Origin of the sequence: Psychrobacillus sp. FJAT-21963, from assembly GCF_001420585.1 — a bacterium.
In the GTDB taxonomy this organism is placed as follows: domain Bacteria; phylum Bacillota; class Bacilli; order Bacillales_A; family Planococcaceae; genus Psychrobacillus.
Genome location: NZ_LJIY01000005.1, coordinates 1 through 115,343 on the forward strand (window position 1 = coordinate 1; position 115,343 = coordinate 115,343).

Annotated in this window: 131 protein-coding genes, 1 pseudogene, 1 riboswitch and 2 other annotated features (1 of these 135 running past the window's edge); of the genes and pseudogenes, 19 read left to right on the forward strand and 113 right to left on the reverse strand. The window is 37.6% G+C overall.

The annotated features are described in order from the left end of the window. Nucleotides 1-176 precede the first annotated feature (176 nt). Nucleotides 177-842 (forward strand): hypothetical protein, encoded by a 666-nt coding sequence (locus AN959_RS12360; RefSeq protein WP_056831166.1) that lies wholly within the window; start codon nt 177-179, stop codon nt 840-842. Between the two features lie 50 nt (nt 843-892). Here the strand turns inward: AN959_RS12360 and AN959_RS12365 are convergent, their stop codons facing one another. After that, complete coding sequence (locus tag AN959_RS12365; RefSeq protein ID WP_053591353.1) at nt 893-1,564, reverse strand: KinB-signaling pathway activation protein; 672 nt, start codon at nt 1,562-1,564, stop codon at nt 893-895. A gap of 135 nt (nt 1,565-1,699) precedes the next feature. Here AN959_RS12365 and gerD point away from each other — a divergent pair, with 135 nt between their 5' ends. Continuing rightward, entirely contained in the window at nt 1,700-2,302 is a 603-nt protein-coding gene (gene gerD / locus AN959_RS12370; protein ID WP_056831167.1) for a spore germination lipoprotein GerD, read from the forward strand. Nucleotides 2,303-2,333: 31 nt separating this feature from the next. On the opposite strand, the gene AN959_RS12375 is transcribed toward gerD, so the two are convergent. The 4 genes from AN959_RS12375 to AN959_RS12390 form a co-directional block, all read right to left on the reverse strand. After that, a complete protein-coding gene (locus AN959_RS12375) occupies nt 2,334-3,386 on the reverse strand; it encodes an Mrp/NBP35 family ATP-binding protein (protein ID WP_056831168.1) in 1,053 nt (350 codons plus the stop codon). Between the two features lie 78 nt (nt 3,387-3,464). Beyond that, nucleotides 3,465-4,178: an N-acetylmuramoyl-L-alanine amidase gene (locus AN959_RS12380; protein ID WP_053592262.1), complete on the reverse strand. Its 714-nt coding sequence runs from the start codon at nt 4,176-4,178 to the stop codon at nt 3,465-3,467. 72 nt (nt 4,179-4,250) lie between these two features. Further along, nucleotides 4,251-4,961 (reverse strand): hypothetical protein, encoded by a 711-nt coding sequence (locus AN959_RS12385; RefSeq protein ID WP_056831169.1) that lies wholly within the window; start codon nt 4,959-4,961, stop codon nt 4,251-4,253. Next, nucleotides 4,939-6,144: an MFS transporter gene (locus tag AN959_RS12390; RefSeq protein ID WP_056831170.1), complete on the reverse strand. Its 1,206-nt coding sequence runs from the start codon at nt 6,142-6,144 to the stop codon at nt 4,939-4,941. The genes AN959_RS12385 and AN959_RS12390 overlap by 23 nt, the downstream gene beginning before the upstream one ends. Nucleotides 6,145-6,724: 580 nt before the next feature. Between AN959_RS12390 and AN959_RS12395 the strand changes: the two genes are divergently transcribed. Both AN959_RS12395 and AN959_RS12400 read left to right on the forward strand, forming a co-directional pair. Continuing rightward, the gene (locus AN959_RS12395) at nt 6,725-8,125 is read left to right on the forward strand and encodes an amino acid permease (protein WP_082461000.1); all 1,401 of its coding nucleotides are present in this window, start codon (nt 6,725-6,727) and stop codon (nt 8,123-8,125) included. A gap of 268 nt (nt 8,126-8,393) precedes the next feature. Beyond that, nucleotides 8,394-9,458 (forward strand): C45 family peptidase, encoded by a 1,065-nt coding sequence (locus tag AN959_RS12400; protein WP_056831173.1) that lies wholly within the window; start codon nt 8,394-8,396, stop codon nt 9,456-9,458. Nucleotides 9,459-9,569: 111 nt separating this feature from the next. On the opposite strand, the gene rpsI is transcribed toward AN959_RS12400, so the two are convergent. The 77 genes from rpsI to AN959_RS12780 all read right to left on the reverse strand — a co-directional run bounded on the left by rpsI (nt 9,570) and on the right by AN959_RS12780 (nt 72,728). Further along, nucleotides 9,570-9,962, reverse strand: coding sequence for a 30S ribosomal protein S9 (gene rpsI / locus AN959_RS12405; RefSeq protein WP_053591347.1), 393 nt, complete (start codon nt 9,960-9,962; stop codon nt 9,570-9,572). A gap of 22 nt (nt 9,963-9,984) precedes the next feature. Then, nucleotides 9,985-10,422, reverse strand: a complete 438-nt coding sequence (rplM, locus tag AN959_RS12410; RefSeq protein ID WP_053591346.1) for a 50S ribosomal protein L13 — start codon at nt 10,420-10,422, stop codon at nt 9,985-9,987. Nucleotides 10,423-10,590: 168 nt separating this feature from the next. Then, nucleotides 10,591-11,340, reverse strand: a complete 750-nt coding sequence (gene truA, locus AN959_RS12415; RefSeq protein ID WP_053592260.1) for a tRNA pseudouridine(38-40) synthase TruA — start codon at nt 11,338-11,340, stop codon at nt 10,591-10,593. Between the two features lie 13 nt (nt 11,341-11,353). Next, complete coding sequence (locus AN959_RS12420) at nt 11,354-12,151, reverse strand: energy-coupling factor transporter transmembrane protein EcfT (RefSeq protein WP_056831175.1); 798 nt, start codon at nt 12,149-12,151, stop codon at nt 11,354-11,356. Then, a complete protein-coding gene (locus tag AN959_RS12425) occupies nt 12,151-13,020 on the reverse strand; it encodes an energy-coupling factor ABC transporter ATP-binding protein (RefSeq protein ID WP_056831177.1) in 870 nt (289 codons plus the stop codon). The genes AN959_RS12420 and AN959_RS12425 overlap by 1 nt, the downstream gene beginning before the upstream one ends. Continuing rightward, nucleotides 12,996-13,841, reverse strand: a complete 846-nt coding sequence (locus AN959_RS12430; protein ID WP_056831180.1) for an energy-coupling factor ABC transporter ATP-binding protein — start codon at nt 13,839-13,841, stop codon at nt 12,996-12,998. The genes AN959_RS12425 and AN959_RS12430 overlap by 25 nt, the downstream gene beginning before the upstream one ends. A gap of 373 nt (nt 13,842-14,214) precedes the next feature. Then, the gene (gene rplQ / locus AN959_RS12435) at nt 14,215-14,595 is read right to left on the reverse strand and encodes a 50S ribosomal protein L17 (RefSeq protein WP_053591342.1); all 381 of its coding nucleotides are present in this window, start codon (nt 14,593-14,595) and stop codon (nt 14,215-14,217) included. A 53-nt stretch (nt 14,596-14,648) separates the two neighbouring features. After that, complete coding sequence (locus tag AN959_RS12440; protein ID WP_053591341.1) at nt 14,649-15,593, reverse strand: DNA-directed RNA polymerase subunit alpha; 945 nt, start codon at nt 15,591-15,593, stop codon at nt 14,649-14,651. A gap of 138 nt (nt 15,594-15,731) precedes the next feature. Continuing rightward, nucleotides 15,732-16,121 (reverse strand): 30S ribosomal protein S11, encoded by a 390-nt coding sequence (gene rpsK / locus AN959_RS12445; protein ID WP_053591340.1) that lies wholly within the window; start codon nt 16,119-16,121, stop codon nt 15,732-15,734. Nucleotides 16,122-16,146: 25 nt separating this feature from the next. Further along, complete coding sequence (gene rpsM / locus AN959_RS12450; RefSeq protein ID WP_053591339.1) at nt 16,147-16,512, reverse strand: 30S ribosomal protein S13; 366 nt, start codon at nt 16,510-16,512, stop codon at nt 16,147-16,149. Between the two features lie 23 nt (nt 16,513-16,535). Beyond that, on the reverse strand, nt 16,536-16,649 hold the full coding sequence (gene rpmJ, locus AN959_RS12455) for a 50S ribosomal protein L36 (protein ID WP_003247619.1): 114 nt from the start codon (nt 16,647-16,649) through the stop codon (nt 16,536-16,538). A gap of 37 nt (nt 16,650-16,686) precedes the next feature. Then, a complete protein-coding gene (gene infA, locus AN959_RS12460; RefSeq protein ID WP_016429904.1) occupies nt 16,687-16,905 on the reverse strand; it encodes a translation initiation factor IF-1 in 219 nt (72 codons plus the stop codon). Nucleotides 16,906-17,361: 456 nt separating this feature from the next. Further along, nucleotides 17,362-18,015, reverse strand: coding sequence for an adenylate kinase (locus tag AN959_RS12465; RefSeq protein ID WP_053591338.1), 654 nt, complete (start codon nt 18,013-18,015; stop codon nt 17,362-17,364). Nucleotides 18,016-18,082: 67 nt separating this feature from the next. Beyond that, the gene (gene secY, locus AN959_RS12470) at nt 18,083-19,375 is read right to left on the reverse strand and encodes a preprotein translocase subunit SecY (protein ID WP_056831183.1); all 1,293 of its coding nucleotides are present in this window, start codon (nt 19,373-19,375) and stop codon (nt 18,083-18,085) included. Beyond that, nucleotides 19,375-19,815, reverse strand: a complete 441-nt coding sequence (gene rplO / locus AN959_RS12475; protein WP_053591336.1) for a 50S ribosomal protein L15 — start codon at nt 19,813-19,815, stop codon at nt 19,375-19,377. The genes secY and rplO overlap by 1 nt, the downstream gene beginning before the upstream one ends. 32 nt (nt 19,816-19,847) lie before the next feature. Continuing rightward, nucleotides 19,848-20,030 carry a 50S ribosomal protein L30 gene (gene rpmD, locus AN959_RS12480; protein ID WP_053591335.1) on the reverse strand — a complete coding sequence of 61 codons (183 nt, stop codon included), beginning with the start codon at nt 20,028-20,030 and terminating at the stop codon, nt 19,848-19,850. Between the two features lie 15 nt (nt 20,031-20,045). Then, nucleotides 20,046-20,546, reverse strand: a complete 501-nt coding sequence (rpsE, locus tag AN959_RS12485) for a 30S ribosomal protein S5 (RefSeq protein ID WP_053591334.1) — start codon at nt 20,544-20,546, stop codon at nt 20,046-20,048. A 21-nt stretch (nt 20,547-20,567) separates the two neighbouring features. After that, a complete protein-coding gene (gene rplR, locus AN959_RS12490) occupies nt 20,568-20,927 on the reverse strand; it encodes a 50S ribosomal protein L18 (protein WP_053591333.1) in 360 nt (119 codons plus the stop codon). A 30-nt stretch (nt 20,928-20,957) separates the two neighbouring features. Continuing rightward, nucleotides 20,958-21,497, reverse strand: a complete 540-nt coding sequence (gene rplF / locus AN959_RS12495) for a 50S ribosomal protein L6 (RefSeq protein ID WP_053591332.1) — start codon at nt 21,495-21,497, stop codon at nt 20,958-20,960. 30 nt (nt 21,498-21,527) lie between these two features. Next, nucleotides 21,528-21,926, reverse strand: a complete 399-nt coding sequence (rpsH, locus tag AN959_RS12500; protein ID WP_053591331.1) for a 30S ribosomal protein S8 — start codon at nt 21,924-21,926, stop codon at nt 21,528-21,530. Nucleotides 21,927-21,955: 29 nt separating this feature from the next. Next, nucleotides 21,956-22,141 (reverse strand): 30S ribosomal protein S14, encoded by a 186-nt coding sequence (rpsN, locus tag AN959_RS12505; RefSeq protein ID WP_053591330.1) that lies wholly within the window; start codon nt 22,139-22,141, stop codon nt 21,956-21,958. An 18-nt stretch (nt 22,142-22,159) separates the two neighbouring features. Continuing rightward, nucleotides 22,160-22,699 (reverse strand): 50S ribosomal protein L5, encoded by a 540-nt coding sequence (gene rplE, locus AN959_RS12510; protein WP_053591329.1) that lies wholly within the window; start codon nt 22,697-22,699, stop codon nt 22,160-22,162. Nucleotides 22,700-22,722: 23 nt separating this feature from the next. After that, a complete protein-coding gene (gene rplX, locus AN959_RS12515; RefSeq protein ID WP_053591328.1) occupies nt 22,723-23,031 on the reverse strand; it encodes a 50S ribosomal protein L24 in 309 nt (102 codons plus the stop codon). A 36-nt stretch (nt 23,032-23,067) separates the two neighbouring features. Next, complete coding sequence (gene rplN / locus AN959_RS12520; protein ID WP_053591327.1) at nt 23,068-23,436, reverse strand: 50S ribosomal protein L14; 369 nt, start codon at nt 23,434-23,436, stop codon at nt 23,068-23,070. Nucleotides 23,437-23,480: 44 nt separating this feature from the next. Next, the gene (rpsQ, locus tag AN959_RS12525; RefSeq protein ID WP_053591326.1) at nt 23,481-23,744 is read right to left on the reverse strand and encodes a 30S ribosomal protein S17; all 264 of its coding nucleotides are present in this window, start codon (nt 23,742-23,744) and stop codon (nt 23,481-23,483) included. A gap of 18 nt (nt 23,745-23,762) precedes the next feature. Continuing rightward, complete coding sequence (gene rpmC, locus AN959_RS12530; RefSeq protein ID WP_053591325.1) at nt 23,763-23,963, reverse strand: 50S ribosomal protein L29; 201 nt, start codon at nt 23,961-23,963, stop codon at nt 23,763-23,765. Beyond that, complete coding sequence (rplP, locus tag AN959_RS12535; protein ID WP_053591324.1) at nt 23,953-24,387, reverse strand: 50S ribosomal protein L16; 435 nt, start codon at nt 24,385-24,387, stop codon at nt 23,953-23,955. The genes rpmC and rplP overlap by 11 nt, the downstream gene beginning before the upstream one ends. 1 nt (nt 24,388) lies before the next feature. Then, the gene (gene rpsC, locus AN959_RS12540; RefSeq protein ID WP_053591323.1) at nt 24,389-25,045 is read right to left on the reverse strand and encodes a 30S ribosomal protein S3; all 657 of its coding nucleotides are present in this window, start codon (nt 25,043-25,045) and stop codon (nt 24,389-24,391) included. A gap of 3 nt (nt 25,046-25,048) precedes the next feature. Then, the gene (gene rplV, locus AN959_RS12545) at nt 25,049-25,393 is read right to left on the reverse strand and encodes a 50S ribosomal protein L22 (protein ID WP_053591322.1); all 345 of its coding nucleotides are present in this window, start codon (nt 25,391-25,393) and stop codon (nt 25,049-25,051) included. 20 nt (nt 25,394-25,413) lie between these two features. Then, a complete protein-coding gene (gene rpsS / locus AN959_RS12550; RefSeq protein ID WP_053591321.1) occupies nt 25,414-25,692 on the reverse strand; it encodes a 30S ribosomal protein S19 in 279 nt (92 codons plus the stop codon). A 60-nt stretch (nt 25,693-25,752) separates the two neighbouring features. Further along, a complete protein-coding gene (rplB, locus tag AN959_RS12555) occupies nt 25,753-26,583 on the reverse strand; it encodes a 50S ribosomal protein L2 (protein ID WP_053591320.1) in 831 nt (276 codons plus the stop codon). Nucleotides 26,584-26,625: 42 nt separating this feature from the next. After that, a complete protein-coding gene (gene rplW / locus AN959_RS12560) occupies nt 26,626-26,910 on the reverse strand; it encodes a 50S ribosomal protein L23 (RefSeq protein ID WP_053591319.1) in 285 nt (94 codons plus the stop codon). Further along, nucleotides 26,910-27,533: a 50S ribosomal protein L4 gene (gene rplD, locus AN959_RS12565; protein ID WP_056831185.1), complete on the reverse strand. Its 624-nt coding sequence runs from the start codon at nt 27,531-27,533 to the stop codon at nt 26,910-26,912. The genes rplW and rplD overlap by 1 nt, the downstream gene beginning before the upstream one ends. 25 nt (nt 27,534-27,558) lie before the next feature. Next, nucleotides 27,559-28,188 (reverse strand): 50S ribosomal protein L3, encoded by a 630-nt coding sequence (gene rplC / locus AN959_RS12570; RefSeq protein WP_053591317.1) that lies wholly within the window; start codon nt 28,186-28,188, stop codon nt 27,559-27,561. 45 nt (nt 28,189-28,233) lie between these two features. Next, the gene (gene rpsJ / locus AN959_RS12575) at nt 28,234-28,542 is read right to left on the reverse strand and encodes a 30S ribosomal protein S10 (RefSeq protein ID WP_004233624.1); all 309 of its coding nucleotides are present in this window, start codon (nt 28,540-28,542) and stop codon (nt 28,234-28,236) included. A 348-nt stretch (nt 28,543-28,890) separates the two neighbouring features. Next, nucleotides 28,891-30,207, reverse strand: coding sequence for a Na+/H+ antiporter family protein (locus AN959_RS12580; protein WP_053591316.1), 1,317 nt, complete (start codon nt 30,205-30,207; stop codon nt 28,891-28,893). Between the two features lie 135 nt (nt 30,208-30,342). Next, nucleotides 30,343-32,331, reverse strand: a complete 1,989-nt coding sequence (locus AN959_RS12585; RefSeq protein WP_056831187.1) for an FtsX-like permease family protein — start codon at nt 32,329-32,331, stop codon at nt 30,343-30,345. After that, the gene (locus tag AN959_RS12590) at nt 32,321-33,082 is read right to left on the reverse strand and encodes an ABC transporter ATP-binding protein (RefSeq protein ID WP_056831189.1); all 762 of its coding nucleotides are present in this window, start codon (nt 33,080-33,082) and stop codon (nt 32,321-32,323) included. Before AN959_RS12590 ends, AN959_RS12585 begins: the two co-directional genes overlap by 11 nt. A gap of 99 nt (nt 33,083-33,181) precedes the next feature. Further along, nucleotides 33,182-34,033 (reverse strand): sensor histidine kinase, encoded by an 852-nt coding sequence (locus tag AN959_RS12595; protein WP_156350791.1) that lies wholly within the window; start codon nt 34,031-34,033, stop codon nt 33,182-33,184. Nucleotides 34,034-34,214: 181 nt separating this feature from the next. Further along, on the reverse strand, nt 34,215-34,901 hold the full coding sequence (locus AN959_RS12600; protein ID WP_156350795.1) for a response regulator transcription factor: 687 nt from the start codon (nt 34,899-34,901) through the stop codon (nt 34,215-34,217). Nucleotides 34,902-34,990: 89 nt separating this feature from the next. Beyond that, the gene (tuf, locus tag AN959_RS12605; RefSeq protein ID WP_053591312.1) at nt 34,991-36,178 is read right to left on the reverse strand and encodes an elongation factor Tu; all 1,188 of its coding nucleotides are present in this window, start codon (nt 36,176-36,178) and stop codon (nt 34,991-34,993) included. A gap of 117 nt (nt 36,179-36,295) precedes the next feature. Then, on the reverse strand, nt 36,296-38,374 hold the full coding sequence (gene fusA / locus AN959_RS12610; protein ID WP_053591311.1) for an elongation factor G: 2,079 nt from the start codon (nt 38,372-38,374) through the stop codon (nt 36,296-36,298). 51 nt (nt 38,375-38,425) lie between these two features. Then, the gene (gene rpsG / locus AN959_RS12615; protein WP_053591310.1) at nt 38,426-38,896 is read right to left on the reverse strand and encodes a 30S ribosomal protein S7; all 471 of its coding nucleotides are present in this window, start codon (nt 38,894-38,896) and stop codon (nt 38,426-38,428) included. Between the two features lie 46 nt (nt 38,897-38,942). Further along, a complete protein-coding gene (rpsL, locus tag AN959_RS12620; RefSeq protein ID WP_053591309.1) occupies nt 38,943-39,365 on the reverse strand; it encodes a 30S ribosomal protein S12 in 423 nt (140 codons plus the stop codon). Nucleotides 39,366-39,463: 98 nt separating this feature from the next. Next, nucleotides 39,464-39,712 carry a ribosomal L7Ae/L30e/S12e/Gadd45 family protein gene (locus tag AN959_RS12625; protein WP_053591308.1) on the reverse strand — a complete coding sequence of 83 codons (249 nt, stop codon included), beginning with the start codon at nt 39,710-39,712 and terminating at the stop codon, nt 39,464-39,466. 125 nt (nt 39,713-39,837) lie between these two features. Next, nucleotides 39,838-43,440 carry a DNA-directed RNA polymerase subunit beta' gene (gene rpoC, locus AN959_RS12630; protein WP_053591307.1) on the reverse strand — a complete coding sequence of 1,201 codons (3,603 nt, stop codon included), beginning with the start codon at nt 43,438-43,440 and terminating at the stop codon, nt 39,838-39,840. A gap of 116 nt (nt 43,441-43,556) precedes the next feature. After that, a complete protein-coding gene (gene rpoB / locus AN959_RS12635) occupies nt 43,557-47,111 on the reverse strand; it encodes a DNA-directed RNA polymerase subunit beta (RefSeq protein WP_053591306.1) in 3,555 nt (1,184 codons plus the stop codon). A 230-nt stretch (nt 47,112-47,341) separates the two neighbouring features. After that, nucleotides 47,342-47,944: a class I SAM-dependent methyltransferase gene (locus AN959_RS12640; RefSeq protein WP_056831193.1), complete on the reverse strand. Its 603-nt coding sequence runs from the start codon at nt 47,942-47,944 to the stop codon at nt 47,342-47,344. A gap of 78 nt (nt 47,945-48,022) precedes the next feature. Then, nucleotides 48,023-48,385, reverse strand: a complete 363-nt coding sequence (gene rplL / locus AN959_RS12645) for a 50S ribosomal protein L7/L12 (RefSeq protein ID WP_053591304.1) — start codon at nt 48,383-48,385, stop codon at nt 48,023-48,025. 66 nt (nt 48,386-48,451) lie between these two features. Further along, a complete protein-coding gene (rplJ, locus tag AN959_RS12650; protein WP_053591303.1) occupies nt 48,452-48,952 on the reverse strand; it encodes a 50S ribosomal protein L10 in 501 nt (166 codons plus the stop codon). 33 nt (nt 48,953-48,985) lie between these two features. Beyond that, nucleotides 48,986-49,129, reverse strand: a sequence feature (ribosomal protein L10 leader region). Between the two features lie 42 nt (nt 49,130-49,171). After that, nucleotides 49,172-49,864 carry a 50S ribosomal protein L1 gene (rplA, locus tag AN959_RS12655; RefSeq protein ID WP_053591302.1) on the reverse strand — a complete coding sequence of 231 codons (693 nt, stop codon included), beginning with the start codon at nt 49,862-49,864 and terminating at the stop codon, nt 49,172-49,174. 128 nt (nt 49,865-49,992) lie between these two features. After that, entirely contained in the window at nt 49,993-50,418 is a 426-nt protein-coding gene (gene rplK / locus AN959_RS12660) for a 50S ribosomal protein L11 (RefSeq protein WP_053591301.1), read from the reverse strand. A gap of 258 nt (nt 50,419-50,676) precedes the next feature. Beyond that, nucleotides 50,677-51,210, reverse strand: a complete 534-nt coding sequence (nusG, locus tag AN959_RS12665; protein ID WP_053591300.1) for a transcription termination/antitermination protein NusG — start codon at nt 51,208-51,210, stop codon at nt 50,677-50,679. Nucleotides 51,211-51,312: 102 nt separating this feature from the next. Next, on the reverse strand, nt 51,313-51,498 hold the full coding sequence (gene secE / locus AN959_RS12670) for a preprotein translocase subunit SecE (RefSeq protein WP_053591299.1): 186 nt from the start codon (nt 51,496-51,498) through the stop codon (nt 51,313-51,315). A 45-nt stretch (nt 51,499-51,543) separates the two neighbouring features. Further along, complete coding sequence (gene rpmG, locus AN959_RS20710; RefSeq protein ID WP_371256550.1) at nt 51,544-51,732, reverse strand: 50S ribosomal protein L33; 189 nt, start codon at nt 51,730-51,732, stop codon at nt 51,544-51,546. A 33-nt stretch (nt 51,733-51,765) separates the two neighbouring features. After that, nucleotides 51,766-52,410 (reverse strand): RNA polymerase sporulation sigma factor SigH, encoded by a 645-nt coding sequence (gene sigH, locus AN959_RS12675; RefSeq protein WP_053591298.1) that lies wholly within the window; start codon nt 52,408-52,410, stop codon nt 51,766-51,768. Between the two features lie 70 nt (nt 52,411-52,480). Continuing rightward, entirely contained in the window at nt 52,481-52,990 is a 510-nt protein-coding gene (locus AN959_RS12680) for an NYN domain-containing protein (protein WP_053591297.1), read from the reverse strand. 10 nt (nt 52,991-53,000) lie between these two features. Continuing rightward, nucleotides 53,001-53,756, reverse strand: a complete 756-nt coding sequence (rlmB, locus tag AN959_RS12685; protein ID WP_053591296.1) for a 23S rRNA (guanosine(2251)-2'-O)-methyltransferase RlmB — start codon at nt 53,754-53,756, stop codon at nt 53,001-53,003. Continuing rightward, complete coding sequence (locus AN959_RS12690) at nt 53,757-54,176, reverse strand: Mini-ribonuclease 3 (RefSeq protein WP_053591295.1); 420 nt, start codon at nt 54,174-54,176, stop codon at nt 53,757-53,759. It abuts the gene before it with no gap. 4 nt (nt 54,177-54,180) lie between these two features. Further along, on the reverse strand, nt 54,181-55,581 hold the full coding sequence (gene cysS / locus AN959_RS12695) for a cysteine--tRNA ligase (RefSeq protein WP_056831195.1): 1,401 nt from the start codon (nt 55,579-55,581) through the stop codon (nt 54,181-54,183). Then, nucleotides 55,562-56,248, reverse strand: coding sequence for a serine O-acetyltransferase (gene cysE / locus AN959_RS12700; protein WP_056831197.1), 687 nt, complete (start codon nt 56,246-56,248; stop codon nt 55,562-55,564). Before cysE ends, cysS begins: the two co-directional genes overlap by 20 nt. Nucleotides 56,249-56,337: 89 nt before the next feature. Continuing rightward, nucleotides 56,338-56,560: a binding site (T-box leader), on the reverse strand. 58 nt (nt 56,561-56,618) lie between these two features. Continuing rightward, the gene (gene gltX / locus AN959_RS12705; RefSeq protein ID WP_056831199.1) at nt 56,619-58,082 is read right to left on the reverse strand and encodes a glutamate--tRNA ligase; all 1,464 of its coding nucleotides are present in this window, start codon (nt 58,080-58,082) and stop codon (nt 56,619-56,621) included. A gap of 138 nt (nt 58,083-58,220) precedes the next feature. After that, complete coding sequence (ispF, locus tag AN959_RS12710; protein WP_056831201.1) at nt 58,221-58,700, reverse strand: 2-C-methyl-D-erythritol 2,4-cyclodiphosphate synthase; 480 nt, start codon at nt 58,698-58,700, stop codon at nt 58,221-58,223. A gap of 1 nt (nt 58,701) precedes the next feature. Then, nucleotides 58,702-59,391: a 2-C-methyl-D-erythritol 4-phosphate cytidylyltransferase gene (ispD, locus tag AN959_RS12715; RefSeq protein ID WP_056831203.1), complete on the reverse strand. Its 690-nt coding sequence runs from the start codon at nt 59,389-59,391 to the stop codon at nt 58,702-58,704. A gap of 77 nt (nt 59,392-59,468) precedes the next feature. Further along, entirely contained in the window at nt 59,469-60,557 is a 1,089-nt protein-coding gene (locus AN959_RS12720; RefSeq protein WP_056831205.1) for a PIN/TRAM domain-containing protein, read from the reverse strand. Nucleotides 60,558-60,671: 114 nt separating this feature from the next. Next, complete coding sequence (gene radA, locus AN959_RS12725) at nt 60,672-62,042, reverse strand: DNA repair protein RadA (RefSeq protein WP_053591288.1); 1,371 nt, start codon at nt 62,040-62,042, stop codon at nt 60,672-60,674. A gap of 143 nt (nt 62,043-62,185) precedes the next feature. Further along, a complete protein-coding gene (locus AN959_RS12730) occupies nt 62,186-64,636 on the reverse strand; it encodes an ATP-dependent Clp protease ATP-binding subunit (RefSeq protein ID WP_056831206.1) in 2,451 nt (816 codons plus the stop codon). Continuing rightward, nucleotides 64,633-65,727, reverse strand: coding sequence for a protein arginine kinase (locus AN959_RS12735; RefSeq protein ID WP_056831208.1), 1,095 nt, complete (start codon nt 65,725-65,727; stop codon nt 64,633-64,635). Before AN959_RS12735 ends, AN959_RS12730 begins: the two co-directional genes overlap by 4 nt. Further along, a complete protein-coding gene (locus AN959_RS12740; RefSeq protein WP_053591285.1) occupies nt 65,717-66,262 on the reverse strand; it encodes a UvrB/UvrC motif-containing protein in 546 nt (181 codons plus the stop codon). The genes AN959_RS12735 and AN959_RS12740 overlap by 11 nt, the downstream gene beginning before the upstream one ends. 20 nt (nt 66,263-66,282) lie before the next feature. Continuing rightward, a complete protein-coding gene (locus AN959_RS12745; protein WP_053591284.1) occupies nt 66,283-66,750 on the reverse strand; it encodes a CtsR family transcriptional regulator in 468 nt (155 codons plus the stop codon). Between the two features lie 423 nt (nt 66,751-67,173). Further along, nucleotides 67,174-67,623 carry an N-acetyltransferase gene (locus AN959_RS12750; protein ID WP_056831211.1) on the reverse strand — a complete coding sequence of 150 codons (450 nt, stop codon included), beginning with the start codon at nt 67,621-67,623 and terminating at the stop codon, nt 67,174-67,176. Between the two features lie 22 nt (nt 67,624-67,645). Next, the gene (gene rsgA, locus AN959_RS12755; RefSeq protein ID WP_082461002.1) at nt 67,646-68,653 is read right to left on the reverse strand and encodes a ribosome small subunit-dependent GTPase A; all 1,008 of its coding nucleotides are present in this window, start codon (nt 68,651-68,653) and stop codon (nt 67,646-67,648) included. Between the two features lie 372 nt (nt 68,654-69,025). Then, complete coding sequence (locus AN959_RS12760; protein WP_056831215.1) at nt 69,026-69,970, reverse strand: ABC transporter permease; 945 nt, start codon at nt 69,968-69,970, stop codon at nt 69,026-69,028. Next, on the reverse strand, nt 69,948-70,871 hold the full coding sequence (locus AN959_RS12765; RefSeq protein ID WP_056831216.1) for an ABC transporter ATP-binding protein: 924 nt from the start codon (nt 70,869-70,871) through the stop codon (nt 69,948-69,950). The genes AN959_RS12760 and AN959_RS12765 overlap by 23 nt, the downstream gene beginning before the upstream one ends. Beyond that, complete coding sequence (locus tag AN959_RS12770) at nt 70,849-71,571, reverse strand: ATP-binding cassette domain-containing protein (protein WP_056831219.1); 723 nt, start codon at nt 71,569-71,571, stop codon at nt 70,849-70,851. The genes AN959_RS12765 and AN959_RS12770 overlap by 23 nt, the downstream gene beginning before the upstream one ends. Beyond that, nucleotides 71,568-71,933 (reverse strand): GntR family transcriptional regulator, encoded by a 366-nt coding sequence (locus AN959_RS12775; protein WP_371256551.1) that lies wholly within the window; start codon nt 71,931-71,933, stop codon nt 71,568-71,570. Before AN959_RS12775 ends, AN959_RS12770 begins: the two co-directional genes overlap by 4 nt. Nucleotides 71,934-71,939: 6 nt before the next feature. Continuing rightward, on the reverse strand, nt 71,940-72,728 hold the full coding sequence (locus tag AN959_RS12780) for a hypothetical protein (protein WP_056831223.1): 789 nt from the start codon (nt 72,726-72,728) through the stop codon (nt 71,940-71,942). Between the two features lie 118 nt (nt 72,729-72,846). Here AN959_RS12780 and AN959_RS12785 point away from each other — a divergent pair, with 118 nt between their 5' ends. Beyond that, nucleotides 72,847-73,527, forward strand: a complete 681-nt coding sequence (locus tag AN959_RS12785; RefSeq protein ID WP_056831225.1) for a class I SAM-dependent methyltransferase — start codon at nt 72,847-72,849, stop codon at nt 73,525-73,527. A 404-nt stretch (nt 73,528-73,931) separates the two neighbouring features. Here AN959_RS12785 and AN959_RS12790 read toward each other — a convergent pair whose 3' ends face one another. The 10 genes from AN959_RS12790 to AN959_RS21545 all read right to left on the reverse strand — a co-directional run bounded on the left by AN959_RS12790 (nt 73,932) and on the right by AN959_RS21545 (nt 84,167). After that, nucleotides 73,932-74,894, reverse strand: coding sequence for an ABC transporter ATP-binding protein (locus AN959_RS12790; RefSeq protein WP_056831227.1), 963 nt, complete (start codon nt 74,892-74,894; stop codon nt 73,932-73,934). Between the two features lie 11 nt (nt 74,895-74,905). Next, entirely contained in the window at nt 74,906-75,829 is a 924-nt protein-coding gene (locus tag AN959_RS12795; RefSeq protein ID WP_053591274.1) for a C40 family peptidase, read from the reverse strand. 11 nt (nt 75,830-75,840) lie between these two features. Then, a complete protein-coding gene (locus tag AN959_RS12800; RefSeq protein ID WP_056831233.1) occupies nt 75,841-76,923 on the reverse strand; it encodes a mandelate racemase/muconate lactonizing enzyme family protein in 1,083 nt (360 codons plus the stop codon). A 13-nt stretch (nt 76,924-76,936) separates the two neighbouring features. Further along, complete coding sequence (locus AN959_RS12805; RefSeq protein WP_056831234.1) at nt 76,937-77,860, reverse strand: LD-carboxypeptidase; 924 nt, start codon at nt 77,858-77,860, stop codon at nt 76,937-76,939. An 83-nt stretch (nt 77,861-77,943) separates the two neighbouring features. Then, entirely contained in the window at nt 77,944-79,590 is a 1,647-nt protein-coding gene (locus AN959_RS12810; RefSeq protein ID WP_056831237.1) for a peptide ABC transporter substrate-binding protein, read from the reverse strand. Between the two features lie 54 nt (nt 79,591-79,644). Then, a complete protein-coding gene (locus tag AN959_RS12815) occupies nt 79,645-80,652 on the reverse strand; it encodes an ABC transporter ATP-binding protein (protein ID WP_371256552.1) in 1,008 nt (335 codons plus the stop codon). Between the two features lie 6 nt (nt 80,653-80,658). Beyond that, nucleotides 80,659-81,606, reverse strand: coding sequence for an ABC transporter permease (locus AN959_RS12820; protein WP_053591270.1), 948 nt, complete (start codon nt 81,604-81,606; stop codon nt 80,659-80,661). Beyond that, complete coding sequence (locus AN959_RS12825; protein WP_053591269.1) at nt 81,606-82,541, reverse strand: ABC transporter permease; 936 nt, start codon at nt 82,539-82,541, stop codon at nt 81,606-81,608. Before AN959_RS12825 ends, AN959_RS12820 begins: the two co-directional genes overlap by 1 nt. Nucleotides 82,542-82,556: 15 nt before the next feature. Beyond that, a complete protein-coding gene (locus AN959_RS12830) occupies nt 82,557-83,381 on the reverse strand; it encodes a M55 family metallopeptidase (RefSeq protein WP_056831239.1) in 825 nt (274 codons plus the stop codon). Between the two features lie 474 nt (nt 83,382-83,855). Beyond that, nucleotides 83,856-84,167, reverse strand: coding sequence for a hypothetical protein (locus tag AN959_RS21545; RefSeq protein ID WP_216598640.1), 312 nt, complete (start codon nt 84,165-84,167; stop codon nt 83,856-83,858). A 377-nt stretch (nt 84,168-84,544) separates the two neighbouring features. Continuing rightward, nucleotides 84,545-84,646, reverse strand: a riboswitch (SAM riboswitch). Nucleotides 84,647-84,837: 191 nt separating this feature from the next. Between AN959_RS21545 and corA the strand changes: the two genes are divergently transcribed. Continuing rightward, nucleotides 84,838-85,800 carry a magnesium/cobalt transporter CorA gene (gene corA / locus AN959_RS12840; RefSeq protein ID WP_056831241.1) on the forward strand — a complete coding sequence of 321 codons (963 nt, stop codon included), beginning with the start codon at nt 84,838-84,840 and terminating at the stop codon, nt 85,798-85,800. 33 nt (nt 85,801-85,833) lie between these two features. On the opposite strand, the gene AN959_RS12845 is transcribed toward corA, so the two are convergent. The 4 genes from AN959_RS12845 to AN959_RS12860 all read right to left on the reverse strand — a co-directional run bounded on the left by AN959_RS12845 (nt 85,834) and on the right by AN959_RS12860 (nt 88,704). Then, nucleotides 85,834-86,643 carry a hypothetical protein gene (locus AN959_RS12845; protein WP_056831247.1) on the reverse strand — a complete coding sequence of 270 codons (810 nt, stop codon included), beginning with the start codon at nt 86,641-86,643 and terminating at the stop codon, nt 85,834-85,836. Nucleotides 86,644-86,787: 144 nt separating this feature from the next. Further along, a complete protein-coding gene (locus AN959_RS12850; protein WP_053591265.1) occupies nt 86,788-87,165 on the reverse strand; it encodes a hypothetical protein in 378 nt (125 codons plus the stop codon). Between the two features lie 19 nt (nt 87,166-87,184). Next, a complete protein-coding gene (locus AN959_RS12855) occupies nt 87,185-87,661 on the reverse strand; it encodes an acyl-CoA thioesterase (RefSeq protein WP_056831249.1) in 477 nt (158 codons plus the stop codon). A 77-nt stretch (nt 87,662-87,738) separates the two neighbouring features. Continuing rightward, a complete protein-coding gene (locus AN959_RS12860) occupies nt 87,739-88,704 on the reverse strand; it encodes a DUF4003 family protein (RefSeq protein ID WP_056831251.1) in 966 nt (321 codons plus the stop codon). Nucleotides 88,705-88,798: 94 nt separating this feature from the next. On the opposite strand from AN959_RS12860, the gene rluF reads away from it, so the two are divergent. From rluF to AN959_RS12880, 4 genes are all read left to right on the forward strand, one after another. Continuing rightward, nucleotides 88,799-89,503: a 23S rRNA pseudouridine(2604) synthase RluF gene (gene rluF / locus AN959_RS12865; RefSeq protein ID WP_053591262.1), complete on the forward strand. Its 705-nt coding sequence runs from the start codon at nt 88,799-88,801 to the stop codon at nt 89,501-89,503. A gap of 23 nt (nt 89,504-89,526) precedes the next feature. Beyond that, complete coding sequence (locus AN959_RS12870; protein WP_056831253.1) at nt 89,527-90,246, forward strand: hypothetical protein; 720 nt, start codon at nt 89,527-89,529, stop codon at nt 90,244-90,246. An 84-nt stretch (nt 90,247-90,330) separates the two neighbouring features. Beyond that, nucleotides 90,331-90,753, forward strand: coding sequence for an SRPBCC domain-containing protein (locus AN959_RS12875; RefSeq protein WP_056831255.1), 423 nt, complete (start codon nt 90,331-90,333; stop codon nt 90,751-90,753). After that, nucleotides 90,754-91,098 (forward strand): helix-turn-helix transcriptional regulator, encoded by a 345-nt coding sequence (locus AN959_RS12880; RefSeq protein ID WP_056831257.1) that lies wholly within the window; start codon nt 90,754-90,756, stop codon nt 91,096-91,098. A 425-nt stretch (nt 91,099-91,523) separates the two neighbouring features. Here AN959_RS12880 and AN959_RS12885 read toward each other — a convergent pair whose 3' ends face one another. The 4 genes from AN959_RS12885 to AN959_RS12900 form a co-directional block, all read right to left on the reverse strand. Continuing rightward, entirely contained in the window at nt 91,524-93,065 is a 1,542-nt protein-coding gene (locus tag AN959_RS12885) for a Mur ligase family protein (RefSeq protein ID WP_056831258.1), read from the reverse strand. Between the two features lie 277 nt (nt 93,066-93,342). Further along, nucleotides 93,343-93,636, reverse strand: a complete 294-nt coding sequence (locus AN959_RS12890) for a DUF6509 family protein (RefSeq protein WP_056831260.1) — start codon at nt 93,634-93,636, stop codon at nt 93,343-93,345. Nucleotides 93,637-93,964: 328 nt separating this feature from the next. Further along, a complete protein-coding gene (locus AN959_RS12895; protein WP_056831262.1) occupies nt 93,965-94,981 on the reverse strand; it encodes a serine hydrolase in 1,017 nt (338 codons plus the stop codon). Between the two features lie 3 nt (nt 94,982-94,984). Continuing rightward, nucleotides 94,985-95,521, reverse strand: coding sequence for a DUF4825 domain-containing protein (locus AN959_RS12900; RefSeq protein WP_056831264.1), 537 nt, complete (start codon nt 95,519-95,521; stop codon nt 94,985-94,987). Between the two features lie 102 nt (nt 95,522-95,623). On the opposite strand from AN959_RS12900, the gene AN959_RS12905 reads away from it, so the two are divergent. After that, nucleotides 95,624-96,451 (forward strand): STAS domain-containing protein, encoded by an 828-nt coding sequence (locus AN959_RS12905; protein WP_056831266.1) that lies wholly within the window; start codon nt 95,624-95,626, stop codon nt 96,449-96,451. Nucleotides 96,452-96,503: 52 nt separating this feature from the next. Here AN959_RS12905 and AN959_RS12910 read toward each other — a convergent pair whose 3' ends face one another. Together AN959_RS12910 and AN959_RS12915 are read right to left on the reverse strand one after the other, a co-directional pair. After that, entirely contained in the window at nt 96,504-97,160 is a 657-nt protein-coding gene (locus AN959_RS12910; RefSeq protein ID WP_056831268.1) for a hypothetical protein, read from the reverse strand. A 12-nt stretch (nt 97,161-97,172) separates the two neighbouring features. Then, nucleotides 97,173-97,616, reverse strand: a complete 444-nt coding sequence (locus AN959_RS12915; protein ID WP_056831270.1) for an ASCH domain-containing protein — start codon at nt 97,614-97,616, stop codon at nt 97,173-97,175. 268 nt (nt 97,617-97,884) lie between these two features. Here AN959_RS12915 and AN959_RS12920 point away from each other — a divergent pair, with 268 nt between their 5' ends. Then, nucleotides 97,885-99,063: a DHHA1 domain-containing protein gene (locus AN959_RS12920; protein WP_056831272.1), complete on the forward strand. Its 1,179-nt coding sequence runs from the start codon at nt 97,885-97,887 to the stop codon at nt 99,061-99,063. Nucleotides 99,064-99,127: 64 nt separating this feature from the next. Then, complete coding sequence (locus AN959_RS12925; RefSeq protein WP_053591250.1) at nt 99,128-99,532, forward strand: hypothetical protein; 405 nt, start codon at nt 99,128-99,130, stop codon at nt 99,530-99,532. Nucleotides 99,533-99,776: 244 nt separating this feature from the next. On the opposite strand, the pseudogene AN959_RS21740 reads toward AN959_RS12925, so the two are convergent. Beyond that, nucleotides 99,777-100,065, reverse strand: a pseudogene (locus tag AN959_RS21740) (hypothetical protein). Nucleotides 100,066-100,168: 103 nt separating this feature from the next. Here AN959_RS21740 and AN959_RS12930 point away from each other — a divergent pair. The 4 genes from AN959_RS12930 to AN959_RS12945 all read left to right on the forward strand — a co-directional run bounded on the left by AN959_RS12930 (nt 100,169) and on the right by AN959_RS12945 (nt 103,494). Continuing rightward, nucleotides 100,169-100,564 carry a MarR family winged helix-turn-helix transcriptional regulator gene (locus AN959_RS12930; RefSeq protein ID WP_056831274.1) on the forward strand — a complete coding sequence of 132 codons (396 nt, stop codon included), beginning with the start codon at nt 100,169-100,171 and terminating at the stop codon, nt 100,562-100,564. A 19-nt stretch (nt 100,565-100,583) separates the two neighbouring features. Then, entirely contained in the window at nt 100,584-101,747 is a 1,164-nt protein-coding gene (locus AN959_RS12935) for an MFS transporter (protein WP_056831277.1), read from the forward strand. Between the two features lie 106 nt (nt 101,748-101,853). Then, entirely contained in the window at nt 101,854-102,390 is a 537-nt protein-coding gene (locus tag AN959_RS12940) for a superoxide dismutase family protein (protein WP_253278916.1), read from the forward strand. A 21-nt stretch (nt 102,391-102,411) separates the two neighbouring features. Next, a complete protein-coding gene (locus AN959_RS12945) occupies nt 102,412-103,494 on the forward strand; it encodes a CAP-associated domain-containing protein (protein WP_056831279.1) in 1,083 nt (360 codons plus the stop codon). Between the two features lie 635 nt (nt 103,495-104,129). Here the strand turns inward: AN959_RS12945 and AN959_RS12950 are convergent. The 7 genes from AN959_RS12950 to AN959_RS12980 form a co-directional block, all read right to left on the reverse strand. Further along, nucleotides 104,130-104,804: a DNA alkylation repair protein gene (locus AN959_RS12950; protein WP_056831281.1), complete on the reverse strand. Its 675-nt coding sequence runs from the start codon at nt 104,802-104,804 to the stop codon at nt 104,130-104,132. Continuing rightward, complete coding sequence (locus tag AN959_RS12955) at nt 104,801-105,532, reverse strand: NADPH-dependent oxidoreductase (RefSeq protein WP_053591246.1); 732 nt, start codon at nt 105,530-105,532, stop codon at nt 104,801-104,803. Before AN959_RS12955 ends, AN959_RS12950 begins: the two co-directional genes overlap by 4 nt. A gap of 104 nt (nt 105,533-105,636) precedes the next feature. Continuing rightward, nucleotides 105,637-105,993, reverse strand: coding sequence for a DUF779 domain-containing protein (locus tag AN959_RS12960; protein ID WP_056831283.1), 357 nt, complete (start codon nt 105,991-105,993; stop codon nt 105,637-105,639). A gap of 19 nt (nt 105,994-106,012) precedes the next feature. Next, nucleotides 106,013-107,533 (reverse strand): aldehyde dehydrogenase, encoded by a 1,521-nt coding sequence (adh, locus tag AN959_RS12965; protein ID WP_056831285.1) that lies wholly within the window; start codon nt 107,531-107,533, stop codon nt 106,013-106,015. 199 nt (nt 107,534-107,732) lie between these two features. Next, on the reverse strand, nt 107,733-108,770 hold the full coding sequence (locus tag AN959_RS12970) for an LLM class flavin-dependent oxidoreductase (protein ID WP_056831287.1): 1,038 nt from the start codon (nt 108,768-108,770) through the stop codon (nt 107,733-107,735). Nucleotides 108,771-108,774: 4 nt separating this feature from the next. Continuing rightward, a complete protein-coding gene (locus tag AN959_RS12975; RefSeq protein ID WP_056831289.1) occupies nt 108,775-109,416 on the reverse strand; it encodes an NAD(P)-dependent oxidoreductase in 642 nt (213 codons plus the stop codon). A 72-nt stretch (nt 109,417-109,488) separates the two neighbouring features. Next, entirely contained in the window at nt 109,489-109,917 is a 429-nt protein-coding gene (locus AN959_RS12980; RefSeq protein ID WP_053591241.1) for an Rrf2 family transcriptional regulator, read from the reverse strand. 164 nt (nt 109,918-110,081) lie between these two features. Between AN959_RS12980 and AN959_RS12985 the strand changes: the two genes are divergently transcribed. Then, nucleotides 110,082-110,990 (forward strand): YitT family protein, encoded by a 909-nt coding sequence (locus AN959_RS12985; RefSeq protein WP_371256553.1) that lies wholly within the window; start codon nt 110,082-110,084, stop codon nt 110,988-110,990. A 170-nt stretch (nt 110,991-111,160) separates the two neighbouring features. On the opposite strand, the gene AN959_RS12990 is transcribed toward AN959_RS12985, so the two are convergent. The 3 genes from AN959_RS12990 to AN959_RS13000 all read right to left on the reverse strand — a co-directional run bounded on the left by AN959_RS12990 (nt 111,161) and on the right by AN959_RS13000 (nt 114,525). After that, complete coding sequence (locus tag AN959_RS12990; RefSeq protein WP_172794370.1) at nt 111,161-112,675, reverse strand: acetyl-CoA hydrolase/transferase family protein; 1,515 nt, start codon at nt 112,673-112,675, stop codon at nt 111,161-111,163. Between the two features lie 227 nt (nt 112,676-112,902). Further along, a complete protein-coding gene (locus AN959_RS12995) occupies nt 112,903-113,547 on the reverse strand; it encodes a LytTR family DNA-binding domain-containing protein (RefSeq protein WP_056831293.1) in 645 nt (214 codons plus the stop codon). A 24-nt stretch (nt 113,548-113,571) separates the two neighbouring features. Further along, nucleotides 113,572-114,525, reverse strand: coding sequence for a TRM11 family methyltransferase (locus tag AN959_RS13000; RefSeq protein WP_056831295.1), 954 nt, complete (start codon nt 114,523-114,525; stop codon nt 113,572-113,574). A 132-nt stretch (nt 114,526-114,657) separates the two neighbouring features. On the opposite strand from AN959_RS13000, the gene AN959_RS13005 reads away from it, so the two are divergent. Then, nucleotides 114,658-115,343 carry the start of an FAD-binding dehydrogenase gene (locus AN959_RS13005; protein ID WP_056831297.1) on the forward strand. 976 nt of this gene lie beyond the right edge of the window, so the window shows 686 of its 1,662 coding nt (coding positions 1-686); its start codon is at nt 114,658-114,660; the stop codon falls past the right edge of the window.

Sequence of the window (115,343 nt, forward strand, 5' to 3'; positions counted from 1 at the left end):
CGACTAACCGAAGCTAGTCTATCAAGCTATATGTCTTAACGTTTTGCATGTTCAGTTTTCAATGTTCATGTTGTCGTTTTGTTTTGGCGACCTTTGTATCTTAACATCGTTTTAACATGAATGTCAACACTAAATCATAAAATTTATTAGAAAGAATGGAAAGGTGCGATATTACAATGAAAACAAAGCTTTTACTAATCGGAACTGTGCTGGTATTTTTAAGTCTCTTTTTTATTATCCCAAATAAGTATTCATCAATGCTTCCTGTTTTTCAGTTAACTGAAGAACCTACTGTTGTCTCTAAAGGATCACATGGCAAAACGATTACAATCGATTTAACTTTTGGTAAAGAGGATATGGAAACTTTCATAAAAAGTTTGCAAGCGCCTTATCCACATTTTTTCATAAGTATTGATTGGATTAAACGTTCACCTTCTCTTATTAAAATAATGAAAGAGAAAAGTATTCCTATTAGTCTATTAGGGCAAGATGGGCTTAAATATATAGAAGATCCTAATTTATTTAAAAAGGAAATTGATGAATTTGAACAATCTGTTGGTGAACTTCCGCTTTGGTTTCGGACAAAAGACTATGAGTTTCCTATGGAATTACAAAAAACAGCGTGGGAAAATGAAGTTAATTTACTAAGCTCTAGTAAGTACTGGATGAAAGGAGATCCATTTCCTAAGCTCGAAAAAGGAGATATTCTAAGTGTTCCGCTCCATCAGGAGGAACGAATAGATATAAAGCAATTAAATCAACTACTTAAATCTGACTCTCTACTTTCTGTTGAACAAAATATTTTTGGTTTAACAACTAAAAGTAAAACTATTCCTGATTAACAACATACGAGTAAAAAAATGCTCTGACCATTTAGATGTCAGAGCATTTTTTATTTAGAAACGGCTTCTTTTCTTGCTTTTCTACGTTCTTCTAGTTTTTTTCTATCTTCATCTGATTTTGCATTGTATTTTGGCAAAGCTAATAATTGGTAGGCATTAACTGCGAGAATTGGGAATAATAATAATGTCACCCAGCTATCTACGTTGTCTGCTCGTACCATCAATACAGGCAACCACTCTAATGTAGAAACAACAATCATAAAGAATAATGCAGATATAAGTGTATGTTTTTTAGTTATTTTGGCTTTAGTTATCGCTACTACTACTGCAGTTACAATTAGTATGAGTAATAAAATAACATATAACCAAATTTGCCCTGTTGTTTCTGCATTCGGTTTAAAACGGAAGAAAACCAAATCAAAAATAACGATAAGTATTATTAGTAGTTGTACCCAGTTCCATAATGTTAATGTTCTAAAAATATTTACACCCATTTGATGAATTGTTAAATAAGCAAAAAAGCCCATTTGAGTGATTACGCTTATCGTAAATCCCATAATAACCATAAAAGCGAATGCTGCGAAGAACTCACTCCATTGACCTGCTTCAAAATATTTAGCAAAAGCATCGTCCCAACGTATAAATAAACCTAACACACCTGTGATTAGTCCACCTATCCACATAGCATTTAGAAAAAATTTAAACCAATTTCGAATTGTCACGGCAAAAAATCCTCCATATCCTTCTACTTCCCATATAGATTGTAACAACCATTAACAAAAAAATCTATTTGTTACTTACTTCAGTACATATTTAAATAAAAAATGTGAACAATAATTGAAAGGATGGTGATTGATTTGAAGTATTTTGCCTTCATTTTATTAACTATTGGCTTACTGGCTGGATGTAATGGTAATCCTACCTCTTCCACGCCTTCTTATGATGAGATGAAAAAAATGGTGATTGATGCACTACAAACAGAAGAAGGAAAAAAATCTGTTCGAAAACTTTTAGATGACCCTGAATTTCAAGGAATGTTAGTTATTGACAGCGAGCAAGTAAAGAAGTCGGTTGAACAAACCATGTTATCAAAGGATGCAGAAGAATTTTGGAAAGAAGTTTATCAAGACCCTAAATTTTCAGAAACAATGGCAAAAAGTATGATGAAGCAACAGGAAGAATTAATGAAGACTCTCATGAAAGATCCGGAATACTTGAAAAGCCTCGAAAGCTTTTTTGGTTCTGCTGAAATGAATAAGGAGCTAGGAAAAGTATTACAATCTCCTGATATGCGGAAAGAAATGCAAAAAGTCGTGGAAGAAACAATCCAAAGTCCTTTATTGCAAACTAAGTGGCAAAAACTTGTTGAAGAGGCTGGAGGAGGAGGACAAAAAAGCGAAGGTGGTGGCGGTGGCTCCGAAGAGAAGGGATCAGAACAAGGAAAAGAAGCTGAAAAATAAGGCCGCTCCTCTTAAGGAAACGGCCTTTTTCTTATGCTTTTTCAATAACTTTTCGAGCAATGTCTAAATATATTTTACCTGTATCATGTGTTTCTCCATATACAGAGGGAGCAAAGTCAATATCGTTCCAATCTGGTTGTCCTAGTGGTATTTGACCAAGTAATTCTGTACGAAGTTCATCCGCAAGTTTTGGTCCCCCACCTTTACCGAATACAAATTCACGCTCTCCAGTAGATTTAGATTCAAACCAAGACATGTTTTCAATTACACCTAATATTTCATGATCTGTTTGAAGAGCCATTGCCCCAGCACGTGCTGCTACGAATGCTGCAGTAGGATGCGGTGTTGTTACTACTATTTCTTTAGAGGTAGGTAACATTTGGTGAATGTCTAAGGCAACGTCACCTGTACCTGGAGGTAAGTCTAATAATAAATAATCTAACTCGCCCCACTCCACATCTTTAAAGAATTGATCTAACACTTTTCCAAGCATTGGCCCACGCCAAACTACCGGAGTATTGTCTTCTACGAAGAATCCCATCGAAATTACTTTTACACCTTTACGATCTACAGGGATAATACGGTCTTCTTTAATTTGTGGCATATCTTTGACACCCATCATATCTGGAACACTAAACCCGTATATGTCTGCGTCTACTAAGCCGACTTTTTTCCCTAGACGTGCAAGTGCTACTGCTAAGTTTACGGATACAGTTGATTTACCAACTCCACCTTTACCAGAAGCAATTGAAATAATTTTCACTTTGCTGCCAGGAGAAAGGATGCTTTCATTATCGCTTTCTTTTGCTTGACCGCGAAATTGCTCTAATACTTCTTTTGGAAGTTCTTCAAAACGAATACCAACAGTTGCTGCTCCTTCGTCCTTTAATACTTCCACTACTTTTCCTTGCAATTGCATTTGCTCTGCAGAATTAATTTTTGCAATTGCTAACTTTACACTGACATGATTTTTTTCTTCTTTTATAGATACCTCTGAAATTCCGTTTGTTTCTTCTAATGTTCTATGTAAAAATGGATCATTTAATTCTCCTAATAATGCTCTTACTTGTTGCTCATTAATCATTTGTAGACACTCCCCTTTAAGTTAACTATTCGCAATATAGTATACCATATACGAGTGTCTACAATCCCTCACATTGACTCAGTAAATATTATCTTCTACGAAACGACGTACACCCTTTGTAATTGCGTCTACCATTTGGTTTTGATACTTATCGGATTTTAGCAATTCTCTTTCTTCATTATTGCTCAAAAATCCAGTTTCTAGTAATACCGTAGGTGCTTTTGATTTCTTCAAAATATAAACTTGTTTGATGGCAAGTGCTTCTCTTTCTGTATTTCCAATATCTTCACGGATTGCCCCTTGAATGGATTTCGCTAGTAACTCCCCACCTTCATGTCCCTCCGCATGATAGAATACTTGCGCCCCTCTCCATCTTTCCTCAGGGACCGCATTTACATGTAAACTGATCACTATGTCCGCTTCCGCATTATTAATAATCTCTTCTCGCAGAAGTAAATCTGCACGCTTTCTTGAACGGATTGTTGGGAAATCTTCATCGGGAGCATGCTCGGCAATTGCATCCCCTTCTTTACGACGTGTCAAAACAACGGTAGCACCATTTTCCTTTAAAGTCTTTTCCAGTTTTAGAGACATAGCAAGCGTAATATCTCTCTCTACTGTTTCACCATGACTGGCGCCTCCGTCCAAACCTCCATGCCCAGGGTCTATTACTACTTTAACCCCACTTAATGGTTCCGGCATGAAAAAACTTAAATCGCTTGCTTTTGTACTATAAAACACTGCAACCAAAGAAATTAAAAACAATACTCCAATAACCAGCCACTTTTTCAGTTCCATCGCTCCTTTTTCACTCATTATACGTATGAGGGACAAAGAGTATGTTTGCTTTTTGGAACAAGTTATCTAATCTTTATCAATTCTATAAATTCCTTTTTTATTTCTAATAACACAGCCATTTTTCTTGAAGATATTGATCATATGTTTATTACTTTCATCTGTACTACCTACGTAATTTTTGGCGTTCATCTGCTTCATTAGATATAACGTGATTTTGTGAATCTCTGCTCCCAAACCGAAACCTCTCTTGTTAGGCACAATGCCGAAGTAGAACATTCTCCCTTCATCTGTTGTTCCCATCTCCATATGGGGAATACTAATTCCAACCAATTCATTGTCTTTTAAAAAGTAATAGCAATGACTTCTCCAACTTTCTCCCAGCTCTTGAGATAGGGCGGCCATTATTTTCTCGATTAATTGTGGGATGTTTTTATTGGCAGAACCTGAACGACATAATTCATATGCATCGGCAAACTCTTTGTCTGTCATTAACCCTTCCGATAGAGCGTGGAATTTTAACTCACTTTCAATTAGCTGTTCTTCTTCTAACGATTTTGTATATTCATGGATGACCGAAATTTTTCTAAATCCTTTCGAAAGTAACCAGTTTTCAAAGTGTTCTTCCATTAGTAATGATAAATATTCAATTTTTTGTTCTTCATATTCTTTTAATAACTTGGTAAATTCCACTTTATAATCTTCTTCTGACTTGCCCTCTATATTAATTTGATCTACTAACCAGTACGCTTTGTTTTTAATGGTGTTGTATAGGCGCATTTAAATTTCTCCTCACTTTGTTACTTAAATAAAAGGATGGTACAGCCAACACAGTAATAAGTCCAATGATAGTAAATACCATTCCCCCACCATTCAAGCTGTCTAATAGGAAACCACCTAAACTTGGGCCAGCTATTCTACCAATCGATTTCACCCCTGATAATGCAAAATAGGTTCCTTTTTCATGGTCTTCGCACATGTCATCAATATGAATGTCCACCATTGTGAACACTAAAACTTCTCCAGCTGTAAAAATGACCATCGCAATGATTAACATGAAAATGTGCTCACTTTGTCCAAAGAAAAACAAACCAATCGATAACAAAGAGCTTCCAATCATCAAGGAAGTCGTTGTACTAATTATTTCCCCTAACTTATAAACAAAGTATTGAATCACGATAACAGTAATGGCATTGGTTGTGATGAGCCATGAAAAATACTTAATCGCTAGCTCATAATCAAACGTAATACCTAAATACTGGCTAAAGGTCGAATCGAATTGGCTATAACCGAAACTGATGAAAATTAAAGCTAATATAAATATGCTAAATGCATGATCCTTTTTAAACACATAGAACGATTGAAATATAGATATTTTCTTAGAATCTGCCGCCACTTGTTTCATCGGATACTTTTTAAAGATAACGGCAAATGTCACTATATTAATTAAGAATATAAAACCAACAGCGAAAAACAACTTCTCCATGCCAAATTGCTGAAAATAGACAGACGTTAGCGGAGCGATCGCTGCAGAAATATTAATTAAAAAATACCGAATATTAAAGATCAACCGTCTATTTTCAGGCTCCGTGTACAGACTTAACAGCACACGATACGTAGGCTCTACAATTGCTTGACTTATCCCTAATACCGTAGCAAACAAAATGAACCCAGCGTAATGATCAATAAACGGGAAATAGAAATAACACCCTAAATATCCGATCAGCCCCGTAATGATGACTTTATCTTTTCGAAACTTATCAATATATGGCCCAATAAAGAAACTCATAAACAAATTAGATAACGCTAAGGTTGAAATAATGGCTCCAATCTGAAAGCTTGAATAATGAAATTCATCTAATAAAAATAGTGTAAGATACGGTAGCACTAAAAAAGTGCCAAACCTCGCAATGAAAATACTAAGCAGAATAGTAGACGTAACAACATTAAATTTACTTCTCATAATTTACCTCTTCATATGTAATAATTGCCTTTTTAATATACCCCTCCCAATTCAACGAAACAATATATTTTCATAAAATCTCTCAAGAATACTACAGGAGTGTTACTGGTGCCAGGCACCAGTAACACTCCTGTAACACAATATAAAAACACGTTAAAGAAAGTTATAAGTAATAGGTGCAAAAAATCCTTTCCATTATTAAACACAATAGGATACAAAACGCAAAATATTTTTTCTTTTCCAATTATTATTCTAAAAAAACAATTGACTTTTTCATTCAAATCACTAAAATTTACATTACGACATTTTTTTATCATCCTATTTTGCCTGAATAGTCATATCTATTACGTTTTTTTATCACAATAGCACTGGATGTGGAGCCATGTTCAAATAAAAATATAGTAAATANAAATATAGTAAATATCTAAGAATAAATATTATTCTAAAAAAAGAAAGCGCTTTATTTTTCAAACAGAAGGGATAGATAGTGGTGCCAAAAGATGAAAAAAACCTTTTACAGTCCGCCATTCAACCAGAAGAGCAAAAATTAAAACGGGGATTGAAAGCTCGTCATTTAACGATGATTTCAATTGGAGGTTCTATTGGTACAGGACTATTTTTAAGTAGTGGCGCAGCGATCAATACAGCTGGCCCAGGTGGTGCTTTACTTGCATATGCTTTAGTTGGTGCAATGGTCTATTTTGTTATGACAAGCCTTGGAGAAATGGCAGCTTTTATGCCAACTAGTGGTTCCTTTAGTACGTATGGTACAAAGTTCGTAGATCCTGCATTTGGATTCGCAATCGGTTGGACATATTGGTTTAACTGGGCAATGACCATAGCGGCAGAGCTATCTGCCTCCACGATGATTATGAAGTTTTGGTTTCCAGATAGTCCATCATTGGTATGGAGTGCATCATTTTTAACGCTTATTTTTCTTTTGAACTATTTATCTGTTAAAGGGTACGGGGAAGGTGAATATTGGCTTTCCTTAATTAAAGTAAGTGCGATTGTTATCTTTATCGTAGTAGGTGTACTGATGATTTTCGGAATCATGGGTGGAGAAGTAGTAGGATTTAAAAACTTTACCGTTGGCGATGCTCCTTTTTCAGGAGGTCTCATTGGTGTATTTATTGTTTTTATTGCAGCTGGGTTCTCTTTTCAAGGAACCGAGATTGTTGGAGTGGCTGCTGGTGAAAGTGAAAATCCAGCGAAAAATGTACCTATCGCTATAAAAAGTGTTTTCTGGAGAATTCTTTTATTTTATATTTTAGCGATTCTCGTAATTGCTTTAATCATTCCTTACACACATCCAAGTTTACAAAGTGAAAATGTCATGGTTAGTCCTTTTACGCTAATTTTTGAAAAAGCCGGAATTGCATTTGCAGCATCTCTTATGAACGCAGTTATTTTAACAGCTGTTTTATCAGCAGGTAACTCTAGTCTATATGCATCCACTCGTATGCTATATTCCATGGCTAAAGAGGGACAAGCTCCTAAGATTTTTGGCAAGCTTAATAAACGTGGTGTTCCAGTGGCTGGTATGATTTTAACGTGTGCTATCGGTACGCTTGCCTTTTTGGCTTCTTTCTTTGGTGATGGTGTCGTTTATATTTGGTTGATGAATGCTATCGGTATTACTGGGTTTATCTTTTGGCTCGGTATTTCGATCAGTCACTATCGTTTCCGTAAAGCCTTTGTTGCTCAAGGTCATTCACTGGACCTATTACCTTATAAAGCAAAATGGTTTCCGATCGGTACAATTTTTGCGATTGCATGCGGATTAATCGTTATTTTAGCTCAAAACTTCCAAGCTTTCCTTGCAGATAAAGTAGATTGGGGTAGCGTTGTTGCTGCATACTTAGGCATACCTCTCTTCCTTTGCTTATGGATTGGCTATAAATTAAAAAATAAAACGAAATTCGTTAAACCTGAGGACGTAGAATTTGAATTTGATTATGACAAAAAATTAAATAAATAATCTTTCCACGGACAACATGTATCATGTTGTCCCCAGGCTGTAGAAAAACTCGAATAAAACGAGTGATCTACAGCCTTTTTTAGTGTATATTAACTTCTTCGAACCTTAGTACTCTCCAGCAGGTATTATTAAATGACCAGTTAAAAATACGATGCGTTTTTAGTATCCTGAAATTTATCTAGCTCCCTTTTATAAGTCGTTTCTTTTTTAAAGTACTTCATTATTACTTAAAATAGAAATATTAAGTAAAACCGAGAGGATTTTTGGCATGGGGAATGTTTACAGTGAGATTGTTCAATTTCAAGGAGATCATTATAATTTCGGTTATATGCAAGGGGACCTTTTAATAGAATCACCAATATTAATAAATAGAAAGAAACAGTGGGCTTCAAAAAGTCGCCACTTCCTTATTAATGAAATAGAATTCAAAAATGTAATTTTAACATTTGCCCCTCAAATTTGGGATGAGATTCAGGGACTTGCTGATTCTTTAAAATGGAAGATGGAAGATGCGATTCGAGAATTTGGTGGATATTATCTTGAATATGGGAGAAGCGGTTGTTCCATTTTTACAGGAAATAAATATATGGTTCGCAACTATGACAACCATCCATTTTCATATGAAGGGCGCTTTACTATATATCGGCCGACCGATGGAGGTTATGCCGTAATTGGGCCTTCTATGCAAATTACAGGTCGTACAGATGGGATGAACGAAAAAGGGCTTGCAATGGGCTATAACTTCATTAATAGAAAGAATTCAGAGGATGGCTTTGTCTGTAATATGATCGGTCGCATTATTTTAGAAACATGTGCAAACGTAGATGAAGCAATTGATCTCTTGAAGGAAATTCCGCATCGTCATTCATTCAGCTATGTTTTATTGGATACTAAAGGAGAGACATTTGTAGTAGAAGCTTCACCAAGAGCGGTAGAAGTTCGTCAATCAAATGTATGTACGAATCATTTTGAAGAATTAACAGAAGAAAATAGATATCGTATGGATGACTCCTTCCGAAGACAACAAGCGATTCTCCAACAACAAAAAAATGTTACAGATCCGTACACAGCATACCGAATGATGAATGACACGGATAAAGGTATTTTTTCAAAAAAATATGGAGCATGGGCAGGTACTTTGCATACTTCCTTCTATTTTCCACAAGAAATGAGAATTGGATTTACACTTGGCGGTGATCGATTACCACTTATCTTTGATTTCAACGAGTGGATGCAAGGAGAAAGAATGAAGGCGAAACGAATAAAAGGCGTACTCGATTCAAATATGCCTTTTATCAATATGGAAGAAATCAATAATATAAAACATCTGTAACTTCTTTCGTTACAGATGTTTTTTCTATCGGTGTATATAGTTTTAAGTCTTTCTCATATTAATAAAAAAGACCCCCAACCAAAATGGTTGAGAGTCTTTGAAAACGCAATATTAACGTTTTGAGAACTGAGGTGCACGACGCGCGCCTTTAAGACCGTATTTTTTACGCTCTTTCATACGTGGGTCACGTGTTAAGAATCCTGCAGATTTCAATGCTGGACGGAAATCAGGATCTACTGTAAGTAGAGCACGTGCAATACCATGACGGATTGCTCCTGCTTGACCTGTGAATCCACCACCATTAACGTTTACATGAATATCATAGCTACCAAGAGTTTGAGTAGTTACTAATGGTTGTTTAATGATTTCACGTAAAGTTTCGAATGGTACGTAATCTTCAACGTCACGTTTGTTAATAATAATTTTTCCTTCGCCTGGTACTAAACGTACGCGTGCTACTGAACTTTTACGGCGACCAGTGCCGATATATTGAACTTGTGCCAAGTGTATGTCCTCCTCTTATTAATTATCCGCGAAGCTCGTATGCTTCTGGTTTTTGTGCTGCATGTGGGTGTTCTGCTCCAGCGTAAACGTTAAGTTTTGAGAACATTTGACGTCCTATTGTGTTTTTAGGAAGCATCCCTTTAATTGCTAATTCGATCATTTTAGTTGGGTACTTAGTACGCATTTCTAATGCAGTACGTTGTTTAAGTCCACCTGCAAATTGAGTGTGACGGTAGTAAATTTTGTCATTTAACTTGTTCCCAGTTAAATGAATTTTGTCCGCGTTGATAATGATCACGTGATCACCTGTATCAACGTTTGGTGTGAATGTTGGTTTGTGTTTTCCACGTAAAATAGCAGCTACTTCTGAAGCTAAACGACCAAGAGTTTGGCCTTCAGCGTCAACTACTAACCATTTACGTTCTACTTCGTGACCTTTAGCCATGAATGTTGTACGCATGTATTTTGTCCTCCTAATTCAATCATAATCGATCTATAATTTTCTATATCCTCATACCAATAAGTTTCGGGGCTTATATTGTGGGGTTAATGAAAATACCATACATCATCATATAACGAAAACTCGATTAAGTCAAGCGTTTTTCGAAAAACACCTGGAAAAGTTGTTTCATGAGAAATACTCCACATTTTCTAGGTATAAACCGTGTGCTGGCGCGGTTTTTCCTGCTCTCTTTCGATCACAAGAATTAACTATGTCCCGCATCTCCTCCACACTTTTTTTACCGATTGCAATTTCCCATAAAGTTCCTGCAATAATGCGAACCATATTATATAAAAATCCATTTCCGTTAATCACCATATGCAATTGATTAGACTCTTTTTCTACTTCTAAATGGATGAAATGAATAGTTCTTACAAAATCTTTTACACTAGTATTAGAAGCGCAAAAACTTGAAAAATCGTGCGTTCCCAACAAATATACTGCAGCCTCTTTCATTAGCTCCACATTGGGTTTATATCGCTCAACATGGACTGAATAATTGCGTTCAAAGGGGCTTTGCACATCATTTAATGACCAAATATAGCGATAGGTTTTCCCTGTAGCATTATATCTTGCGTGGAAATCATCTTGAACTTGTTCTACCGATAAAATGCGAATATCTCCTGGAAGTTGTACATTCAATGCTGTTCGCCATCTTTCCATTGGTAACGTTAGCGAACTATCGAAATGAATAACTTGTCCAGTAGCATGAACCCCAGCATCTGTACGCCCACTTGCAACTACTTTTACGGATTCTCCCTTATGCATGATTCCAAGAACACGTTCTAGCTCCAGTTGTACTGTGCGCTTCCCCGGTTGAACCTGATACCCGGAAAATCCACTTCCATCATAACTGACAATTGCTTTTAACCTCACACCTACACCTCGTCTAACTTCTAAAATAAACAAGAATTCCAGCTAAGAGAACAAGTGACAGTATACTAATCGTATCTCGCGTTTCCCATTCTAACTTGCGATATCTTGTCCTACCCTCTCCACCTTTATATCCTCGTACTTCCATTGCTGTAGCTAAATCCTCTGCACGTTTAAAGGCACTCACAAATAACGGAATGAGAAGTGGAACAACGGCATTCATTCTTTCCTTCATACTTCCAGTCGTCATATCAGATCCTCTCGCCATTTGCGCTTTCATGATTTTATCTGTTTCATCCATTAACGTTGGGATGAATCTTAGCGAGATTGACATCATTAGCGCTAATTCATGCACTGGGAGCTTCCATTTCTTTAAAGGGTTCAATAATGTCTCTAATGCATCTGTAATCGATATAGGGGTAGTAGTGAGCGTTAGAATCGATGTCAATATTACTAGTACGAAAAAACGTATAGAAATAAATATCCCTTGTCGTAAACCTTCCTCATAAATAGATATAAACTTCCATTGAAAAATAATGTCACCTTCACGTGTAAATATTAAATGTAATAAAAACGTGAAAATGATTAGTATAACAACTGGCTTCAAACCATTTATTAAAAAGTATAGGCGAATCTTGGACATACGGATAATTAAAAATGTAAACACAAGCAAAATACCATAAGTAATCCAGTTATTCGCAATAAAAACGATAGCAATAAATAAAAAGACAAAGATCAATTTAGCCCGAGCATCTAACCGGTGTATAAAAGAATCTCCTGGTATATAGCGACCGAATATCATTTTCTCTAGCATTAAACCTCACGCTCCTTTTTAATCATTTGCGCAAGCTCTTCTGCCAAGGATTCTTCGGTTAAGCATATTGAAGGCAGTTTTTTTCCTGTCATCTTCTCTATCTTTTTTTGAAATTTAACACTTTGAGGTAATTCCAAGCGATAATCTGTTAAGCGCTCTTCGTTATCAAAAATTTCTATTGGTAAACCTTCTAAGACACACTTGCCATTATGCATAATAGCAATACGATCAGCATATCTCGCTGCATCCTCCATGCTATGTGTTACCAAAACAGTCGTCAAACCTTTTTCTTTATGAAGCTGATAAAATAATTCCATTATTTCTTTTCGTCCTCTTGGGTCCAATCCAGCTGTTGGCTCATCTAGTACTAATACTTCTGGATTCATCGCAAGTACCCCAGCGATTGCCACCCTGCGCATTTGTCCTCCTGAGAGATCAAAAGGTGATTTCTCTAATACCTCATCAGGGAGTCCTAGCAGCTTTACTAATTCTATTGCACGTCTTTTTGCTTCCTCTTCTGATACACCAAAATTCATGGGACCAAACATAATATCTTTTAACACCGTTTCATCAAATAATTGATGCTCTGGAAATTGAAAAACAATACCTACTTTTTGTCTAACCTGTCTTAGTTGTTTGTTTTTCTTTTCCGGTTTTACTTCGACATCTCCAATTTTAATAGAACCTTCCGTAGGTGTTAGTAATGCATTTAAATGTTGCAAAATAGTTGATTTACCGGATCCCGTGTGCCCAATGATTGCTTGGTAACTGCCTGAAGGTATATGTAGATCTACATTAAACAACGCTCGTTTTTCAAAAGGTGTATTTTTTGCATAAGCATAGCTTACTTGTTGAAGTATGATGTCCATAAATCATTCACCAACTCTTCTTCTGTCATATGGTCTTCCATTAGTGTAATTCCTTTGGAACGTAATAACCGAGATATATTCATCGCAAAAGGCAAATCAAGTCCTAGATCTACTAGTTCCTGTCCTTTTTGGAATATCTCTTCAGGCGTTCCTTCTGCGTATTTTTTACCGTTATTCATCATAATGACTCTATCCGCGTGTAATGCTTCTTCTAGATCATGTGTAATAGATATAACTGTTAAATCGGTTTCATCTTTTAACTGACGTACGGTTGAAAGAACCTCTTCTCTACCTTGAGGATCAAGCATAGAAGTTGCTTCATCTAACAATAAAATCTTTGGTTTTAATGCGATTGCTCCAGCTATTGCGACACGTTGCTTTTGTCCTCCCGATAAATGATGAGGCTCGCTGTTCATAAAATCTTTCATTTTTACTTTAACTAATGACTCTTCTACTCGTTCTACCATTTCCTCAAACGGGATACCGTTATTTTCTAATGCAAATGCTACGTCATCCTGGACTGTGGCTCCCACGAATTGATTGTCTGGATTTTGGAACACCATTCCCATTTGCGAACGAGTTTCCCATAGATTGTGTTCATTCAACTCTTCCCCAAAAATACGTACTTTTCCCAACTGAGGAAATAGAAGACCATTCATTAATCGTGCAAGCGTCGATTTACCGGAACCATTATGACCTACTACTGCAACCCACTCACCTGCTCGGATTGTGTAAGAAACGTTATTTACTGCTGGACGAATATTCTCTTCTTCTGTATATGTAAAAGTTACTTCTTGTAAAGAAATAATTTCGCTTTTCATCCTTTACCTCCTCTAGCTCCACTCTGCTGTCTAAGTTCATGTAACCATTCTACGATAAAATAAAAAAGCGCGCACCTCATTTTGAGAAATGCGCTCTTCTATAACGGTTTCATAATTGGCTGCTCAAGACCAATTAGAAAAATGAGGTGCGTAGAGCTAGACAAGACGCTACTTCTTAAACACGATTCAGATAAATCACGTAAAAAGTCCGCTCATCATAACACTCAGCTTTTATATTGTCGTATAAATCTAATAAATATGTTTGAAAAAAGAAGAGGGTGGTAGGAACACCAATTACCCTCTTCAACTTTATCTTAATCAAATTCGCCTTGGGGCTTTCATTTAATTATGCAGTGCATGTATACACTTTAAATTAAACTAACTCAATTACTACAACAGGTGCTCCGTCTCCGCGACGAGGTCCAGCTTTCATAATACGAGTATAACCGCCTTGACGGTCTGCATAGCGTGGTGCTACATCATCAAACAATTTTTGTAATGCAAAAATTGTTGATTCATTACCTTCTTCATCAGTAGAAGTTACTACTTCACGACGAATGTAAGCAGCTGCTTGACGACGTGCGTGTAAATCTCCGCGTTTACCTAAAGTGATCATTTTTTCAACAACAGAACGTAATTCTTTTGCACGTGCTTCAGTAGTTTGAAGACGCTCATGAATAATTAGGTCAGTTGTTAAGTCACGTAACATCGCTTTACGTTGAGAACTTGTACGTCCAAGTTTTCTGTAACCCATGGATGTTTCCCTCCTTTGGTGAATAGTTCATATCTAGCTATATCAAAATTCGCTTAGTCTTCTTTACGTAATCCTAAGCCAAGCTCATCTAACTTCGCTCTTACTTCTTCTAAAGATTTACGGCCAAGGTTTCTTACTTTCATCATATCGTCTTCTGACTTGTTCGCAAGCTCAAGTACTGTGTTAATACCAGCTCGTTTTAAGCAGTTATAAGAACGAACAGAAAGATCAAGTTCTTCGATAGTCATCTCTAATACTTTTTCTTTTTGATCTTCTTCTTTTTCAACCATGATTTCAGCAGTTTGTGCCTCGTCGGTCATCCCTACAAAAATATTTAAGTGCTCTGTTAAGATTTTTGCTCCAAGCGAAATCGCCTCTTTTGGACCGGTGCTGCCATCTGTCCACACATCAAGAGTTAATTTATCGTAGTTTGCCAATTGACCAACACGAGTATTTTCCACTTGAAAATTAACGCGTGAAACTGGAGTATAAATAGAGTCGATCGGGATTACGCCGATAGGAAGATCCTCACGTTTGTTTTGATCAGCAGGAGTGTAGCCACGGCCTCGACCTGCATACATACGCATGCGGAAATGACCATTTTTGCCGATAGTTGCAATATAGAGATCCGGGTTTAATATCTCAACATCACTGTCATGTGTAATGTCAGCAGCTGTAACCGTTCCTTCTCCTTTTACATCAATCTCAATGACTTTTTCCTCGTCAGAGTAGATTTTCAAAGCTAGTTTCTTAACATTCATAATAATAGATGCAACATCTTCCACTACGCCTTCAATAGTTGAAAACTCATGTAAAACGCCATCAATTTGAATAGAAGTAACTGCAGCTCCTGGTAAAGAAGACAGAAGGATACGACGTAAAGAATTTCCCAAAGTATTTCCATAGCCACGTTCTAGCGGTTCTACAACAAATTTACCAAACTTGGCATTTTCGCTGATTTCTACACTTTCAATCTTTGGTTTTTCAATTTCGATCATTCCAATTTACCCTCCCTCAAAACATCGAATGTATAGGTTCTTTCCATCATATGAATTCGATCGTTTAACTGATTGCTGTTTGCACAACTTCAGTCTGTACAATAAATGATGTTCTCAAACAATGAGTTTCACCTATTATTACACGCGACGACGTTTTGGTGGACGGCAACCGTTATGTGGTACTGGTGTTACGTCTTTAATAGCTGTAACTTCTAGACCTGCAGCTTGAAGTGCACGGATAGCCGCTTCACGACCAGCACCTGGGCCTTTAACAGTTACTTCTAAAGTTTTTAAACCATGTTCCATGGATGTTTTTGCAGCAGTTTCAGCAGCCATTTGTGCAGCGAATGGAGTAGATTTACGAGAACCTCTGAATCCAAGAGCTCCAGCACTTGACCAAGAAAGTGCATTACCTTGCATGTCTGTGATAGTCACAATTGTATTATTAAATGTAGAGCGGATGTGAGCAATACCGGATTCGATATTCTTTTTCACACGACGCTTACGTGTTTGTTGTTTACGTGCCATGTTAGGAAGAAACCTCCTTTACCGATTATTTTTTCTTGTTCGCAACTGTTTTACGTGGACCTTTACGAGTACGAGCATTGTTCTTCGTATTTTGTCCGCGTACAGGTAAGCCGCGACGGTGACGGATACCACGGAAAGATCCGATTTCCATCAAACGTTTAATGTTTAGTGATACTTCACGACGAAGGTCACCTTCTACTTTGTATACACCGATTTGTTCACGGATTTTGTTTAACTCATCTTCTGTTAAATCGCGTACGCGAGTTTCTTCAGAAATACCAGCTTCAGCTAATACTTTTTGTGAAGTTGTTTTACCAATACCGTAAATGTATGTTAATGAAATAACAACGCGTTTGTCGCGTGGAATGTCAACACCAGCAATACGTGCCATATGTGTCGTGCACCTCCTTCTTATTAGCCTTGTCTTTGTTTGTGTTTAGGATTTTCACAGATTACCATTACTTTACCGCGTCGGCGAATTACCTTACATTTTTCGCAGATCGGTTTTACAGATGGTCTCACTTTCATCTAACCTAACCTCCTTAGTAGTCCGGAGTGCAAAAGATTATTTAAAACGGTACGTAATACGACCGCGAGTTAAATCGTAAGGAGATAGTTCAATTGTGACTTTATCTCCAGGTAAAATGCGGATAAAGTGCATACGAATTTTACCAGATACATGCGCAAGTATTGTATGACCGTTTTCTAATTCTACCTTAAACATCGCGTTTGGCAAAGTCTCAACAACTGTTCCTTCGACTTCAATTACATCATCTTTCGCCATCAACCCTGTCTCCCTTCTATATACAAATCAGGTTCTCATCAAAATTCAAACGTAATTTGCTGTTAGTATAGCCTCTAATGGAACGAAACTATTCGTTTTAAGCATATGTTTGGAAATCATGAGAGATGTTCGAAAGACACTCGTAAGGTTTCGCTTGTAGCAATCCACGGCGTAGACTGACTGGTAGAAACCTGTCTCCCTCATGTCAACATATTCGTACGAAAGTGTTGGATGAGTTCCATAGTACCCGTTCGTTACATAGATGCTTCCACGAAACCCATTATACCCCTTAAGTAGTGGAAATGCACGTGGACTAGGGGGCCCTCGTTTTTTGATACATTTCTTTCCCTAAGTTCGTATACCGGGCGCAATATGCTTTTGCAGCTCTCGAAAAAAACATTTCGTTCTTTGCATAATGCCCGGTTATTCAGTCAATCTGAGACAGGCACCGGGCTATTAAATGCGGTTGCCCTGTAACAGAGCATCAAGATCAGCAAAAACTTTTGAAATTTCTTGCTGTCCATCTATATTTGTTAAAACACCTTTGTTGTCATAAAAATCAAGCAAAGGTTGAGTTTGCTTCATATTTACTTCCAGACGGTTAGTAACCGTTTCGGGATTGTCATCCGCTCTTTGATAAAGCTCTCCACCATCTTTATCACAAACACCTTCTTTAGCAGGAGGGTTAAAGATTAAATGGTAAGCAGTGCCACACTCTTTACAAATGCGACGGCCAGTTAGACGTTTAATCAATTCTTCTTTTTCAACTTGAATGTTAAGCACATGCTCAAGTGATTTTCCAAGATCCGCAAGTAAAGCATCAAGTGCTTCCGCTTGAGGTACTGTTCTTGGGAAACCATCAAGTAAGAATCCTTTTTCACAATCTGGTTTACTCAATCTTTCACGGACAATACCAATCGTTACTTCATCGGGTACTAGTGCACCTTGATCCATAAACGATTTTGCTTTTAAGCCAAGTTCCGTGCCATCTTTAATTGCTGCTCGAAACATATCGCCTGTAGAAATATGAGGGATTGCGTACTTCTCAACAATTTTATCTGCTTGAGTACCTTTACCAGCACCCGGCAGACCCATTAAAACGATATTCATACGGAAATGCCCCCCTCAGGACTATTTTGTAGATTTTTAGGAACTATGTCGTTCCTAAAAACCAACATTATTTCATAAAGCCTTTATAATGACGCTTAACTAATTGTGATTCTAGCTGTTTCATCGTTTCAAGTGCAACACCTACAACGATTAGTAAGCTTGTTCCGCCAATTTGTGCAGATTGCGGTAATCCCGCAAACTTAACAAACAATAAAGGCATAACGGAGATCACAGCAAGGAAAATAGAACCAACAAAAGTTAATCGATATAATACGCTAGTCAAATAATTTTGTGTGTTAATTCCTGGACGAATACCTGGAATATACGCACCTTGCTTTTTCAAATTGTCCGCTACATTCTCTGGATTCACTTGAATGAATGCATAGAAGTAAGAGAACGCAATGATTAAAGCAATATAAATTATCATTCCAACTGGTTGCGTGTAATCTAATGCATTTGATATAAAATCAGTTACCTTATTCTGACCAAAAAATAAAACAATAGATTGTGGTGCCATAAGGAAAGCTGATGCAAAGATTACTGGAATAACTCCCGCAGCATTTACTTTTAAAGGTAAGTGTGTTTGTTGACCGCCTGTTTGAGCAGTACCAGCAACACGTTTCGCATATTGAATTGGAATTTTACGTAACGCTTGTGTTACATAAATTACCCCAACTGTAACTGCGATGACTGCCAATAGAAGTAAAACCATTACGATTATATTAATAAATAGTGCATCACCAGCATCTACAATTTGTTGTGCATATAGTTGGTTTACTGCATTCGGAATTGCAGCAGCGATACCAGCGAAGATAATGATAGAAATACCATTACCAACACCTTTTGCTGTAATCTGCTCACCTAACCACATTAAGAATGCAGTTCCTGCAGTTAACACAATAGCAATAACAAGGTATGTCATGATGCCTTCGTCATTTATTAAAGAACCACTATACATACGGTTGAATCCGTAAGACATCGCGATTGCTTGAATAAAAGCTAAGATAATTGTGAAGTAACGAGTGAACTGAGCAAGCTTCCGTCTTCCGACTTCCCCTTGTTTTGACCACTCTGTGAACTTCGGTACAACATCCATTTGTAACAATTGAACAATGATGGAAGCTGTGATGTATGGCATGATTCCCATTGCTAAAATAGAGAAGTTAGCAAGGGCTCCACCACCAAATGTATTTAAAAATCCGATCAAACCTAATTGATCTGTTTGTTTTAAAACATTTGCATCGACATTCGGCACTGGAACAAATGTACCAAGACGGAAGACGATTAACATCAATAAAGTAAAAATGATTTTATTTCGAATATCTCTCACACGCATAAAGTTGGAGATTGTCTGAAACATTAAACCACCTCAGTTTGTCCGCCAGCGTTCTCAATTGCTTCTTTAGCTGACGCAGAGAATTTGTGAGCTTTTACAGTTAACTTTTTGTCAAGTGATCCATTACCAAGAATCTTAATACCAGACTTCTCACTGCTCACAACACCTGTTTCGATTAATAGAGCAGGTGTTACTTCTGTGCCTTCTTCGAAACGATTTAATGTGTCAAGGTTCACAATTGCAAACTCTTTACGATTAATGTTCGTAAATCCACGTTTTGGTAAACGACGGAATAATGGGTTTTGACCGCCCTCAAATCCTGGACGAACCCCACCGCCTGAACGAGCGTTTTGACCTTTATGACCTTTACCTGCAGTTTTACCATTACCAGAACCGATACCACGGCCTACACGATTACGTGTAGAACGAGATCCTTCTGAAGGTTTTAACTCATGTAGTTTCATATGGTGGCACCTCCTTATTCTTAAATTAAACCTTAAATTTCTTTCAAAGTTACTAAGTGAGCTACTTTGTCAACCATTCCGCGGATAGCGGCGTTGTCTTGATGCTCAACTGTTTGATGCATTTTACGTAGTCCAAGAGCTTCAGCTACTTTGCGTTGATTTGGTTTAGTACCAATCAGGCTTTTAGTAAGGGTAATTTCTAATTTAGTTGCCATTGTAATTTCCCCCCCTTATCCTAACAGTTCTTCTACTGATTTACCACGCAATTTAGCAACGTCCTCAGCGCGTTTTAGTTGAGTCAATCCTTCTAATGTAGCACGAACCATGTTGATTGGTGTGTTAGATCCAAGTGATTTAGATAGAATATCAGTGATACCAGCTAATTCTAGTACCGCACGAACCGGTCCACCAGCGATAACTCCTGTACCAGGTGCAGCAGGTTTAACTAGAATAGAACCAGCTCCAAAGCGTCCAATTACTTGGTGAGGAGTTGTTCCGCCAACTCTTGGCACTTCCACTAAATTTTTCTTCGCATCTTCAACAGCTTTACGGATTGCATCTGGAACCTCTTGAGCTTTACCAGTACCAAATCCTACATGTCCATTCTTGTCACCGACAACTACTAATGCAGTAAAACGGAAACGACGTCCACCTTTTACAACTTTAGCAACACGGTTAATCGTAACTACGCGTTCTTCAAGTTCAAGTTTGTTTGGGTCAATACCACGCATGAAATATGTCCCTCCTTCTTCTTAAAATTCTAAGCCGTTTTCACGTGCAGCTTCAGCTAACGCTTTAACACGTCCATGATATAAGTAACCGCCACGGTCGAATACAACAGATTTGATGTTTTTTTCAACAGCGCGTTTTGCAATGATTTCACCGATTGATTTAGCAGCTTCAACATTTCCAGCTGTTCCATCAAAGTCTTTATCCATAGTAGACGCACTCACAATTGTCAAACCTTTTGAATCATCGATCAGTTGCGCGTAAATATGTTTGTTAGAACGGAATACATTTAAACGCGGACGTTCAGTAGTACCCGTGATTTTTGTACGAACACGTGCATGACGTTTTTTACGAACTTGATTTTTGTCTTGTTTCGTAATCACAGTGGTCACTCCTTTCTAATGCGCGATGCATTATTTACCTGTTTTACCTTCTTTGCGGCGTACAACTTCGCCTTCGTAACGAATACCTTTACCTTTGTAAGGCTCTGGTGGACGAACAGCACGAATGTTAGATGCTAATGCACCAACGCGTTCTTTGTTAATACCGCGAACGATAACTTTTGTATTTGAAGGAACTTCAACTTCAAGTCCATCTTCAGGAGTGAACTCAACTGGATGTGAGTACCCTACATTAAGTACAAGTTTCTTACCTTGTAGTTGTGCACGGTAACCTACCCCAACTAATTCAAGTCCACGTTCAAATCCTGCAGAAACACCAGTGATCATGTTTGCTAATAAAGCACGAGTTGTTCCATGAATTGTACGGTGTTCTTTAGATTCTGAAGGACGTACTAAAGTAATTACAGTACCTTCTTGCTCAATTTTAATATCTTGGTTAAAAGATGTTGTTAATTCACCTTTAGGTCCTTTTACTACTACTGTATTATCTTCGTTGATAGTTACAGTAACACCTGCAGGAACCTCTATTGGTTTTTTACCTACTCGAGACATTTTGTTGCACCTCCATTCGTTTGTTGATTATTACCAAACGTAAGCTACGATTTCTCCGCCAACTTGTTTAGCGCGAGCTTCTTTATCTGTTAATAAACCATTTGAAGTAGAAACTAAAGCGATTCCTAAACCGTTAAGAACTTTAGGCACTTCGTTTGTTTTAGCATAAACACGTAGACCAGGTTTTGAAATACGTTTCAAACCAGTAATAACGCGTTCGTCGTTTTGACCATATTTTAAGAAGATGCGGATAATTCCTTGTTTGCTATCTTCTACATATTCAACATCACGAACGAAACCTTCGCGTTTTAAAATTTCAGCGATTTCCTTTTTCATGTTTGAAGCAGGAACTTCTAATTTCTCGTGACGAACCATGTTAGCATTACGAATGCGTGTAAGCATATCTGCAATTGGATCTGACATTGTCATTACATTTACCTCCTTCCCAGTATAGGGGTTTACCAGCTTGCTTTTTTAACGCCAGGAATTTGTCCCTTGTATGCAAGTTCACGGAAACAAATACGGCAAAGCTTAAATTTACGATATACAGAGTGCGGACGTCCACAACGCTCACAGCGTGTGTATTCTTGCACTTTGAACTTTGGCGTACGTTGTTGTTTAACGATCATTGATTTTTTAGCCACGTTTTCGCCTCCCTTATTTTACTTTTGGAATGGCATGCCGAATTGTGTTAATAACTCACGAGCTTCTTCGTCAGAGTTCGCAGTTGTTACAATTACGATGTCCATACCGCGTACTTTCGAAACTTTATCATAATCGATTTCAGGGAAGATTAATTGCTCTTTAACTCCAAGAGTGTAGTTACCGCGACCGTCAAATGCTTTTTTAGAAACACCACGGAAGTCACGTACACGTGGAAGAGAGATAGCGATTAATTTATCCAAAAAGTCATACATACGTTCACCACGTAGAGTAACTTTTGCACCGATTGGCATTCCTTCACGAAGACGGAATCCAGCGATCGATTTTTTAGCTTTCGTAATTACAGGTTTTTGACCTGCGATGATTTGTAATTCTTCTACAGCAGCATCAAGTGCTTTTGTGTTAGAAACTGCATCGCCCACACCCATATTGATAACAATTTTATCAACTTTAGGTACTTGCATTACTGAGTTATATTCAAACTTGCTCATTAGAGCAGGAGAAACTTCCTTAAGATATTTTTCTTTTAGGCGGTTCATGTGTGTACCTCCCTTCTTTTTACTTATTTAATAATTTCACCAGATTTTTTCGCAACACGAACTTTTTTGCCATCTTCTACTTTATAACCTACGCGAGTCGGCTCGCCAGTTTTAGGGTCGATTAACATAACATTCGATACGTGAATTGCAGCCTCTTGACTAACAATTCCGCCTTGCGGATTAGCTTGGTTTGGCTTCATATGTTTTTTGACGATGTTTACACCTTCAACTAACACACGGTCTTTCTTAGGATAAGCAGTTAGGATAACACCTGTTTTCCCTTTGTCTTTACCTGAGATTACCTTTACTTTGTCGCCTTTTTTAACATGCATTCTGTCGCACCTCCTTGATTGGCACTTTCATGTAAATTAAAGAACTTCTGGAGCTAAAGATACGATCTTCATGAAGTTGCTATCGCGTAGTTCACGAGCAACAGGTCCAAAAATACGAGTTCCACGTGGTCCTTTATCATCTTTAATGATAACGCAAGCATTTTCATCAAATTTGATATAAGTACCATCTTTGCGGCGTACGCCGCTTTTTGTGCGAACGATAACAGCTTTAACGACGTCACCTTTCTTGACAACGCCACCTGGTGTTGCTTTCTTAACTGTACATACGACGATATCGCCGATATTAGCAGTTTTACGCCCAGTACCACCAAGTACTTTAATAGTTAAAACTTCACGTGCACCTGAGTTGTCAGCAACTTTCATACGAGTTTCTTGTTGGATCACTTAGGTAACCTCCCTTCGGAATTAATTAGTTCCGAAATTCATTATTAGATAATAACCGCTTTTTCTACAACTTCTACTAGACGGAAACGTTTTGTAGCAGATAGCGGACGAGTTTCCATGATGCGAACGATATCGCCGATTTGGGCTACGTTTTGCTCATCATGAGCCTTAAATTTCTTAGAATACTTAACACGTTTACCGTATAATTTATGTTTTTTATGAGTTTCAACTAAAACAGTGATTGTTTTATCCATTTTATCAGAAACTACACGGCCAGTGTATACTTTGCGTTGATTACGCTCAGTCATGCCTGAAAACCTCCTTTATCAGTTGTTTGCACTGATTTCTCTTTCGCGAATCACAGTTTTCATACGCGCAATCGCTTTACGTACTTCACGAATGCGAGCTGTGTTTTCTAATTGACCAGTCGCCAATTGGAAGCGAAGGTTGAAAAGCTCTTCTTTCAGTGATTTCACTTTTTGTTCGATTTCTGCAGTGGTAAGTTCACGGATGTCATTAGCTTTCATTAGATTCACCACCAATTTCTTGACGTTTAACTACTTTACATTTAACAGGAAGCTTATGTGATGCTAAGCGAAGCGCTTCACGAGCGATCTCTTCAGATACACCAGCAATTTCAAACATAACTTTTCCTGGTTTTACTACTGCTACCCAACCTTCAGGAGCCCCTTTACCGGAACCCATACGAACCTCTAGAGGCTTTTTAGTGTAAGGTTTATGTGGGAAAATTTTAATCCATACTTTACCGCCACGTTTCATGTAACGTGTCATTGCAATACGAGCTGATTCAATTTGACGGCTTGTGATCCAGCTAGCTTCTGTAGCTTGTAGACCGAATTCACCGAATGAAACTTCTTTACCGCCTTTTGCTTCACCACGCATTTTTCCACGGTGTTCACGACGGTATTTAACGCGTTTAGGCATTAACATATTATTTGCCTCCTTCCTCAGAGTTCTTCTTCACTGGAAGGACTTCACCACGATAGATCCATACTTTAACGCCTAGCTTACCATAAGTTGTGTCAGCTTCAGCATGTGCATAATCAATGTCAGCACGTAATGTATGAAGTGGTACAGTACCTTCACTATAGTGTTCAGCACGCGCGATATCAGCGCCGCCAAGACGTCCAGATACTTGAGTTTTAATACCTTTAGCGCCTGCACGCATTGTGCGTTGAATTGCTTGTTTTTGAGCGCGACGGAAAGATACGCGGCTTTCTAATTGACGTGCGATACTTTCTGCTACTAATTTAGCATCTAAGTCTGCTCTTTTAATTTCTACGATGTTGATGTGTACACGCTTGCCAGTAGTATCGTTTAAGTGTTTACGAAGTGCTTCAACTTCAGTACCACCTTTACCGATTACCATTCCTGGTTTCGCAGTGTGAATTGTAATGTTTACACGTTTTGCAGCACGTTCAATTTCTACTGTAGAAACTGATGCATCTTTCAAACGAGTTTCAATGTACTTACGAATTTTTAAATCTTCGTGTAGTAGAGTTGCATAGTCTTTACCAGCGTACCATTTTGACTCCCAGTCACGAATAATACCTACTCGTAATCCTATTGGATGTACTTTTTGACCCACGAATTATCCCTCCTTCTTCTCAGATACCACTACTGTGATGTGGCTTGTACGTTTGTTAATAGCACTTGCACGACCCATAGCACGTGGACGGAAACGTTTTAGTGTTGGACCTTCGTCAACGAAGACTTCAGAAACAACTAAGTTGTTAACATCTAAATCATAATTGTGCTCAGCGTTAGCGATAGCAGATTTTAATACTTTCTCAACAACAGGTGATGCTGCTTTAGGAGTAAGTTGTAAAATTGCAACTGCTTCACCGACTTGCTTACCTCTGATTAAATCTACGACTAATCTTACTTTACGAGGAGCAATGCGCACTGTTTTAGCAATAGCTTTTGCTTGTGACATTTGAATGACCTCCTCTCAAATTAGCGTCTTGTTTTCTTATCATCTGCACCATGACTTTTATAAGCGCGTGTTGGTGCAAACTCGCCTAGTTTATGACCTACCATATCTTCAGTAATGTATACAGGAACATGTTTACGTCCGTCATATACTGCGATCGTTAAACCGATGAAAGTAGGGAAAATAGTAGAACGGCGAGACCAAGTCTTAATCACTTGTTTTTTCTCAGAGTCCTTTTGTGCATCGACCTTTTTTAATAAATGATCATCTGCAAAAGGTCCTTTTTTCAAGCTACGACCCATGCTGGAACCTCCCTCCGTGATTGCACCACGGTTCTTTCTTTGAACCGTAGTAAAACCACTTTATTTTTTACGACGACGAATGATAAGTTTGTCGGATTTGTTTTTCTTGCTACGAGTTTTGTATCCAAGAGTTGGTTTACCCCATGGAGACATAGGTGACTTACGACCGATTGGCGTACGTCCTTCACCACCACCGTGTGGGTGATCGTTAGGGTTCATTACAGATCCACGTACAGTTGGGCGGTTACCTAACCAACGATTACGACCAGCTTTACCAATGTTCACAAGTTCATGTTGTTCGTTTCCTACTTCACCAACAGTTGCGCGGCAAACACCTAGGATTAAACGAACCTCACCAGATTGTAAACGTACGATTACGTATTTACCTTCTTTACCAAGTAATTGAGCAGATGTACCAGCAGAACGAACTAACTGACCACCTTTACCAGGTTTCATTTCAATGTTATGGATAGTAGTACCCATTGGAATGTTTTGTAATGGAAGAGCGTTTCCTACTTTAATATCAGCTTCAGGACCTGACACGATTGTCATGCCAACTTCTAAGCCTTTAGGAGCTAGGATGTAACGTTTTTCCCCATCAGCATAATTGATCAATGCGATATTCGCAGAGCGGTTTGGATCATATTCAATAGTGGCAACGCGTCCTGGAATGCCATCTTTGTTTCGTTTGAAATCGATGACACGGTATTGGCGTTTGTGTCCACCACCATGATGACGAACAGTAATTTTACCTTGATTGTTACGGCCGCCTTTACGCTTCACAGGAGCAAGAAGTGATTTCTCAGGTTTGTCAGTTGTGATTTCAGCGTAATCTAACGATGTCATGTTACGACGTCCGTTTGACGTTGGTTTATACTTTTTAATCGCCATTTTTTTCCCTCCTTCTTGAGTATTAAATTCCTTATATAAGGATTAGATTTCGAATAACTCGATTTCTTTACTATCAGCAGTTAATGTAACAATCGCTTTACGACGTTTGTTTGTATAACCACCGAATTTACCTACACGTTTGAATTTACCTTTGTAGTTCATGATGTTAACTTTTTCAACATCTACTCCAAAGATTTCTTCAACAGCATATTTAACTTGTGTTTTGTTAGCGCGAGTGTCCACTTCGAAAGTGTACTTTTTATCTGCCATTACTTCAGAAGAACGCTCGGTAATGACCGGACGTTTAATAATATCACGTGCTTCCATTAACCAAGCACCTCCTCTACTTTTTCTACTGCAGCTTTAGTCATCACTAATTTTTCGTGACCAACTAAATCTAAAACGTTAATGCCTGTAGCAGACACAACTGTGATTCCAGGGATGTTACGTGCTGCTAACGCTACGTTTTCATCTAAATCAGCAGTTACGAATAACGCTTTTTTATCGATGGAAAGGTTAGATAACACTTTCACCAATTCTTTTGTTTTTGGTGCATCGAACGCTAAACCTTCAAGTACTACGATGCTTTCTTCGTTCACTTTAGATGAAAGAGCTGAAAGAAGAGCTAGACGACGTACTTTCTTAGGTAATTTATAGCTGTAACTACGTGGAGTCGGACCAAATACAATACCACCACCACGCCATTGTGGAGAGCGAATTGAACCTTGACGAGCACGACCAGTTCCTTTTTGTTTCCAAGGTTTACGGCCACCACCAGCTACTTCAGAACGGTTTTTCACTTTGTGATTACCTTGACGAAGTGATGCGCGTTGAGCAATGATAGCTTCAAATAAAACAGATTCGTTTGGCTCAATACCGAAAACTTTATCGTTTAACTCGATTTCGCCAACAGAAGATCCTGCTTGATTGAATAAAGATACTTTTGCCATTCCTGTTTCCTCCTTTCTTCAGAGATTATTTCGATTTAATAGCAGCTTTTACAACTACTAATGATTTACGAGAACCAGGAACATTACCTTTAACAAGTAGTAAGTTACGTTCAGCATCCACTCTTACGATTTGTAAGTTTTGGATTGTAACTACATGCCCACCCATTTGACCAGGTAATTTCTTTTGTTTAAATACGCGGTTCGGAGCAACTGGCCCCATTGAACCCGGACGACGGTGGTAACGAGATCCGTGGGCCATTGGTCCACGTGATTGTCCATGACGTTTAATAACACCTTGGAAACCTTTACCTTTAGTAACACCTGTTACATCAATTACATCGCCTTCTGCGAAACTTTCAACGTTGACTTCTTGACCAACTTCGTAATTAGCTGTATCCAAGCCGCGGAATTCGCGGATGAAGCGCTTAGGAGCAGTGCTCGCTTTAGCTACGTGCCCTTTCGCTGGTTTGTTAGAAAGCTTTTCTCGCTTATCTTCAAAACCTAACTGAATTGCTTCGTAACCGTCTGTTTCTACTGTTTTCTTTTGAAGTACTACGTTTGGAGTAGCTTCAATAACAGTTACAGGGATTAAGTCACCGTTCTCAGCAAATACTTGCGTCATACCGATTTTTCTACCTAAGATTCCTTTGGTCATCCGTCACACCTCCTATAATAATTAGTTGTTTTTTATTTTTTACCATTAAAGTTTGATTTCAATATCAACGCCAGATGGTAAATCAAGCTTCATTAACGCATCAACAGTTTGTGGTGTTGGGTTAACGATATCGATCAGACGTTTATGCGTACGCATTTCGAATTGTTCACGAGAATCTTTGTACTTGTGAACAGCACGAAGAATTGTGTACACAGACTTCTCAGTCGGAAGTGGAATCGGACCTGATACACTTGCACCTGAACGTTTAGCAGTTTCCACAATTTTCTCAGCAGATTGATCAAGGATTCTGTGATCATACGCTTTCAAACGGATACGAATTTTTTGTTTTGCCATTATTTTCCCTCCTTTTCGCCTATTTTCTAGACATTCTCCACGAAAATTTTCCGTACACTCGCCATGGCAAAGCGGCCGGGTGTGTCGGTAACCTCTCGCTTCATCGCAGTCAAAGACCAACATTCAACATTATATACAAAATAAAATAATTCCGCAAGTGTTTTTACGAAATTCTTTTTAAATGTTGATATATTATTTCTCTTAACTAATAAACTAGCTTCTTTAAGCCGTTTATCAGTATACAAAACTATCGCTATTATTTCAAATGAAACGATAAATTAAGTTGTTAATGCCTTTCTTATATATATAAAGGACGCTCCATTAAATGAGCGTCCTTTACTTCCCTAACTATAGAACATACATAACCGCGATCCATCCAAAGAGAACTAGCGGTATGTTGTAACAAATAAATGTAGGTACACATGTATCCCAAATGTGATTATGCTGTCCGTCTACACTTAACCCAGCAGTCGGACCAAGAGTTGAATCAGAAGCTGGTGACCCTGCATCACCTAATGCTCCTGCTGTCCCAATCAAAGCAATGGTCGCTAGTGGACTCAATCCTAACTCCACTGATAGTGGTACAAAGATAGCTGCTATTATTGGAATAGTAGCAAATGAAGAACCAATTCCCATCGTCACTATTAATCCTATTATTAACATGATTAATACGGCCAAACTAACATTACCCTCTAATAACTCTGCAGACGCCTTCACTAATGATTCAACATGACCAGTGGCATTGATTACTGCCGCAAAACCATTTGCAGTAATCATTACAAACCCAACAAACGCCATCATACGCATGCCTTCAGTTAACAATTGATCTGCTTCTTTCCATTTAAGAGCACCACTTACATACAGAACAGTAATACCTGCAAGCGCCCCAGCAATCATCGAATCAGTTACTATTTGTACGTATAACGCTGCAATCAATGCGATAACTGTAAAGATTATACTACTTTTCTTCACATTTACCTCAAGTTCTTCTACGACAACATCCTCTTGCTTATAAACTCTTGGTTTACGATATAATACAAACGCTAGTACTAATCCAAAAACCATCCCTAATGCTGGAACAGCCATAGCTTTTGGAATATCACTAAGTGCAATCTCTAGACCAGACAATCCCATTTGTGTTGCTACAATTTGTTGATAAATCGCGCCAAATCCGTATGGAAGGAACATATAAGGTGTTATTAAACCAAACGCTAAAATACACGCAATTAATCGACGATCCACATGTAACATATTTAAGACTTTCAAAATCGGAGGAACTAACAAAGGAATAAAAGCGATATGGATCGGGATTAAGTTTTGTGAGAAGATCGCCATCATAAGTAACAATAAAAACACCAATACTTTAGCTAATCCTGCTTTCTGTGAATCTCCTTCTCTTTTCACAAGCTTCAATATGACCCCTACTAACAATTCCGGTATACCTGTTCTCGAAATCGCAACAGCAAAGCCCCCTAATAATGCGTAGCTTAACGCTATTGTCGCTCCAGCACCTAATCCACCCGTAAATGCCTCAATTGTTTCCGTGACTGATAGGCCGGCTGTAAGACCCCCTATAAGAGCACCTATAATTAACGAGAATACAACATTGATTCGAAGTAAACTCAATATCAACATAACTCCTACTGCAACTAATACAGCATTCATATATAACCCTCACTTTCACACACTAGATTACTAATATACTAAAGTTTAATTGTTATTCACACATATGTCAATACGAAAACCCCTTTGCTATAGGCGCAAAGGGGCTTTTGTTCATATAAAGTTCTTATATTTTCCTTAAAGTGACTCATTTACTACTTTTCTATAGTAACCTACGGAAAGAAATGCAAATACAGAATATAAGACTACATATATACTCATGGTGATTAACAACGGTGCTACTAGCTCTGTACCAAAAAGCATCCAACCGGATTTCACCGCAAAGTAACTATGTGCTAGACCAATAACTAATGGTATCCCGAAGTTAAACAATTGCTTTTTATAGATTCCTTTCATTATTTCGTTCGTTGTAAAGCCAATTTTTCTTAATATAGTAAAGGATGCCTTTTCTTCTTCCGCTTCGCTCATTTGTTTAAAATATAAGATACTACCCGTCGTCATTAAGAATGCTAAGCCTAGAAATCCTGTAATAAATATTACTAGCCCCATCATATCTAAAGTTGAAAGTCGATATTCTTCCTGCGAATCCATATTTATAACTTCATTCTCAGCATTATTTGCAGTTACTTCAAAATGACCATCATTCGTTGTTTCTTCATATATGGATTGAGTTTCTTCTTTTTTCGAACGATCCACTAAATCGATACCTACTTGTTTCGTCCAATTTGTTTGTTGCTGGATTAAGCTATCTTCTGTTAACTTTTCAAATTGAGCGTCCGAAACAACAATCATCATACCACCCCCGGTGAGATAGTATGCAAGTAATGACTCCTCTCTTATTTCTTTTATAGTAATAGACACGTCGCCATTAGTAGTAGTGAGCTGTACAGGTCTATTTCCTTCGATCTTCACAATTTCTGACATCATGTTGCTATAGCCTGTAACAAAGCCTTCTCCTTCTTCTAAACTAAGTCCAGGTATCACTTTTTGAGCATCACTCAATTTAGCCACCGGCATCTCTGTCTTTGTCATTATACTTAAGCCATTTGGAATATCACTCACATATAACTTCGAAGTATCTATCTCTACATCCAAGAGCTCTATCGTTGTTTCTTTGTAACTAATCTTCTTTTTCTCCAATTCATCCACAAAACTTTGTCCTTGATCGTTCAACAGCACGTAGTCGAACGGAATATTTTGCTTTGCCATGGAACTAGCGGAATAATAAGAAATATAGGATAGACAAAGAATTCCCAAAGCAGTTGCAGATAAAACGGTAATTGTTGTGAGAGACATAGCATTCGATTTCATTCGATGCATAATCGGGGAAAGTGATAATACATCTTCAATAGACAAATGACCTCTTTTTTGCTTTCGAATTAAATTCATTAGGAATGCTACTGAAAAACGAAAAACAAAAAATGTCCCGATAATTGTTGACCCTAAAATGCTAAGCATTTTAAACAGTAGTTCGTTAACATTATCACTTTCTATTTCAAATAGATTCGTTGACAAATAATATCCGTACCCAATCATTACAAGACCGATAAAACCAAGAAACATTTGAAACCCACTAAATCTTTTAACTCTTGTATCAGCTGTTGCCGTTGCTGTAAATAATGCCAGTAAAGAAACACGTCTGATACTAAGCATCGTTTGAGCTAAAACTAAAATTAGAAGTACCAGAAATACTAATATCGTCATTTGTAATGCTTCGATCGAGAAGATTAACTCTACTAGAACATCTTTTTCTAAAATTCGCAGTAGTATCATCGCAAAAATTCTAGAAGTCAAAAAACCCAATGAAACTCCTATTCCAATTGCCCCGATCCATAAAATTGTATTTTCTAGCGCCAACAATCTTGTTACAAGCCCTTTTGACATTCCAATTAGTTGATACAATCCAATTTCTTTGCTTCTTCTCTTCATAAATAGACGGTTTGCATATAAAACAAAAAACACCACAATAAATAACAATAAATAGGATGCAGCTTTTAGACCAGCTATTGCTTTTACGCCATGTGAAATTTCTACAACACTTGGATTGTATTGAAGTGTTACAAAAGAAAAATAAAGCATCACACTAAAGATTAATGCAAAGAAATACAAGTAATAATGCTTAATATTTTTCTTCATGCTACGGAAAACCAGTTGACTAAGCGTCATATCCATCACCACCAAGCACACCTTGAATGTTCATTATTTCTTGGAAAAACTGTCCACGATCCTTTTCCCCTTTATATAATTCTGTATATAATTGTCCATCTTTTAGGAATAGAACGCGAGAACAAAAGCTTGCTGCTACAGGATCATGGGTAACCATCATAATTGTTACTTTTTTATCTTTATTTATCTTCTCTAAGTTACTTAATAGTGCCGTAGCAGCTTTAGAATCGAGAGCTCCTGTGGGCTCATCTGCAAATACTATAGATGGATTGCTGATTAATGCACGTGCTGCTGAGGTTCTTTGTTTTTGTCCACCGGAAATTTCATTTGGATATTTATTTGCCAGTTCTTCTATCCCTAATATTTTCGTTAGCTCTTTAAATCGTTCTTCAGACTCTTTTTTAGATATTTTACTAATGGAAAGTGGTAATAATATATTTTCTTTTACTGTTAATGTGTCGAGTAAGTTATAATCTTGAAAAATAAATCCTAATTGTTCTCTGCGAAAGTTGGATAATTCACGTTCCCTCATCGTACGTAAATTATGTCCACTAATTTCAATTACTCCTTCTGTCGCTTGATCAATAGAAGCTAGCACATTAAGTAGTGTCGTTTTCCCAGACCCTGATGGACCCATTATTCCAACGAATTCTCCTTCTTGTACGTCCATATTAATTCCTTTTAACACTTCTTGAGCCGATAACTTTTTACCATATACTTTTTTTATTTTACGACCGCTTAAAATAGTCATGCATTTACCTCCTACATTTTACTAACTTTATTGTACGGTTTTCTTTTCTATTAATCGTTCGATTTACATGACAAAAAAAGAAAGTAGATGACAATTTTGTCACCTACCAGAAATTCTAGTCATTTCATTTTTTAATGGGAATTTAAGTGAAAAAATCGAGCCGTTATCTACTCTGGAATCAACGGTTATATCTATACCCAATTTGTCTGCGGCGTTCTTTGCTAGATAAAGTCCCATACCTGTAGATGCTATTGTTTCTCTTCCAGTCGTTCCTGTAAAAGACTTCTCAAATATACGAGGTAAGTCAGCAGAGCTTATTCCAATACCGAAGTCTTGAATATTTAAAATTGTATGTTTAGAACTATCCATTTGAGAAAAGACTTGAATTTCTCCATTCTCTTTACTATATTTCACTGCGTTTGATAGTATCTGACGAACTATAAAGGATAACCACTTTTGATCTGTTAATACTTCCTCTTTCGATAGATCGATTTCAAAGCCTATCCCCTTTTGCATACACCAAGCTTGCAGTTCTTTTATTTCTGCAGGTATAATTTTGTCAAAATTAATTGGCTCTATCAAGTAATCTTTTTCTAAAGATGGTAATCTTGTATGATGGAGCTGTTGGTCTAATAGTAAATGGACTCTTAGCCACTCAACCTCCAGTTTTTTCTTCACTTTAGAATTTTCTACAGTATCTATCATTAGTTTCATACTTGTTAGAGGGGTCTTTACTTCGTGAATCCACGTTAACGTGCGGTCGTTCTCTTCTAAATGTTCCACTCGCATATTGTTCAATTCTTCCTTAGCCACTATAAACAGTTCATCTAATGCAGCTGATAACCTTTTCTCAAAAGTAGATTTTCCTTCTGGAAGAGCAGCAAGTAACATATCTAGTGTAAATTCCTTGTCTATATTCTCCTCTAACGATTTCAGAAAAACTGATTCCACTCTGTATCTCCAAATAAAAAATAGTATAAATGCCAATGAATTTATAACGTTAATATAAAGCAACGATATATTAAAAAAAGCAACGTCTAATGTCAGTATAATATTTAACCAGATCTGTAGGCTTAGAAAAAAGAGAAGCCACGCCTTTCTTTCTTTTATGTACGCTATGAACACAATGAGTCTACTCCTTTGTAATAGCCATATAACCTAGACCTTTCTTCGTAACAATAACATCCTTTAAACCTATTTCCTCTAGTTTTAAGCGAAGTCTATTAACATTTACAGATAAAGTGTTGTCGTTCACAAAACGCTCGTCATCCCATAATTTACGCATTAACTCATCTCTTGACACTATTTTATTTACTGATTGTATAAGAATACGAAGAATAAAAAGTTCGTTTTTTGTTAAATCAATTACTTGGTTATTGTATGTAATCTCACTTTTAGCAAAGTCAATAACTGCTTCATTCCAGCTATTTGTATCCATATTCTCTTCCTGATAATCATATGTTCTTCTTAATACGGCTTGGACCTTAGCTATCAATACGTCTAGATGAAATGGCTTTTGAACGAAGTCATCTGCACCCATTTGCATGGCCATGATGATATCCATCGGATGGTCTCGAGAAGACAAGAATATAATCGGTACTTTCGAAATATGACGAATTTCTCTACACCAATGGAAACCATCAAATGCAGGCAGTTGGATATCTATAATAACTAACTGGGGTTTTTCTTCAATGAATGTATGTATTACTTTTTGAAAGTCGTCAGGTCTAATTACATCAAAAGACCATTGAATAAAACGATCTCTTAGCATATCAAAAATGGACTGATCATCTTCTATTAACAATATTTTTGTACTTATTGGAAGCACCCCCCTACAAATAGTTTACACTATTTTGTACAAAAAAAATCCATCTCGTCGTCACGAGATGGATTTTATCAATTTATAAATTATTTAGTAATAGTAGCAACTACGCCAGCGCCTACAGTACGTCCACCCTCACGGATAGAGAATTTAGTACCTTCTTCAAGAGCGATTGGAGAGATCAAAGAAACTGTCATTTCGATGTTGTCTCCAGGCATAACCATTTCTACGCCTTCTGGTAAGTTACAAACGCCTGTTACGTCAGTTGTACGGAAGTAGAACTGTGGGCGGTAGTTTGAGAAGAATGGAGTATGACGTCCACCCTCTTCTTTTGAAAGAACATAAACTTCAGCTTTGAAGTCTGTGTGTGGTGTAATTGAGCCTGGTTTAGCTAATACTTGACCACGTTGGATTTCTTCACGAGCAACCCCACGAAGAAGTGCACCGATGTTGTCACCAGCTTCTGCATAGTCAAGAAGTTTACGGAACATTTCAACACCTGTTACAGTAGTTGATTTTGGATCTTCAACGATACCGATGATGTCTACAACGTCTCCAACTTTAACTTGGCCACGTTCAACACGTCCAGTTGCAACTGTACCACGACCAGTGATTGAGAATACATCCTCAACTGGCATCATGAATGGTTTGTCAGTTTGACGTTCTGGAGTTGGGATATAGCTATCTACAGCGTCCATTAATTCAATAATTTTTTCTTCCCACTCAGGCTCACCTTCAAGAGCTTTAAGAGCAGAACCTTTAATTACTGGAAGATCGTCGCCTGGGAAATCGTATTCAGATAGAAGGTCACGAATTTCCATTTCAACTAATTCAAGAAGTTCTTCATCGTCAACCATATCACATTTGTTCATGAATACAACTAGGTATGGAACACCTACTTGACGAGAAAGAAGGATATGTTCACGAGTTTGTGGCATTGGGCCATCAGCAGCAGATACTACTAAGATACCGCCGTCCATTTGAGCTGCACCTGTGATCATGTTTTTAACATAGTCAGCATGTCCTGGGCAGTCTACGTGAGCGTAGTGACGAGTTTCAGTTTCATATTCAACGTGAGATGTATTGATTGTGATACCGCGTTCTTTTTCTTCAGGTGCGTTATCGATATCAGCATATGATTTCGCTACTCCACCCATTTTTTTAGAAAGAACTGTTGCGATAGCAGCAGTTAGAGTTGTTTTACCATGGTCAACGTGTCCGATTGTACCGATGTTAGCATGCGTTTTGGAACGGTCAAATTTTTCTTTAGCCATTAGAGAGTGCCTCCTCAGTGATTGTTTGATTTTTTATGATAAAAGGTAGAGGGCGTACGTCCCCCTATCTTTTATACACTATAATTTAGTTATACTTGAATATTGGTGAAAATTCAATTATTCACCTTTATGTTTTTTAATAATTTCTTCCGAAATTGATTTTGGAACATCTTCATAGTGATCGAACACCATTGAGAATACTCCGCGTCCTTGCGTATTAGAACGTAAAGACGTTGCATATCCGAACATTTCAGCAAGTGGAACCATTGCACGAACTACTTGTGCATTACCACGAGCATCCATACCTTCTACACGACCACGACGAGACGTGATATCACCCATAATGTCTCCTAAATATTCTTCAGGAATAACAACTTCTACTTTCATGATAGGCTCAAGTAGAACTGGGTTTACCTTAGATACAGCATTTTTCAATGCCATAGATGCCGCAATTTTAAATGCCATCTCATTCGAGTCAACATCATGATATGATCCGTCGAATAATTTAGCTTTAATATCGATTAATGGGAAGCCTGCAAGAACCCCATTGTCAAGCGAGTCACGAAGACCTGCTTCAACAGCTGGAATATATTCACGTGGTACTACCCCACCAACGATTGCGTTTTCAAATTCAAAGCCTTTTCCTTCTTCGTTTGGAGAGAACTCAATCCAAACGTGTCCGAATTGTCCGCGACCACCAGATTGACGTACAAATTTACCTTCAACTTGTGCAGAATTACGGAAAGTCTCACGATAAGATACTTGAGGAGCACCTACGTTAGCTTCAACTTTAAATTCACGACGCATACGGTCAACTAAGATATCAAGGTGAAGTTCACCCATACCTGCGATGATAACCTGGCCAGTTTCTTGGTCAGTGTGCACGCGGAATGTTGGATCTTCTTCAGCAAGTTTTTGTAATGCTTGACCCATTTTATCTTGGTCAGCTTTTGTTTTAGGTTCAACTGATAAAGAAATAACTGGTTCTGGGAATTCCATAGATTCTAGAATAACTAGAGCCTTTTCATCACACAGTGTATCACCAGTAGTTGTATCTTTTAATCCTACAGCAGCCGCGATATCTCCAGCATATACTTGTGAAATCTCTTCACGAGAGTTAGCATGCATTTGTAGAATACGTCCTACACGCTCACGCTTACCTTTAGTAGAGTTTTGCACATAAGAACCTGATTGAAGTGTACCAGAATATACACGGAAGAATGTTAGTTTACCAACATAAGGGTCAGTCATTACTTTAAATGCTAATGCAGAGAATGGCTCTGAATCATCTGAATGACGTTCTACTTCCTCTTCAGAATCAGGATCAATACCTTTCATAGCAGGAATATCTAGTGGTGATGGAAGGTATGCAACAACAGCGTCAAGAACTTTTTGAACACCTTTGTTTTTAAATGCAGTACCACATACTACTGGATAGAATTCTACATTAAGAGTACCTTTACGGATACCGTTAACTAATTCTTCGTTCGTAACTTCTTCTCCACCAAGATATTTTTCCATTAGATCTTCATCAAGTTCAGCAACCGCTTCAACTAATTTTTCACGGTACTCTTCAGCTTGAGCTCTATATTCTTCTGGAATCTCTACTTCTTGGATATCAGTTCCTAAGTCATTACCATAGACAGTAGCTTTCATCGTTACTAAATCGATAATTCCACTGAATTGGTCCTCTGAACCAATTGGTAATTGGATTGGATGAGCGTTAGCTTGTAAACGGTCACGAAGAGTTCCTACAGAATATAGGAAATCTGCTCCCGTTTTATCCATTTTGTTAACAAATACAATACGTGGTACGCCGTAAGTTGTAGCTTGGCGCCATACTGTTTCAGTTTGTGGTTCAACACCAGATTGAGCATCTAGTACTGTTACCGCACCATCAAGTACACGAAGAGAACGTTCAACTTCAACAGTGAAGTCTACGTGTCCTGGTGTATCGATAATGTTTACACGGTGGTTGTCCCAAGCAGCTGTCGTTGCAGCAGAAGTGATTGTAATACCACGTTCTTGTTCTTGCTCCATCCAGTCCATTTGTGATGCACCTTCATGCGTTTCACCAATTTTGTGGATTTTACCAGTGTAATAAAGAATACGCTCCGTAGTAGTCGTTTTACCAGCATCGATGTGAGCCATGATACCGATATTACGTGTTTTTTCTAAGGAGAACTCTCTAGCCATATTGTATTTCTCCTTCCAATTTCGGATTAGAGTATGATTTTTAAATAAATCTTACCAACGATAGTGTGCAAATGCTTTGTTAGCTTCAGCCATTTTGTGCATATCTTCACGTTTCTTAACAGAAGCACCAGTGTTGTTAGATGCATCAAGAATTTCGTTAGCTAAACGTTCTTCCATCGTTTTTTCTCCACGAAGACGTGAATAGTTTACTAAGTAGCGAAGACCTAGTGTTGAACGACGGTCAGGACGTACTTCAACCGGTACTTGGTAGTTTGCACCACCAACACGACGAGCACGTACTTCAAGAACTGGCATAACATTGTTTAGTGCAGCTTCAAATACTTCTAAAGCATCTTTACCAGAACGTTCTTTTACAAGATCAAACGCTCCGTATAGAATTTTTTGAGAAGTACCTCTTTTACCATCAATCATCATTTTGTTGATTAAACGAGTTACTAGTTTTGAGTTATAAATTGGATCTGGTAACACGTCACGTTTGGAAACAGGACCTTTACGAGGCATGTGTTTTCCTCCTTTCGACGAATGTCTATTTATTAATTATTTTAAATTAGTTTTTCTTTTCTTTCGGGCGTTTTGCACCGTATAAAGAACGGCTTTGCATACGACCATTAACTCCAGCTGTATCAAGAGCACCACGTACGATATGATAACGTACCCCTGGTAAGTCTTTTACACGTCCTCCACGGATAAGTACAACACTATGTTCTTGTAGGTTGTGTCCTTCTCCTGGAATATAAGCAGTAACCTCTAACGTATTTGTTAAACGTACACGTGCATATTTACGAAGTGCTGAGTTTGGTTTCTTCGGCGTCATAGTACCAACACGAGTACAAACCCCACGCTTTTGTGGCGAGTTAAGATTTGTAGCTGATTTTTTAAAGCTGTTATAGCCTTTTCCTAATGCTGGAGACTTTGATTTCGTGATATTGGATTTACGAGGCTTACGTACCAATTGGTTAATTGTAGGCATCGATTGTTCCTCCCTTCATTTGTTCTTGTTAATACCACACATCCAGGTGGTTCATTTTTTGGGTAAAAACAAAGTCTTTGTGTTTTACACAAAAACTGTTACACAGCAATAGCTACTACGGATGCGCCTATGCGCAATCCACATGCTTTGCCAAGATCTACTTTAGACTCGACGTAGTAGATAGGAACATTGGTTTCTTGTGCGATCGCTACTGCAAGTTCAATGATTCTTTCCTCTACATCTAGTGCAATATAAACTTCTTTGACAAGCCCTTGTTTCATTGCTTTTACTGTTTGCTTTGTACCTATGATTGTTTTTTTTGCTTGTTTCACTTTTTCATAAGACATTTTCATATCCTCCAAAGCTACAAGTCAGATAACTATCAACCTTAAATATATTATCATTCATATAATAAGGTGTCAACAATAAACATTAAAATATTAGGGAGAACTCTCTCCCTAATATTTATTTTTTATTCAGCGCTTACTGCTTCTTTACCTTTGTCTGCTTGATTAGTAGTGATTTCGATTTGGCGATAACGTTGCATACCTGTACCAGCTGGAACTAGTTTCCCGATAATTACGTTTTCTTTTAATCCTAATAACTCATCACGTTTTCCTTTGATTGCTGCATCTGTTAAGACACGAGTCGTTTCTTGGAATGACGCTGCAGATAAGAATGATTCTGTTTCAAGAGAAGCTTTAGTAATACCAAGAATAACTGGGCGGCAAGTTGCAGGAATTTTCCCGTTCAACACTGCTTCTTTATTTGCATCTGCAAATTGATGGATATCGAGTAATGATCCTGGTAATAGATCTGTCTCTCCAGCCTCGATTACGCGAACTTTACGAAGCATTTGGCGAACCATTACTTCGATGTGTTTGTCTCCGATTTCTACCCCTTGCATACGGTAAACTTTTTGTACTTCTTTTAGTAAGTACTCTTGAACAGTAGAAACATCTTTTACTTTCAACAATTCTTTTGGATCTACAGAACCTTCTGTTAATACCTGTCCTCGTTGAATTGCATCGTTTACTTGAACTTTCAAACGAGCATTGTACGGAGCTAAATATTTACGAGTTTCTACATTACCTTGAATTGTAATTTCTTTTTGACCTTCTCTAATTTCATCAATTTCAGTAACAATACCTGTAATTTCAGAAATAACAGCTTGACCTTTAGGATTACGAGCTTCAAAAATCTCTTGGATACGTGGAAGACCTTGTGTAATATCGTCTCCAGCAACCCCACCTGTATGGAATGTACGCATCGTTAACTGAGTACCTGGTTCTCCGATTGATTGAGCTGCAATAATACCTACCGCTTCCCCAACTTCTACCGTATCTCCAGTTGCTAAGTTTAAGCCGTAACATTTTTTACATACACCATGTTTTGTATTACATGTAAATGCTGAACGGATTGTTAACTCTTCGATACCAGCTTCTTCAATTAGACGAGCGATATCTTGAGTAATAAGTCCGTCTCTTGCTAAAATAACTTCATTTGTAGTTGGATGGTAAATAGTTTTCTTCGTATGACGACCAACAATACGTTCGCCAAACTCCTCAATAACTTCTGTACCTTCCATCAATGAACCTATTAGTAAACCACGATCTGTTCCACAGTCATCTTCTCGAACAATTACATCTTGTGCAACGTCTACTAGACGACGAGTCAGGTAACCAGAATCGGCAGTTTTAAGCGCTGTATCGGCAAGACCTTTACGAGCACCGTGTGTTGAGATGAAGTATTCAAGTACTGTTAATCCTTCACGGAAAGATGATTTAATCGGAAGTTCGATAATACGTCCAGCCGGGTTGGCCATCAGTCCACGCATACCCGCAAGTTGGGTGAAGTTAGATGCGTTACCACGGGCACCTGAGTCACTCATCATGAAGATAGGGTTCATATTATCAAGTGATTTCATCAGTTTATCTTGAATAACTTCTTTTGCTTTACTCCAATGTCCGATAACGCTAGCATAGCGTTCTTCTTCCGTGATAAGACCACGGCGGAATTGTTTCATTACTTTATCCACTTTACCTTGTGCTTCTTCAAGAATTTCACCTTTGTCTGGAAGTACGACAATATCAGAAATACCAATTGTAATTCCAGCTTTAGTAGAATATTTAAATCCTAGCGCCTTCATACGGTCAAGCATTTTAGAAGTTTCCGTGATATGGAAACGTTTAAATACTTCAGCAATGATATTTCCAAGGATTTTTTTCTTAAATGGTTGAACAAGTTCCATAGATTCAATATGTTTCTTCACATCAGTAGTTGTAGAAACAAAGTATTTTTCAGGAGTTTCAATTTGTAAATTGAAATCCGTAGGTTCGTTAATATACGGGAACGTTTCTGGTAGTATTTCATTGAAAATTACTTTACCAACAGTCGTTAACAATAACATTTTGTTTTGTTCTTCCGTAAACGTTTGGTTATTTAATGATGATGCAGCGATTGCAATACGTGTATGCAAATGTACATGACCAGTATTGTATGCAATTAGCACCTCTTGTGGACCATAGAAAGTTGAACCTTCTCCAGTAGCACCTTTACGCTCAAGTGTTAAGTAATAGTTTCCTAAAACCATATCTTGAGATGGTGTAACAACTGGTTTTCCATCTTTCGGGTTCAAAATGTTTTGCGCTGCAAGCATTAGTAAACGAGCTTCCGCTTGAGCTTCTGCTGATAAAGGAACGTGAACAGCCATTTGGTCACCATCAAAGTCAGCATTATATGCTGTACATACTAGAGGGTGAAGACGAATAGCACGGCCTTCTACTAATGTTGGTTCAAATGCTTGAATACCTAGACGGTGAAGAGTAGGTGCGCGGTTTAATAAAACCGGATGCTCCTTAATTACATCTTCTAGTACATCCCAAACTTCTGTGTGCATTCTTTCAATTTTACGCTTTGCACTCTTAATGTTGTGAGCTAACCCACGTTCAACTAATTCTTTCATAACAAATGGTTTGAATAGTTCAATAGCCATTTCTTTTGGAAGACCACATTGATACATTTTTAAGTTTGGACCTACTACGATAACCGAACGACCAGAATAGTCTACACGTTTACCAAGTAAGTTTTGACGGAAACGACCTTGTTTCCCTTTTAGCATATGAGAAAGTGATTTCAATGGACGGTTACCAGGACCTGTAACAGGACGGCCACGACGACCATTATCAATCAATGCATCTACAGCTTCTTGTAACATACGTTTTTCGTTCTGCACGATGATGCTTGGAGCACCAAGATCCAACAAACGTTTTAAACGGTTATTACGGTTGATCACTCGACGGTACAAATCGTTTAAGTCAGATGTAGCAAAACGTCCACCATCTAATTGAACCATTGGACGTAATTCTGGTGGAATTACCGGAAGTACATCTAGAATCATCCAATCTGGTTTGTTGCCAGAATTACGGAAAGATTCCACGACTTCTAAACGTTTAATTGCACGAGTACGACGTTGACCTTGAGCAGTTTTCAACTCTTCTTTTAAGTTTTCCGTTTCACTTTCTAAATCAATCTCTTGAAGTAGACGTTTAATCGCTTCTGCACCCATTGCGGCTTGGAATTTCGTCCCAAACTTATCACGGTATGCACGATATTCTTTTTCAGAAAGTAATTGTTTCTTTTCAAGTGGTGTATCCGCAGGTTCGATTACTACATAAGAAGCAAAATAAATTACCTCTTCAAGTGATCTTGGAGACATATCCAAAATTAGACCCATACGGCTCGGAATACCTTTGAAATACCAAATATGTGAAACTGGTGCAGCTAATTCGATATGTCCCATGCGTTCACGACGTACTTTTGCACGTGTTACTTCCACTCCACATCGATCACATACTACACCTTTGTAACGAACTCGTTTGTATTTACCACAGTGGCATTCCCAGTCTTTTGTAGGACCAAAAATACGTTCACAAAATAGCCCGTCTTTTTCCGGCTTTAGTGTTCGATAGTTGATTGTTTCAGGTTTTTTTACTTCCCCGTAAGACCATGAACGAATTTTATCAGGTGAAGCTAAACCAATCTTCATATACTCAAAATTATTAACATCTATCAAGGAGCCTACCTCCCTTTAGTCTTGTGTCTTTGAAAGACATTCCAAGTAGCTCTGCATTATGCAATTTTATACGGAAATACGGACAGGCATCACCTGTCCGATTTCTATTTTATTTCTTATTCCGCTGTACCGACTGGTTCCTCTTCATTCGCATGTGGCAAAATTCCAAGCGCATCAGCAGCAGGAATATCGTCATCTTCATCTAAATCACGAAGTTCAATTTCTTCTTCGTCAATCGTTAACATTTTAACGTCCATACCTAAACTTTGTAATTCTTTAATCAATACTTTGAATGATTCTGGAACTCCAGGTTCTGGTACACTTTCACCTTTAACAATTGCTTCATACGTTTTTACACGCCCAACAACGTCATCGGATTTAACAGTTAAAATTTCTTGCAATGTATAAGCAGCACCATAAGCTTCAAGTGCCCATACTTCCATCTCTCCGAAACGCTGACCACCAAATTGCGCTTTCCCTCCAAGAGGTTGTTGCGTAACTAGTGAGTAAGGTCCAGTAGAACGAGCATGAAGTTTATCATCAACCATGTGGGCAAGTTTGATCATATACATAACCCCTACAGAAACGCGGTTATCAAATGGTTCGCCTGAACGACCATCGTATAAAATAGTTTTACCATCACGGTTAAGTCCTGCTTCTTCCATCGTATTCCAAACGTCTTCTTCGTTGGCACCATCAAATACTGGTGAAGCCATATGAACACCTAAAAGTCTAGAAGCCATACCTAAGTGAAGCTCTAATACTTGACCAATGTTCATACGTGAAGGTACACCAAGTGGATTTAACATGATATCAACTGGTGTTCCATCTGGAAGGAATGGCATATCTTCTTCTGGAAGGATACGCGAGATAACACCTTTGTTACCATGACGCCCAGCCATTTTATCCCCAACGGAAATTTTACGTTTTTGAACAATATAAGCGCGAACTAATTGGTTAACTCCTGGAGATAGCTCATCACCATCTTCACGATTAAACACTTTTACATCTAAGATAATCCCGCCAGCACCATGTGGTACACGTAGAGATGTATCGCGAACTTCTCGAGCTTTTTCACCAAAGATAGCATGAAGTAAACGTTCTTCTGCAGTAAGTTCTGTAACCCCTTTTGGTGTTACTTTACCAACTAAGATGTCACCATCACGAACTTCAGCACCGATACGGATAATTCCACGATCATCTAAATTGCGTAATGCATCTTCTCCGACGTTTGGAATGTCTCTCGTAATTTCTTCTGGCCCAAGCTTCGTATCACGTGATTCTGATTCATATTCTTCAATATGCACTGAAGTATATACATCGTCTTTCACGAGACGTTCACTCATAATAACAGCATCCTCATAGTTGTAACCATCCCATGTCATAAAGGCAACTAGCACGTTACGACCTAATGCTAATTCTCCTTTTTCCATAGATGGACCATCTGCAAGAATATCAAGTGGTTTAACACGATCTCCAACTTTCACAATTGGACGCTGGTTAATCGATGTACCATGATTCGAACGTTCAAATTTGTGCACTTTGTAAGAAGTTAAATCACCTTTTACTTCTTTTCCATCCACTTCTTCGATGCGACGAACTCTAATTTCTTTAGCTTCAACATGCTCAACAATTCCATGATACTTTGCAATTACAGCAGCACCAGAATCACGCGCATTCACATGTTCCATTCCTGTTCCAACAAATGGTGCTTCAGGATTTAACAATGGAACAGCTTGACGTTGCATGTTCGCTCCCATTAGGGCACGGTTCGAGTCATCATTTTCTAAGAAAGGAATACATGCAGTTGCAGCAGAAACTACTTGTTTCGGCGAAACGTCCATGTAATCGATTTGTTCTCTTCTAAATACTGTGTTATCGCCACGGAAACGTCCTACTACTTCTTCTTTCGCAAATGCACCTTCATCTGTTAATAGAGAATTTGCTTGCGCTACCACATAGTTATCCTCTTCATCAGCAGTTAGATAATCAATACGAGAAGTTACTAGACCTGTTTCAGGGTCAACACGACGGTATGGAGTTTCAATAAAACCAAATTTATTCACTTTTGCAAAGCTAGAAAGTGAGTTAATAAGACCAATGTTTGGTCCCTCAGGTGTTTCAATCGGACACATACGACCATAGTGAGAATAATGAACGTCACGTACTTCAAAGCCAGCACGTTCACGTGTTAAACCACCTGGTCCAAGAGCTGATAGACGACGTTTGTGTGTAAGTTCAGCAAGTGGATTTGTTTGGTCCATGAACTGAGATAATTGCGAGCTACCAAAGAATTCTTTAATAGATGCAATAACTGGACGAATATTGATCAACTGTTGTGGAACAATTGATTGTGTATCGTTGATAGACATACGCTCACGTACTACACGTTCCATACGAGAAAGGCCAATACGGAATTGGTTTTGTAGTAATTCTCCAACTGAACGTAAACGACGGTTACCAAGATGATCAATATCATCTGTGTTTCCAACATTAAATAATAGGTTAAAGAAATAACCAATAGAAGAAACGATATCAGCAGGCGTTATGTTTTTAACTTCATTTTCCACATACGCATTGCTAATTACATTGATTTCTTTTTGTTCTTCATCATTTGGCGCATATATTTTAATCGATTGAATTGTAATATCATCTTCTAAAACACCACCTACTTGAGATAATGTTCTAAATCCGATTCCATTTTCCAAATGAGGAATTAGTCGATCTAATACTCTTCGATCAATAAGAGTACCAGCTTCTACTAAAATTTCTCCTGTTTCTGGATCCACTAGCGTTTCCGCTATTGTTTGGTTAAACAAACGATTTTTAATATGCAATTTTTTGTTCATTTTGTAACGACCAACGTTTGCTAGATCATAGCGTTTTGGGTCAAAGAAGCGTGAATATAACAAGCTCTTTGCACTTTCAACAGTTGGTGGCTCACCAGGACGTAGACGCTCATAGATTTCAAGTAACGCTTTTTCAGTCGTTTCCGTGTTGTCTTTTTCAAGCGTGTTACGTAAATATTCATTATCACCAATTAAATCGATGATTTCTTGATCTGATCCAAAGCCTAATGCGCGAAGTAAAACAGTAACCGGCAATTTTCTTGTGCGGTCGATACGAACATATACAACGTCTTTTGCGTCGATTTCGTATTCTAACCATGCACCACGGTTCGGAATAACTGTTGCTCCAAAACCTTTTTTACCGTTTTTGTCTGTCTTGTCGTGGAAGTAAACACTTGGTGAACGGACTAACTGAGATACGATTACGCGCTCAGCACCATTTATTACGAAAGTACCAGTTTCAGTCATTAGTGGGAAATCACCCATAAAGACATCTTGTTCTTTCACTTCGTCCGTTTCTTTGTTGTGGAGACGTACTTTTACGCGCAATGGAGCAGCGTATGTTGCGTCACGTTCTTTTGATTCGTCGACTGAATATTTCGGATCATTTAAACTATAGTCGACAAATTCAAGTGATAGATTGCCTGTAAAGTCCTCGATTGGAGAAATGTCTCTGAACATTTCACGTAAACCTTCTTCAAGGAACCATTCGTAAGATGCTGTTTGAATTTCGATTAAATTCGGAAGTTCAAGCACCTCACTAATACGCGCAAAACTTCTGCGGTGGCGGTGTTGTCCGTACTGAACTAGTTGACCTGTCAACTCATTCACCCCTCAATAAAGCTATAATTGGGTCTTTTCGATATGAACAAATTAGTGTATGATATCGAAAGACAAAAAGAAAACGAGTTCTAAATTAAGAGCTCATTTTTTATTAATCAAACTTTTTCTCGGCCAGTATACCCATATTTACTCCATTTAATTCAAAAGGGCATACTACCTCAAAATAATATTTTTGCATTTTATTATAATATCATAGCGATTTTGTCAAGTCAATCTTTTGTAGCCTTTAAAATCCAATATCCTTTGACTTTAACTACTACTTTCACTTGACCAAAAATCTCTTCCAAATGACTAAAAGTAGATGGTGCCCCTTGTTTCTTTTGAATCACAACCCACAATTCTCCCCCTGAAACCAACTTTTCATAGGATTCATTGTAAAAACGAAAAATAGTTTCTTTTCCAGCGCGAATCGGTGGATTAGTTATTATAGCCGCAAAGTTTGCAGTGTTTACTGCTGACAACCCATCACTTTCATAGATTCGTACATTTTGTATCCCGTTCGCAGCAGCATTTTTTTCTGCAAGTTGGATTGCACGTGTGTTAACATCTACTAAATGAACTGTTCTTCCTTCATTTGCTTTCGCAATGGAAAGACCGATCGGGCCGTATCCACACCCTACATCGAGAAAGTCTCCTTCTCGTTCCGGCGCTTCAAAAGCATCGATTAATACACGGGAGCCAAAATCTACTTCGCTTTTACTAAATACACCAGCATCTGTTTCAAACCGAAAATTATGTCCAAGTAACGTAAAATTCCAGTGACGTGGTTTACTTTCAGTTTGAGGTTTTCTAGAGTAATAGTGATCAGACACCGAATAACCCTCCATAATATACATACGAAGAAAAGCCCGTCGGTAAATGACGAGCTTTTTTCTTCATACTGTACAAAATTACTTAACTTCTACGTTAGCGCCAACTTCTTCAAGTTGAGCTTTGAAAGCTTCCGCTTCATCTTTAGAAATGCCTTCTTTAAGTGGTTTTGGAGCGTTATCTACTAATTCTTTAGCTTCTTTCAAGCCAAGACCAGTGATTTCACGTACTACTTTGATTACTTTGATTTTTTGATCTCCAGCAGAAGCAAGGATTACATCAAATTCAGTTTGCTCTTCAGCTGCAGCAGCACCGCCACCTGCAACCATTGCTACTGGAGCAGCAGCTGTTACACCAAATTCTTCTTCGATTGCTTTTACTAAGTCGTTTAATTCTAGAACTGTCATTTCTTTGATAGCGTCTAAGATTTGTTCTTTACTCATTTTGTTTTCCTCCTATAATGGATAATTTAGGCTATTTGCCTTATTTTAATTGTTAAGCCGCAATAATTATGCGCCTTGCTCTTCTTTTTGTTCTGCAACAGCTTTTGTTGCAAGCGCAATGTTGCGCATTGGTGCTTGAAGTACAGATAGAAGCATAGAAAGAAGACCTTCGCGTGATGGAAGTTCTGCTAATGCTTTAACGTCCTCAGCAGATGCTACAGTACCTTCGATGATACCAGCTTTAATTTCAAGCTGTTCGTTCTTTTTAGCAAAATCGTTAATGATTTTTGCAGGTGCAACTACGTCTTCGTTAGAAAATGCTACAGCATTAGGACCAACAAGATGTTCATTAATCCCGTCAACACCAGCAAATTCAGTCGCGCGGCGTGTAAGTGAGTTTTTGTAAACTTTAAATTCCACACCAGCTTCACGAAGTTGTTTACGTAATTCAGTTACTTGCGCAACATTTAAACCACGGTAGTCAACAACTACTACAGAAGCAGCAGCTTTAAACTTTTCTGCAATTTCTTCAACTTGCACTTTTTTAGTTTCAATTGCTTTGTTCATTTTGGCACCTCCTATAAGAATTGGCCATTTATACCGACAAAAGAAAAGCCTCTGGATCTACGGATAGACACAGAGGCAGAAAGTCATCATCTAATAAGAATCTGAATTTGCATGTCCTCGGTAGGATATTAAGTGACAAGTCACTCCTACTGTCTTCGGTACAAATGTATATTTCACAACAAAAGTCATCTTATCAGATAGACTTATGATTGTCAATTATTATTTTACTGATTGAGTATCAATTTTTACAGCTGGACCCATAGTAGTTGTAACATTTACAGACTTCATGTAAACACCTTTTGAAGCAGCTGGTTTAGCTTTTTGTACTACTTCAAATACTGCTAAGAAGTTTTCTACTAATTTGTCGTCTTCGAAAGAAACTTTTCCGATAGGAGCATGAATGATACCAGCTTTGTCAGCGCGGTATTCTACTTTACCAGCTTTAATTTCTTCGATAGCTTTTGTTACGTCAAATGTAACAGTACCTGTTTTTGGGTTTGGCATTAAGCCTTTTGGTCCAAGTACACGACCGATTTTACCAACTTCACCCATCATGTCTGGTGTCGCAACGATAACATCGAAATCGAACCATCCTTGTTGGATTTTGTTGATGTATTCTACATCACCTGCGTAGTCTGCACCAGCAGCTTCTGCTTCTTTTAGTTTTTCGCCTTTAGCAAATACTAATACGCGTTGTGTTTTACCAGTTCCGTTTGGAAGCACAACTGCTCCACGGATTTGTTGGTCATTTTTACGAGTATCGATTCCTAGACGGAAAGCAACCTCTACAGTTGCATCAAAATTAACTGTGCTCGTTTTTTTAGCAAGTTCGATTGCTTCTTTAACTGAGTACAATGCATTACGGTCAACTAGTTTTGTAGCTTCTTGTAATTTTTTACCTTTGTTAGCCATTTAAAATGTCCTCCTTGATAGTGGTTTTAGCGGAATAAACCTCCCACGTGTAAAGGTTGCAGTTATTCTTAGGAACAACTACAACCTTCCAAAAAACAATTGCGTCATATCAAAATGCACATTAAGTATTAGTCTTCGATCGTAATACCCATGCTACGTGCAGTACCTTCAACCATCAACATAGCTGCTTCAACAGATGCTGCATTTAAATCTGGCATTTTTTGTTCTGCGATTTCGCGAACTTTATCACGTTTCACTGTCGCCACTTTTACGCGGTTTGGTTGACCTGATCCAGATTGAATACCTGCTGCTACTTTAAGTAACACTGCTGCCGGCGGAGTTTTTGTAATGAAAGTAAATGAACGATCTTCAAATACAGAAATTTCAACCGGAATGATTAGACCTGCTTGATCTGCAGTACGTGCGTTGAACTCCTTACAGAATCCCATGATATTAACACCCGCTTGTCCTAATGCAGGACCAACCGGTGGCGCTGGGTTTGCTTTACCAGCAGGAATTTGTAATTTAACAACTTTAATCACTTTTTTAGCCACGAGACACACCTCCTTAAGTCCGTGATGTGGTAATTGGGTTGCCCCTCCCACTCAAATATCTGTCTCTCAGCGAATTGCCGATAACATTATAAAAATTCATGCAGACTAATTTTCAGTCTGACCTTTGAAATGATACCACTATTTTCAACCTTTAGCAAGTAACAATGGAAAATAATATTTTTTGGCGTGAACTAGCTCAAAATTTAAACGTATCATTTCTGATTGTATAAAAAGCTTCTGTACCTAGTCCGACAAGAATTATATCTTTGTTAATTGATCGAAGTCTAACTCCATATTAGTTTCACGGCCAAACATATCAACTGAAACAGTTACTTTACCTTTAGCAGTATCGATTGTTTCTACTTTACCTTGGAAATGAGCAAATGGTCCTTCTAGCACTTCTACTAATTCACCGATTTCAATATCAATTTCCACTTTACCTTCGGTATTACCCATTTGTTTTAACATAGATTGAACTTCTTCAGGAGCTATAGGAGTTGGTTTTGTCCCTCCGCCTGATGAACCTAAGAATCCTGTTACACCAGGTGTATTTCGAACTACATACCAAGCATCATCCGTCATAATAAGTTCAACGAATACATACCCAGGAAAAGTTTTTCTCGTTACAACACGTTTTTTTCCATCTTTAATATCTGTTTCTTCCTGTTCAGGGATGTATACTCGGAAAATTTTATCTTGCATCCCCATAGTTTCTACACGTTTTTCTAAGTTTGCTTTTACTTTATTTTCATACCCAGAGTAAGTATGAACGACATACCAATTTTTTTCCATAGTTGACGGACTAATCGTCCTTCCCTCCTTTTCTCAGACAAATGAAAAAACCCGTTCGTTTAAATAAGACGGGCTATTTCAAAAATATTAACATACTACATTTTATAAATCCAAATACCAACGGAAAAGTTCTGAAATCCCTAAATCTACTACAGCAAAGAATACAGCCATAATTACAACAGTTGCAAGTACAATCATTGTATATTTCGTAAGCTCTTTCTTTTTAGGCCAGCTCACTTTTCTCATTTCGGACATTACATTTTTAAAGAATCCTCCAACATTAGCCATTCTAGCTAAACCTCCACACGGAAAATCTATCTTTTTTTTACATACTCATAATGTTTGTTTATGAAGTGTATGCTCGTTACAGTGCGAACAATATTTTTTTAGTTCTACACGTGTTGCACTTTCTTTCGATGTAGGAAACGAATAATTTCGGTTTCCACATTTCTCACAACTCAAGACAATTTTCTTTGTCATTTTCTCACCTTTTTGGCGTGTAATCTTTTTCAAGATTATCATTTTACTAATTCAGTGTCAACAAAATCCCAGTGTTTAGGCATAATTACTACCAATCTCCATATATCTCTCTAGCTTACGTTTCACTCGCTGGAGTGCATTGTCAATTGATTTTACGTGCCGATTTAGTTCTTCTGATATTTCTTGATAAGACTGCCCATCCAAGTATAGCGCAAGAACTTGTTGTTCCAGTTCACTTAAAATTTCTGCCATTTTCTCTTCCATATAATCATAGTCTTCTCGATTGATTATCAATTCTTCCGGATCATCTATTACCGAACCGGCAATCATATCCATCAATGTCCGATCCGATTCTTCATCATAGATTGGCTTGTCCAGCGAAACATAAGAATTAAGTGGAATATGTTTTTGACGCGTAGCAGTTTTTATCGCTGTAATGATTTGTCGAGTAATACATAACTCTGCGAAAGCTCGAAAGGATGCTAGCTTTTCTTCTTTAAAATCACGAATCGCTTTATATAATCCTATCATACCTTCTTGAAGAATATCTTCCTTGTCTGCTCCAATTAAAAAATAGGATCTGCCTTTCATTCGAACGAAAGAACGATATTTCGTAATTAAATAATCAAGCGCTTCAGTGTTACCTTGATGAACCATCTCTACAAGCTCCTCATCTTGTAAACTATCTAATTGTTGTAGATTATGTTCGATCTTTTCCAATGAAGTCACCTCTGCAAGTTTACGATAGTTATCACAAGTATACAGGATGAAAATTTATCCAGTCAATGCATCATTTCATTCCTCTTCGCCATTTTTCGAAAATTTCTGCAATTTCGTCCGTTAGAGGGATCTTGGAAGACGGCTTATTATCTTGAATATACCTCACTTTTTTCGTTATATTCGACGATATAGCCGTCATTTCAATTTCAAATTCTCGAGCAGATTTTCTTAATGCGCCTTGTCCAAAAATAACTCTTTGCTCCGTCATATCAGAAGTAGCTACATAAATTTCTATTTTTCTACCACTTAATTCTCTTGTAAGCTTCTCAATTCGCTCATCTGCTGTTTCGTTTGTTCGAGTAAAAATAACTTCTACATCACGTTGCTTCTGCTTATTTTCAATTCCCGGAACTAAATGTGCGTCAAATACGACAATTACACGAATACCCGTAAACGCTTTATATTCAGCCATCAGTTCCAGAAGTCGGTCTCTTGCGTCTAGTAGTTTTTCTTGCTTTAAAACTCTTAACTCTTTCCATGCGCCGATGATATTATAACCATCGACAAGAAGAATTTGCATCAGGTTATCCTTAAAGAGGACGTCTTACACGCAATACTTCGTATAAAAGTATAGACGCAGCAACAGACGCATTTAAACTTGTTACATGACCGACCATTGGTAAATGGTATAAGAAATCACACTTATCTTTTAATAAACGACTCATCCCTTTACCTTCACTACCAATAATAAGCGCTAATGGAAGTGTTGCATCCATATGACGATAGTCAGTGGACTTTGTAGCATCTGTCCCCGCAATCCAAACTCCACGTTCTTTTAACTCATCCACCGTTTGCGCTAGATTTCCAGCTCGATACACCGGAATATGCTCAATTGCTCCAGTAGATGCCTTAGCAACAACTGCAGTTAGTCCCACAGCACGTCTTTTTGGAATTATAATACCGTGTGCCCCCACCGCATCTGCTGTTCTCATAATAGACCCAAGATTATGTGGATCTTCGATTTCATCCAAAATTATAAAAAGAGGATCTTCTTGTTTACTTGCAGCTAATTCAAACAAATCATCCAGTTCCGCATATCGATAAGCTGCAACCGAAGCAACGATCCCTTGGTGATTGGCATCGGTCAAGTTATCTAATTTCTTTTTTGGAACGAATTGAACGATGATTCCCGCTTCCTTAGCTAATTGAATTATTTCCGAGACTCCGCTTTTTTGTATGCCTTCAGCAATCCACACTTTATTCATATCTCTTCCTGAACGTAGCGCTTCTACAACGGGGTTTTTCCCAGCGATAATTTCTCCCGTTTGTTCTGTATTCTCTGCCATTTACTTCTTCTCCCCTTTCTGTCCGTCAATAAATTCAATTGAAAATAGAAGTAATTCTTCCAACCGTTCTTTTTGCTCACTTAGATATAAGCTTCCTACTAACGCTTCAAACGCAGTACTATAATGATATGTTTGGACATCTGTATTTTTCGGTACAGTACCAGACTTTGCATTTCTACCCCTTTTTAATACCGCAAGTTCCTCTTCTGTTAGGATTTTTTTATCTAAAAGCTCGTGAACAATTGTCGCCTGTGCTTTTGCAGATACATACTTAGTTCCTTCTCTGTGCAATATGTTTGGCTTAACTCGACCAGAACGAATGAGATGCTCTCGAACGACTTGTTCGAAGACAGCATCTCCCATATAAGCTAAAGCTAACGAGTTTAATTGTTTAACATCGGATAACTTAAAGTTAGTCATAAGTTTATCCTCTTTTCCATCGGATACCTTGCGCTGTATCTTCTAAAATAATATTCATTTCTTTTAATTGATCTCTTATTTCATCTGCACGAGCAAAATTGCGATCCTTTCTCGCTTGATTTCGTTCTTCGATTAATGCATCAATTTCTTCATCCAATACTTCTTTTTCTTGTTGGAGAGAAATTCCCAATACTGTAGTCAGTTCATCAAAAATTGTTAAGAATTGCTTTAACACATTTTCAGAAGTCTGTTTTTCTAATAGATACGTATTTGCTAGCTTAGATAATTCAAAAACTGCAGCAATTCCGTTCGCTGTGTTAAAATCGTCATCCATTGCAGTGATAAATTGCTCTTTTACTTCACCTATTTTGTGCATCCAAATATCATGATGGTCACCTAAGTCCGCTGTCGCGTCTAAGCGATGTAACACATTTGCATACGATGTACGGATACGTTCTAGGCCAGCTTCCGCTTGTTCTACTAAATCACCGGAATAGTTAATTGGGTGACGATAATGTACACTCAGCATGAATAAACGCAATACTTGTGGATCAATATTTTGACGAATATCATTAACTAAAACGAAGTTACCTAGTGATTTTGACATTTTTTCATTGTCAATATTAATGTAGCCATTATGCATCCAATATCTCGCAAATGTTTTACCTGTTCTTGCTTCCGATTGTGCAATTTCATTTTCATGATGAGGGAAAGTTAAATCTTGCCCACCAGCATGGATATCAATTGTATCACCTAGTACTTCTCTAGCCATTACCGAACATTCAATATGCCACCCTGGACGTCCTTGACCCCATGGGCTCTCCCAGAAAATCTCTCCTGGCTTTGCAGCTTTCCATAATGCAAAGTCTAAAGCATCTTCTTTCTTTTCCCCTGCCTCGATGCGTGCACCTACCTTTAAATCATCGACCGATTGGTGAGAAAGCTTTCCATAACCTTCAAACTTTCTTGTGCGGTAGTATACATCACCTTGAGATTCATACGCATAGCCTTTTTCTTCTAACACTTTAATAAAATCTATTATTTCGGTCATGTGATCGGTCACACGAGGGTGCGAATCAGCTCGGTTGCATCCTAATGCCTCTACGTCTGCAAAATAAGCTTCAATAAAACGTTCCGTTAACTCAGAAACCTCTTCACCTAACTCATTTGCAGCTTTAATAATTTTGTCATCCACATCTGTGAAATTGGATACGTACGTTACTTCATATCCTCGATATTGCAAATATTTTCGTACCGTATCGTATACGATCACTGGACGAGCATTCCCGATATGAATGTAGTTATATACTGTTGGTCCACAAACATACATTTTTACCTTTCCCTCTTCCATTGGTACAAAGGGTTCTTTTTCACGTTTTAATGTATTAAAAATTTGTATTGCCATGTATACTTATCTCCTTTTCCTTTTTAAGTCTTTCTACTTCTTCTTGTAAATTTTTTATTTCATACTCCATCTCTCTACATCGATCAGCGAACGGATCCGGTAAGTCTTGGTGATTCAAATCTTGATGATGTGCATTGTGCTTTACTTTCACTCCATCTTGAATTACAACTACTCCAGGTATACCAACTACTGTTGAGTTCATTGGAACATCTTTTAAAACAACAGACCCTGCTCCCACCTTACTATTTTCTCCAATTGTAATCGAACCTAACACTTTGGCACCAGTTGCTATTAATACATTATTGGCAAGCGTAGGATGTCTTTTTCCTTTTTCTTTTCCTGTACCACCCAATGTGACACCTTGATATATCGTACAATCTTCCCCTATTTCACAGGTTTCCCCGATGACAACACCCATTCCGTGGTCGATAAAAAAACGTCTTCCAATCTTCGCACCCGGGTGAATTTCAATACCAGTGAAAAATCGGCTAATTTGCGAAATAACACGTGCGAGGAAAAATAATTTCTTATTATAAAAAGCGTGTGCAATCCGATGACTCCAAATAGCATGTAAACCCGAGTATGTTAATACTACTTCCAGGATACTTGTTGCTGCAGGATCTTGTTCAAATACAACTGCTATGTCTTCTTTGATTCGCTCAAACATCCTTTTTTCTCCTTTCTTAGAAACATGTAAACGTTGTAGGAAAAGCTAAACTTTTCTTCCACAATAAAAAGCGTCCCTGTCTATAAATAGACAGAGACGCTTTGGGCGCGGTTCCACTCTGATTGAAAAGGCAAATAAAACACCCTTCCCACTTCGCATCCTTAACGCAGATGATACGTCCAGCCTACTGACATGTTCGGCATGGCACTCAGAGGTGCATTTCAGTAACTCATTGGTTCAGACCACTTTCAGCCGGTGATGGTCCTCTCTAAAGAACTTGTGTTACTTACTTCTCCTCATCCTTGCTTTTTCTAGCTTCCGTTCGGAATTTGTATCCTCATTTTCACACCTTACTAGAGGAAAGTCAATATTATTGTTTTGCGTATTTAGCTACTCGAGCAATTACATTTTCTTTTCCGATAAGACTGATAGCATCTGCCAACTCAGGACCATGTGTTTGACCAGTTGTTACTACACGGATTGGCATAAATAAATTTTTCCCTTTATGGCCAGTTTCTTTTTGAACTGCTTTGATCGCAGCTTTAATTTCAGCTGCTTCAAATATTTCTAAAGTTTCTAACTGTGCTTTGAATGCAGCCATTACCTCTGAAACTTGTTCACCTGCTAACACTTCTTCCGCTTCTTCAGTATATGCAATCTCATGTTCAAAGAACTGTGATGACAATTCAACTATTTCAGCACCAAAGCTCATTTGATCGTGGTATAGAGCAATAAGCTTCGTTGCCCAAGCATGTTGTTCCTCCGATAGTTCTGCTGGAAGTAGCTCCGCCTTTTGTAAGTGTGGCAATGCTAGTTCCACAACTTTTTCAAGTGGTAATTGCTTAATATATTGATTATTCATCCACGTTAATTTTTGTTTATCAAACATGGAAGGTGATTTAGATAAACGATTCACGTCAAATATTTTTATAATTTCCTCTTTAGAGAATATCTCTTCTTCCCCTTCAGGAGACCATCCTAAAAGTGCAAAGAAGTTGAACATTGCTTCAGGTAAGTAACCTAGATCTTTGTATTGCGTAACAAATTGAATAATAGACTCGTCACGTTTTGAAAGCTTTTTACGATTTTCATTAATGATTAACGTCATGTGACCGTATGCAGGATATTCCCACCCAAACGCATCAAATATCATTAATTGTTTTGGAGTGTTAGATAAATGCTCTTCCCCACGGAATACATGGGAAATTTTCATAAAGTGATCATCTAAAACTACCGCATAGTTATATGTTGGAATGCCATTTGCTTTTACAAGTACCCAGTCACCAATATCTTTGGATTCAAAAGTAACGGATCCACGAACTAAATCCTCAAATGTGTAGGTTACATTTTCAGGAACACGCATACGGATTGTATAAGGCATACCTGCATCTTCTTTTTCTTGTACTTCTGTTGCAGATAAATGACGACATTTACCGTTGTACATAGGCGCAGCTATTCCGTTTGCTTTTTGCACTTCACGTTCTGCTTCTAATTCCTCTGAAGTACAGAAACATTTATACGCCTGCCCTTTTTCTAACATTTCTTCTGCATGCTTTGTATAAATATCTAGTCGTTCCATTTGACGATAAGGCGCGTATGGTCCACCAATATCAACTGACTCGTCATATTCGATACCTAACCATTTAAGATTTTCAAGCTGAGATAACTCGCCACCTTCTACATTTCGTTCAATATCTGTATCCTCGATACGAACGATAAACTTCCCGTTATTGTGACGTGCAAATAAATAGTTAAATAATGCTGTTCGAGCCCCTCCGATATGTAAATACCCTGTTGGGCTTGGCGCGTATCGTACGCGAACTTCTTGTGTCATTGTAAATCCTCCTAGTTTTCGTTCATATAAAGTGAAACTTCAGCTTGTGATAGTTTCCTTTACAGATGACCATATCTTACTATCCTTAAAGCGGGATAAACTTTATTTATTCTACCACTGCTAACGTCTTTTTAAAAGTTAGTCTTTCTTTATAAGCAATATTGTCGCCATTGAAGCAATTCCTTCTTCACGTCCCGTAAATCCAAGCTTTTCTGTTGTTGTTGCCTTCACGTTTACTTGGGATACATCCGCTTGAAGCAACTCCGCCACACGCACACGAATTGCCTCAATATAAGGTGCCATTTTAGGCTTTTGTGCAATAATTGTACAATCGATATTACCTAATTTGTATCCGTGAGCATCTACTAATTTCCAAATATGCTCCAGTAGCTTGGCTGAATCTGCATCTTTAAAATCTGGATCTGTATCCGGGAAATGTTTGCCGATATCCCCTTCACCGATTGCTCCAAGTGCTGCATCTGTAATCGTATGAAGCAATACATCTGCATCTGAATGTCCAATTAGTCCTCTTTCATAAGGAATTGTAACTCCTCCAATTATTAAAGGGCGATTTTCCGCAAATTCATGTACGTCAAATCCTTGTCCAACTCGTATCATCTTATTGTTCCTCCTGCTTCATTTTATTTAAAATCACATCACCAAAAAGGAGATCTTCTTTTGTAGTCATTTTTAAATTATCGTATGTACTCTCCACGATATGTACGCTTTCTCCTAAACGTTCGACTAGCATCGCTTCATCTGTCCCTAAAAAGCCTTCTTCATTTGCCAAGCGCTCTGCTTTTTCTAATAGCTCAAACTGAAAAGCTTGTGGCGTTTGAATAATCCATAAACTTTCTCGATCTACTGTTTCTTGAATTATACCATTTTCCACTTTTTTCATCGTATCTTTGGCACGAACTGCCGCTACCGCTGCTCTCGATTGAGTAGCAGTTTCAACAAGCTGGTGAATAACCCCTCGTTTAATAAACGGCCTTGCTGCGTCATGTACAAGTACAATCCCTTGGCTTGGAGAAGCTTTTAAACAAGCATATACACTATGCTGACGTTCTGCTCCTCCTTCCGTAATAGCTGCTACTTTTGTAATCTCGTGTTTCAATAATAATTGTTCAATGTATGTCTGTTCCTCTTTTTTAACCGCTAACACAATGTGTTGACACATGGGGTCATTCTCAAAAACGCGCAAAGTATGTATTAAAATTGGAACATCTCTCAACTTCAAAAAAAGCTTATTCTGCCCTGCTCCCATGCGCTTCCCACTGCCTGCAGCGGGTAATAATACCGTATACATCCCCTAATTCTCTCCTCTATGTAACAATAGAAAAAGGGTGTTATCCTATTGAAAATCTAGGAAACAACCCTCCCCTATTATTTCGAGTCTTGTGGTTTAGCAAAAATCATTCGACCTGCTGAAGTTTGAAGTACACTTGTCACTTCCACATTCAACGCTTGTCCAATATATGATTTCCCACCTTCTACAACAATCATCGTACCATCGTCTAGGTAAGCAACACCTTGGTTATGCTCCTTGCCATCCTTAATTACGACTACATGCATTATTTCCCCGGGAATAACGACTGGTTTAACCGCATTTGCCAGATCATTAATGTTAAGTACCCGCACCTGATGAAGATCGCAAACTTTGTTTAAGTTGAAGTCATTCGTTACAACAATGCCATTCATCTTCTTCGCTAAACGCATAAGCTTCATGTCTACTTCTTGAATGTCTTCGAAATCATCCTCTACAATCTTTACTGCAGAAGCACGTTCTGTTTGTAATGTTTTCAATACATCTAGCCCTCGACGTCCTCTAGTTCTTTTTAATGTATCTGAAGAGTCTGCTATGTGCTGTAACTCAGTTAGTACAAATTGCGGAACTACCAATATCCCTTCCATAAATCCAGTTTGTGAAATATCCGCAATACGTCCATCAATTATAACGCTAGTATCAAGAAGTTTATATGTTCCAGTGATTAAACCTTGCTCTTCTTCCTCTTGAGTTTTCTTCTTAGTTCCTGATTGCTTGGAAGGAGTAAAAACTTGCAAAAGCTCATCCCGCTTTTTAAACCCTACTTGAAAACCTAAATAACCAAGTACAATAGATAAAAGCACCGGCACAACCGAGCCTATACCTGGTATAGCAATATTATTAATAGCTGTTCCTAGTAAAAATGCAACAATCAAACCAATGACGAGCCCCAATGTACCAAACAGTAAGTCACCTATAGGGGCTTTCAAAAGACGCTCTTCCATCCATCGTATGAAATTAATTAAATAGTCTGTTAAAAATAATGCTGCAACGTAAAGTATGATTGCACCGATAATAACAGATACATATGGATTATGAATCCAAGGGTTATTGGATAAATTTATAAGTTCATATAAGTGCGGTAAAAATATTAACCCTAATGTACCTCCTATTAAAATGAATGCAATTTGAATAATCCATTTTAACAAACATTCCACCTCCAGTTATCATTTATTATAACGTCAAATTTTGTTATACGTCTATTATGACTAACAGGAGCAACTAGTCACCCCTGTTAATTCATTCATAGAAACAAATATATTTTATTGAAAAGCTTCTTTCATGGCATCATTTACAGATTCAACGCCTACTACTTGAATGCCTTTCGGATAATCCCAGCCTCCTATATTAGAAGCAGGGATAATTGCTCTTTTAAACCCTAATTTTGCAGCTTCCTGCACACGTTGTTCGATTCTGGATACCCTTCTAACTTCACCTGTAAGTCCAACTTCTCCAATAAAACAGTCTGTTGGGGTAACCCCTGTATCTCTAAAACTCGATACTATACTTACTAGGACGGCTAAATCGATAGCAGGTTCATCTAATTTTACACCTCCGGCAACTTTTATATAAGCATCTTGCGTTTGTAACAGTAATCCCATACGTTTTTCGAGTACTGCCATTAGCAAAGAAACCCGATTTTGATCAATACCGGTAGCCATTCGTTTCGGATAGTTAAAGCTCGATTGTGTGACAAGTGCTTGAATTTCCACTAAAATCGGTCTCGTCCCTTCCATCGATGCAACAATGGCGGAACCAGCTGCTCCATGGGAGCGTTCCTGTAAAAATAGTTCGGAAGGATTCAATACTTCTTTTAATCCTTGTTGTACCATCTCAAAAATAGCAATTTCGTTGGTCGATCCAAAACGGTTCTTTTGAGAACGTAAAATACGATACGTGTGATGGCGTTCTCCTTCAAAATATAAAACCGTATCTACCATATGTTCTAATAAACGAGGACCAGCAATTTGTCCTTCTTTTGTTACGTGCCCCACCAAAAAGATCGCTATATTCTTTGTCTTAGCAATCCGCATTAGTTCTGCCGTACATTCTCGAACTTGGGACACACTCCCAGGAGCACTCGTTACTTCCGGATGATGTACGGTTTGTATAGAGTCGACAATGACAAATCGTGGCTCTACACTTTCAATTGTTTCATTGATTAACTCTAAATTTGTCTCAGAATATATATATAGTTCCGCAGACGTGACACCAAGTCGTTCCGCTCGGAGTTTTGTTTGTCTAATAGATTCCTCACCAGATATATACAATACTCGCTCTCCTTTATTGGCAAGCAACGCAGAGACTTGTAATAGTAAAGTAGATTTACCGATACCTGGATCACCACCGATTAATACGAGCGACCCCGGCACAATCCCACCTCCGAGTACGCGGTTCAGTTCCATAAGCTCTGTTTCTACTCGTGGTTCTTCTACTGTTTCTACCGAGATAATAGGTGTGGCTTTTTGAGCTACCCCTGTGGAATGCTGAAAAGAACGTTTAGGTCCTTTGGAAACGATTTCTAACTCTTCTACCATCGTGTTCCATTCCCCACAACCAGGGCATCTTCCCATCCACTTAGCTGACTCATATCCACATGAATTACACATAAATTTCGTTTTTCTTTTAGCCATTACTTCCTCCTATGTAAAAAAAACATTAGCACCTGTCACTACACCAGAAGCATTTGCTTATTAGCTTAAGGGGTACTGCGCTGCCGCTATATTGAAAAAAAGGCATCCCTTACGTAAAGTATGGAATGCCCATAAAATTTTTATTAACCTTCAGTAACTGCTTTTGCTTTTGTGCGAACGACAAATTCATCGTTCTCTACGTCAAACACAACATGTTGACCATTGAGCACTTCGCCTTTTAGTAATTCTTCAGAAAGTCGATCTTCTACATGTTTTTGTAACGCTCTACGCAATGGGCGAGCTCCATAAGTTGGATCATATCCTTCTGTTGTAATCTTGTCTTGAGCTGCTTCCGTTAATTCAAGCTCAATACCTTGTTCTTTCAAGCGTTTCGCAAGCTGTTCTGTCATCAATGTCACGATTTGTTTTAAATGTTCTCTTTCTAGAGAGTGGAATACAATCATTTCATCTAGACGATTTAAGAATTCAGGACGGAATGCTTTTTTCAATTCTTCTAGCATTTTACCTTTCATATCTTTATAGTCTGTTTTTCCACCTTCATTTAAGTTAAACCCAACATGCTTATTGTATTTAAGGGCATCTGCACCAACGTTTGAAGTCATAATAACAACGGTATTACGGAAATCTACTGTACGACCTTTAGAATCTGTTAAGCGTCCATCTTCTAATACTTGAAGAAGAATATTAAATACATCTGGATGCGCTTTTTCAATTTCGTCTAATAAAATAACAGAGTAAGGTTTACGGCGAACTTTTTCTGTTAACTGACCGCCATCGTCAAATCCAACGTATCCTGGAGGTGAACCAACAAGACGAGAAGTTGAGTGTTTTTCCATGTACTCAGACATGTCTACACGAATCATCGCATCTTCGTCACCAAACATTACTTCAGCTAAAGCGCGAGCAAGTTCTGTTTTCCCAACACCAGTTGGCCCAAGGAAAATAAATGAACCAATTGGACGTTTTGGGTCTTTTAAACCTGCACGTGCCCGACGAATTGCACGAGAAATTGCATCTACCGCTTCTGATTGTCCAATTACTCTTTCATGAAGCTTTTCTTCTAATTTTAATAACTTTTCAGATTCAGTTTGTGCCAGTTTTGATACTGGAACTCCAGTCCACATAGAAACAACTGCTGCGATATCTTCTACTGTTACCTCAGATTCTTCTTTGCCTTGTTTTTCTTTCCAAGTGTCTTTCATTTTTTCTAATTCATCTTTTAGTTTTTGCTCTTTATCACGGAAAGAAGCAGCTTTTTCAAATTCTTGACTTTGAACTGCAGCATTTTTCTCCGAACGAACCGCTTCTAGTTTCGCTTCTAATTCTTTTAAATTAGGTGGTGTTGTATAAGAGCGAAGTCTTACTTTTGAGCCAGCCTCATCGATTAAATCGATTGCTTTGTCTGGTAAGAAACGATCAGAAATATAACGATCAGACATTTTCACAGCTGCCTCAACAGCTTCATCTGTAATCTTCACACGGTGATGCGCTTCATAACGATCACGCAAACCATAAATAATTTGAATTGCTTCATCAACAGATGGTTCATCCACTTGAATTGGTTGGAAACGACGCTCAAGAGCAGCATCTTTTTCAATGTATTTACGGTATTCATCTAAAGTAGTCGCACCAATACATTGAATTTCTCCACGTGCTAATGCCGGTTTAAGAATATTTGATGCATCAATTGCACCTTCTGCTCCGCCCGCTCCAATTAAAGTGTGAAGCTCATCTATGAATAGAATTACATTTCCGGCTTGGCGAATTTCATCCATCACTTTTTTCAAGCGATCTTCAAATTCACCACGATATTTTGTACCAGCAACGACTGTACCCATATCAAGTGTCATGACACGTTTATCACGTAAAATTTCTGGTACTTCATTTTGTACTATTTGCTGTGCAAGACCTTCAGCAATAGCTGTCTTACCTACCCCAGGCTCACCAATCAGCACAGGATTGTTTTTTGTACGACGAGCCAATATCTCAATCACACGGGTTATTTCTTTACTACGTCCAATAACAGGATCCAGTGTACCTTCTCTTGCTATTTGTGTTAAATCGCGCGCTAATCCGTCCAATGTTGGAGTACTCGCAGGCGCCGCACTATTGCTACCGTTGCCATGTGATTGGTCTGAGCTTCCTAATAATTGGAGTACTTGTTGACGAGCTTTGTTCAAGCTTACTCCTGCATTATTTAATACTCTCGCAGCAACGCCTTCACCTTCACGAATTAGTGCAAGTAATAGGTGCTCCGTTCCAATATAGGAATGACCTAATTTGCGAGACTCATCCACAGAAAGTTCAATCACTTTTTTCGCACGAGGAGTGTAATGAACGATTGGGCCAACTTCTTCTGTCCCTTTCCCTACTAACTCTTCAATTCCAGCTTCAATAACCTTAGGATCAACTTCGATTGCTTCAAGCGCTTTTGCTGCAATTCCGCTTCCTTCTCGGATAAGACCAAGTAATATATGTTCTGTACCAATAGATTCATGCTTTAAACGAATAGCTTCTTCTTGTGCTAGTTGTAGTACTTTTTGAGATCTTTGTGTAAATCGATTAAACATCATGCAAGTTCCTCTCCTTTTGTATTCAGTTTTTCTCCCATTTGCAACCGTTCCCTTAATAACTTCGCTCGAAACATATCTCGTTCCGAAGCATTTAATGTTGTTTCAGCATACTTTTGAAGAAAACCAGGTTGCATAAACACCATACATTCATTCAAAATAGTTACATCTACGTCTTGAATAAGTCCCATATCTATTCCTAAACGTACATCTGATAAGCATTTTGCCGCTTCTTCTGTCGAAATAATTCGAGCAAAAGAAAGCGTTCCTAGTGAACGGTATAGCCGATCTTCTAGTGTATTGGCAGAATGATTTAATAGTGAATTTCTTGCTTCTCTTTCTTTTTGAATAATTTGTTCGGTAATACTTTGAAGATCGGCAAGTATATCCTCTTCTGTTTTACCTAGGGTCGTCTGATTGGACACTTGATAAACATTGCCGAGCGCTTCGCTACCCTCACCGTATATACCCCTTACAACCATTCCTAGTCTTGAAATAATTGTAATGATTCGGTTCATTTGTTTTGTCATTGTCAAAGCTGGCAAATGCATCATAACAGATGCTCGTAAGCCTGTTCCCGTATTTGTTGGACAACTTGTTAAATAGCCAAATTGTTCATCAAACGCATATGGTAACTCTTTTTCTAATAATCGATCAATCTTATCAGCTTGATCGTATGCTTCTTGTATTTGTAGTCCTGGAAACAAGCATTGAATTCGGATATGATCTTCTTCATTGACCATTACACTGACAGACTCATCATCCGATAGTAAAACAGACCCTGTTTTTGGTGAATTGGCTAGTTTCGGACTAATTAAATGCTTTTCTACTAAAACTTGACGGCTTAACTCAGACAAATCTTTTATTTGTATAGAAGTAAAATTTGCGTGCAACTCTTCATTTGCATCTAATAAAGTAGCCGAAACGGATTGGTCAATTTTATGCGCTTCGTCTTCGGTAAATGCAAGCGGAAAGCGAAAGCCATTTAAGTTTCTAGCTAAGCGTATTCTAGTACTCATGACTATATCTGAATGCTCTCCATTCCCCGCCATCCAGCTTGATGGAGAATTGTCTAAAAAGCGTTCAATCGACATGTGTTTCGTCACCTCCCGTGGCAAGCTTACTTTCGAGTTCTCTTACCTCGTCTCTTAACTTAGCAGCTTCCTCGAAACGTTCTGTTTCAATAGCATCTTTCATTTGCAAACGAATAGCTTCTATTTTCTTCTTTATCTCTAGTATCTCTCCAAGAGCTCCTGGCGCCTTACCAACATGCGTAGTATTACCGTTATGCAATCGTTTAAATACATTGGGCAGTTGTTTTCTAAAGCTATCGTAGCAAGAAGCACAACCAAACTTCCCTTCATCTAGAAAACGTTGGATGGACCAACCGCATTCATCACAAACTAATTGTGGTTTACTTTGTTTCTGGTGTACCGGCTGCTGATCTGCATGACTGAACCAGTTGGACAGAAGCTGATGTAGGGAGAGTGGATCCTGTTTATACTCTACGTAAAACGGGTGGAGACTATTAGCGCAGACCTCACAATAATGTCTCTCAAAGTGTTCACCGTTATGCACTTGTGTAACCGTTACTTTCGCTGGTCTTTGTTTACAATTTTCACAAATCACTTTTCAACACCCCGTTTAATTCACTTTTTTTCATATTTTATCGTTAATAGCATGGCTCTTAAAATACGAGATCTCAATTCATCTCTTGCAGGAAGCGGAATCGAAAGAGTCGTACGATCCATCGCCGCTAAAATAAGCTTTGCTTCTCGTTTTGTAATGACCTCTTCATCGATTAATCGAAATACAATATCTTCCGTCATCGACTCAGATGCTCCATTTTGTAAGCTTTGTATTATATGCTCAATCAAATCAGCCTTGTTATGCGCACGTACGCGGAGAATTCGAATATATCCCCCACCACCACGCTTACTTTCTACTAAATAACCGCGATCTTGGGTAAATCGAGTATTAATCACATAGTTTATTTGTGATGGAACACATTGAAACTTTTCAGCAATTTCGCTTCTTTTTATTTCAATTTGCCCCTTACTCTCTTCTTCTATAATTGACTTCAAATAACCTTCAATAATGTCAGATATATTTTTCATCTTCTCACCTCTTCTCGCAAACTGACTTTGACTAACTTTGACTATATTATAACGAGAAATTTTTAGATGTGCAATTGATACGATTCGTATCAAAAACAACAAAAAAACTACTAACCGGATTGGTTAGTAGTTAGGTTGCGGACAAGTTCAAATTTCGAAGGTGTCACTTCAGACTGACTTGAAAACGCTTGTCAGTCGAGGCTACCTAAGGTCGCGACATCCATGTCGCAACGGTCGCATGACCCACTTCGTGTGGGCCTGCGCGCTAGCACGAGGCGGAAGCGAATAGAACTTAGGTTCATGAGCTTACAACGAGGTACCAGCAACGAAGAATGAAAGCGTTTGTCAACTGTCTGAAACTACTAACCGGATTGGTTAGTAGTTAGGTTGTATCAAAGCCACGACTTATATTCCATAAATATTTCACTTGTAAATTAACTGTGTAATAAAGAAGTTCGGTTCTATTTCAATATCATTTATTTTATTGAATCCAAAACGTTCGTATAGCTGAATAGCAGGGGTATTTTTTGCTCCAGTTGAAACTTCAACTCGCTGATTTTCTTTTTTGATTTCTAACACATGCTTTAATAATGCGGATGCAATTCCTTTACGAAAAAAGTTCGGATGTACAACGAGTCTGCAAATATCTAAAAGTTCGTCAGTGTTCATAAATGATATAAAGCCGGTCAACTGCATCTCTTCATAATATCCGATAAAAATTTCCTTTGACATAATTATGTCATGAATAGAATCGTGAAGCTGAGGAATTCCATCAAATTCAATCAGCTCTGCCTCCACTTTATAAGCAAGTAGTTGAATTTCTAAAATCTCCTCAGCAACTTTTTCCTCTTGGTGAAAAAGAATCTGTATCACATTAAAACTCCTTTTAAAGCAATCATTTTTTCTTCTTATAATTACTTTTTTGTATTTTCGCCACTTGCTTCCATTTATCTCGTTCTACTTTTCGAGCTACGATATCATTTTTTCTTTCGATATGTGCAAGCTCTCTTAATAGCTTTACATAGCTTTTATATCGCTCTTCTTTTAGGGAGCCTGTCGAAATTGCTTCTCGTATTGCACATCCTGGCTCTTTTTGATGTTTACAATCACGAAAGCGGCATTCATCTGCTAATTCTTCAATATCTTTAAAACTTGCACTTACACCTTCACTACTTTCCCATAGCTGGAATTCTCTCATCCCAGGTGTGTCTATTAGAAGGCCACCGCTCGGAAGCAATGACAATTCACGGTGTGTCGTTGTATGGCGACCTTTACTATCATCTTCCCTAATGTCGCTAACTGCCATTACTTCTTCTCCAGATAGAGCATTTATTAAAGAAGATTTACCCACACCAGAGGATCCTAATAGTGCTCCTGTTTTACCAGCTGAAAGCAGTAAGGAAAGTTCGTCTATTCCTTCACCATTGACGCTACTCACGGCAAAAATATCTACTCCAAAAGCTACAGATTCCACTTCATTTATATAATAGGCCAGGTCATCACAAGTATCCTTCTTTGTAAGTACTACAACCGGTGTAGCACCTGAATCCCACGCTGCCAATAGATAACGCTCTAATCTCCGGACATTGAAATCGTGATTGAGCGACATTACAAGAAATACATAATCCACATTAACCGCGATTAATTGAATATCCGTTGTCGTGCCCGCCATTTTTCTGGAAAACTGCGAAATACGTGGAAGCACTTCTTGAATGATTCCTTTTTCTTCGCCAGGCATTTGCTCAAGTACGACCCAATCACCAACTGCTGGAAATGCCTCTCGATCATGATCAAATTTAAATTTTCCAGATAGAGAACATAGCCATTCCCCTTCATTTGTAACTACACGATATAAATTTTTGTGTTCTAGTAACACACGGCCCGCAATTCCTTGAGCCGTCATTTTTTCTTCCCATTTATTCGTCCAACCATATTTTTCGATTAAATTCAATTTTGCTTCCTCCTAATTTTAATAGCGCAAGTCGCTCGTCAATCGGCGACTAGAGCTAGACAATAAAAAAACCATGACTGCACGAATCAGCAATCATGGTTTCCCGGTCATTAGTAAAGAAGCGCATCAAAAAGTTTACGAAAAACATTTGCAATGTTGAATGCAAATGAAAAGCATATTCGTTTTACAATTAGAAACACATAGAGTGGGACATCATGAACTTACAGATTCGTTGATTTGTATATACACTTGCCATAATGCCTCACTCCTTTCCTTAAGTTATTTTCAGAATACAATAAGAATTACTAATATGTCAATAACATTTTATGCAGTTACATCGCGTTTCGTGAATGACCAGTAACTGATCGCTAAAAATAGTATGACATATATCAAAATTACAGTGATTGAAAATGACATAGTTAATCCTTCTATCATCGGTTGAGCATTACCTATATATTGGGTTAAATCAGTATTTGCAAACAATATATATTTTGGAAACTCAAATCTCATCGACAACATATAAGTTATATTTACACCCATGAACATAAGGAAAATCGATATCCCAATTGCAAGAGAACTCGAACGGAATACGGAACCGATCATAAATGCAAGCGCTCCAATTACAAACACATTTATAAGCGACAGTCCAATTAGCAAGAAAAGTCTACCCCAGAAAGAAACCTCCACTATTTGACCATTTAGTACTTCTAAACTTGTTCCAGGAGCAGAATCAAAGAAAATATACGCTCCAATTACTCCAAAAATCAGCATAACACCAGACAAAACAATTGCAAATATCCCAACAGTCAAAAGTTTGGAAGTGAGTATTTTCCACCTTTTCACCGGTCTCGTTAATAGCATTTTGATCGTCCCTTGAGAAAACTCCGATGCTACTATTCCAGCAGCAACAATTACCGTAAATAAAGTAATGAACGAAAGATAATCAGGCATTGAATTAATAAATCCGGTTACACTATTTGCACTAATTGGTGCTACATCATGCTCCAATCGATGTTTCTCAATTGCCAATTGGTCTCCTATTCTTTCTTTTTCATCACTAGGCAAATTTGGCACAGCCATTTGCTCTTCCAAAGACTTAATCTGAGTTTGTGAAACTTGCTTCCAATTATCCGTAGACCCCATCTGACTATCCATCCACTTTGCCATGCCTGCAGACCCTATCATTAATACCGCTATGAGCACTACCATTACCCAAGTAGCTTTTTTACTCCAAAGCTTTAGCCACTCATTTTTTATGAGATTCAGCAATTTGCCCACCTCCTGTCATTTCTAAAAATTGATCTTCTAATGTTTTTCTATGTGGATGCAAGTCATAAATTTGCAAACCGTTTGATACCATTTCTACAACTAAAGAAGGTACTTCGCTCGTTTCTATTGGAAGTAGATAGCCATTTTCATAAGCATCAGCCTTTAGGTTTTTAGAAGCAAAGAATGCTAGTACTTGCTCCTTTGGAGTAGCTTCCACATAATAATGCGATTCTTGTTCTCCTTTTACTTCTTTAATTGAAATTAGTTTTCCATTTTGAATGACAGCGATTCTATCACACATTAATTCTATTTCAGCTAATAAGTGACTAGATACAAAAATTGAAACGCCGTCTTCTACTGCTATTTTTCGTAAATACATCCGAAATTCACGAATTCCAGCTGGATCTAACCCATTTGTAGGCTCATCTAATATCAAGAATTTTGGTCGATGCAAAAGTGCCTGGGCAAGACCTAGACGCTGACGCATACCAAGTGAATAAGTGGATACTTTCTCATGAATTCTATTTTGAAGACCTACTTGAGCAATTACTTCGTCTATTCGATCTTTTGTTACATTTTTGTTCATTCGCGCAAAATGTACTAAATTTTTATAACCACTCATAAACTTATACATTTCCGGATTTTCAACTATTACACCGACTTTGCTCATCGACTCTTCAAAATTTGTTGAAATTGCTTGCCCATCGATATAAACCTCTCCAGATGTAGGCTTCATGAGTCCTGTCATCATTCGAATGGTCGTTGTTTTACCAGCTCCATTTGGACCTAAAAATCCGGTAATTTGACCTTGCAACAAATCTAAACTAAGATCATCAATAATTTTCTTTTTCCCAATTACTTTCGTTACATTTTGAAGTTTAACTATTGGCTTTGTTTCCATCGATCTCACCTTCCCTGAATAAACGTGTCATCCACGTCGTAATATCTATTCTTTGTATCTCACGAATAGCTTCCACTGACTCGTTAGCAATAATAGTCCCATTACGTAATACGACGATATCATCTAAAATAGGCTCCACATCTTTTAACTCGTGCGTAGATAAAATGATTGTTTGTGATTCCGTATCTACAAACTGTATGAATCCTTTAATGATCGATTGTCTCACCATAGGATCTAAGCCAGATAGCGGTTCATCTAACAGATAGTAATCTACTTCTCTCCCAAGAGTTGCAGCGATTTTCGCACGACCTCTGTTCCCTTTTGAAAGTTTTTTCAGCGATGCATTCAAATCAACCTCTAAAAATTGTGCCACTATACATGCTTTATCGTAGTTAAAATCAGTAAACTGCGAATCATAGTACCGAAATAATTGTTTAACTGTAAAATATGGATAAATCTCATCCGCATCAGGCAGATACGCTACATAATTTGCAGTTTTATGTGAAACATTTACCCCATCAAGTGTTATCTTTCCATGTTGTGGCACCGCAACCCCTGACATCATTTTTAATAATGTAGACTTTCCGCTACCGTTCTCTCCTACCAAACCTATTATGCGACCTTTTGGAAAAGTTACAGTAACATTCTTAACCGCTTCTTTTTTCCCATATTTTCTTGTAACTTCATTTAACTGAATCATTCATTTTCACCCTTGCTCCTTTTCGATAGCTGAACAATCACTTCTTGCTCAGTAAACCCAAAAGACTCCATTTGATGTATAAAGTTAGTTACTAAACTCTTCATCATTTCTTCTCTAAGTACTTCTAATCGCTTTATATCTTCTGTCACAAATGTCCCCTGCCCTCGCTTAGTTTCTGTAAGGTGCATCAGTTCCAATTCTTTATACACCCTTTGCATCGTGTTTGCATTGACGCCAAATTCTAGTGCATATTCCCGAACAGAAGGTAAACGATCCCCCGGCTTTACGTTTCCCTTCAATAAATCTCCAAAAATTCTTTCCATAATTTGTTGATATATTGGTTTATCAGGTAAAAAGTCCATTATCATTTATCCTCTCACTTTCTTATCAAAAGCATATACGGAGACAATAAATAAACATGTAAAAAAGAGGATCTCAAATACTATTTCACCCATAAAAATGTTATTGCTAACTTGGTAAGTCATATAGAAATCATTAGAAGACACTTCACCTAGACTCATTTCAGGAAGATTTACTTCTCCGTAGCCAGTTAACGTTTTGAAGATATTGGACTCCACAAATTTAGAGTAATTATGAAAACAAAAAAAGTATAAAATGACAGCTATAACATTTGAAAAGGCAACATTGATTGGTCGCATCAAACGTGCAACAACCCACATAGCAAAAATACTGATGGTGAATGTAATCGTTGAAAATAAAACTGCGATGATTAGTCCGATTTCCAATTTCATCACAGTAGAAATTGGTATTACGTTAAATTCCGAAAACAACAAACTAGCTATTGTAGTCACTACACCACTGCAAGCTAGCGACAATAGAGTAAACAGAGACATAGAAAATAATTTTGCTCCAACTAATTTAAACGAAGAGGCTGCAGTATGAAACCAAATATCTGGTCTTTTCATGTCTCGCTCTAAACTTGAAAAAAATAAAAACAACATTCCCATAACATGCAAAAAACCCAAAATGGCTGAAACTATGAGAACATGTATACCAAAATTTTGTTCTACATTAAATACTCTTTGAATTAATAATGGTCCTACTAATATTCCAAGTGTATTTACAATGATTGCTAAGTAAACAAATGTTTTATAAATGTTCCACTCTTTCCAAAGCAATCCTTTCCATTGACTCATTATTTTCCCCCTCAGTCTTAGTGTACTAGTTACATAATACACTAGTAGTAAATAAATTGTCAAACAGTTATGGCATCTTTTTTAAATTATGGTAAAGTTCGAATTAGGAGGGATGAAAATGGAATTTGATGAGACACTTTCCAAGCAATATGATAGTGGAATTAGAAGGGCACTACCTACCTATGATTCGATGCTTCGATTGATTCAAACATTTTTAAGAGCAAATACCGCGGAGGATGTAAACATATTAGTGGTAGGAGCAGGTGGTGGCAATGAAGTGACTAGCTTCAGCTCGAATAATCCAAGGTGGACGTTTATAGGGGTGGACCCATCTGAGTCGATGCTGTCAGTCGCAAGAGAAAAATGCAAAGAAGCTGGAGTAAACGATCGAGTAAAATTATTTCAAGGTACTGTGGAAGACGTGGAAGGTATAACTAATTTTGATGCTGCAACGTGTATTTTAGTCTTACATTTCATTCATGCATATGATGAAAAATTAAAAACACTACAAGAGACATACGCTAGATTGAAAAAAGGAGCTCCGTTCGTTTTAATCAGTAAATATGGAGAGCCTACTAGTGATGAGTTCAAGGAACGTTTGAAGCTATGGAAAAGTTACTGGCTTGATACAACCAAATTATCCGTTGAAGAAGTCGAAGCAATGGAACAGGACATTCTTTCTCTTTCTTATTTGCCTGAAGAAACAATTGTAGGATTACTGCAAGAGGCTGGTTTTGTACGTATAACAAAGTTTTTTTCTACAACGTTATTCGGCGGATGGACTTGTTTTAAGGAATAAAAAAAGAAGCATCTGCATTTGCAGACGCTTTTTTTAATTAGGCTTTGTTAAATGTACTGTTGTTATCTTAAAGCACAGATCTTGCCATACCTATATGTATTCCGTGCCGGCCGCATGTATCTAATAGTTAAAAGTACAGAGTTTCAAAAATGTGATTCTATACTCCATGCTGTGATGAAATGGATACCAAACTATATTTGTAGGTGTCACCAGGATGTGCGCCTTACACGCCGCATGAGAGCGAAGAATGAGACTCCGCATAAGGATGTGGGAGTGAGTGAAACGAACGACTCATCCTGCGGTGGCTCATGCGTAGCGTGCGGCAAGCGCACGTCCGTGTGGTTGGCATTACACTAGATGAACAGATTTCTTTTAAAAAACAACTTTGAAAGTTAACAAAGTCTTTAATTATATAAATGGCATGCCACAAAGTGACCTGGTTCTTGTTCCTTCCAAGCTGGCTTTTCTTCTGCACAAATGGACATTGCATGGGCACAACGAGTTCGGAATACACATCCAGATGGAGGATTGATAGGACTAGGTAATTCCCCTTTTAATAGAATTCGTTGTCTTGATTCTTCAATATCTGGATCTGGAATTGGGATGGCAGATAATAATGCCTGAGTATATGGATGTAATGGATTATCATATAACTGATTACTTGTTGTCAGTTCAACCATATGACCTAAATACATGACCCCAATACGATCTGAAATGTATTTTACCATTGATAAGTCGTGAGCTATAAATAAATACGTTAGTCCCTTTTCTTTTTGCAACCGTTGAAGCAGCTTCACTACTTGGGCTTGTACGGAAACATCAAGCGCAGAAATCGGCTCATCTGCAATAATGAATTCAGGATCTAGCGCCAGAGCACGAGCTATTCCAATTCGCTGTCTTTGACCACCAGAAAATTCATGTGGATAGCGGTTTGCATGATCTCTATTCAGACCTACGTCTTCCAATAGCTCATACACTCTATTTTTTAACTCTTCTCTTGTTTTATACAAATTATGTATTTCCATAGGTTCTGCAATAATTTCTAATACCGTTGACCGTGGATTCAACGATGCATATGGATCTTGGAAAATCATCTGCATTTTTTTCAAAAAGTCTTTACGTTCCCTGTCAATCATCGTATGCACATTCTTTTCTTCAAACAAAACGTTTCCTTCCGTTTTGTTATATAACCCTAAAATTGTTCGTCCTGCAGTAGATTTTCCACAACCAGACTCCCCAACCAGACCAAAAGTTTCACCCTTCACAATATCAAAACTAATTCCATCTACAGCTTTTAAAGTTTGGCCGTGCCCTATCTCAAAATGACGCTTTAAATCCTGTACGGACAAAAGAACTTTTTCTGCCATCTAAATCCCCCCTATACGGCAAATCTTCTAACTGCACAAATTTCCTTCTCAAGCTTAGAACCTTTTAATACTAAAATTTCAACTGTTTGTCCGGTGGATGGAGAATGAAGTAATTGTCCATTTCCATAATAAAATCCAACATGACGCACAGAGCCTTTCCCTTCATCATTTGCGAAAAAGATTAAATCACCCTTTTTCCATGAAGAGATATCATGAAGAGGAACTTCTTCCCCACTAACTGCTTGGTCACTCGCATCTCTCGGAATTAAATAACCACAAGCCTTCAACATATTGTATGAGAATCCTGAACAGTCATAACCATAAGGAGACATACCTCCCCATAAGTAAGGAACGTCTAAGTAAAGCTCGCCTAAATCCACCGCATCTTCTGCGGATTGTCTAGGAAATTGCTCCATCGTTTCAGCAAATTCTGCATGCTTTTTTTGAATCAATGCTTTACCATGAGGGGTTTGAACTTGAAAATAGGTTGCATCCTCTGAAATAACTGGAATTATCGCATTAAATGGTAGTACAAGCAGCGGTTGCTCATTCATGTCCAGTAACGGAGCTTTCATGGAGGACACACGAGCAACACCTTTTACATCAACTCGCTCTTGTTTTGCTAGTTGTGATAAAGGTATCCAACCAGGATATCCACGAGAATCCTTTTTAGAAGACTGCCATATAGCTATAATTTTAGCCCAATCTCCTTCGACTTTTTCTATAAGTACAGGCTCACCATATAAAAGTTGCGTTTGTACTCTGTTTTCATTACAAAGTGCAAGTCTTTCTTTATAAGGTAATGCTTCAAGCCATTCAACTAATAAAACAGGATTTGCAATTGCTGGTGCATCTAAATCTCTGACAGAAGCCGGTTCTGTCCAAACAGTAGCAACCTTCACAGAACAAACCCATCCATTTGCTTCTGTAGTCATTCATAAGCCCCCTATTCTGTTTTGACTCGTGATATTCCAAGTCCATTTTCAGTGGAAAACTTCATTTTACTTGCTTCGTAAATGACCCCTCCAAGAACAAGATCCTTTGCTAGCATTAGTGGTGCATCAAAATCAAAGTATTGAATGTTTGGATGACTTGCAGCAAAATGAGCAGCAGCTGTAATACCTATTTTTGTTTCAATCATACTGCCTACCATGCATGCAACACCATTTGCTTCTGCAAGTGTATTTATTTTTTTGGCGTTATATATACCGCCTGATTTCATCAGCTTAATATTAATCAAATCTGCAGCACGCATTTCTAACACCCTTTTGGCATCATGTACTGAAAATATACTTTCATCAGCCATGATTGGTGTATCCGTTCGGTCAGTTACATATTTTAATGCTTCTAAATCATGAGCTGGAACGGGCTGCTCTACAAATTCGATAGCAAGACCAGCATCCTCCATGTTTCGGATTGCACGCACGGCTTCTTTTGCATTCCATCCTTGGTTTGCATCAAGTCTTAGCCTCGGTCCATCTCCTACTCTTTCTCGAATTGCATGTATACGGTCGATATCATCCTTTATTTCTCCAATACCAACCTTAACTTTCAGTATGTTAAACCCTTCTTTTACATATCGTTCGGCATCATCTGCCATTTCTGTTGGTTTATTTACACTAACTGTAAAATCAGTTTCGAGTGTACTTCGATACCCTCCTAGAAATTGATACAAAGGAAGTCCGAATTGACGTGAAAGTAAATCGTGTATAGCCATATCAACTGCAGCTTTCGCGCTCGTATTCCTTACAAGAGAGGTGTTCAATTTATGAAAAATCATTTCACTTTCCAATAGATTCATCCCTATTAGCTGAGGCGCTAATATTTCATTGATAGCATACCGAATACTGTCCATCGATTCTCCCGTGATGACATGTGTAGGAGGCGCTTCGCCATAACCGATTTGCCCTTCACTCGTAGTGACCTTAACATAAATGGAATAAGCCGTAGTAACAGTACGTAGCGCTGTTTTAAAAGGCTTTGTTAGCGGAACTGCTACATCACATGTTTCAATAGATTGTATAATCAACCAGAAGTCCTCCTTATTCCACACCTGGAAGGATAATAAGTGATAAGTTTTCTGCATCCAGCTGAGCCTCGGCACCAAGCGGAACTGCAAAATGTGGCTCACAATGTCCAATGTTGAAGCCTTTCACTGCGGGCTTTCCTAATCCACCTAAATAGTGATCCAGCACTTCATCTAAAGACAAGGAAACTTTGCGTTTTTTAGGCTCTGCATCATTAAAGTCTCCAATGACAAAACCAGCTGCCTCATCCAACTTGCCTGCTTGTCGAAGCTGATTGAGCATACCGTCTACTCGGTATGGTTCTCCCCCAATGTCTTCTATTAACAATAACTTATCTCTTGTGTCTACTTCGTATTTGGTCCCTATTCCACTTGCAAGTAGCGATAAATTACCACCTGTTAACTCTCCTCGGGTTACTCCCCCCGAAACACTAGTTAAAGGAGAAATGGCTGATGTATAGTGCAGTTCCATTGGCTCAAATAGCTGTTGAAACATTTTTCTGGATAAATCAGAAAAAGTAGATTTCCCTATATCAGAAGCTAGCATTGGTCCATGGAAAGTGACGATATTGGAATATAAATTCATCCCTGTATGTAAAAAAGTAATATCTGAGTAGCCCCAGAAAATTTTAGGGTGTTCATTCATTAATTGAAAATCTATTTTATCTGTGTACCGAGCAGAACCATAACCTCCACCAGCACAAAAGATTCCGGCGATGTCCGGGTTAGCAAACATTTCATGTAAATCTTCTAATCTATCTTCATCATTACCAGCAAGATAACCATACACGTTTTCTACACTTTTCCCCATTTGATAAGACAAGCCTAATTCATCTAGAAATGCTAGTGAATTGTTTAGCTGTTTTAGATTAGGAGGACTGGAAGGAGCAATAATGCCAATTGTATCTCCTTTTTGCAATCTTTTCGGTCGAATTTTCATATAGGTAATCTCCTTAATATAGAAGATGCGGCACTACTTTGAGCACCGCATCCTTCATTACAAAATTTAGGCGCTTATACTTTTTATTCTTTATCTGCCCATTTTAAATCCATATAACCTACCGGATGTCTAACGATACCAGATACATTGGACTTTTCAAGTGTTACTTGGTTGTAATAATGTACTGGGAAAACTGGCATTTCTTCCATTAACATTGCATCTGCTTGGATTAACATTTCCCAACGTTTAGCTTCATCCGTTTCATTTTTAATATCAGTAATTAATTTATCATATTCAGGATTTGACCATGTTGTACGATTCATAGAAGAACCAGTTATGAAGCTTTCTAATGCGTTTACTGGATCAGCATAGTCAAATAAGAAAGATGAACGTGATAATTGGTATTTAAATTCTTTTTGCTCCGCAGCGAATACACTAGCTTCTACGTTTTGCAGCTTCACATCTACCCCTAATACTTCTTTGAACTTACTTTGAAGAGCTTCAGCAATTTTTTTATGAACGTCACTTGTAGAGTATGTTAAGACCACTTCAGGTAATGCTGTATATCCTTCTTCAGCCATACCTTCAGCTAATAATGTTTTTGCTTTTTCTGCATCAAAACCAGTCAATTTACCTGCAGTTTCTCTGAACTCTTTTCCATCTGGACCAATGAAACCATATGGTACAAATCCTTCTGCTGGCTTTTCACCATTTTTCGTTACAAATTCCACGATTTCTTGTTGGTTAACCGCTAAGCCAAATGCTTGGCGAATTTTTTTGTTTGTAAAAGGCTCTTGTGATACGTTAAAACGATAGAAGTATAAACCTGCTTGATCCTCATTTTTAAGCTCTGGATCACTCATTAGTTGATCTGCAAGTTCAGATGGAACACCAGAGACATCTAGTTCTCCAGTTTCGTACATTTGATATTCCGTATTAGAGTCATCTACCATCGCCCATTCCACTTTGTCTAGCTTAACAGAACCTGCATCCCAATAGTTTTCATTTTTTGCAAACGAGAAGCTTACATCATGTTCCCATGATGCCAATTTAAATGGCCCGTTTCCAACAAATGTGTCTGCTTCTGTAAACCACGTTGGGTTTTCCGTCGCCACTTTTTCATTTACCGGGAAAAAGCTTGGATTTGTAATAATATTCAAAAATGCCTCTGTAGGTGCATTTAATTTTACTTCGAACACTTTTTCTTCTAACGCTTTTATTGCAACAGCATCAGCAGTACCTTCCCCATTATTGTAAGCCTCTGCTCCTTCAATGAAATATGCAAGAAAAGCTGCTGGAGAGGCAGTTTCTGGATTTAACATATGCAACCAGCCATATACGAAGTCACTTGCTAACACAGGGTCTCCATTAGACCATTTAGCATCCTCACGAATTGTAAATGTATATGTCAAACCATCTTCTGATACATCTACTTTCTCAGCCGTAGCTGGCTCTGCAATATGATCCTTTGAAAGTCTTACTAATCCTTCCATCAGATTATTTAATGCATTCCAAGATACTGCATCAAACCCTACGGATGGGTCAAACGAGGTCGGCTCGTTTCCGTTATTTAGATAGAGTATTTTTTCTGTAGCTACTTCTACTTCTTCGTTTTCTTCCTCTGTTGTTGTCTCTGCAGGTTTTTCTTCTCCTGCATTTTTGTTTGCTGTACAAGCTGATAGCACTAATGCCAAAAATGCTAATACAAACAATGATAACCACTTTTTCATTCTAGTTCCCCCTTTATTGTATATGTGAATGCACTTTCGCGCTCTCATCCAATCCTATCTTTGTTCTACCAATACTTTCGCCCGCTCATCTTGAAGCCAGCAATCCACAGCATGGGCTTCGGATAATCTGGCCGTAAATGGATACGCATGCTCACAAACTTCCATTGCATAATCACAACGGGCAGTGAAAGGACACCCCTTTGGTGGTGAAAATAAATCAGGTGGAGTACCTTCTATTGGTTGTAATTCTTCTTCCTCCAGATCTAGTCGCGGTACCGAATTTAATAATCCTTTAGTATATGGATGCTCTGGAGTATAGAAGATTTCTCTCTTATCACCGATCTCCACAATTTTCCCTGCATACATAACCGCTATTCTGTCTGCAATCTTTGCCACAACCCCTAAATCATGTGTGATTAATATAATTGATATGTCCGTTTTTCTTTGAATCTCTTCAAATAGCTCTAAAATCTGCGCTTGAATCGTCACATCTAATGCTGTTGTCGGCTCATCCGCGATCAATAATTCTGGATCGCAAATAAGTGCAATTGCAATCACTATTCGCTGACGCATACCACCTGAAAACTGGTGGGGAAATTGCTTTAATCGTTCTTCAGGATTTGGAATCCCTACAAGATTTAACATCTCAATTGCTTTCTTTTTTGCTTCTTGCTTCCCTATTTTTTGGTGCGTCCGTAGTCCTTCCGTCAGTTGCTCTCCAATGGAAATTGTAGGATTTAACGCTGTCATAGGGTCTTGGAATATCATCGAGATGTCAACACCCTGTATTTTTCTAAGCTGCGCTTTAGACAATTTAGTCAAATCTTTCCCTTTGAAAACAATACTCCCATTTTTAATGATTCCAGCCGGTTGTGGAATTAACCCCATAATTGCATTGGAAGTAACACTTTTACCACACCCAGATTCACCTACAATTGCAAGTGTCTCCCCTTTATATAAATCGAAACTTACACCTCTAATGGCCTTTACTTCCCCTCCAAAAGTGCGGAAAGAAACTTGTAAGTTATCCACTTGTAAGATTTTTTGTTTTATGTCATTCACCTACAGCTACCTCCTCAATTTTGGATCAAGTGCATCTTGTAAACCATCTCCCAATACATTAAAAGCAAACATCGTCAGGGAAATGAAAAGTGCTGGAAATAATAAACGCCACCAGTGCCCCGATAAAATTACAGGCAATGCATCATTTGCCATAACGCCCCAACTTGCAAAGGGAGCAGCAATTCCTAATCCTAAAAAGCTTAGAAATGCTTCTGCAAAAATAGCACTTGGAACAGTAAGCGTCATTTGAACTATAATTGGACCCATTGTGTTCGGCAGGAGGTTTTTGCGTAAAATTCTAGAAGTCTTTGCACCAAAGGATTTGGAGGCGGTCACGAATTCATAGTTTTTTATTTGAAGTACCTGTCCTCGAACAATACGAGCCATACCTACCCACCCTGTCACCGTAAGTGCAACAATAATAGTGGTTAAGCTCGCCCCCATTACAACCATTAGTAAAATAACAACCAACAAATGCGGCAATCCGTAAAGCACTTCTACTATACGCATCATTACTGCATCCGTTCGTCCACCTTTATATCCACTCAAACCGCCATAAATAATTCCAATGAAAAAGTCGATAAGGGCTGCCATTACTCCTACAAATAAAGAGATTCGAGCACCATACCATGTCCTAGTAAATACATCACGACCTGCCTCATCCGTGCCAAACCAATGGGCAGCAGAAGGCGCCTGATTTTGACTAGGATAATCAGTGGCTGTTACTGAATAAGGAGAAAAAATTGGACCAAATATGGCAAAGAGCGTAAGTAAAATAAGAAATATTAGCCCGCCCATTGCAAGTTTATTTTTTCGGAGTCTGCGCCATGCATCTTTCCAATAAGATAACGACGGCCTTACAACAGCCTCCGCTTTTTCTTGATTTTTTGGTTTTGGTCTAAACCACTCGTCCTGTACATTTTGTGGGGAAACCACATTTTGTGGGTTTGTCATTACGCATCCCCCTCTTTACGGTGTAATTTTATTCGTGGATCTAGAAATCCGTATACAATATCTACAAGAAATAACATGAATACGAGAAACGCACTATAGAAAACGGTAGACCCCATAATAACCGGATAATCTCGGTTGTTAATACTCTCTACGAAGTATTTTCCCATTCCTGGAATGGCAAATATCCGCTCAATAACAAAAGTCCCTGTTAATATACCAGCAAGCATTGTCCCTAAAATAGTTACAACCGGCATAAGGGCATTTCTTAACGCATGTCGCACGACAATTCTCACCGGTGAAAGACCTTTTGCCCGGGCCATTTTTATATAGTCCTGAGTCAATACTTCGAGCATGCTAGATCTCGTTAATCGTGCAATTATTGCTGTAGGACCTGTTGCAAGAGCTAAAGTAGGTAATATCATATGTATCGGGCTGCTCCAAGTAGCCGCTGGAAACCACTCCAAGTTTACTGCCAATTGTTGAATAAGTAAGGTTGCTAGCACGAAATTCGGGACAGAAATCCCTACAACGGCAAAAGTCATTGCTAAGTAGTCAATTATTCCGTTGTGCCGGAGTGCAGCAAGCGTCCCTAAGATAATTCCAGATATTAAAGCGACTAGTATCGTAACCATTCCCAACTCAAAAGATATTGGGAATCCCCTTGCAAGTAATTCATTTACGGAGTCATTCGGCTTTTTAATCGATGGTCCAAAGTCAAATGTCACAATCGACTTTAAATAATACAAATACTGAACATGCATCGGTTCATCAAGTTTGTAAAACTTTTCTAAGTTTGCTTGAATCGTAGGATTAGATGTCCTTTCTCCTTCAAATGGAGACCCTGGAACCGAATGCATTAATATGAAGGTTACGGTAGCAATGATAAGAATCGTAGCAATCATCATAATAAAACGTTTAATAATATATTTCGCCATAAGCAAACTCCCCCCTTAACAAAATTTCGTTTGCATTGCTAGCTCTACCATTACAAGCATCGCCCGGTATGCTTCTAATATATCTTTTGCCTCGAACTTAACTATTGTCGTTCCTTCTATAATTTCACAACCAGGCATAAGTGCCGCCCATTCCGCTTGACCATAATTAACAAATTCAATACGTAATGTTGGATTTTTAGGAGGGGTGAGCGGTTTGATTTGATCTCTATTACTAATCGCTACAGCTACCTTTTCTCTCAATAGTGCATGTGCTTTTTGTGGATGCAATGTCTTAACCGCTGATCTTGAGATAGACTCTTTCACTACTGCAGTGACAACTCCAGGAATCAGTGCCTCAGCTTCTTTACACGCACCATCATCGCCTGCAACCATAATAACTGGTACACCAAAGTGCCCTGCTACATAAGCATTTAATCCCAGTTCACCAATTTCTACATCGTTTATATACATATTTCTAACTCCGAATATCATTGAGTGACTCATTACTCCAGGTTGTCCTGCTCTCGAATGATAACCAGCAAATACTGCACCAAGGTAAGATTCATCTAATGCCTGCACCATCGAAAACGGCTTCACATCTCCCGTTATTAAAGAAGCTTCTGGATGCAACTCTTCTACTAAAATATTATTCATTTTAGAGTGACTATCATTAACTAAAATCTCTTTTACACCTACAGATAGAGCACCTTCTACAATTGCATTTGCCTCTTGTGTCATTATACGGCGAGCACGTTCATAATTATGCTTACCGGAGTCCACAAAAGTATGATCCGGCAAACCTGTGATTCCTTCCATATCAATTGAAAGAAAAAGCTTCATTTCCATCCCCCTTAATCATTTCACCCATCAAAATAAATATAACTTTATCAAAATATATAGAAAATTACAATATGTCTAAATATTTATAATGCCCTTTTTTTTGGTAAATACACGGATTCGGTGAGTAATGCGAACATTAACAAAAAATTTAAATCAAGGTAATAGATTAAGGATTTTACACACAAAAAAAGCAAATGCGCTTTTAAAAAAGGCATTTGCTCCTGCGCCGCTTCACTTGCTCGTCGCAGTTAAGATCGTTGCTCCTGCGTTGCGGTAGCTACTCGTCGCAGTTGAGATCGTTGCTCCTGCGCCGTTTCACTTGCTCGTCGCAGTTGAGATCGTTGCTCCTGCGTAGCATAGCTACTCGTCGCAGTTAAGTTCGTTGCTCCTGCGTTGCGGTAGCTACTCGTCGCAGTTAAGTTCGTTGCTCCTGCGCCGTTTCACTTGGTCGTCGCAGTTAAAACAATAATATCCTTAGTAACGAGGACCGAAGAAAGGACGTTGGAATGCTTGTTGGAATCCTCCTTGCGGATATGGGTATGCTTGTAGGGGTGGATTCACAACTACGTTTCGATTAGTCTCTGTAAAGTAATGCTGTGGAACATTTACAATATGCTCGCGATTCACATTAACGATTGGATGAATTACAGGTTGCATTCTCGGTATAAAGGAATCACGTACACGATATTGCGGTGGACATACAATTGGCTGCGCAGGTGGTTGTTGCCATGGGGATACTTGAGGTTGATGGCATGAATGACAAGGTCTATGATGATATTGGTTCACGATAAATTCACCTCCTTCTTGCACTTATATTAGTAAATGCAAAAGCAGGCTATAGAAACTAGACAAACACCTCAGTTAATTGCAAATAAAAATTAACCCGAATAACTAATCAACCCCTTTGCCAGTATATAGACAAGGGGGTTGATTAGTTCAAAACTCTGTGTGGTGTAAAATAAATACTTTCTTTCTCTATTGATCAAATGGGATCTTCAAAAAAGAAGTTTTATATTTAACTCGATGCACTTCTTACGAATGGGTAACTGAAGTGAACGAGGTGAAACCAAAGCCAAAACTCTTTCCATATAGCTCTTTAAATCAAATAAAACCTCTTCTTAGAAACAAGAAGAGGTTTACACGTCGTTAAAGTGATTATTCTCTTCTTATCTTCAAGCCTAAAAGCTTTTGGAATTAGCACAGTGCAAAAATGCCTGTTGCTGAGGTATCCTAGGGCCAAGTCCCTCCACCTCTCTTGATAAGAAAGTTGTTATATTTGATTAATACCCACTATACAGATAGAAATTATATATGTCAATACTATTTTTTATTTAATCAAACTTTTCCAGTCATTATAAATAATTTATAGGTTAAATATTATGAGGTGTGTTTTGATGGAAGTATGCGAATATGAGATAATGGCAACATGCATTCAATGTAAAAGTGAGGTTTTGATATGATTCAAACGATGGGCATTACAACCGATCACGAAATAATATGTGATTTTCCTCTCCATGATATTAAAAATAAAACGTTTGAATGGTATTGGATTGATATTGGAGAACCTTCTCAAGAAGAAGAGAATCTTCTTAGCTCTTTTTTCCATTTCCATCCGCTAGCAATAGAAGACTGTTTACTAAGACTTCAACGTCCAAAGTTAGACCATTATGATGGGTATGCTTTTTATGTTCTACATACCATTAATGAAGAAACGTTAGAAGCGGAAGAGCTAGATATTTTTGTTGGAAAGGATTATGTTGTCACCTTCCACTTTCCACCTATGCATGAATTGGCTCAAGCACGAGAACGCATTATTCGAAATTCAGAAGGCTGGGAACGTGGGGCGATGCATGCAACCTATCATATCGTCGATAAAGTAGTGGATGCTTATTTTCCAATCGTCTATAAAATTGAGGATTATTTGAATGAAGTAGAAGACAAGCTTTCTTCAGATATGAGACATTTATCTATAGATCAAGTTTTTGACTTACGTAGTGATTTGCTTAGATTACGTAGAACAGTGATACCTATGCGGGATTTATTGTACCGTATTATGAATTCCGAACGAATAAATTTACAACACTCTGAACGTGCATATTTTGGAGACATTTATGATCACTTGCTAAAGCTCACGGAAATGATTGAATCTAATCGAGAACTTACTGCAGATATTAGAGACAGTCATATGTCGATTAACTCTAGTCGAATGAATCGGATTATGATGATTTTAACGATCGTATCCACCGTTTTTATACCATTGACATTTATCGTAGGAGTATACGGAATGAATTTTGCGTATATGCCTGAGCTAGAGTGGAAATATGGTTATTTTGTCGTGATGGGATTGATCGTTGTTATTGCTCTTTCCATGCTTGCTTGGTTTAAATTTAAAGGCTGGTTTTCTCTATTTAAAAACTAAAAAAGAGCTGACATCTTAATGTCAGCTCCTTTTTTATTTTACGTTACCGGTCCAATAGTAAAATAATGCAGTAAAAGTGAGTTTTTGAGCATGGGTCAAGTCATGTGCAAGCGACACATGCACGTTTACTGCTTGTATTTCAAATGCAGGATGAGTTGCATATGGAAAAATTCCAAAACGGTACGTAGCTAACCGTTTTCCATTGGAATCATCGACATCAATATCTCCATACATACTTTTTGCTTCCATTTGCAGTATCTTCTCATTGTTCGCATTAAAAATAATGGCTCTATTTTTAACTGAAAAAGGAGGCATGACAACAGTGGATAGATGGTTTTTTGTGTGGTCATAAACTTTTATCTGCATAAATTTTAATTTATTTTTCAAAGTGAATTGACTAACTATGCTATCATCCATTGTTTTTAAATGGTATGTAATGGGTATTAACATTCCCTTTTGAAATATCTCAAATGCCAATAGCATCTTCTTAACTCCATGTTCCTTAGCAGGTTCAATCTTATATAAACGTTCTCCTCTTCCTGAAACTAAGTAGGTAACTGGAATAAAAGATACATCCCTTTGAAAATTAAGTTCTTTTATGGGAAATTCAGCAGAATAATATTCACTATCTATTTGCTGCTCTTTCGGTAATTTGTCTGCAGCATTTTGAATGACAAATGAAGTACTAAACAATATAAAAACCGTAAATCCTATTAAAAAATGAGTCTCAAAATCGTACAACAGTACATCTCTAAAAATAACTACTAAAACTATGTATAGGCCAAATATTAGTGTAGATCCTTGCTTTGTATATTTTGCAGCACGTTCGTATATATGTTGCATAGCCCATCACTCCTTCTTTTATGCTTACGAATGAACATTTGAAATGGTTTCATTATGATAAAGCATTTCAAAGTAAGGGATTAAATCTTGATCTAAAGAAAAAAACCTTTAGAAGACCTATTTTAAGGGACTTCTAAAGGTTTTTTAGTGTTTTTCAATTGCACGAACGTATAATTTTTTCAAGAAATATCCTAATACATATAAACTAATAAGCGCAAAAGCAATTAGTAATAGGTCCTCTACTGCGGTTGGTAAACTTAGAGGAACTATAAAAATGCTGAATAAGACAAATAAATAAATAATACCTGCAATACCCGCTATAAGCACTACTCCAATAATAGAAAGCTGTGCATAGGTGAGCTGTTTAATATGGTGTCTTTGCCTAATTATTTCAAGAACAATAGCAAGTGCTATGATTGTGAATGTGATAGTAACCTCGCCAAAATACGCGTAGTTTATTAAATATACAACGAGCAGCGTGATCATAATATACTTATAAAATTCATCTATTTGTTTAAGCATATATTCACATCCTTATCAATTAGTAATTCATCTCTAATCGCTGTTTACGATGGATACGTCTAGCAGGACCTGATTCAAATAAACGAGTTTCTTCTTCTGTTTCAGGATGAATACCTGGTACCGAAACAGGCTTACCATTTTCATCTACTGCAACCATTGTTACAAAAGACTCCGTTGTAAGTTTTTCTTCTCCAGTTATTAAATTCATTGACGTCACGCGAACATAAACTTCCATAGATGAACGGCCTGTATTTGAAACAACAGCCTCTAACTCCAATACATCCCCTACTTTTGCAGAAGAAAGGAAATCAACAGAGTCTATTGAAGCAGTTACCACTGCACCTTGCGCATGCTTCATGGACGAAATCGCTGCGATCTCATCGATAAATGCAAGTACCCGTCCACCAAAAATAGTTTGGTGATGATTTGTATCAGGCGGAAGGATCAAGTGGGTTTGTATAGTTCTAGATTGACTCATTGGATTTGTGTTCATCATGTATTACTCCTCAAAATTTTCTTTATTTGCTCTATCGTTTTTTCGTAAAGCATATCAGTTATAGTATAGCATGAAGATCATTCAGAGTTCGAAGATGAAGCTGCGGCACTTGAAGCAGCGATCGTTGAAATCATCATTGCCTGTTGTGCTTGAAGTAGCATTTCAAGCGATGTTGCCATTGAGATGGCCGCTGTAGCATAAGTGTCTTTGGAAGCTCTCATTTCCCATCCAAGAGCGATAGATAGAGCACTATCCTTATACCAAGAGAATAGTTTCATACTCGCTAGTGATTCATATGTTGTAACTATTGCTTTTAGTTGTTCTTCATTCATTTTCAGTGCAGCCATAAATCCAATCATAGGATATTGAGGGGCTGATGTTTTTATCTTTACACTTTTTAATCCATCTCGAATAATGACTGCACGTTTCACCAAGTCTTCCTCATATTCAGCATTTGTATACGTTAGTACCTGCGACATCCATTGTAGTTCATTTCCGGAGTAGAATTTATAATTTCTAAGCTCCTGATAGTAGCGATTCATCGTTTCTGCACGGACAGCGGTATCTCCATTTAATTTCCCTAAAAACATGGCATAGGGATAATCGTCTGTTGATGTTAAAAACCGATGGTGCTTTTTCATATCTGCCATTAGCTGTTTAGCCCGTTCCATTTCCTCTGCCCAGTTTACTTTGTCATCTGACATCAATAACGCTGCTAAATAGGTATAACTATTTACTTTAAATGAAGAGTTTTTTAATGCTTCTATCTTCTCTAATAATAAATCTACAGCTTGTTGTGGCTCTTGGCCTGCTACATCTAATGTAGCAATGAAAAGCGGGTTTAAGTGAGAACGTAATGGAGAGAATATACCCGCTTTCTTTTTAATAACGATCTCTATTTCCTTGAATCTACTTTCATTTAGTTCTTTATCTAGAGTCACATAATAACCAGCAAGCGAGAGAGTGACACGTTTATCAACACCCCAGCTTAATAATTTTTTTAAAGTGTTGAATGTCTCTTCTATTTTTTGATTAATCGTCATAGTCAATCACTCCTTTTCTTTTTTACGCGCTTTACTCTAAAATAGTTTCAAGTTTTGTTATAATCATTCTAACAAGAAAAGTAGGTGTTTTAGGATGCGCATTAATAAATTTTTAAGTGAAGCTGGAATTGTCTCAAGACGTGGTGCCGATAAATGGATAACAGATGGTAGAGTAACTATCAATGGAGTGATGGCTGAACTTGGAAGTAAAGTGGAAGCTGGAGACGACGTGCGTGTAGACGGAAAACCGATTGCCGTTGAACAACCATTAGTGTATCTCGTTTTGAATAAACCGGTCGGTATCACCAGCACAACAGAACGTCACGTAAAAGGTAATATTGTCGATTTTGTCAATCACCCACTTCGTATTTTTCATATTGGTCGCTTAGATAAAGATTCGGATGGATTAATTTTGCTGACGAATGATGGAGACATAGTGAATGAAATATTACGGGCTGAAAATAAACATGAAAAAGAATATATTGTTACTGTAAATGAAAGAATAACCGATTCATTCATTGAAAAAATGGCTTCTGGTGTAAATATTTTAGGAACGAAAACACTACCCGCAAAAGTAAAAAAAGTTGGTCAAAATACTTTTAATATAACTCTTACACAAGGTTTAAACAGACAAATAAGAAGAATGTGTTCTGCACTAGGATTTACTGTGAAGAGATTACAACGTATTCGTATTATGAATATAACATTAGAAGGTCTATCTATTGGAGAATGGAGAGAATTGACCGATTTAGAGAAAAAAGAATTGTTTTCTACGCTTAACTATTCACCAAAAAGGTAATAGAACCTTAGGAGGTGGAGAATATGCTTGCGTTAAAAAGCACGGATAATATGACGGGCGTATTAATTAGTGGTGATTTTTGGGATTTAGATGAGCTTTGCTCTGCAATACATCATCTGACGGGAAAAGAAGATCGATATATGGACTGGCAAGGAGCTCGAATGCGTTTATTAGGTGTGACATCCGAAATACGTTATGCCTATCAAGGAAATCGCAATATTGATTTTGTAGCAAATGGCTTACACAAAGAAATGATGAAATCCCATGACTTTATAGCTCCAGAAAATAATATTTATTACTCTACCGAGATTTTGTGGCCTGAGCTAGTTTTCTCATTTATTGCCTTAAATGATTTTATCCAGTTATATAAAAAATACGAATTTGCGAATGATTTTGATTTGCATATTGTAAATGTTCGCAAATTCCAAGCACTTATTTCGGAAGCATGGAAGGATATATTAACGAACGAAGAGTATGCAGTAATACTGAGTGCTGTTTATTCACCAGAGACAACTGTAGAAGAATATGCAATTCAGTATATTGATATGTTAAATCTATCTTATATTGAGATGACTAAAGAGCAACGAACTAAATCTTTTTCTTCAATCGTCCAAAATATCATAATGGAAAATGGCGAATATGAGGCTATCAAGAAAAAAGTAATTGCGGAAGCTAGTAAAACAAAAAGTGCTATACACGATTTACGTTTTAATGTGAACTACCCAGAACAGATTGAATGGTAATCACTTGACATGAAACCATTTTGTTTCGTATTATTTCATATGAAACCATTTGGTTTTATTTTTTTGGAGAAAGAAGGATATTAATTGGGAAATAAACTTAAAGATATTATACAAACAGTCACTATAAATGCACCTATTCAAAAAGTATGGGAAAATGTATCAACCGCTGACGGGATTGCAAAATGGTTTATGCCGAATGACTTTCAATTAGAAGAGGGATACGAGTTTCATATTCAATCTCCTTTCGGTCCATCCCCTTGTAAAGTAACAGAAGTAGACCCGCCAAATAAGCTTTCTTTTATTTGGGATGCAGAAGGATGGTTTGTTTCATTTATTTTAAAAGAGATGGACGATAAAACAGAATTTACTCTTATTCATGGCGGTTGGAAAGAAGCAGATGACAAACTTATAAAACCGAATGAAAAAAGTTCTGTTATCCGTGATAGAATGGCTCATGGTTGGGAAGGAATCGTACAAGAGCGCTTAAGAAAGGCTATTGAAAACTAAGTGGAAACTTCTGCAAAAAAGTATGATGTATTTCAGGCCATAGCCGATCCAACTCGCAGAGAGGTTCTAAAGCTACTAGCTGAAAAAGAGCTACCGATTTCGGAAATCACTTCCCACTTCCCAATGAGTCGTACCGCAATAGCAAAACATCTTAACGTGTTAACGGAGGCTGAGTTAGTCAGTGGTCAAAAGGTTGGAAGAGAAAAGATCTATCGCCTTCATACAGAACCATTACAGGAATTAAAACAATGGCTTTCTTACTATGAGCAATTCTGGCATAACAAACTATCCATCCTTAAGCATGTAGTAGAAAATAGTGAAAATAATACCCGAGAAACTGAGTAAAGGGAAGTACCCTTGTCTGCATTTGAAAATTGCGCCATTTAAAAGCAAAACTATTTTCAATCGTTTCCAGATAGCTATGGACAGACTTGGCTAAATCATTACCGTGAGATTTTTAGGAGGGGAGGATCGTGACTAGCCGACCTCCTCTCTTTTTTTGTAATCCTGTTGCTATTGTAATTCGAAAATCACCATACTTTAGTAATTGTTATACGGTTGGAACGCGGGTTTTAAATGTGGTTTAGAAACGAAAGTTTCTCCAATAATATCTAGAGGAATTGTCATTTGCATGTTTTAGATCGGCGCTCGCCCGCGGAATGCGTCCGCTTGGAACGGAATAATATCGCACTTTTAAATAGCAGCTATGAAGAAAGAGGCTGCCCTTAAAAGTCTTTTTTATGACTCTCAGAACAGCCCCTGTTTTACTTTTACGAGTTCCCTGCTACACGTTTTTCAAGTGGTTGGAATAGCTTCTTTTTGTCTACATCTGGTCGAATGGTTTCCAGTTGTTCCAACGCAATCTTTGCACCATAATCCATACCTTGACATCCAGCCAGTAACAATAGATCGCCATCCGTCACTTCTCCCAAACTACGTTCGATTGCATCTGGTAACTCTTCGTACAAATGAACTTTAATACCTGCTTCATCCATCACTTCTTTAAATACTGCAACCTCCGCATCTGAAACTACATCCTTCTGAGTGACATGTGATCGGCTAAGGGTTGCAGTGATTTCATGAATACCAAGTCTAGGAGCCCATCTTGCAATAGCTTCTGCATTTTCTTTATTGACCGTTACTCCACGATCTCCCCGAATAGCATATACAAGTGATACGCGATTGAATTCCATTTTTTCTAATGTTCCTAACGTAATATCTATATTTCCACTATTAGCGAAATGATCATCAATGATTTTAAAATCTTCTTCAAAGATTATTTCAAAACGACGTTCCACTCCAACAAATTCAAATAAGCTTTTTTGAATAGTTTCAACAGGTACTTCACAAAGTAACCCAATGACAATGCTTACCATTGAGTTATATACTGAATGGAATCCAGGAGTAGAAAGTTCAATTTGAAATTGCTGCTTTGGAATAACAAAATCTGATGTAATTAGGTCACGTGTAATATCTACAGTAAATATAGCTCGTCCTGTCGATAAATCTAAGTTTTTACATAAGACGTCTGCCGTTTGATTTTCTACTCCTATTGTGATTACTTTTGCTTTTGTTTTATTTACAAGCGAAGCAGAATATTTATCGTCTAGATTTAAAATAGCGACCTTGTCAGCTCCCGCGTTACGAATAAGACTAGATTTATGCATAAAATAATTCTCGAAAGAAGAATGCAAATCAATATGCTCTCTACTTATATTATTTAGAGTAACTATATCAAAATCAACACAGCCCACTCGATTTAACTCTAGTGCTGAAGAAGAGACTTCCATTGTTGCGTGAGTAACTCCAGCGTCGACCATTTGTGCGTAAAAGCGTTGTAAATCTAGAGATTCTGGAGTCGTTAATTCGGATGGCTCTGCATAATCTCCAATTTTTACAACTACCGTCCCCATTAATCCTGTAGTCAATCCATGATTCTCTAAAATGGCATTTGTCATAAAGGATGTAGAAGTTTTCCCATTTGTCGCAGTTATTCCAATTGTTTTTAATTTTCTCGTTGGGTGATTATAAAATGTATCTGCAAGTGTCGCAAGAGCAACACGACCGTTCTCTACCTTGTACTGAGGAACTTCTAATCCCTCTATAAAATCTTCGACAACTAATGCAATCGCACCATTTTCAACTGCTTGTCCCGCAAATTGATGTCCATCTACCTTAAATCCTTTTATACAAACAAATACTTGTCCTTTTTCTACTTTTCGAGAGTTATAGGCAAGTCCGGTTATCTCTATCTCTTTTTCGTTTTTGACTTCTAATATACTTACATATTCCATTATCTTCGTAATTTCCATTAAAATGGCCACCTTTATTAATGATGAAATTCGCCTTGGCGTCTTTGTGTCTAGATGTTTATCGAGCTCACCCGATAAAGTCTCCTTAAAATCTGTCACATTCATGCAGGAATTAACATTATTCCCTAGTGGTGATTTCCTGATGAATAGTGTTAAATCATTATCTTACAGTTTACCCCAATTATCAAAAGAAGAAAACAGCTAAGATAAATCGCTGCGTGAATAAACATTTTTATACATTAAAAAAGAGAAGGATCTCCCTTCTCTAAAGTATTTTTTATATTGCCTCGTTAAAATGTTCCTTACAAAAGTTGAGAACAAGTGCCTCTTCTTCGTCTTCTAAACCAAAATCCAATACTTTGCCATTGCTTCTGTTTAAAATGTGATATTGAACAATTCGTTCCACTGTATCTTCCACTGCTAAAATAACCCTTATATCTAAAGAATCACCTTCTTCAAATAGTTCATCATCTTCCGGTACTTCAATACCAAGTAAAAATTCGTAACGATCCCCTACAATGATTCCTGTAGGATCTTTTATTTTTTCAACCTCATAGGATGTTATGTTCAAAAATTCCACCTCCATTAAATTATTTTATCACTTTCTAGTTAGAAAATAATGCCCTAACTATTTTGTTGTTATAATGAATATACAAAACATATTAGGGGGAGAACAAACTGAAACTTAACGCAGAAAAGATTATATATATTATTGTCCCACTATACCTTCTATTATTAGTATTTGGAAAAGGTCTTAATAGTATCCTTTTCTCCATTCTTTCATTGGTCTTGGGAATCACTATGCTCTATCTAGCCTATAAACTACTACGAAAACAAAGAGAAGAGCGAAAAAAGAGTTGAAAAATCCTGCATTACTTCTGCAGGATTTTTTAATCTTATCACATCAGTTCATCTTCTATTTCTTTCATTACTTTAAACGCACCTTTAGAGATATTTGCACATATCGCTAGTGTGATGTTGGATTGTGGATAAAAAGCAGAATGGAAGCTTACACCTGGGTCATAACCCATTAAATGATACTTATAAATATTTCCCTCTTTTTTAGCAATCCATACTCCATAACCATAAAAGTCATTCCCATCTTCCAGTACATGTGGAAAAAGTAATTGATTGGTTACCAATTCACTTAATAGCGCATTACTCAAAAGAGCATCCCAAAACTTCACCATGTCCATAGCACTTACAAAGGCTCCTCCATCCGCCCCCCCCTGGACAGGCAATGAATATACATTTGTTTTCCAAGTGCCGTCCTTGTAATCTATATACCCAGTAGCAACATTCCCAGGAAGTTTATCTAAAGCAAAATAACCGGAATCGACCATTCCTGCTTTATCAAAAACATGTTGTTGTACATAATCGGTAAATACTTGTCCACTCACTTTTTCAATGATTAAACCAAGAAGAATATAGCCAGCATTATTATAGTGAAATCGCTCACCTGGATTAGCTTTCATTTTTTCATTTTGAAAAAAAGGTAAAAAATCCTCCAAATGACGCATATGATACATCGGTTTAGCTATCCATAATTCTTCAAAATCATCCATAACCTCTTCATCAAAATAATCGGGAATACCTGATGTATGGGTTAATAGGTGATGAATTGTTATATTTTCATCAAAATACGGAAAAGAGATATCTAAGCATTCCATAAGCTTCGTATCAAACGTTAGCTTTTGCTTCTCAACAAGCTGACAAATAGCAACAGCTGTGAAAATTTTACAGCCAGATGCGATACCGAAACGTGTATCTTTCCTATTTTTTATAGAGTCTCCACGATTAGCATAGCCAGTGTTAGATTCTATAAGCACTGATTCTCCATTTTTAACAAAAGTCACCCCTGAAAAATCTATTTCTCTTTGAATTTGCTCTATTTTTGTCATTAAACTACCCATCATTGTTTATTCCCCCTGTTTTGTATAAAGATTCAGCCATGCACCGCTATCCTTCTCCAGCAAAGGATTTTGTACTAGTTTCTTAAAAACTTCTGGATTAATTAATTGAGAAAAGTCGTTTCCAAACCATTCTTTCACATTAGCTTTCTTAACGACATATGTTCGATCTGAATACTGTAAATTTATTTCTTCTATATTTTTAATTAGCACAAAAGCAGCTGTAGTGTTGTAAATGACTGCTTTTTCCGTTTCTTCACTACTTAGAGAATCATAGTTTACAACTAATATTAATTTCTCCGAATCCATTTCTATACTTTTTTTATCATTAGCTAGCGGCAAGTTATTGAATAGATTACTTGTATTAGCTGCATCACCCATGTAGTCATTTTCATAAGCCAATACTTTCTCAAAAGAGTGAGTAGCTACACTTAACTGACTTGTTTTATCCTCTATTACGTTTTTTTGATTGTTATTTAAAACATAAACTACACCGATAAGTAAAAGCATAGCCATAATGATGATTAGCCATGTGTTTTTTTGCATTCAATTCCCTCCAAGCTATGCCACTGTATAAGAACATCACTAGTATAAAATCATTAAGTAATCTACAATATAATTACTAGAATATAGAAAACGAGGGATTCCATGAGTAAACTTAATGAAGATTTATATAATTATTTAATAGAGAATAAATCAAAAATTACAGATGAATGGATTACCTGTCAACTTCTCGCAAACCCAACATATGTTACATTAAAAACTGAAGCATATTTAAGGAAAGAAAATGAAGCTTTAATAGAAGCTATTACATCTATTTTTGTACAAAACAAAGATAAATTTAAAGAATATATTGATAATCGTGCATTTAAAGTTGCTGAAAAAAGAGCTACAGAATCATTCCCTATTCATGAAAGTATTCAGGGATTTAATAATACACGTAAAGTTTATTGGAACTTTGTGCAAGAATTCATTAAATCTACTGATAAGATAGTTACTGTAGACGATGTCTCTAGTTGGTCAAATGAAATGAATTCAGCCTTTGATTATATAGTGCAAATATTTTCAAAACATCATTACGAACTAACTCAGCAAATGCTCGAATATCAACAAGCTCTAATTTTAGAGCTAAGCAGTCCTGTCATCCCAATAAAGGAGGGCATTGGTGTGTTACCACTTGTTGGTAAAATCGATTCCCAACGGAGTCAAATAATATTGGAATCGACTTTAGAGCAATGCACTGCAAAAAAACTTTTTACTATTTTTATTGATTTATCTGGAGTTCCTATTCTGGATACAATGGTGGCCCAACAGCTATATCAACTTCTAGTAGCACTTAAACTGATTGGTGTAGAGCCTATTTTTTCTGGTATACGACCAGAATTAGCAAGGACAGCGCTATCCTTAGAAATAGACTTTTCATCGATTAAAACATATTCTACTTTATCCCAAGCACTGATAGCCCATCAAAATTAATAGCGAACAAATGCGGCAAGGAGAATTCTAAAGAGGAATTTTTCTGTCGCTTTTATTGTTTTATTTGCATCTTTCCGTCATTCAATACTATAAGGCGTTGGCCATCTTCAAGCTCTATTTCTAAAGGAGAATTTTCGCTTATTTTTTTGGAAAAGTACCATCTTCTATTAGGTGGAACTAACAAAATAAACGTATCTTTAGTTCCTAAAAAGTTGAGTTCATCTGGTTCAATGTCTACGTGACCTGAAATTGGTATACCAATATTTTGGAGTTGATCTCCTACTTCTTTAACAAAAGGGGTAGTAATACTTACCTCACTTAAATTCAATAGTGATTCCACACTAAAGTCGCTCCATTTGTCCACACTGCGTCTTGCAATGAATTCAATTACATTCCCTGCTGGATCTTCAAAATAGAAAGCATCTGCATCAAAACGTTTATAGTAAATTTCGTCTACAGAATCTTCTCTATTTAATGTCACTCTTTCTAATGCCCAATGCTTAGCAAGCGTAAATTGATTACCTGGAATATTAATAGCAAAATGGTATAATGTCGATTGCTCGGACTCACAAAAAGTAAGCGTGGACGTACCAATAGATACTGTGAAATAGGAATTACTTGACTCTAAAATTTGAAGCCCTAACACATTGCTATAGAAACCTTTTAGTATCTTTAATTGATTTGTATAAAACATAACAGCTTTGAACATCTTCTCACCCCATTATTTGGTATTGATTAACTCAAAGCGCTCACAAACTAGCAACATATCCTCGGAGAACTCTAAATTTACTTCCTCTAATGCTTTTGTAAAAAACTGAACATGAGCATTTTTCCAGTGATTGTAAGAACGATCTCCTTCTCCTTCAGCATATGCAAATTCTGCAGATACCTTGTTCATAGGTAAAATTTTTACTTCAGTAGTTCGAATAATACAAACTGGCTCATCTTGGCTATTTAGCACAACACTGTAGTCATCCACTTTTGGTAGAGGTTCTTTTTCTAATTTATAAAAGATGTGTCCAGAACAAGTTGCCGTTTTAACCCCATCCACAACTAGTTGGGCTAACTCATCTGGAATTCCTCCAAACTGCCATGCACTAACAGATGTAGGTTTCACTCTCCCTTTCCAAAATGTATCCCAATAAAATTGTGCAGATGAGTTCATAATTTCCCCTCAATTCTTCTATATAGTTCCAGTATAGGGAAGAATGACAATAAATACTATTGCAAATTTATTATTTTAATCGTCAATTTCATACTGTATTGACTAAAGGTTGCCTATGTACAGTCAATTAGAACGTGAATAGATTTTTAACTCAAGATATTACAAAGAGGTGTCTTTGAGAGAAATCCTTTATGAAGAACTAGGAGACCACATTAAAAATGCGGTCTCCTCTTTATCATGCTATATTTTAAGAAAGGAGTGATAGCATGTGACGATTAAACTTTATTATAAAGATGCATACATACAAACATTTTCCGCAAAGGTTATTAAAAAAGAGCAGGATTATGTTGTCCTTTCGGAAACTACGTTTTATCCTACTGGTGGCGGGCAACCACATGATACAGGCACATTAAATAATATAGCTGTTACGAATGTAGAAACAATAGATGGGGAGATTAGACATTACTTAGCAACAAACCTTCCTTCCGATATAGAGTATGTGGAAGGAGCTATCGATTGGAAAAGACGCTTTGACCATATGCAACAACATAGTGGGCAGCATATATTGTCAGCTGCTTTTGATAACTTGTTTGGTTTGCAAACGGTTAGCTTTCATTTAGGCAAGGATAGCTCCACAATTGATATAGATACGAGTGAAGTTTCAGAGGAACAGTTACAACAAGTTGAAGACCTCGCAAATCAAATTATTTTGGAGAACCGGACTATAGAGACAAAATGGGTTACGGAAGCAGATCTTAAGGACTATAAACTTCGAAAAGCTACAAAAGTCAAAGAAGATATACGTCTTGTTCTTATCCCAGATTTTGATGATAATGCATGTGGTGGTACACACCCAACATCAACAGGACAGATTGGTCTAATCAAAATACTGCAAACCGAAAAACAAAAACGAATGATTCGAGTGGAGTTTGTTTGTGGTAATCGAGTAATATCGCATTTACACCGTAAACAATCAATAGTCTCTAATTTGATACAAAGCTTAAGCTCACCTGAAGAAAAACTAGAAGACACTGTAAGGGCATTGCTGTATAACGGAAAAGCACATGAGAAACAAATAGCAAACTTAAAAGAAACGCTTGTGCATTATGAAGCAAAACAACTTATTCAAAATAATCAAGGACGACTAATCTCATCAACTTTCCAAGGACGAACAATTCAAGAGCTTCAAAAGCTTGCAAAATTCATCACTTCTGAATCAGAGCAATCAATCTGTATCTTAATATCTGAAAATGAAGATCGCTTACAATTAGTTTCCGCTAAAGGTCAAGCTGTGGAACAAAGTATGAAACAACTAATGGAATCTATCTTGCCTTTCATAAACGGCAAAGGTGGAGGAAACGATACTATTGCCCAAGGCGGAGGAGAAAAGATTCTCTCAAGTGAGCAATTACTAGAAAAAGCACTAACTAATATCCATTCCTTATAACCGTTCCATATTAATCCTCCTCACATATACTATGTTGAATATATAGTGAAAGGAGGATTTATTAATGAATCAATTCCCAGATTTTCAACCAGGTAGAGGACAGTTTCCAGGGCAATTCCCGGGAGGGCAATTTCCAGGGCAGGGTCCAGGGCAGTTTCCAGGACAGGGTCCTTCTTTTCCACCAGGATTTCCACCTGGTCAGCAACAGCAAGGAGGAGCGCCTACAAGTGCCCCTCCATCCTTCGTTCCTCAAAGACAACAGAGTGTAGGAGTTTTTGCAGTAGATCCAGGTGCTATTCGTGGTTGTCTATTCCGCAATACCTATGTATGGCTAACAAATGGACGTTCTTTCTGGTTCTTCCCAACTTTTGTTGGTAGAAATTCAGTTGCTGGCTGGAGATGGAACGGTCGCAGATGGACATATTATGGTACAGATTTAAATAGAATCGCTTCATTCCAATGCTTCTAAGAATCAAGCGCACTATTTTTTAATACGCTCAGACTGCAGACAAACTCAAAGAATTTTGAGCTTGTCTGCAGTTTTTTCTTTTACAATAAAAAAATGGTGAATAGACTGTTGATTTCTACTTCTGGCGGAAGCTTTCCGCTGAGGAGCCGCCCTCTGTAAATCAATCGTGCGGATAATTACATGATGGTCCAACATGGCGTATCGCTAGTTCTTAGGGTTCGATTTCCATACTAAAATGTCGCACTTAATTAGTATCCTTTTTTATGTGCGATTTCGATAAGCAGGATGTTTTTAAGGAAGCATAAGACCCAATTGCTGCTGCGCTATAAAAAAAACCATAAAAATACCTGCAGACAAGTCATGAGGGTGACTGTGAATATAAAAATGAATAATCCAATTATTGTTGCAATTGATGATACATATTGTGGTTTAATGGGGAATACCTTTTTCACTATTTCTGTTATTATGAGAATAACAGGTACTGCCCAAATAGAATCCCAAACGTTTGTGTGAATAATAGGAAACTCTGTCATCACATTATGTCCTTCGAATCAATACCTTTACAAATTTCGAACATAGAAGTAAAATATTTAACTAGGTAAACAATAAAATAATCGTATAAGGAGTTTCCGAATAATGAATCCACTTTTTCATGAGCTTTTTCAAAAAACTCGTTATTTAACAAACGAGATAAATTATACATTAAAAAAACATAATTTATATGCATCGCAATGGTCTGTTCTTTTCTGCATTAAGAAGCATGGAGAAATGTCTTTAACTCAAATTTGGAAGTATTTAAATGTGGAAGCTCCTACGATTACTCGTACAGTTTATCGCTTAGTTGAGCTCGGATGGGTAGATATTTACCCTGGTAAAGATCGCAGGGAAAAAATCGTGAAATTGTCGGAAAAGGCCCTACTTGATTTTCCGGAAATTAAAGCTTCAATTGTTGAATTTGAAGAGAGAACTGTCTCTAATCTCACGCCTGAAGAGCAAATTTTACTAATCCAGCTCCTACAAAAAATGAAATAAACAAGGTGGCGTAATTGTTTTGAAAAAGAAAGAACCCATATGGACAAAACCATTTATCAGTTTGTTCACAACAAACTTTTCTATCTTTATTATATTTTATGGTTTAGTTTCTGTGCTTCCTCTTTATGCAACAGATGTATTATCTCGTTCAGATGAAGATGCTGGTTTATTAATGACCATTTTTTTAATTTCTGCAATTTTAGTTCGACCTTTCTCTGGTAAAATTCTAGATATCGTCGGAAAGCGAAAAATGCTTTGGACAACGTTGTCTCTATATTTAGTATGTACAGCGCTTTACTATTTTATTGAACCATTTGAAGCATTATTAGTTTTACGATTTGTTCAAGGTATTTTCTTTAGTATCGCAACTACCGCAAGCGGATCGATGGCTGCAGATAATATTCCGATTTCAAGACGCGGTGCTGGACTAGGTTATTTTACAATGTCTACTAACTTAGCAGTAGTTGTAGGCCCCTTGATTGCATTAACACTAGTTCAATATTTTTCTTATGAATTCATGTTTTTAGCCTTAACCGCTTTATTAGTAATTGGTGCACTTACTGCACTCATGATTCCAGAAGATAAGAAGCCTGCTAATTCGCTACCCAAAACTAAATTAACTTGGAATGATCTTTTTGAGAAAAAGGCTTTACCAGTAGCATTGATGGCTAGTTTAATTGCTTTTTCTTACGCTAGTGTGTTGTCTTATTTATCTATTTACTCACAAGGTAAAGGATTGCTCCATTTAACAAGCAGCTTTTTTGCCGTTTTTGCCATAGTAATGCTTGTAACAAGACCATTTACTGGACGAATTTTCGACGAGAAAGGACCTAAATATATTATTATTCCAGGTATACTTTCCTTTATCATAGGGCTTGTTTTACTTGCTCATGTAGATTCTCCTTTTCTATACTTACTTTCAGGAGCATTTGTTGGCCTAGGATACGGAGCAGTAGTGCCAAGCTTCCAAACGCTTGCAATCCAATCGACGAAGCATGAGAGAAGCGGCTATGCAACTGCCACATTTTTTACACTCTTTGATACAGGCTTAGCGATCGGTTCCTATATACTTGGAATCATTGCAACCCAACTTGGTTATCAAAATTTATATTTATTTTCTACTATTTTTCTTATAATCGCTCTGATTGTATTTATAGTTAGACAGAAGAAAACGACCGTTTAGCATATACGCTAAACGGTTTTCTTTACCATTTTTATTAATCATTCATGTATATTTACCCTAAATTTGGTAAGACTTGAATGGAATATCATTTGGGGAGGGTAATTAGTTGAAAATACAATACATTTTTTATTTAATGGTAGTAACAATCTTCTTGGGAGGATGTAACTTTTCCTCGGCAGATGCAGATTTAAACGAATCGTTACAAGTTTCATTATTGAACACAGAAGGAAAAGAAGTTGGACAAGCTACACTTTCTGAACATTCTAAAGGAGTACACATCCTGTTAAAAGCGGAAGGACTAACTCCGGGAACGAAGGCGATCCATTTTCATGAAAAGGCTATTTGTGAAAAGCCAGAGTTTACTACTGCAGGAGCGCATGTTAACCCAGAGCATAAAGAGCATGGCTTCCAAAATCCAAAAGGATATCATGCTGGGGATTTACCTAACATAGAAGTCGACGAAGATGGTAAAGTAGAGTTAGAAACAGTTTCACCCGCTGTTGTATTAACAGCTGGGAAAAGCAATTCACTGTTAGATGCGGATGGTAGTTCTATAATTATCCATGAAAATGCGGATGATTATAAAACCGATCCTGCTGGAAACTCAGGTGCTCGAATAGTGTGTGGTGCAATAAGTAAGTAAGTAAGTTAGGCGGTGATTGCGATGAGAAAAATAGGTTGGTTTTTACTATTAGTTTTAGCCATTTTCTTCTCTAGACCATTATGGGAAGAATATGCTTCCGAATATGTAGATTTAACCTTCTTAACACCCGTAGATAATTGGATTGACTCTTTAGAGGTCGGTCAATATTTAAATGAGGCAAAAGCATATTGGGAGGAATTAAAAGAGGAACCAGCTGATACAATTTCTTCTGAACAAAAGCCTTCTGCAGGAAATGGGATAGAACTAGATAAAATAACAATTGGTATGAAAAAAAGTGAAATTGAGAAAATTCATGGTGCTGCTAAAAGAGTTAGTCTGAATGAGTATAACTTAGTTTGGCATACGTACCATGAGAACTATAAAAATTTCATGATGGTTTCATATGATATTAATAACGTAGCAAACGCTATGTTTACGAACCAGCCTTCTCAGTCTTCTTTTCTAGGCTTGAATATAGACAGTACTAGGGATGAGGTCCATGCGGTGCTTGGTGAACCTCTCACTAAACTCAAGAAAGGTAACATAGTCTATATCCTACCAAATAATGGGGAATATGATTTATATTTAATAGATGGAAATTATATAACGATATTTTATGATCTACATGAAAGTAACACGATTACTGCTTTACAAATAGTAGCCCAATCTGTTGAGAAGGACCATCAAACGACATTTGGGGAGCCTTCCGAAGAGCTAAAAAAGGGGTTTGAGTTTCAGCTTTTTGACTTAACAAATTCCGCTCGCGTTATTCGTGGCCTTTCTATTCTTACGTATGATGAAGCAGTAAGTGAAACGGCTCGAAAACATAGTGAAGATATGGCCATCCATAATTACTTCAGTCATGAAAACCTCAATGGAAAATCTCCATTCGATCGACTTGAAGATGATGGTTTACTATTTTCTTATGCAGGAGAAAACTTGGCTTATGGACAATCTAGTAGTATTTTTGCCCATGAAGGACTAATGAATTCTATGGGGCACCGTAAAAATATACTAAGTGCAGATTTTGAAAGCTTAGGAGTAGGCACAGCGTTTAACAAAGAAGATACCCCATATTACACGGAAAATTTCTTTTCGGAATAATAGGTGTACAATCGCTACACCATTACCATGAATCGAGATTGGAGACAAAAGGCAGTTGACTCCTGCGGGAAAGTGAGACAGACGAGAACCCGCACGTAGCGTACCATGGCACTAAAAAAGTCTATAGAATTTGACTTTACTAAATAATTTCGTCCGATAAATAAGAAAATCGTTGAAACGGCTCCCTTTCCGCGGGCGTTGCCTTAGCCTCCTCGCTGCGCTGCGGGGTCTTCGGCTAACGCTATTCCCGCAGGAGTGTCGCCTTTTTAAACGATTTTTTATAAATACTAATTGAAAAAATGTTAGTGATAAAAACTTGCTATATAATTGGTATGAAGATTTCCTAATTGAAAATCGGATAATAGTTAATTGAAGTGGAAGGCGGCGACTCCAGCCGTGAGCGAAAAGACCCTGGACAGAGCGTAGCGAGGGAAGCGGCTGAAGCCATGCCGGCGGAACGCGTCCGCCTGGAACCGAAATTAACGGGTCCAAAATAAAGATCGACTATATATAAATAAATTCGAATTTGTCTACAGACTGATTGGAGAGAAGTAACTAAGTTACTTCTCTCCAATTTTTTCATAATCCTGTTCTTACCTTTACTATAGTTATAGTGCTAATCACGATCTCACTAGTTATTGAAGGTGCTTCAATGCTTCCCGTTTACTTAACGGAGCAAGATGGGTATTTCCAACAAATTCCCGTACAATTTCTGGATTTGTTTTTGCATACTCTCTTAAGACCCAACCTATTGCTTTTTGAATAAAAAATTCTTTAGAATTACTATGCCGCTCAATCGTTGCAAACAAGAGTGCTTCGTTCGTTTCTTTTTTATATTTTAACTGATGCAAAATAGAAGCTCGGTTTGTCCATATATTGGGAGACTTAGCCCACTCCATCATCACGGACTCACCCTCACTCCTATTGGATTTTACAATCCTTCCAACAATGTTAGGGCCAATGGAATCCACACTATCCCACCATGATTTATTTTCGATTAGTTTTTGACAAAAAGATAAATCTTTTGTAGTTAGCTTCTTTTGAAAATTGCTTAATAACTCAATAGCCACATAGTGATATTCACGCTCATCTTGCTGATAAAGTGACCATACTTCGTCCTGTAATGATTCTTCTGGTGGAAGCTCTAATTCATTTAGTAGGCTGCGGAAAATCACTCGACGTTCCGGTGTTTTTATACCCAAAAAAGGAAAATGATTTTTCATATATTTCGCCATCGGTAAAGCATTTTCTTCATTGCGATGAGGCTCCATATAACTCTTCACTAGCTCTTTTGTCCATTTATTTTTCATTTAAAATGAAATCCTTTAGTAGCTAGAAATTCTGCCATATGGGAGCGTCTAGGCTTTTCAAGAAATTCTGCCATAGAATTTGTCCAATTCGCTATCTTTTGATTGGATCCCCTACTAGCATAATATTCCTCCATCGTTTGATCGTATTCCTTTAGCAGTATTTCATATTTTGCACTATCATACACATTCTCATGGAGTATAGCTTCAACCGGAAGACGAGGTTTGACCTCATTTTGCTGATCTGGTAATCCTAGAGTAATTGCAAATAGTGGGAATACCCCTTCCGGTAAGTCAAATAATTGACTGATTTTTGTCGGTTCGTTTCGTACTCCACCAATATAACAGATCCCATATCCTTTTGACTCTGCTGCAATGACAAGGTTTTGTGCAAATAATGCTACATCCACTGTTCCGACAAGTACATTTTCTGTTGTATCTACTACAATCTCCGTATTATGTAATTTACCCGCTGCTTGAAGTCTATTAAAATCAGCACACAATAAAAACGCCGCTCCTGCAGTTTCAAATTGCTGTGGATTGCGAGATAATCTACCCAATTCTTCTTTCTTAACTTCATCTGTTATCCATATAACACTATACGCTTGAACAAAATGAGAACTAGCTGCATGCTGAGCAGTTTCGATAAGCTCATAAACCTCTTCTTTCGAAAGTGTATAGTCTTTATATTTTCTTACTGATGCATGACTGCGTAACAGTTTTTCTACCATTAGAATAAACCCCTTTCACTTAAACCTTTATGTATAGTATAGCTGAATCTAACATAAAAAAACGAATTGGAAAGACTATCAAAGTCTTTCCAATTCGTTTATATTCAATTCTGTAACTGTTTATTTTCTTCTATGGTGAATGCTCTAGATCTTGTTAAAAAGCGCTTACCTTCTACTCCCTCTAATGAAAACATTCCGCCTCGGCCATCCACTACATCAATGATTAATTGTGTATGCTTCCAGTAATCGAATTGGTTTTTATGCATATAGAATGGCGTATCTCCAATATGTCCTAGTAATACATCTTGGTCTCCTACTATAAGATCCCCGTTTGGATAACACATCGGTGAAGAACCATCACAGCATCCTCCCGATTGGTGGAACATTAAAGGACCATGTTTGCCTTTCAATAAATTAATGAGTTCTAGTGCAGCGTCTGTAGCGATTACGCGTTCAACCATCTACACTCACCCTTTCTTATCAAAAGAATCCTAATTTGTTTTCATTGTAGCTTACAAGTAGATTCTTTGTTTGTTGGTAATGACTTAGCATCGTCAAATGATTTTCACGACCAATACCTGACATTTTATATCCACCAAATGCAGCATGCGCTGGATATTGGTGATAGCAGTTTGTCCAAACACGTCCTGCTTGAATTCCACGTCCGAATCGGTAAGCCGTGTTCATATCACGTGTCCAAATACCAGAACCTAATCCATATAATGTATCATTTGCGATTTCCAAAGCTTCCTCTTTTGTTTTAAATGTTGTTACGGATACAACAGGCCCAAAGATTTCCTCTTGGAATATGCGCATATTGTTCGTACCTTTAAATACAGTTGGTTTAATATAATATCCTTCTGCTAGTTCTCCATCTAGCGTATTACGTTCTCCACCAATTAAACATTCTGCTCCTTCTTGCTTTCCAATATCAAGATAGGACAAGATTTTTTCCATCTGCTCTGTTGAAGCTTGCGCTCCCATCATGACGGATGGATCTAGTGGATTCCCTGTTTTAATTGCTTCCACACGTGCAAGTACCCTTTCCATAAATTTATCATAAATAGATTCTTGGATAAGTGCTCGAGAAGGACATGTACATACTTCCCCTTGGTTTAAAGCAAATAGAACGAATCCTTCTACCGCTTTATCTAAAAACGCATCGTCCTGATCCATGATGTCTTCGAAGAATATGTTTGGTGATTTTCCCCCAAGCTCTAAAGTTACAGGGATTAAATTTTGAGAAGCATATTGCATAATTAAACGTCCAGTTGTTGTTTCTCCAGTAAACGCTATTTTACTTATACGCGGACTAGATGCCAGAGGTTTTCCAGCTTCTAAACCAAATCCATTCACAATATTTACAACACCAGGTGGTAATAAATCTCCAATTAGTTCGATAAGTACTAAAATAGATGCAGGTGTTTGTTCAGCAGGTTTTAAGACCACACAGTTGCCTGCCGCAAGTGCTGGTGCAAGCTTCCAAACAGCCATCAATAGCGGAAAGTTCCAAGGGATAATTTGTCCTACCACACCTAGAGGTTCATGGAAGTGATAAGCTACCGTATCGTTGTCAATTTGGCTTAACCCACCTTCTTGAGCACGGATTGCCCCTGCAAAATAACGAAAATGATCTATAGCTAGTGGTAAATCTGCGTTCAGTGTCTCACGAACAGCTTTTCCGTTATCCCATGTTTCTGCAACTGCAAGCATTTCTAAATTTTCTTCTATACGATTTGCAATTTTATTTAAAATATTAGATCGTTCAGCAACGGACGTTTTTCCCCATGCATCTTTTGCTGCATGAGCTGCATCCAAGGCAAACTCAATATCTTCTGAGGTTGAACGAGCAACTTGTGTAAATACTTTACCTGTTATTGGTGTAACATTTTCAAAATATTGACCTTTTACCGGGGGTGTCCACTCGCCATTAATATAGTTTTCATACTTGTCCTTAAATGAAACCTTCGAGCCTTCTGTATTCGGAAATGCATAAACCATTCTGTAATTCCTCCCCTTCTTGATTGTCCTCGCACTACACATATTATGCATAAATATTTTTTGTATGCGTTTTCAAAACTATTTAATAACTAATAGTTTCATATTTATTTTGACAGATAATATTAAATGTTTCAATTATTTTACTATTTACAAAAAAATAGACTTGAGGTTTAAATAAGCCCTCAAGTCTATTTGACATCTATTTATTAGTCTCTCTTCTTACTATTGGTGCCACTTCTGTTGCGAGAAGTTCCAAACCTTTTGCTATCGTACTAAATGATTGACCCCCAATATCCATCTGGGCAATGAAACGTTTATGTCCAAATAGTTCATGTTGGATAAGAATTTTTTCAATCACTTGTTGTGAACTTCCTACAAACAATGCAGTTTCAGGACTCGCCATTTGCTCAAAGTCAGCTCGAGACATTCTCGTTCCCATACCTCTCTGCTTATTTACATAAGACCAATAATTAGAGTAATATGGATAAAATTCCTCCTTGGCCTGTTGTGTTTCTTTAGCAATATACGTATGGCCTGTTACTCCAACAGCTAAACTTTCACGCGCATGACCCGCATCTAATCCTGCTTGTAGATACAAGTCTACAAGTGGTTTAAAGTTGCGAGGATTTCCCCCGAGTATAGCAAGAGCCATACCTGTCCCAAGTCTCCCTGCTCTAACTGCACTTTCTGGGGTCCCGCCTACTCCTATCCAAATTGGAAGTTCCTCTTGTATTGGCCTAGGAGAAATCATGGCATTTGTTAGATTTGGACGGAATTTCCCTTGCCAGGTTACTATTTCTTCTCTAGTTAATTGCTGAAGTAATTTAATGTTTTCCTCAAATAAAGCATCATAGTCATTCAAATCATATCCAAAAAGCGGAAAAGACTCTACGAATGCTCCTCTTCCGGCTATAATCTCCGCTCTCCCATTTGAGATTTGATCTAAAGTTGCAAAGTCTTCAAATAAACGAACAGGATCCAATGTACTTAGCACAGAAGTTGCACTTGTTAACTTAATATTTTGTGTTGCTTGGGCAATCGCTGAAAGAATAACAGCTGGAGAGGATATTGCATAATCTAGTCGATGATGTTCTCCTACCCCAAATATATCAAGCCCTGCCTCATCAGCCATTTTTCCAAGTTCTATTATTTCTTTTAGTCGTTGTGATGTGCTTGTAGTTTCTCCAGTGAGCGGATTTGGACCAAGATCACCAAAGGTATAAATACCAATCTCCATCGTTTTACTCTGCTTCTGATACAACTGTAAAACGTTCGTTTACATGTTGAGGATTTTCTATTTCATCTACTACGGCTACAGCATAGTCTGCATAGCTAACATAACTTTCCCCTTTTGCATTTACAATGAAATTGTCTTTCCCTTTTTGGTAAGCACCTGTTCTTTTTCCTTCTGGATTAAAGAATGCAGCAGGGCTAACAAATGTCCATTGAATACCTTCTGATGCTTTTAGGTCTTCTAAGTTTTTTCCTTGGTTTGATGCCGTTGGAAGATATTCTTTAGGGAACTCAGGTGTATCCATCAATTTGATTGATTTAGCTTCATCTACAAACAAGCTTCCAGCTCCACCAACAACTACTAGTTTTGTTTCGGGTGCATTTTTTAATGCACTTATTAATGATTTTCCGGCCTCTACATGTACATGTTCTTGACCCGGAGGAGCACTAATTGCATTGACTACTACATCAAATTGATTCATGTCTTCTCCTGTTAATTCAAAAACATCTTTTTCTAATACGTTTGTATTTTTATCTTCTACTTTAGAAGCATTTCTTACAATTGCAGTTACTTCATGCCCTCTGTCAGCTGCTTCTTTATAAATTAAATTTCCTGCTTTTCCTGTTGCTCCAATTACGCCTATTTTCATTTATATTCCCTCCGAAGATATTATTTTTGTTGTAACCATAAAAGTTACAACTATATCAAAAAAATTGAATGATTATCCAATTTTTTGATTTAACACATTTACAAGCTCTTCCATTGTGACTTCTTTTAACACAGCTTCCATAGCATCTTGTGCACGAAAAAGAATTAATTCGAGTACACCTTGAATATTTGCTCCCACGGGACAATTCGGATTCGGGTTTTCATGCATTTGAAATAATTCTCCCTCATCTACCACGTCTACCGCTCGATACACATCTAATAACGTTATTTCCTGTAACGGTTTTTGAAGGGTTGCTCCACCTAGCCCACGACGAATATCTATGAGTCCTGCATTTTTTAGCTTACCCATAACTCTTCGAATTACTACTGGATTTGTATTTACACTTTCTGCAATCCACTCTGAAGTACAAATAACATTACGATCATAATTTATGAGAGATAGTATATGAACGGCCACTGTAAATCGACTGCTTATTTTCATGTCTTTTCACCTTCCGATGTAACCATCATAATTACATCACTTTGTATTGTCAAGAAATATAATTATTATACCGTTTTCCTCTTTCACTATGTATAAATATTCTATAAAATAAAANTCTATAAAATAAAATATATATGCTATTTTCAGAAAAGAGGAGATTAAAATTGAGTGACATAGCTAAAAGTGCGAATACCGCCGTCAAACCTGGCAAATTCCCACATAAAAGTACCCCTAAAAAGGTTTTGTTTGCACGGATGTTGACGATTGCTTTAGGAGCAATATTAATGTCCATTGGTTTGGAACTATTCTTAGTCCCTAACCAGATTTTAGACGGAGGCGTAGTAGGAGTATCCATCATCTTATCTCATCTTACAGGTGTTCGTTTAGGTATCTTTATATTTATTTTGAACATCCCTTTCTTTTTCCTAGGTTATAAACAAATTGGAAAAACCTTCGCATTGTCAACCTTGTTTGGTATTACGGTCTTATCCATTTGTACTTCTTATTTACATAATATTGATGCTATTACTTCTGATTTATTACTTTCTACTGTGTTTGGTGGAATTGTTTTAGGCATGGGTGTTGGTCTTGTCATTCGTAATGGAGGTTCTTTAGATGGCTCGGAAATACTAGCAATTTTATTTAATAAGGCGACCCCATTTTCTGTTGGTGAAATCATCATGATTATTAACTTAGTCATTTTCGCGATCGCTGGTTTTATTTTTACATGGGAACAGGCAATGTACTCATTTTTAGCTTACTTTATCGCATTTAAAACGATTGATATTGTGATTGAAGGATTAGATGAGTCTAAATCTGTCTATATCATCAGTGACCATATAGAGGATATCGGAGACGCAATAATGGATCGCTTAGGGCGTGGTGTAACCTATTTACATGGAGAAGGCGCATATACAGGAGACAATAAAAAGGTAATTTTCACTGTTGTTACACGACTGGAAGAAGCCAAGCTAAAATCTATTGTAGAAGAATTTGATGAACATGCTTTTCTTGCATTAGGCAATGTTGCTGAAGTTCGCGGTGGAAGATTTAAGAAAAAAGATATTCACTAAGAAAAGCACAAGCGCCTATGAGCGACATAGGAACGACTCATCCTGCGGTGGCTCATGCGTAGCGTGCGGCAAGCGCACATCCGCATTACCCTCTCCAAGTTGCTGAAACACATTTTATAGACTACTATAAAAATAAAACCGATTCCATTATCTTGGAATCGGTTTTTAACTTAAACAATAGAATTTACTTTTTCTAGCATCGTTCCATTTTCCGCTAGGTTCGTATGGAATGAAAACGCTTTTTCCAATACATGAGGGGTTTGTCCACCTCTTGTTAATGCTTCCTCATAATAATATCTTAATTGTTCTTTATACATTGGATGTACACAATTTTCAATTATTAACTTTGCACGTTCTCTAGGTGCTAGTCCTCGAAGATCCGCGTAGCCCTGCTCCGTCACTACTACATCCACATCATGCTCTGTATGATCGACATGGGATGCGAAAGGAACAACACTAGAAATATTGCCACCTTTTGCAGTAGATTTCGTAACAAAAATGGCTATACGTGCATTACGAGCAAAATCTCCAGAACCACCAATACCATTCATCATTTTTGTTCCAGAAACATGCGTAGAGTTTACGTTTCCGTAAATATCAAATTCAAGCGCCGTGTTAATAGCTATTAAACCGAGTCGACGAATGATTTCCGGATGGTTAGTAATTTCCTGTGGTCTCAACACAAGTTGGTTTCGATACTTTTCTAGATTTCCATAAACTTGCTCCATTTTTTCTGCTGACAGTGTGATCGAGCAAGCGGACGCGAAATTGACTTTTCCAGCATCCATTAACTCAAAAACGGAGTCTTGTAGTACTTCCGAATAAACTTGCAGATCCTCAAACTCAGAGTCAATCATTCCATGTAAAACGGCATTTGCAACAGAGCCTATTCCAGCTTGAATTGGTGCCAGTTTTTTTGTAAGTCTACCTACCTTAACCTCTTCACGCAAAAATTCCATTAAATGATTAGCCATTTCTTGTGTTTCTTGATCTGGTGGCACAATAGTAGAGGGTGAATCTTTATGGTTTGTGAACACAATTCCTTTAATTTTTGAAGAATCAAAAGGAATTCCAATTGTCCCAATTCGGTCCTCTGCTTTTTTAAGAGGAATTGGCTCTCTTTTTCCTTGCTCTGCTGGTTCATATAAATCATGTAGTCCTTCTAACAATTCGGAATGCTCCATGTTTATTTCCACAATAATATTTTTTGCTTGTGACACAAATGTTAAGGAGTTACCTACAGAGGTAGTCGGGATAATCATACCGTCGGCAGTGATTGAAACCGCTTCCACAATAGCAAAATCAATTGAAGGCAATACGCTTGAACGTATCATTTCTGCAGTATGAGATAAATGCTGATCAACAAATAAATGATTCGCATTATTAATATTTTTTCTCATCGTCGCATCTGCTTGGAACGGTAAACGCTTATTTATAATACCAGCTTCGGACAGTAATTTATCTAAATCAGAGCCTAACGATGCTCCCGTAAAAATATTTACTTTAAATTTTTCGTTTTTTCCTCGTTCTACTAAAGCAAATGGAACCGCTTTCGCATCACCTGCACGTGTAAATCCGCTTAACCCCAATGTCATCCCATCTTGAATCCATAATGCAGCTTCATCTGCTCCAACTACAAGACTATGTAAACTACTATCTTTAATTCGCTCAAGATTATTTACCACAAATTTCATCTCCTTCGAAAAAATACACTTAAATAAATCTTATCGTGTATTTGTCACAATTTCGAAAAAACTTGTTAAGTTTTATTATTAGATGAATGAAACAGAAAATAACTATACCGAAACAGAACAATTTAAATTTTCATTTTATTTTTTCTTCTTTTTAATTTATTTCAAGCAAAAAAACGCTTGAATAATAGGACAACATCCCCTTATTCAAACGTTTTAATTTAGAATCCTAATAACTTTCGAAAGTAGCTCGAGTAGGATTGACTCACAGAAATTTTTTCTTCATTATCCATCGCTAGCACAAAAGTAGAATGTGTATCTGGATAAATTTCTTTTATATGATGTACATTTACAATAAAAGATCGATGACACCGAATGAACATTTCTCTCGGTAGCCTATATTCAAAGTCTTGCAGAGAACTAGTATGCGTTCCAGATAAATTTTTCGTTACAATGTACGTTTTACGATCTCTCGCCTCTAGATACAATACATCTGAAAAAGGTATAGGAATCCAACCATCTGGCGTTTTTATCGTAATTACAGATTTTCCTTCTGTGAATGAAGGGTATATCGCTAAAACACAGCCTTCCAGTTGCCCTTTAAACTCAAAAGGAACCGCCATTCCATGATAGGGTACACCAAAAACTTCGCGATCAATAAATTCGGAAGCTTTTTGCTTAGTATGTATAGCTTTATATGCAATTGTACCCTCCTTGACAGGGTCTCCTGGGGAAATTTTTAGATCGATTCTTTTGCTTGGTCGATAATAAATATATTTCTCCGTATTAGAAACTGCTATAGAAATTTCATCAGAAAATAACTCCCCAATTACATCTAAAAGCGCCTTAATGGATAGATCTTTCATCCTACCCCCTCCTTCCTCATTACTTTACTGACAGACAACTATTTCACGAGAAAACTGCTGTTTCTTTGTTATACAACGGTCTGTTATTTGAAAGCCCACCGTTTTTAATCGTTCGTCCATGGACTCGATTGTGACGATGACTACCTTTTTTGCAATTCTTCTTGCATGCTTTAAAATCTCAAACTGCTCGTCCCATGATGCATGGGTATATAAATTATAGGGCAAATCAATAATAGCCACATCATAGGTTTCCGTAATATCTTCTATTGCCCCTTTTTGCACATCTCCGGTTAAACCAAAGTATGCGATATTTTCCCTGGAACCAACACAAACGAGAGGGTTTATATCTCTTCCAACAATATCGATACCCATAGATAGTGCTTCTACAAGAACCGTTCCAATTCCACAACAAGGATCAATTGCTCGAATACCTTCTGGGTGAGGAACTGCAATATTTGCAACAGCTCGAGCAACACGAGTGCTTAAAGCTGTAGAATATTCTTTTGGTTTTTTCATATGATGAAACCAGATAGGTTCACTTTTGCAATATAATCCAAAATACCAGCGTCCACCGAATGGGACGATTGCATACAACTGATCGGGATTATGAAGATCAAAGTCACCTTGCATCTCACTACCTATAGCCCGTTCGATTTGAAGACGTTCTTTATTTTCAATTTTATCTTGCCCTTGGCGATCGTTAATTTTTAAAAATATTACTTTGTTTGTTTCTTCTTCCGAACCAAATGCAGAAGCTTGAGCAATGATTTCTTCTACTTCATCACCATCTGCTAGTATATCTAATCTTCCCTTCATAAAAGGACTTCTATTCGGATCAATTTTTATATCACTTTTCAATATTTTTAACTCAGTATCTTTACCAAAAAAAGAGCGCATCTCCAAATGACATAGAGAGCGTTCTGCATCATTGTATGCATATGTATAAATGAATGCCGGTTGTCGGCTAATGTTCGTCAATTTATTCCCTCCAATGTTATTCCTATTATAACACGCATAATCTTATATGCTAAAACTGAATATCTATTCAATTGTAAAAGAAATATAATGACAGTAAGTTTCAGAATTTTATTGAAAATTGGGGGATGGGAAATGAAATTTGATGTGATAGTAATAGGAGCAGGATTAGCTGGCTTAGTTGCAACGGCAGAACTTGCCGATGCCGGAAAAAAGGTTTTACTTCTGGATCAAGAACCAGAAAACTCAATTGGAGGACAGGCTTGGTGGTCTTTCGGTGGGTTATTTTTAGTGAACTCACCAGAGCAAAAAAGACTTGGTATAAAAGATTCAGTTGAATTGGCTTGGCAAGATTGGCTCGGAACTGCTGGGTTTGATAGGGATGACGATGAAGACTTTTGGGCAAAGAAATGGGCAGAAGCTTATGTTCGCTTTGCAGCAGGCGAAAAAAGAGAATGGTTACATAAACAAGGAGTTCGTTTTTTTCCTGTTGTCGGTTGGGCAGAACGCGGCGGATATCTTGCCGAAGGACATGGTAACTCAGTCCCTAGATTCCATATTGTTTGGGGAACAGGTCCAGGAATTGTAAAACCCTTTGAAACTCGCATACGATCAGCTATTACAAAAGGACTTGTAGAATATAAACCCCGCCATCAAGTAGATGAACTAATCATAGAAAACGGGCGAGTTATTGGAACACGTGGATTTGTACTTGTTCCAAGCAATGCAAACCGAGGGGAAGCAACCTCACGTGAGATAATAGGAGATTTTGAATACTTTGCCCACGCAGTAATGGTAACAAGTGGCGGAATAGGTGCTAA

Bases quoted from the DNA above. Each gene is read 5' to 3' on its own strand.
- rpsL (WP_053591309.1), bottom strand. From the start codon at position 39,365: ATGCCTACAATTAACCAATTGGTACGTAAGCCTCGTAAATCCAATATC.
- rpsK (WP_053591340.1), bottom strand. From the start codon at position 16,121: ATGGCACGTAAACAACAAACACGTAAGCGTCGTGTGAAAAAGAATATC.
- AN959_RS12980 (WP_053591241.1), bottom strand. From the start codon at position 109,917: ATGAAAATAAGCAGTCGATTTACAGTGGCCGTTCATATACTATCTCTC.
- AN959_RS12810 (WP_056831237.1), bottom strand. From the start codon at position 79,590: ATGAAAAAGTGGTTATCATTGTTTGTATTAGCATTTTTGGCATTAGTG.
- rplL (WP_053591304.1), bottom strand. From the start codon at position 48,385: ATGAGTAAAGAACAAATCTTAGACGCTATCAAAGAAATGACAGTTCTA.
- AN959_RS12785 (WP_056831225.1), top strand. From the start codon at position 72,847: ATGGAATTTGATGAGACACTTTCCAAGCAATATGATAGTGGAATTAGA.
- rpmJ (WP_003247619.1), bottom strand. From the start codon at position 16,649: ATGAAAGTGAGACCATCTGTAAAACCGATCTGCGAAAAATGTAAGGTA.
- cysE (WP_056831197.1), bottom strand. From the start codon at position 56,248: ATGTTTGAGCGAATCAAAGAAGACATAGCAGTTGTATTTGAACAAGAT.
- AN959_RS12950 (WP_056831281.1), bottom strand. From the start codon at position 104,804: ATGAAAAATAAATGGACAAAAGAGCTAGTGAAGAGTTATATGGAGCCT.
- AN959_RS12400 (WP_056831173.1), top strand. From the start codon at position 8,394: ATGGGGAATGTTTACAGTGAGATTGTTCAATTTCAAGGAGATCATTAT.
- rplA (WP_053591302.1), bottom strand. From the start codon at position 49,864: ATGGCTAACAAAGGTAAAAAATTACAAGAAGCTACAAAACTAGTTGAC.
- rpsH (WP_053591331.1), bottom strand. From the start codon at position 21,926: ATGACAATGTCAGATCCAATTGCAGATATGCTTACACGCATTCGTAAT.
- AN959_RS12925 (WP_053591250.1), top strand. From the start codon at position 99,128: ATGAATCAATTCCCAGATTTTCAACCAGGTAGAGGACAGTTTCCAGGG.
- rplB (WP_053591320.1), bottom strand. From the start codon at position 26,583: ATGGCGATTAAAAAGTATAAACCAACGTCAAACGGACGTCGTAACATG.
- rplJ (WP_053591303.1), bottom strand. From the start codon at position 48,952: ATGAACAAAGCAATTGAAACTAAAAAAGTGCAAGTTGAAGAAATTGCA.
- AN959_RS12795 (WP_053591274.1), bottom strand. From the start codon at position 75,829: ATGACTACAGAAGCAAATGGATGGGTTTGTTCTGTGAAGGTTGCTACT.
- AN959_RS12975 (WP_056831289.1), bottom strand. From the start codon at position 109,416: ATGAAAATAGGCGTAATTGGAGCAACAGGAAAAGCAGGAAATTTAATT.
- AN959_RS12440 (WP_053591341.1), bottom strand. From the start codon at position 15,593: ATGATCGAAATTGAAAAACCAAAGATTGAAAGTGTAGAAATCAGCGAA.
- rlmB (WP_053591296.1), bottom strand. From the start codon at position 53,756: ATGGCAGAGAATACAGAACAAACGGGAGAAATTATCGCTGGGAAAAAC.
- fusA (WP_053591311.1), bottom strand. From the start codon at position 38,374: ATGGCTAGAGAGTTCTCCTTAGAAAAAACACGTAATATCGGTATCATG.
- AN959_RS12465 (WP_053591338.1), bottom strand. From the start codon at position 18,015: ATGAATATCGTTTTAATGGGTCTGCCGGGTGCTGGTAAAGGTACTCAA.
- AN959_RS12860 (WP_056831251.1), bottom strand. From the start codon at position 88,704: ATGACGATTAATCAAAAAATAGAAGAGACATTCAACACTTTAAAAAAA.
- secE (WP_053591299.1), bottom strand. From the start codon at position 51,498: ATGGCTAATGTTGGAGGATTCTTTAAAAATGTAATGTCCGAAATGAGA.
- infA (WP_016429904.1), bottom strand. From the start codon at position 16,905: ATGGCGAAAGATGATGTAATTGAAGTCGAAGGAACAGTTGTTGAGACT.
- AN959_RS12870 (WP_056831253.1), top strand. From the start codon at position 89,527: ATGCTTGCGTTAAAAAGCACGGATAATATGACGGGCGTATTAATTAGT.
- rplE (WP_053591329.1), bottom strand. From the start codon at position 22,699: ATGAACCGCCTAAAAGAAAAATATCTTAAGGAAGTTTCTCCTGCTCTA.
- AN959_RS12690 (WP_053591295.1), bottom strand. From the start codon at position 54,176: ATGACTAACTTTAAGTTATCCGATGTTAAACAATTAAACTCGTTAGCT.
- rpmD (WP_053591335.1), bottom strand. From the start codon at position 20,030: ATGGCAACTAAATTAGAAATTACCCTTACTAAAAGCCTGATTGGTACT.
- rplV (WP_053591322.1), bottom strand. From the start codon at position 25,393: ATGTCACAAGCAAAAGCTATTGCTAAAACAGTGCGCATTGCTCCTCGT.
- rplP (WP_053591324.1), bottom strand. From the start codon at position 24,387: ATGTTAATGCCTAAACGCGTTAAATACCGTCGTGAACACCGTGGAAAA.
- AN959_RS12385 (WP_056831169.1), bottom strand. From the start codon at position 4,961: ATGCGCCTATACAACACCATTAAAAACAAAGCGTACTGGTTAGTAGAT.
- AN959_RS12885 (WP_056831258.1), bottom strand. From the start codon at position 93,065: ATGGAAATTACGAAGATAATGGAATATGTAAGTATATTAGAAGTCAAA.
- rplQ (WP_053591342.1), bottom strand. From the start codon at position 14,595: ATGGGTTACAGAAAACTTGGACGTACAAGTTCTCAACGTAAAGCGATG.
- adh (WP_056831285.1), bottom strand. From the start codon at position 107,533: ATGGTTTATGCATTTCCGAATACAGAAGGCTCGAAGGTTTCATTTAAG.
- rplW (WP_053591319.1), bottom strand. From the start codon at position 26,910: ATGGAAGCACGTGATATTATTAAACGTCCGGTCATTACCGAGCGTTCT.
- rplX (WP_053591328.1), bottom strand. From the start codon at position 23,031: ATGCATGTTAAAAAAGGCGACAAAGTAAAGGTAATCTCAGGTAAAGAC.
- AN959_RS12995 (WP_056831293.1), bottom strand. From the start codon at position 113,547: ATGAAAGATCTATCCATTAAGGCGCTTTTAGATGTAATTGGGGAGTTA.
- AN959_RS12580 (WP_053591316.1), bottom strand. From the start codon at position 30,207: ATGAATGCTGTATTAGTTGCAGTAGGAGTTATGTTGATATTGAGTTTA.
- AN959_RS12375 (WP_056831168.1), bottom strand. From the start codon at position 3,386: ATGATTAATGAGCAACAAGTAAGAGCATTATTAGGAGAATTAAATGAT.
- AN959_RS12735 (WP_056831208.1), bottom strand. From the start codon at position 65,727: ATGTCGATTGAACGCTTTTTAGACAATTCTCCATCAAGCTGGATGGCG.
- rplO (WP_053591336.1), bottom strand. From the start codon at position 19,815: ATGAAACTACATGAGTTAAAACCTTCAGAAGGATCTCGTTCTACACGT.
- ispF (WP_056831201.1), bottom strand. From the start codon at position 58,700: ATGATACGAGTTGGACAAGGATTTGACGTACATGAATTTGCGGAAAAT.
- nusG (WP_053591300.1), bottom strand. From the start codon at position 51,210: ATGGAAAAAAATTGGTATGTCGTTCATACTTACTCTGGGTATGAAAAT.
- secY (WP_056831183.1), bottom strand. From the start codon at position 19,375: ATGTTTCAGACAATCTCCAACTTTATGCGTGTGAGAGATATTCGAAAT.
- AN959_RS12590 (WP_056831189.1), bottom strand. From the start codon at position 33,082: ATGACTATTTTAAGCGGTCGTAAAATAAAAAAAGTATATGGTAAAAAG.
- AN959_RS12585 (WP_056831187.1), bottom strand. From the start codon at position 32,331: ATGACGCTTAGTCAACTGGTTTTCCGTAGCATGAAGAAAAATATTAAG.
- AN959_RS12360 (WP_056831166.1), top strand. From the start codon at position 177: ATGAAAACAAAGCTTTTACTAATCGGAACTGTGCTGGTATTTTTAAGT.
- AN959_RS12910 (WP_056831268.1), bottom strand. From the start codon at position 97,160: ATGTTCAAAGCTGTTATGTTTTATACAAATCAATTAAAGATACTAAAA.
- cysS (WP_056831195.1), bottom strand. From the start codon at position 55,581: ATGGCAATACAAATTTTTAATACATTAAAACGTGAAAAAGAACCCTTT.
- AN959_RS12625 (WP_053591308.1), bottom strand. From the start codon at position 39,712: ATGTCTTATGAAAAAGTGAAACAAGCAAAAAAAACAATCATAGGTACA.
- AN959_RS12960 (WP_056831283.1), bottom strand. From the start codon at position 105,993: ATGGTTGAACGCGTAATCGCTACAGACGCTGCACTAGAACTCATTAAT.
- AN959_RS12680 (WP_053591297.1), bottom strand. From the start codon at position 52,990: ATGCAAATTCTTCTTGTCGATGGTTATAATATCATCGGCGCATGGAAA.
- rpsJ (WP_004233624.1), bottom strand. From the start codon at position 28,542: ATGGCAAAACAAAAAATTCGTATCCGTTTGAAAGCGTATGATCACAGA.
- gltX (WP_056831199.1), bottom strand. From the start codon at position 58,082: ATGACACAAGAAGTTCGCGTACGATACGCGCCAAGCCCAACAGGGTAT.
- radA (WP_053591288.1), bottom strand. From the start codon at position 62,042: ATGGCTAAAAGAAAAACGAAATTTATGTGTAATTCATGTGGATATGAG.
- rplD (WP_056831185.1), bottom strand. From the start codon at position 27,533: ATGGCAAAAGTATCTTTATTCAATCAAGCAGGATCTTCTGTTGGCGAA.
- AN959_RS12895 (WP_056831262.1), bottom strand. From the start codon at position 94,981: ATGATGGGTAGTTTAATGACAAAAATAGAGCAAATTCAAAGAGAAATA.
- AN959_RS12830 (WP_056831239.1), bottom strand. From the start codon at position 83,381: ATGAAGCTTTTTCTTTCAATTGATATGGAAGGAATCACAGGTTTGCCG.
- AN959_RS12930 (WP_056831274.1), top strand. From the start codon at position 100,169: ATGAATCCACTTTTTCATGAGCTTTTTCAAAAAACTCGTTATTTAACA.
- AN959_RS12730 (WP_056831206.1), bottom strand. From the start codon at position 64,636: ATGATGTTTAATCGATTTACACAAAGATCTCAAAAAGTACTACAACTA.
- rpsQ (WP_053591326.1), bottom strand. From the start codon at position 23,744: ATGACTGAGCGTAATCAACGCAAAGTATACACTGGCCGTGTAGTTTCT.
- AN959_RS12850 (WP_053591265.1), bottom strand. From the start codon at position 87,165: ATGCTTAAACAAATAGATGAATTTTATAAGTATATTATGATCACGCTG.
- rplM (WP_053591346.1), bottom strand. From the start codon at position 10,422: ATGCGTACAACATTCATGGCTAAAGGTCACGAAGTAGAACGTAAATGG.
- rpsM (WP_053591339.1), bottom strand. From the start codon at position 16,512: ATGGCACGTATTGCTGGTGTTGACATTCCACGCGACAAACGCGTTGTT.
- AN959_RS12915 (WP_056831270.1), bottom strand. From the start codon at position 97,616: ATGAACTCATCTGCACAATTTTATTGGGATACATTTTGGAAAGGGAGA.
- rluF (WP_053591262.1), top strand. From the start codon at position 88,799: ATGCGCATTAATAAATTTTTAAGTGAAGCTGGAATTGTCTCAAGACGT.
- AN959_RS12425 (WP_056831177.1), bottom strand. From the start codon at position 13,020: ATGGACATCATACTTCAACAAGTAAGCTATGCTTATGCAAAAAATACA.
- AN959_RS12790 (WP_056831227.1), bottom strand. From the start codon at position 74,894: ATGGCAGAAAAAGTTCTTTTGTCCGTACAGGATTTAAAGCGTCATTTT.
- AN959_RS12820 (WP_053591270.1), bottom strand. From the start codon at position 81,606: ATGACAAACCCACAAAATGTGGTTTCCCCACAAAATGTACAGGACGAG.
- rpmG (WP_371256550.1), bottom strand. From the start codon at position 51,732: ATGATAATCTTGAAAAAGATTACACGCCAAAAAGGTGAGAAAATGACA.
- AN959_RS12430 (WP_056831180.1), bottom strand. From the start codon at position 13,841: ATGAAAAGCGAAATTATTTCTTTACAAGAAGTAACTTTTACATATACA.
- rpsE (WP_053591334.1), bottom strand. From the start codon at position 20,546: ATGCGTGGTATTGACCCAAACAAACTTGAACTTGAAGAACGCGTAGTT.
- AN959_RS12855 (WP_056831249.1), bottom strand. From the start codon at position 87,661: ATGATGAACACAAATCCAATGAGTCAATCTAGAACTATACAAACCCAC.
- AN959_RS12775 (WP_371256551.1), bottom strand. From the start codon at position 71,933: ATGGACTTTTTACCTGATAAACCAATATATCAACAAATTATGGAAAGA.
- AN959_RS12905 (WP_056831266.1), top strand. From the start codon at position 95,624: ATGAGTAAACTTAATGAAGATTTATATAATTATTTAATAGAGAATAAA.
- tuf (WP_053591312.1), bottom strand. From the start codon at position 36,178: ATGGCTAAAGAAAAATTTGACCGTTCCAAAACGCATGCTAACATCGGT.
- rplC (WP_053591317.1), bottom strand. From the start codon at position 28,188: ATGACCAAAGGAATCTTAGGTAGAAAAATCGGTATGACGCAAGTATTT.
- AN959_RS12395 (WP_082461000.1), top strand. From the start codon at position 6,725: ATGATTTCAATTGGAGGTTCTATTGGTACAGGACTATTTTTAAGTAGT.
- rplF (WP_053591332.1), bottom strand. From the start codon at position 21,497: ATGTCTCGAGTAGGTAAAAAACCAATAGAGGTTCCTGCAGGTGTTACT.
- rsgA (WP_082461002.1), bottom strand. From the start codon at position 68,653: ATGACGGCTCAAGGAATTGCGGGCCGTGTGTTACTAGAACACAAAAAT.
- rpmC (WP_053591325.1), bottom strand. From the start codon at position 23,963: ATGAAAGCTAATGACATCCGTGAACTTACCACTGCAGAAATCGAACAA.
- AN959_RS12390 (WP_056831170.1), bottom strand. From the start codon at position 6,144: ATGAGAAGTAAATTTAATGTTGTTACGTCTACTATTCTGCTTAGTATT.
- rpsG (WP_053591310.1), bottom strand. From the start codon at position 38,896: ATGCCTCGTAAAGGTCCTGTTTCCAAACGTGACGTGTTACCAGATCCA.
- ispD (WP_056831203.1), bottom strand. From the start codon at position 59,391: ATGTATACGGTATTATTACCCGCTGCAGGCAGTGGGAAGCGCATGGGA.
- corA (WP_056831241.1), top strand. From the start codon at position 84,838: ATGATTCAAACGATGGGCATTACAACCGATCACGAAATAATATGTGAT.
- AN959_RS12420 (WP_056831175.1), bottom strand. From the start codon at position 12,151: ATGCTAGAGAAAATGATATTCGGTCGCTATATACCAGGAGATTCTTTT.
- AN959_RS12845 (WP_056831247.1), bottom strand. From the start codon at position 86,643: ATGCAACATATATACGAACGTGCTGCAAAATATACAAAGCAAGGATCT.
- AN959_RS12900 (WP_056831264.1), bottom strand. From the start codon at position 95,521: ATGCAAAAAAACACATGGCTAATCATCATTATGGCTATGCTTTTACTT.
- AN959_RS12970 (WP_056831287.1), bottom strand. From the start codon at position 108,770: ATGGAGATTGGTATTTATACCTTTGGTGATCTTGGTCCAAATCCGCTC.
- AN959_RS12945 (WP_056831279.1), top strand. From the start codon at position 102,412: ATGAGAAAAATAGGTTGGTTTTTACTATTAGTTTTAGCCATTTTCTTC.
- AN959_RS12805 (WP_056831234.1), bottom strand. From the start codon at position 77,860: ATGAAAATTCGACCGAAAAGATTGCAAAAAGGAGATACAATTGGCATT.
- AN959_RS12765 (WP_056831216.1), bottom strand. From the start codon at position 70,871: ATGGAAACAAAGCCAATAGTTAAACTTCAAAATGTAACGAAAGTAATT.
- rpsS (WP_053591321.1), bottom strand. From the start codon at position 25,692: ATGGGTCGTAGCTTGAAAAAAGGACCTTTTGCAGATGATCATTTATTA.
- AN959_RS12955 (WP_053591246.1), bottom strand. From the start codon at position 105,532: ATGGTAGAAAAACTGTTACGCAGTCATGCATCAGTAAGAAAATATAAA.
- AN959_RS12780 (WP_056831223.1), bottom strand. From the start codon at position 72,728: ATGAGTCAATGGAAAGGATTGCTTTGGAAAGAGTGGAACATTTATAAA.
- AN959_RS12770 (WP_056831219.1), bottom strand. From the start codon at position 71,571: ATGATTCAGTTAAATGAAGTTACAAGAAAATATGGGAAAAAAGAAGCG.
- AN959_RS12745 (WP_053591284.1), bottom strand. From the start codon at position 66,750: ATGAAAAATATATCTGACATTATTGAAGGTTATTTGAAGTCAATTATA.
- AN959_RS12825 (WP_053591269.1), bottom strand. From the start codon at position 82,541: ATGGCGAAATATATTATTAAACGTTTTATTATGATGATTGCTACGATT.